The following is a 115,343-nucleotide window of genomic DNA, read 5'->3' as shown; positions in this document are numbered from 1 at the left end:
CCTCCGACGCGGCCGTCTGTTGTCGTCCGCTCGTCGGGGAAGACGTCTACCGCGAAGTCGGGCTGTTGTGGCGCGCCGGGCGCGCCCTGTCGCCGGTCGCGCAAGCCTTCGCCGAAACGTTTCGCGAAACCGTCGCGCTTTCCAATCTTGAAGTGGTTCCGGCCTGATCGCCGTTCGGAAGCGGCCGGGACCGGCCGGGCTACCAGCGAATGCGGATTCGGGTGTTCCCCGGACCGTTGGCCTTAACCATATCGTAGAGCGCGCGCGCATTGTCCGGGTGCAGCCGGACGCAGCCGTGCGAGGCCGGCCGCCCGAGCGATTTCACCGCAGTTGTGCCGTGGATGGCATAGCCGCCATAGAAGAAGATCGAATTCGGCATCGGCGAATTGTGATATTTGCGCGAAAAATAGCGCCGGTACATCCGCGTCGGATGGTAGGTGCCCGTCGGGGTGCGATAGCCTTTGCGGGCCGTCGAAACAGGCCACGTGTACATGTGGTGATTGCCGAGCGAGACGTACATGCGCTGGTCGGACAGGTCGATGGTGGCGGTGACGCTCGCCGCCGAGGCCGGGGTTGCGCCGGCAAACAGGATCAACAGAGCGCACATCGCCGACGTGGCGATGGTCCAGCGCACCAGGGCCGCTCGGTTTTTCATCGAATGGAAGAACGGCACGGACATTTTCTTTCGGGGCGTTCGCGGACGGCGAACCGGCTCCCATTTCGCCCGGACACGCTGCGAATTGCGCCTGCGTTCAGTTTCCGTCATCCCCAAGCCCTCTTTGCCATTTCCTGGCTTTACTGGCGCGAAAGCACCCTGCGAGTATGTCGCATCGCTTGATGCTTTCGCTCTTTTCCCGATCGCGCCGGTCTTCGCGAAAAAGCGGTACCCACCGCTTTGCCCGGCGCTTCATGCCCGCGGGAAATCCTAGCCGAACCACGCGCCTGCTCGGTCATCGCAAGGTCATATCGTGCCTTCACAAAATCGCGAGTCCGGGAAACTGCAGATGCCGGAACGGCGCGGTGTGCCTGGTCGGATTGCGTCACGAAATGCGAATTGTGCAGTCGCTTCCGACAGTGGAAGAATTCAATTGAGATCGACGTGGCGGCCCGCAGGGGTGAGGCTGTTATGAACTTCGAATGGAGCTGCGCCGTTGCCGATTTCTTTGCTCCGGCAGGAGCCGATCGATGCGCGTACCGAGAGTACGGTCGAGATCGGCGACGAACCGGGCCGAAGAAATCGACCGGCCGGAAGGAGTGGATCGATTTGCCCGACTGCTGCGTCGCAAGAGCAGGAAAACCGTCCGGGTTTCCTGCGCTCTCGCTCCTGGCATTCGACCAAATCGCCTCCACCCATGATCTCCGGATTTATGAGTCCTGCCCCTAGAAGATCTCTGAGGAGTGAGCGTGGAGAGCGACGCGATGTGGATCATGTTGGTGGGGCTGGTGGTCTTTCTGGGGGCACATCTGGTTCCGACCGCCCCGCGGCTCCGCGACGCCTTGCTCGGGTGGCTTGGCGACGGCCTCTACCGGATCGTTTTCTCCCTGGTCGCTTTCGTCGGGCTGGTGCTGATCATCTGGGGCTACGGCGAATGGCGCTCGGCCGGACCGGCGATCTTGTATGTCTCGCCGAGCTGGATGCGGCATATCACGATGCTTCTGATGCTGCCGGTGTTCGTGCTCATCGTCGCGGCCTATGCGCCGGGCACCATCCGCCAGCGGCTCAAGCATCCCATGATCCTGGCGGTGAAGATCTGGGCCTTCGCCCATCTCTTGGCGAACGGCGACGTTGCCTCCGTCGTCCTGTTCGTCGCTTTCCTGGCCTGGGCGGTGATCGACCGAATTTCGCTGAAGCGGCGCCAGCCGGCCGGTTGGCCTGGCGGGGCGTCCCGCGCCAGCGTGCGTGCGGACATGGTCGCGATCGTCGTCGGTCTCCTTGTTTATGCCCTCTTTGTCTGGAAGGTGCACGTCTGGCTGATCGGGGTTCCCGTCCTCGCCTGACCCGGCCGTCTTCTCGCGTCGATAGCGCCTTCCGGCTCTTCGGGCTTGCCAAAGAGCTTGGCCCACGGCCCGGAACACGCTACACGGCGCGACCGAGACCCTGGGACGGCCCGGCGGTGCTTTCGATCGCAGGCGGCAAGGAGCGACGATGACGGACATCTTTCAGGAGGTCGAGGAGGACATCCGGCGCGAGCGGTTGAAGTCGCTTTGGGACCGGTTCGGCATCGCCGTCATCCTCATCGCTGTTCTGATCGTCGCGGTCACGGCCGGCTACAAGGGCTACCAGTATTTCAAGGAGCGTTCGGAGCGTGCCGCGGGCGATACGTTCCTGACGGCGCTCGATCAGGCTGCCGACGGCAACAGCGAGCAGGCCGCAGAGGCGCTGACGGCGTTCGCCGCGGATGCGCCCGGCGGCTATCCGGTGCTGGCCCGGTTCCGGGCCGCGAGCGAGCAGGCGCTGGCCGGCAACATGGATGCCTCGATCGGCGGTTTCGACACATTGGCGGCCGACACCAACTTGAGCGCGCGTCAGCGTGACCTGGCGCGGGTGCGGGCGGGCTACGTGCTTTTGAACGGCGGTGAGCGCAGCGAGATCCAAAAGCGGCTGACCCCGGTTGCGTCGGTCGGCGGCCCCTGGCAGGACGCGGCGCGTGAGGTTCTGGGCCTTGCCGCCTATCAGGACGGCGATCTGGCGACGGCCCGGAAATGGTTTTCCGAAATCTCCAACGACGCGGGTGCGACCCAGGATCTGAGAAGCCGGGTTCAGCTCATGTCGGAATTGATCGCTGCGGAAATGAGTCCGCCTGCGGCCTCGGACGACGATACGGGTCCGGAGACCGGCGGCGCGGCTGCATCGGCGACGAAGGTAGGGGAATGAGTGTGCGTGGCGTCACGGTTCTTGGCGTAGTCGGACTGTCGCTGGCGGTCGCCGGCTGCGGGTCGGTCGGCGACAAGTTCGATTCGATCAATCCGTTCCACAAGAAGGACGTGATCCTTCCGGGCGAGCGGGTTGACGTGTTCCCAAACCAGGACAGCCCGGATGAGTCCAACGTGACCTCTGCGGCGATCTCGGTCGGGTCGGCGCATGCCATGAGCGATTGGCCCCAGGCGGGCGGCGATGCCCGCAACGATCCCGGCCACGTGACGTTCGGCGGAAGCGCGGGGCGGGCGTGGAGCGCCAGCCTCAGCGGTTCGGGCGGCGGCATCATGCAGTTCGCCAACGAGTCGCAGCGCATCTCCGCGCGGCCCGTCGTGGGGGGCGGCAACGTTATCGTCTATTCGCCTGACGCCACCGTGACGGCGCTGTCGCTGTCCAGTGGCGGCCGGGCGTGGAGCGCCAATCTTCGGCCGGAGAAGGAGCGCGACGTCGCGACCGGCGGCGGAGCCGCGATCGACAACGGCAAGGTGTTCGTGGCCACGGGCTATGGCACCGTCGCGGCGCTCGATCTCGGATCCGGCCGCGTGTTGTGGAACCAGCCGATCGAGACGCCGGCCCGCGGTATCCCGACGGCGGCCGGCGGCAAGGTGTTTGTCGTCAACCAAGCCAACGAGATCGTCGCGATCGACCAGTCGGACGGCTCGACGCTTTGGACCTATCGCGGCATTCCGGAAAAGGCTGGGCTTCTGACCTCCGCCAACCCCGCTGTCTCCGGCAACACGGTGGTGGTGCCGATGAGTTCCGGGGAGGTGATGGCGCTTTCCATCGACAAGGGCGAGCCGAAGTGGATCGATTCCGTGACCCGCTCCACGCGCACGCTCGCTGTGGCTGGGCTCACCGATGTTTCCGGTAGCCCGGTGATCGACGGCGACGTGGTCTATGCCACCGGAATCGGCGGTCGCACCATCGCGGTCAAGCTTTCCACGGGCGAGCGGATTTGGGAGCAGAATGTCGGAAGCGCATCGACGCCGATCATTTCGGGCAACGGCGTGTTCCTGATCGATCTCGACGGACGTGCGGTGGCTTTGGAGCGCACCAGCGGCAAGATCGCCTGGCGCACCGATCTGCCGAAACCGAAGAGCAAGAAGAAGAGGTTGGCCTGGAACGGGCCGGTTCTGGCCGGCAATGCGCTCTGGGCGCTGGCCAACAGCGGCGAACTCGTCGCGCTCAACCCGACCGACGGTAAGATCCGGTCGAACCTGGATGCGGCAAATCACGGCTATACCTCGCCGATCGTCGCCTCCGGCACCCTTGTGTTCGTGTCCGATGCCGGCCAGATCTCAGCCTTCCGCTGAGGCCCGCGGGGGCCACGACGCGACCCGGATTCCGCGGGTCGCCATCGTCGGGCGGCCGAATGTCGGTAAGTCGACGCTGTTCAACCGGCTGGTTGGCAAGCGGCTCGCGCTCGTCGACGACACGCCCGGCGTAACGCGTGACCGCCGGGAAGGGCAGGCACGGATCGCCGATTTGCGGTTTACCGTGATCGACACCGCTGGCCTGGAGGATGCCGGCCCGTCCAGCCTGGAAGGGCGGATGCGCGAGCAGACAGACGTCGCGATCGGGGCGGCGGACGTGATCCTGTTCGTCGTCGACGCGCGCGCCGGCGTCACACCGGCCGACGAGGCCTATGGCGCGCTTCTGCGCCGCACCGACCATCCGGTGATCGTGCTCGCCAACAAGGCGGAAGGCCGCGCCGGCGATATGGCCGCGATGGAAGCCTATGGTCTCGGGCTCGGCGAGCCGATTGCGTTTTCCGCCGAGCACGGGCAGGGGCTGGATGGGCTTTATGACGCGCTGCAGCCGATCTTCGAGGCGCTGGCCGACGCCGAAGCCGCCGATGCCGGCGAGGACGACATCGAAGCGACCGACGTGGCAGAGCCCGACGATGCGCCGACCGAGGACGAGGCCGGGCCGGGCCGCACCCGTCCGATCCAGGTAGCGATCGTTGGCAGGCCCAACGCCGGCAAGTCGACGCTGATCAACCGGCTTTTGGGCGAGGAGCGGATGCTGACCGGGCCGGAGGCGGGCATAACGCGCGATTCCATTGCCGTCGACTGGGAGTGGCAGGGCCGGGGCTTCCGCCTGGTCGACACCGCCGGCATGCGCAAAAAGGCAAAGGTCCAGGAGAAGCTGGAGCGGCTCTCGGTCGCCGACACCATCCGGGCGCTGCGCTTTGCCGAAGTGGTGGTGATGACCATCGATGCGACCATGCCGTTCGAAAAGCAGGACCTGCACATCATCGATCTGCTGGTGCGCGAGGGCCGTGCGATCGTAATCGCGCTCGACAAGTGGGATCTTGTGCGCAACCGCGACGAAGCCCAGCGCGCCATGCGCGAAATGGCGACACGGCTTTTGCCCCAAGTGCGCGGCATCGCGTTGGTCCCGGTGTCGGGTCTGACGGGGCAGGGGCTCGACCGGCTGATGCAGGCGGTGGTCAAGTCCGTCGAGACGTGGTCGACCCGCGTGTCGACTGGGCAACTCAACCGCTGGCTCCACGACGCCATCACGCGGCATCCGCCGCCAGCGGTCTCCGGGCGACGGATCAAGCTGCGCTATATGACGCAGGCGAAGACGCGTCCGCCGCACTTCATTGCGTTCTGTTCAATGCCGGAAGAGCTGCCAGACGCCTATAAGCGCTTCCTGATCAACGGACTGCGCGAGACGTTCAAGCTCGATGGCGTGCCGATCCGGCTCACGCTCAGGAAGAGCGACAATCCGTACGCGTAGCGCGTCGGAATTTGTCGGCGTTCGATTTTCTGATCGCGACCCGGCCTCTTGCTCCGCTCACTCCCGCGCAAGCGGGGTCCATGGGGCGGGAGCGACAAGACACTGCCGGTGACGTTTTGCGCGGGCGTCATGGCAGGCTGCGCTCCGCGCGCCGCCATCATCACGCCGCTGGCTCCCTATGAATTCCCGCTTGCGCGGGAATGAGCGGAGTGAGCCGGTAGGCGCTACCTTCCAACCTCATATCTCTGAGTGGCTGCGGCAGTTTACGCCAGTCCGGTGGTGCGCTCGCTCGCAAGCACGCCGTCGTCGGCCATGGTCCGGCCGAGATCGACGAGGGTGCCGTTCTCCAGACACGCCGGTGTTAGCAGCGCCAGGATCGCGGGGGCGTGGCGCTTCGCCGGCGCGACGGTCTCTGCGTCTTCGCCGGGATAGGCCTTGGCGCGGAACTGGGTCCGCGTTGGGCCAGGATCGACCAGGTTCGCTCGAACACGGGTGTGGGCGATCTCGTTGGCGTAGGTCTTGATCAGCGCTTCCAACCCCGCCTTGGAGGCGGCAGTGGCGCCCCAAAACGGCTCGCCGGTGTGAGGCTGGGCGGCGGTCAGGAATACGGCACGGCCGGCGTCGGATTGGCGCAGCAGCGGATCGAGGGAGCGGATCAGCCGCCAGTTGGCGGTCAGATTAACCCCGATCACCTCGTCCCAGACCTTCGGCGGAATATGGCCGAGCGGGGAAAGCTGACCGAGCGTTCCGGCGTTGCCGACCAGAATGTCGAGACGGCCCCAGCGCTCGTAGATCGCGGCCCCCAACCGGTCGATCGCGTCGTAGTCGGTGAGGTTTATCGGCACCAGCGTCGAGGCCTCGCCGCCCTTGGCCTGGATCGCGTCGTCGAGCTCTTCCAACGCGCCGACCGTGCGGCCAACGGCGATGACATGGGCGCCGGCCGCACCCAGAGCCTCTGCGACGCCCCAGCCGATGCCGCGCGTGGCTCCGGTGACGACGGCAACTCGGCCTTTGAACGACAGGGCCGTCATACCACCTCGGCCAGCAGCGAAAGTTGCGAATCGGACCCGTTTTCCTGACGGTCGGTCAGCCGGGTCGGGTAGTCGCCGGTAAAGCAGGCGTCGCAGAATTGCGGCCGCTCCATTTCGCGACGGGGTTCACCGGCCGCGCGGTAGAGGCCATCGATCGACAGGAAGGCGAGGCTGTCGACCTTGATGTATTTTGCTAGCTCCTCGACACTCATACGTGCGGCGATGAGCTTGGATTTCTCTGGCGTATCGACGCCGTAGAAGCAGGAATCCGTGGTGGGAGGGCTCGCGATCCGCATGTGGACCTCCGTTGCCCCGGCCTCGCGCACCATTTCCACGATCTTCAGGGAGGTGGTGCCGCGCACGATGGAATCGTCGACCAGCACGATCCGCTTGCCTTCCAGCATGGCGCGATTGGCGTTGTGCTTCAGTTTCACGCCCATGTGCCGGATCGCGTCGGTCGGCTGAATGAACGTCCGACCGACATAGTGGTTGCGGATAATGCCGAGTTCGAAGGGAAGGCCGGCAGCTTCGGCAAAGCCGATCGCCGCAGGCGTCCCGGAATCCGGCACCGGGACCACGATATCCGCATTGGCCGGCGATTCGCGGGAGAGCTCGGCGCCGATGCGCTTGCGCACGTCGTAGACATTTTTGTTGGAGACGATCGAATCCGGGCGCGCGAAGTAGACATATTCGAAGATGCAGAAGCGCGATGGGCTGGTGCCGAACGGGCGCAGCGATTCGATCCCGTCTTCGGTAATGAGCACGACTTCGCCCGGCTCGATGTCGCGAACAAAGCGGGCGCCGATGATGTCCAACGCGCACGTTTCCGAGGTCAGCACATAGGCGCCGTCGAGATCGCCGAGGACGAGCGGGCGGACGCCGAGCGGATCGCGCGCGCCGATCAGCTTCTTCTCGCTCATGCCGACGATGGCGTAGGCGCCTTCAAGCTGGCGGAGCGCGTCGATGAAGCGCTCGACAAGGGCGTTGCGTTCGCTGGTCGCCACCAGGTGCAGAAGCGTCTCGGTGTCGGACGTCGACTGGAAGATCGCTCCGCGTTCGCGAAGGGACCGCGTCAGCGTGCGGGCGTTGGTGATGTTGCCGTTGTGGGCGACGGCGAACCCGCCGCCGGCGAATTCCGCAAACAGCGGCTGCACATTGCGCAGCACCGGCGCGCCGGTGGTGGAGTAGCGGGTGTGGCCGATCGCCCGGTTGCCGTGCAGGCGGCCAATCACCGCCGGCTTGGCGAAATTGTCGCCAACCAGGCCGATATGGCGTTCGTTGAAGAACTGGGCACCATCATAGGAGACGATGCCCGCCGCTTCCTGGCCTCGGTGCTGCAGGGCGTGCAGGCCGAGCGCGGTCAGCGCGGCGGCTTCGGGATGGCCGAAGATGCCGAACACCCCGCACTCGTCGTGGAAATGGTCATCGTCCCCGAAGGCGTGGTGGTCCACACCCGCAGGGCTTGTCGAATCGTAGAGACGGGGCATTGAACCGGTTCGAACCTCGCTAAACCCCAGCTGTTACCTATAAAAGAACGCGAACCGCCGACGTCAATTGGCCGGGGCTCCAGATTCGCTTCCACTCTGGTTTTCGTTGCCGTTTCCGGTCGACTCGATGAGCTGATCCATCTGGCTCCGCTCCTGGTTGCCGTAGTCCGGCGTGGTGCGGGTTGGCGCGGTGGCGTTGTCGTCTTCCGGCGCGCCGCTCTTGCGCGGCTGCACGGCCTCGCGGAACGTGGCTTCCGGATCTTCCGGGAGGGCGGTCAGCAGCCGGTTGCCCAGGTCGGTCAGGGTCGGACGGGACGCCGAGGCGACCACCCAGGTCGGCTGATTGCGTTCCGGAACCAGCCAGTTGAAGAAGATCAGCGCCACCACGATCAGGAGTACGCCGCGGGCGGCGCCGAACAGGAAGCCGAGGAAGCGGTCGACGAAGCCGGCTTTGCTGTCCACCACGAAGTCGGAGATCTTCATCGTGATGAAGCTGACGACGATCAGGGTGATGAAGAAGATCACCGCTGCGGAGACTGCGAGCGCGATCGTCGGCTGAGAAATGTATTTTTCGACCGTCGGCACCAGATCGTCGTGAAACAAGTAGGCCACGACGGCGGCGACCACCCAGGCCGCGATGGACAGAATCTCCCGCACGAAGCCGCGGATCATCGCCAAAAGCGCGGAAATCACCACGATGGCGAGAACGATTCCGTCGAAAGCGGTGAAGGTCATGGCTGAATTACCTCAGGCTCCCGCGCCGCGCGTGCGGCGCCGATCAGGCTCATGGTCATGGCCTCAAGGCCGGGGCGCGTTCGGAGGAGTCGGCGCCGGCCCGAACGCGATCGAGATCCGCACCGTCGAAGGCTTTCTGCAAAAGGTCGTTGAGGCCGCCGATCGCCACTGTCCGCAATCCCTTCGGTGGATCTGCCGCCACCGCTTCGGGAACCACTGCCTGGCCGAACCCGAGCTTCACCGCCTCTTTAAGGCGGCCCGCCGCATGGGCGACCGAACGAACGCGACCGGACAGGCTGACCTCGCCGAAATAGACGCAATCACTGGGCAGAGCAAGCCCGGCGAGTGAGGAGACCAGCGCGGCTGCAACCGCGAGGTCGGCGGCGGGTTCGCCGATCCGGAGCCCGCCGGCGACTGCGAGATAGACATCCGACCCGGCAAGTCGGACGCCGCAGCGCGCTTCCAGGACCGCGATCACCATCGCCAGCCGGTTGGAATCCCAGCCAACCACGGCCCGGCGCGGGGTTCCGAGGCTGGTCGGCGCGACCAGGGCCTGGATCTCCACAAGTAAGGGACGTGTGCCTTCCATGCCGGCGAACACGGCCGCACCGGGACTTGCCGTGTCGCGCTCGCCGAGGAAGAGCTGCGACGGGTTGTCCACCTCGCGCAGGCCCGCGCCGGTCATTTCGAACACGCCGATCTCGTCGGTGGGGCCGAATCGGTTCTTGGTCGCCCGCAAAAGCCGGAAAGCGTGGCTGCCGTCGCCTTCGAAGGTGATCACCGCGTCGACCATGTGCTCCACCACACGCGGACCGGCGAGCGTGCCCTCCTTGGTGACATGGCCGACCAGCACGACGGTCGCGCCGGAGGTCTTGGCGTAGCGGATCAGCGCCTGGGCGCTGGCGCGCACTTGGGAGACCGTGCCGGGCGCCGCCTCGGCGATGGAGGTCCACAGCGTCTGGATGGAATCGATGATGACCAGGGAGGGGCGGGGACCGGCCGACAGGGTCGCCAGAATATCCTCCACGCTGGTTTCGGCGGCAAGGGCGACCGGCGCGGCATTGACGGAGAGGCGTTCGGCACGCAAACGCACTTGGGCGACCGCTTCTTCGCCGGAAATATAGACCACCGGACTGCCATCCGAGGCGACCTGGGCGGCGGCCTGCAACAACAGCGTTGATTTGCCGATGCCCGGATCGCCGCCCACCAGCAGCACCGAGCCCGGCACGAAGCCGCCGCCGGTGACCCGGTCGAGCTCGGCGATGCCGGTTTCCAGGCGCGGAGGTTCGTCATTCGTGCCGGCCAAGCTGTGCAGCGCGACCCGCCGGCCTTTGACGGCGGGTTGCTTGCCGGTGCCGGCCAGAATCGGGTCGGCGCCGACTTCCTCCACGATGGAGTTCCAGGCGCCGCAGGCGTCGCACTTGCCCGCCCAGCGCCCGGTGACGGCACCGCACTCCTGACAGACGAATTTCGGTGCGCGTTTGGCCATCAGGCGAGGTCCAACCCGACATAGCGGCGCGCATAGCGGCGCGACAGATCGGTGAGAAACTCGTAGCCGATGGTGCCGGCGGCGCGGGCAAGATCGTCGACGCCGACATGGGACCCCATCAGCTCGACCCAGGCGCCGCGGTGCATGATTCGCTCCGGCACATCGGTCACGTCGAGAGCGATCAGGTCCATGGACACGCGGCCGACATAGGAAAGCTTGTGTCCCGCAATCCAGCCGAAGGCCCCGGGCTTGCCGTCCCGGCTTCCGGCCGCGCGCAACAGCCCGTCGGCATAGCCGACCGACACGATGGCGACCCGCGACGGACGTCCGACGCTCTCGACCGCGCCATAGCCGACGCTGTCGCCGGCGGGCACGTCCCGAACCTGCAGGACCCGCGCCTCCAAGGTGACGACCGGTGCCATCGGGTTTGCCGTGTCGGTGCGCGCGGCGCCGCCATAAAGCGCGATGCCGGGACGCACGAGATCGAAATGGTAGGCGGGATCGTTCAGAATCCCGGCGGAATTCGCTAGCGAGGCCGGCACCTCCGGAAACAGGTCGCGGGCCTGCTCGAAGCGTTCGAGCTGGCGGGCGTTCAACGGATGATCCGGCGTGTCCGCGCAGGCGAGGTGGCTGAGGATCAGCTTGGGCGCAATGCCTTCGACCATCTCCAGGCCGCTGACGGCTTCCGCCTGCTCATAGGTCAGTCCGAGGCGGTTCATGCCGGTGTCGATGTGCAGGGCGGCCGGCAGCTCGCGATCGAGGGAACGGGCATAGCGGCCCCAGTCCTCGATCTCTTCGGGCGAGCCGAGCACCGGGATCAGCTTGGCCTCGCGCATGTCGGCTTCGGCGCCCCGGAAAAGCCCGTTCAGCACGTAGATGGTGGCGCCGGGAAGCACTTCGCGCAGCCGCATGCCCTCGTCGGGAAGCGCGACGAAAAAGGTGCCGCAGCCCGCCTTCCAGAGCGCGTCGCCCACGCGTTCCAGGCCGATGCCGTAGCCGTCACCCTTGATGGCGGCGGCGCATTGGGCGTGGACCGCGATCTCGTTCAGCTTGCGCCAGTTTGCGGCAAGCGCCGCCAGGTCGATGGTCAGTCGTCCGCCCGCATGCTGCTCGCGAGGGTGGGCGGGGGAAAACGGGCTGCGGAACACGGGTGGCGACGTCCTGTCCTGGATCACGACGATGTCGGGTCTCGATGCCCCGCAATCATCATGGTCGATTCTCATCGTTTGGCGCACGACGCGGTAGGCTTCGGCGCGATGCCGCCACGACGCAAGATCCTGGCCAAGCGAGACCGCACCAACCGATCAGTCGAGCCGCTCGGGCAGATGGTCGTCCGGTGCCAGGCTGGAGAAGCGCGTGACCTCGGCATCGAACTGCAGGTTCACGGTGCCGGTGGGACCATGACGCTGCTTGCCGATTATGACCTCAGCGCGGCCGGACACCTGATCCATCTGCGCCTGCCATTCGAAAAATTCCTCAGTGCCTTCCTTCGGCATGCGGCTCTTCAGATAATACTCCTCGCGGAACACGAACATGACCATGTCCGCGTCCTGCTCGATCGAACCCGATTCGCGCAAGTCTGCAAGCTGCGGCCGCTTGTCGTCGCGGGCTTCGACCTGGCGCGAAAGCTGGGACAGCGCCAGCACCGGCACGTTCAGCTCCTTGGCGAGCGCCTTGAGGCCGGTGGTGATCTCCGTGATCTCCTGGACGCGGCTATCGGAGGAGCGCTTTCCCGAGCCCTGCAGAAGCTGCAGATAGTCGATTACCAGAACGTCGAGCCCCCGCTGGCGCTTTAGGCGGCGGGCGCGGGCGGCGAGCTGACCGATCGTCAGGCCACCGGATTGGTCGATGAAGAGCGGCAGCGTCCGCATTTCCTGCGCCGTCGCGGCCAACCGGGCGAACTGCTCCTCATCGATGTCGCCACGGCGGATCTTGGAGGAGGAGACCCCGGATTGCTCCGCCAGAATACGGGTGGCGAGCTGTTCCGACGACATTTCCAGCGAGAAGAAGCCGACGATCCCGCCGTCGATCGTCTTGGTCGTGCCGTCCGGCTGATCCTCCGCCCGATAGGCCTTGGCGATGTTGAAGGCGATGTTGGTGGCAAGCGACGTCTTACCCATTGCCGGACGGCCGGCGAGGATGACCAAGTCGGATGGCTGTAGCCCGCCCATCTGGCGGTCCATGTCGACGAGCCCGGTGGAAATGCCGGAGAGATGGCCGTCGCGCTCGTAGGCGGCCGCAGCCATGTCGATGGCGAGCGTGAGGGCATCGGAGAAGGAGCCAAAGCCGCCTTCGAAGCGGCCACTCTCGGCAAGCGAGAACAGCCGGCGTTCCACCTCTTCGATCTGGTGGCGGGGCGTCTGGTCGATCGGCGAATCGTAGGCGACGTTCACCATGTCCTCGCCGATCGAGATCAGCGAGCGCCGCAGGGCCAGATCCATCAAGGTCCGGCCGTAGTCCTCGGCGTTGATGATGGTGGTGGCGTCGGCCGCCAGGCGCAGCAGATATTGGGTGATCGGCACCTCGCCGATCTTGGCTTCGGCCGGGAAGAAGGTCTTCACCGTGATCGGGGAGGCGATCTTGCCGGCGCGAATGAGCTGGGCGGACTTCTCGTAGATCGAGCGGTGCTGCTCGATGAAGAAATGGCCGGGCTCCAGAAAGTCCGTGACGCGGTAGAACGTCTCGTTGTTGACGAGGATGGCGCCCAGGAGCTGGCGCTCGATCTCCACGTTGTGCGGCGCCATGCGCGCCGCAGCCGTCTCGTTCGCTAGGGAAAGGGCCGAGGTGGCCATTGCATCGCCTCCGTCCCGTCCGGGGACGCTAGCGCGGGATTCTGGAGGAAAAGGGGACACCGATTTTCCGCCCGAAGCCCGCTCTAAGGTATTGGAATCGATCACGCTTCATGATTTCCGGTCGTTTCAACCCGAAATCATCACGATCCATAAGGCTTAGCGCGGATCGTGTCTGCGCGGGAAGAAGACTCTTCGCCGACTGGACACTCGCCCCCGTAATCCACCAGTTGAGCGATCGATGCCGGCCGCCGGGGTTGACGGCGGCCTTAGAGCCGCTCCCGCGTTTCAGGGAATCGCCGAACGGCTCTATGCACAGTTTCGACATGCTTTCGGGCGGCGAGCCGGATTTCGCGTCGCCTGGATGCGCGTAAGGATCTATTCGCACGCCTCGCTGAGGACGGGCGCCCGGCTATCGAGGGCTTTGAGCTGGCGTTCCGCTTCAAGCATGTAGTCGCGGGTGAGCGGCAGCGCGTGCTGGTTCCGGGTGATCTGGATCTGGAAGTTCATCATGTCCTGATAGCGGAACGCGGTTTCCGACCCCGCCAGATAGAACTCCCACATCCGGCAGAAGCGCTCGTCGTAGAGAGCCTTTGCCTCGTCGCGCCGGGCCAGGAAGCGTTCGCGCCAGGCCTTCAGCGTTTCGGCATAGTGAAGGCGGAGGATCTCGATGTCCGTCGTCTTCAGGCCTGCCCGCTCGATCACCGGGATCACTTCCGACATGGCGGGGATGTAGCCGCCGGGGAAGATGTACTTGTCGATCCAGGAGTTGGTGTCGCCGGGTCCGTCGAAGCGACCGATCGAGTGCAGCAGCATCACGCCGTCGTCGGCCAGAAGCTGCCGGCACTTCTGGAAGAACTCCGGATAGTAGCCGACGCCCACATGCTCGAACATGCCGACCGACACGATCCGGTCGAACGGCCCTTCCAGGGTGCGGTAGTCCTGCAGGAGAAACTTCGCGCGATCCGACAGTCCCTGTTCCGCCGCTCGGGCGTTGGAGCGGGTGTGCTGCTCGGTGGAGAGCGTGACGCCGGTGATCTCGGCGCCAAGGTGGCGGGCGATGTAAAGACCCATGCCGCCCCAGCCGGAACCGATGTCGAGCACCTTCATGCCCGGCTCGATCGCAAGTTTGGCAGCGATGTGGCGCTTCTTGGCGAGCTGGGCTTCCTCCAGATCCGCATCCGGTGTGTCGAAATAGGCACACGAATACTGGGAATCGGAATCGAGGAAGAGCCGGTAAAGCTCGCCGGAAAGGTCGTAGTGATGGGCGACGTTGGAGCGGGCGCGCTTGAGCGTGTTGTTCTGACGCAGGCGCCGCGTGAGAAAGCGGTAGGTATCCTCCGCCTTCATCCACCAGGCCGGCCGGTCAATACCGGCATTGGACAGCACCAGAGCCAGAAAGTCGTAGATCGAACCGGTCTCGACGATCAGCGTGCCGTCCATGAAGCACTCCCCGACCTTCAGGCCGGGGTTGAGAATGCAGGCGCGCTCCGCCTTTGCATTGGTGAAGCGCACCCGTACCGCGTCACCGGTCCCGTCGCCAAAGCGATTCTCGCCGCCAGCGGCGTCGACCACGGTGAGATCGCCCTGGTGGACGATTCGCGTCAAAAATGTGTTGAGCAGCCGATCCATAACGCCTTCTGCCGCCGGCTGAACGAGGAAGCCCGCGACGACTCTCTGTTCCAGACGGCGACAGGTTAAGCAAAGGAACGCTTTTCGCTCAAGCGTCTACGAGTTGATCGTGCAGACTCAGGCGAGCTGCTCGTCGGAGGTGTCGCCCTCGGCGCTCTCCTCGGCCATGGTTTCGCCCTCTTCGTCTTCCTCCTCCTCTTCGAAGGTGAAGAACTCCTCGCGGGCGAGAACGTCTTCGCCGCGGGACTGGCGCTCGGCCTCTTCCTGCGAGCGGGCGACATTCAGCGTGACCGTGACGGCAACTTCCGGATGCAGCCGGATCGACACCGGATGCATGCCCAGCGCCTTGATCGGCTGGTTGAGCTCGACCTGATTGCGGCCGACCGAGAAACCGTTCTCCGCCAGAAGCTCGGAAATGTCGCGCGTGGACACCGAACCGTAGAGCTGGCCGGTTTCGCCGGCCTGGCGGATGGCGACGAAGATTTTGGTGTCGAGGGTCTGGCCGACCTGCTCCGCCTCCTGGCGACGCTCCAGGTTACGAGCCTCGAGCTGAACCCGCTCGCGCTCGAAGCGCTTGCGGTTGTCGGCGTTGGCGCGCAGCGCCTTGCCCTGGGGCAGGAGGAAATTGCGGGCAAAGCCGTCGCGCACGCGCACGGTCTCGCCCATCTGGCCGAGCTTGGGGATACGTTCGAGAAGAATGACGTGCATGGAAGGGATCCTTTCCGTCTGTCCCGCGGAAACGATCGTCACGGCCCCGATGGTGTCGGAGGCGACAACGGACGATCAAAGCGAAAATCCCGGCACGATCGGCCTCGGTCGAAACCGAGAGCCCGAACGCCCGGGAGGCGGTTAGAGACCGGTCGCAGATCGCTCTGGCCGGCCCCAGCGGGCCAGGCGCGGCGGCGGGAAGCGTCGTCACCCGGCGAAGTTATGGACCGTGTGGCCTACTTGATCACGTAGGGCAGCAGGCCAAGGAAGCGCGAACGCTTGATCGCCCGGGCAAGCTCGCGCTGCTTCTTCGCCGAAACGGCGGTGATTCGGGACGGAACAATCTTGCCGCGCTCGGACACGTAGCGCTGCAGGAGCTTGACGTCCTTGTAGTCGATCCGCGGCGCATTGGCGCCGGAGAACGGGCAGGTCTTGCGGCGGCGGAAGAAGGGCCGGCGCGTCGGAAGCTGTGCGATATCGACCATTACTGGGCACCTCCACGACGGTCGTCACGGCGCTCGCCACGATCACCTCGGTCTCCGCGATCGCCCCGATCAGGCCGGTCGCCGCGATCGGGTCGGTCGCCACGACGGCGGTCGTCGCGCTCGCGCTTCTGCTTCATCACGGACGGGCCATCCTCGTGGGCGTCCACCTTGATGGTGAGGTAGCGGATGACGTCCTCGGAGATCCGCATCTGGCGCTCCATCTCGGCGATGGCCGCCGGCGGAGCATCGATGTCCATCAGCGCGTAGTGCGCCTTGCGGTTCTTCTTGATTCGGTAGGAGAGGTTCTTCAAACCCCAGTTCTCGACCCGGCCGACAGATCCGCCAAGGCCTTCCACCACGGCCTTGTACTGATCGATGAGGCCATCGACCTGCTGGCCGGAAATGTCCTGGCGAGCCAGGAACACATGCTCGTATAGCGGCATGAATGCGCCTTTCTCTCATTGAGGGCCACATTCGGCGCAAAGCCTCGTCGAAGCCTTCGGGAAAGGCGTTCGAATATGCTTTCGCGAGCGGAGACACCGGAAATCGGATCCCGACGTCGGGCCCCTGCCGCGTCCGGTAGACCACCGGGCGCAACTCTCCGTTCAGCCTCCAGCCGAATGTGAGTTAGACGGGCTTATCTATCGCTTTCCGCAGAAAATGCAACAGTGGTATACGGTTTTCCGCATCGCTACTTGACAGGGAACGATCCGGTCGTCTTTTTCCGGCCGCACACGCGGAGCTGGGACGCGATCTGGCGTCGAACGTTTGTCCGCGACTTGGGATCTTCCATTTCTGATGACGTTTGCATTCACTTTTCCTGGCCAGGGCAGCCAAGCAGTCGGCATGGGGCGCGATCTTGCCGAGAACTACCCGGCCGCGCGCGCCGTGTTTCAGGAAGTCGACGAAGCCCTGGGCGAAGCCTTGAGCACGTTGATCTGGGAGGGGCCGTCTGAAACGCTGACGCTGACGGCGAACGCCCAGCCGGCGCTGATGGCCGTGAGCCTGGCGGCCATGCGGGCGCTCGAGGCGGAAGGCGTGAGTGTTGCCGCAAACGCGGCGTTCGTCGCCGGTCATTCGCTCGGCGAATATTCCGCGCTTGCCGCCGCCGGCAGCCTGTCGGTCGCCGATGCGGCGCGGCTTCTGCGACGGCGCGGGCAGGCGATGCAGGAAGCCGTGCCGGTGGGCGAGGGCGCCATGGCGGCGCTGCTGGGGCTCGACCGGGATGCGGTCGAAGGTGTCGCCCGTGACGCGGCCGAGGGCGACGTGCTGGCGATTGCCAACGACAATGCGCCGGGACAGGTGGTGGTCTCCGGCCACCGGGCTGCCGTGGAGCGTGCAATCGAGCTTGCCAAGGAGCGCGGGGCCCGCCGGCCGATGCTGCTTCCCGTGTCCGCGCCGTTCCATTGCCCGCTGATGGCCCCGGCTGCGTCGGTCATGGCAGAGGCGCTGGCGGAGGTGACGCTCCAGGCGCCGGCGGTGCCGCTGGTGGCGAACGTACTTGCCGCGCCGATCTCCGATCCGGCCGAGATTCGCAGCCGTCTCGTGGAGCAGGTGACCGGATCGGTGCGTTGGCGGGAATCGGTTGAGTGGCTTTCGGCGAACGGTGTCGATTGCATCGTGGAGATCGGTTCGGGCAAGGTTCTGACCGGCCTCGCCAAGCGGATCGTCAATGGCCTGCAAGGGGTCGCCGTGAACACGCCGCAGGACGTCCAGGCGCTTGCCGAACGTCTCGCGGCCGGCAGCGAAAAAGGCGCGTGAGTTTTATGTTCGACCTTTCCGGCAAGACGGCGCTCGTTACCGGGGCCAGCGGCGGCATCGGCGGTGCAATTGCACGGTCGCTTTATGCGCAGGGCGCGTCGGTGGCGCTTTCCGGGACCCGGCGCGAAGTACTCGAGGCGCTTGCGGCGGAGCTCGGCGAGCGGACCGCGGTCTGCCCCGCCGACCTTTCCAATCGCGAGAGCGTCGATGCGCTGGTGCCTGCGTGCGAAGAAGCGCTCGGCCAGATCGACATCTTGATCAACAATGCCGGCATCACCCGGGACATGTTGGCATTGCGCATGAAGGACGAGGACTGGGATCAGGTTCTCGAAGTGAACCTTTCGGTGGCCTTTCGTCTCGCGCGCGCGTGCCTGCGCACCATGATGCGCAACCGGTCGGGGCGAATCGTCAACATCTCGTCGATCGTCGGCGTCACCGGCAATGCCGGGCAGGCCAACTATGCGGCGGCTAAGGCCGGCATGATCGGGATGACCAAGGCGCTCGCCAAGGAAGTCGCGACCCGCGGGGTCACCATCAACGCGATCGCGCCGGGATTCATTGAAAGCCCGATGACGGATGCGTTGAATGCGGACCAACGTCAGGCCATCTTGCAGGCAGTGCCTGCGGGCGTGCTCGGCACCGGCGCAGATATCGCGGCGGCGGTGGTCTATCTGGCCAGCGACGAGGCGCATTACGTGACGGGTCAGACCCTGCACGTCAACGGCGGCATGGTCATGATCTGAGAATGCGGAAATGGGCTTAAGAGCCCGGAAATCCGGGGGAAGCGCGCGGCGGCGCTTCTGGTCAGGCCCTTGAAAGTGTGTTACCTACCGCCGCGCCCTGGGGACGGGCCGAGACAAGACCGCTCCGAGATGGAAGCGTGATGTCGAGGTCAATTCGGTCCTGGATCTTCCGCTGGGTCTTTCCTAAGAGAAATGACACGGTTTAACGAAGGCCGGGTGCATCCCGGCAGCATAGTTTCGCCAAACACAATCGAGGAACCGAGAATGAGCGACATCGCGGAACGGGTAAAGAAGATCGTCGTGGAGCACCTCGGCGTCGACCCTGAGAAGGTCACCGAGAATGCAAGCTTCATCGACGATCTGGGGGCCGACAGCCTCGACACCGTCGAGCTCGTGATGGCCTTCGAGGAGGAGTTCGCCGTGGAGATCCCGGACGACGCCGCCGAGACCATCCTGACGGTGGGCGACGCCGTTAAGTTCCTCGAGAAGAACACCCAGTAATCTCGGCATCCGCGCGGCCGCAATGATCCCGCATTCTGCGGGATCGGCGGGCTTGGCGCGCGCCACCAAATTGCATTCATTGAGAGGCGGGCTACTACCTAATGAGACGCGTGGTCGTTACGGGGCTGGGGACGGTGAACCCGCTCGGGTGCGGGGTCGAAGCAGCCTGGGCGAACGCGCTGAAGGGCAAGAGCGGCGCATCGCGTGTGGAACACGTCGATGTCTCCGACATCGCCTGCCAGATCGCCTGTCAGATTCCCCGAGGAGATGGATCGGACGGTACCTTCAATCCGGATGACTGGATGGAGGTGAAGGAACGGCGCAAGGTCGACGACTTCATCGTGTATGCGATGGCGGCGGCCGACCAGGCGCTGGCCGATGCCGACTGGAAGCCGACCCAATATGAAGATCAGATCCGCTCCGGCGTGCTGATCGGATCGGGGATCGGCGGCCTGATGGGGATCGAAGAAGGAGCGATGACGCTGCGCGACCGCGGTCCGCGCCGCCTTTCGCCGTTCTTCATTCCCGGACGCCTGATCAACCTTGCGTCCGGGTACGTTTCCATCCGCTACGGCCTCAAAGGCCCGAACCACGCCGTGGTGACGGCGTGTTCGACAGGGGCGCACGCCATCGGCGACGCGGCCCGTCTGATTGCGCTCGACGATGCCGACGTGATGGTGGCGGGCGGATCGGAATCGCCGATCGGCCGCCTCGCGCTCGCCGGCTTTGCAGCCTGCCGGGCGCTGTCCACCCATTTCAACGACGCGCCGGAAAAGGCCTCGCGCCCTTACGATCGCGATCGCGATGGCTTCGTGATGGGCGAGGGCGCCGGTGTTGTGATTCTGGAAGAATACGAACACGCCAAGGCGCGCGGCGCGAAGATCTACGGCGAAGTGATCGGCTACGGCCTGTCGGGCGATGCCCATCACATCACCGCGCCGTCGGAAGACGGCGATGGCGCCTATCGCTGCATGGTCGCCGCGCTGAAGCGGGCCGGTGTGGGGCCGAGCGAGATCGACTATGTCAATGCGCACGGCACCTCCACGCCGCTTGGCGACGAGATCGAGCTTGCTGCCGTCGAACGCTTGATGGGCAATGCTTCCGGGCGGCTCACCATGTCGTCGACCAAGTCGGTGACCGGCCATCTGCTCGGGGCTGCCGGTGCGGTCGAGGCGATTTTCTCGCTGCTCGCCATCCGCGACGGCAAGATTCCGCCGACCATCAATCTCGACAATCCGTCGGTCGATACGCCGATCGATCTCGCGCCGAACGCCGCGCGGGAGCGTGAGGTCAACATCGCCTTGTCGAATTCGTTCGGGTTCGGCGGAACCAACGCGTCGCTGGTGTTCCGTCGCGTGGATGGCTAGACGGTTTCCCGACGGCAAAACGGAAATCGGTTGGCCGTTGGGGACTGCGTCAAAAAATTGACTTGGAGCCGGTCTGCACTTCGAAAAGGCGGATCGACTTCGAAGGCCGGAACCGGGCACGATTCGCCGCGCTTTGGGGCGTTGATTTTTGCGCCAGCCGCGGCTTCATGGTCCGGGGGCTTGCGATCGGGAAACCAGGATGAACAAAGACGTCTCTGATCCCCCGGACCAGCGCAAGCAGCCACGGCCGCGCCCTGTTGCTGCGCGTCCTGCACCGCGCAGCCCGAGGGAGGCTCTGCAACCGGAAATTGCTCCGCCGCCGCCGCCGAAGGCGCGCTCGCGGCAGGCGCGAAACCCGATCGTGATCGTGCTGAACTTCTTCCTGACGCTGGGGCTGGTTGTGGTTCTGGCAGCGGTTGCCGTGGTCTATTGGAGCCGGATGGAGTTCATGGCGCCGGGGCCGTCTACCTCAGACGCCAATATCGTCGTCGCACAAGGCTCGACGGTGGAAAATGTCGCGGCTCAGCTTGAGGATCGCGGCCTGATTTCCAACCGCTGGGTGTTCGTGGGCGCGGCGCAGGTGCTGGACACCTCGACGAAAATCAAAGCGGGCGAGTATCTGATTCCGGCCGGCTCCAGCATGGAGCAGGTCATGGCCCGCCTGGTCGAAGGCCGCTCGATCCAGCATTCCGTGACGGTCCCCGAAGGCCTCACCAGCGCCCAGATCGTCGACCGGCTGAACCAGGATCCGATCCTGATCGGGGACATCGATATCATTCCGGCAGAAGGCAGCCTGCTGCCTGAGACCTACAAATTCACCCGCGGCACCACCCGGATGGAGATGTTGGAACGTATGCAGCGGGCGCACCAGAAGGTTCTGGACGACGCCTGGGAGCATCGCGTCGACGATCTGCCGATCGACAGTAAGGAAGACGTGGTCACGCTCGCCTCCATCGTGGAGAAGGAAACCGGCCGGGCCGACGAGCGCAATCGCGTGGCGGCGGTGTTTCTGAACCGGCTGAGGCGCGACATGAAGCTGCAGTCGGACCCGACGATCCTCTACGGCCTCTATGGCGGCGAGGCGTGGGAAAAGCCGCGCACGATCTACCGCTCAGACCTGCAGCGGCCGAACGCCTACAACACCTACCAGATCGATGGACTGCCGCCGGGGCCGATCGCGAATCCGGGGCGGGCCTCGATCGAGGCGGTGACCAACCCCTCGCGCACCGACGATCTCTACTTCGTTGCCGATGGGTCGGGCGGACACGCTTTCTCTGAGACCTACGCGGAGCATCAGCGCAACGTTCAGAAGTGGCGCGAGATCGAGGCGAACCGCGGCAACGCCGATACCTCGGACGACCAATGAAGCAAGAACCGCCAGGGACCCCCGTCTGAGCCGGTTGCGGCTCGTGACGGACGGGTCCACCGCGGAGAAGGGTGACATGACGCTGTCGTCGATGACAGGCTTCGCCGCCGCGCGCGGCGTAACCAACGGGGTGGCTTGGGCCTGGGAGGCGCGCTCGGTCAACGGTCGCGGTCTCGATGTCCGCGTGCGTTTGCCCCAAGGCTGGGAGCGGCTCGATCCGGCGGTGCGCGAACGGGTCACCAAGCGCTTCAAGCGCGGGTCCGTCTCCATTTCGTTGTCGGTTTCCCAGGCCGAAGGCGCGGCGCGCTACGCGCTGAACGAGCGTCATTTGGAGACGCTTCTGAACCTGATCCGGCCGCTGCAGGCGCGCGGCGACGTGGCCGCACCCACAGCCGACGGCCTGCTCGCGCTCAAGGGCGTGCTAGAGCCGCTGGATACGGCGGACGCCGACGATTCCGCGCTCACCAACGACCTCATTGCCGGCATCGATACCGCCCTCGGTTCGCTTGAAGCGGATCGCCATGCGGAAGGCGCGCGCCTGGGCGACGTCGTGCGGGGCCAGGTGCAGGCGATCGCCGAACTTGCGGCCAGCGCCAGGGAACACCCCTCGCGCAGCGTGGAGGCGATCCGCGACAAGTTGGCCCAGCAAGTGGCCGTCCTGCTTGAGGCCTCGGCGAGCCTGGATCGCGACCGGCTGCATCAGGAAGCGGCCCTCCTGGCGACCCGGGCGGATATCGCCGAGGAGCTCGATCGTCTCGACGGCCATGTAGAAGCGGCCAAAGGATTGCTCGACCGGGGTGGGGCGGTTGGCCGCCGGCTTGATTTTCTCGCCCAGGAATTCCATCGCGAAGCGAACACGCTGACGTCGAAATCGGTCGATCGGGCGGTCACCGCCGTGGGGCTGGAGCTCAAGGTGGTGATCGATCAGCTTCGCGAGCAGGTCCAGAACCTGGAGTAGCCCCTTTGTCGGAACAAAAGGCCGTCCCCCTTCGCCGCGGCGTCATGCTGGTCCTGTCGTCGCCGTCGGGGGCGGGCAAGTCGACGTTGTCGCGGCTGGTGCTGGAAAACGATCGCAACATCGAGTTGTCGATTTCCGCCACCACACGGGCCAAGCGCCCGAGCGAAGTGAACGGTCATCACTACCATTTCGTCGAGCGCGCCCAATTCGAGGCGATGCGCGATCACGGCGACCTTTTGGAATGGGCCGAGGTGCACGGTAACCTCTACGGCACGCCCCGACGTCCGGTGGAGACGGCCTTGCAGGCCGGCGAGGACATCCTGTTCGATATCGATTGGCAGGGCACGCTGCAGCTCTACGAGGCGGCGCGTGCGGACGTGGTGTCGATCTTCATCCTGCCGCCGTCCGGAGCTGAGCTGCGTGCGCGCCTGGAGCGGCGCGCCGAAGACGATGCGGACACCATCGCCAAACGGCTCGCGAACGCCAAAACCGAGCTCGCCCATTGGCATGAGTACGACTACGTGATCGTCAACGACGATCTCGACCGCGCCTATTCGGGTGTGCGCGCGATCCTGAACGCCGAGCGCCTCAAGCGCAGCCGGTTGCCGCAGATCGAAGGCTTTGTGGAAGGTCTGATCCAGGATCTTTGATGTCCTGGGGCGAAGTCGGACGGAAAACCGGTTCTGTCCTACCCGGTCTATTTCGTGTTCGTAGCCGCCGTGACCGCGCGCGCGAGCGCGACAAATCCCTCCACCGAGACGTTCTCCGCCCGCTCGGTCGGCTCCAGGCCGGCTGCCGCAATCAGCGCCGCGGTATCGCCGCCGAGGCTCTTCAGGCTTTGGCGCAGCATCTTGCGGCGCTGCCCGAAGGCGGCCGCCGTCACCCGGCTCAAGGTCTTGCCGTCACAGGCGAGCGGCTCGGCGCGTGGCGTGAGCTGCACCACCGACGACCACACCTTCGGCGGCGGGGTGAAGGCCTTCGGCGTCACGTCGAACAAGATCCGCGCCTCCGCCCGCCAGCCGGTCAGCACGCCGAGCCGGCCGTAGGCCGAGGTGCTAGGGGCGGCGACCAGCCGTTCGGCGACCTCGCGCTGAAACATGAGCGTCAGCGATTGCCACCAGGGTGGCCACGGCTCGCTTTCCAGCCACCCCACCAGCAGCGCAGTGCCGACATTGTAGGGCAGGTTCGCCACCACCACACCGGGACGACCATCCAAATGAGCGGTCATGTCGACGGCGAGCGCATCGCCCTCGATCAGCTCCAAGCGACCCGGATAGGCGGCTGCGACTTCTTCAAGAGCTTCGATGCAGCGCCGGTCGCGTTCGATTGCGACAACCTTGGTGGCGCCTTCCATCAGCAGCGCACGGGTGAGCCCGCCGGGGCCGGGGCCGACCTCGACGACGGTAACATCCGAAAGATCGCCGGCGGAACGTGCGATTCGGCGGGTCAGGTTCAGGTCCAGGAGGAAGTTTTGGCCGAGCGACTTGCGCGCGGAGAGCCCGTGCGCGCGGATGACCTCGCGCAGTGGCGGAAGCGGATCGGTCTCAGTCACGGGCGGACGACAGAGCGGCGGCGGGGGCGGACAGGCGATCGGCCATTGCGATCGCCGCCAGGAAGCTTTCCGGCCGCGCCTTGCCGCTTGCCGCTAAATCGAACGCGGTGCCGTGGTCGGGAGAGGTACGGACGAAGGGCAGCCCGAGAGTGACGTTCACGGTCTCGTCGAATGCGATCGTCTTGACCGGGATAAGCGCCTGGTCGTGATACATGGCAAGCGCGGCGTCGTAGCCGGCGCGGGCGCGCTCGGAAAACAGCGCGTCGGCAGGAAGGGGCCCGCGCGCGTCGACGCCTTTTTCGCGAAGCGCAACGACTGCCGGCGCGACGATGGTCTCGTCCTCGGTGCCGAGCGACCCGCCTTCGCCCGCATGGGGATTGAGGCCGGTAATCGCCAGACGGGGCGTGTCGATGCCAAAACGGGTCGTGAGATCGGCTGCCACGATCTGTCCCGTCGTCACGATCTTTTCCGTGGTCAGGTGCGACGGCACGTCTTTCAGCGGAATATGGACGGTCACCGGAACGGTTCTGAGCGAGGGGCCGGCGAGCATCATGATCGGCGTTGCCGAACCGCCGAACAGGCTATCGGCGAGTTCGCCGAGATATTCCGTGTGGCCGGGATGGGCGAAACCGGCGGCATAAAGCGTCTTTTTGTGGATCGGGCTCGTCACCACTGCCCGGGCCGCGCCGTCGTGCACGGCGCTCACGGCTTCATCGATTGAGGCGATAATGGCGGGCGCGTCTGTGCTGTCCGGGCTGCCCGGCGCGCCTTGAACCGCGTGACCAGTCTCGACCACAGGAAGGGCGGCAGCAAAAACGTCCGGTGCCTCATCGACCCGGCAACTTTCGATTGTCACATCGAGCGCGAGTTGAGCCGCTCGGCGTGCCAGAAAATGCGGATCGCCGACCACGAAGAAGGGCGGCAGGTCGGCCTCGGCGCGCTGCCGCCACGCCTCCAGGATCAGGTCCGGGCCAATCCCGGCCGGCTCGCCGAGGGTGATGGCAAGTGGAGAAAGGTTTGTTCTGGGCGTACGCACAGACATGGCAGGAGCAGGACTCGACGCTAGACCCGTGCCGCTTTCCTCGGAATCGCGGAGCGGATCTAAGTTATTGTTTCGACGCGTTTCTGGAGAGCCAACCGGTTTCCACGTGGCCCGGAAACGCTCGAACGGATCACAGGGGATCAGAGATCCCGAAGCCCTATCGGGTGCGTGGTGACGCGCAAGGACGCGTGCGACTGCGGTGCGCGCCACGCCCCGTAGCGATTGAGCTTCGAGGCCTCTGCGCTCTCGAGCATTTCCCGGTAAGCGAAATCAGCTTGACCTAGCGCCGTTCGATCACCGCGTTCTTGCGCAGATTGCGGAGATATTGGCGGGAGAAAAGCTCGCCTTCCTCGCCGATGATCTCCGACTGAACTTCTTCGATCGCGGCTTCGGTGCTCTTCACCGTCTTCTTGTCGCAGACGGCGAACATGACGAGGCCGCCTTCGCCGCGCACCGGAGGCGTGAGGTGGCCGACGCTGGTCTCCTCGATCTGCGGACGCACCTGGTCCGGCACTTCGTTGGAAAGCCGCCGGCCGACCTGTTTGACCACGACGCCCTGCACCTGCTTGGTCATCGCAAGCCCTTCTTCACACGAGGTGAAGCGGCTTCGAAGCTGGCGGGCGGTCGCCTCGGCAGACGAGACTTCGCCGCGCGAGGCTTTCTCCGGCACCACCACGATCACCCGCTCAAGCAGATATTCCGCAGTGTCCTTGGAGCCGCCGCTGCCTTTTTCGCGGAGCTGGGCGATCAAGTCCTGTTCGGTGATGGTGTTTGAGCTGCGGAAGCGGGCGCCGACCACCTGGCTCCAGGCGATCTGGGCGCGCAGCCGCTCCTTCAGCGTGCTGGGATTGACGCCGTTTTGGCTCAGCGCCTTGGAGAAATTGGCGGGCGACAGCTTCACCCGTTTGGCGATCTCGGCGAAGGCGGAATCGACGCGGGAGTCCGGTACGGTGACGTTGTTGCGCTTGGCTTCCTGCATCTGAAGCGATTCGTCGATCAACTCGTCGATCGCACGCTCGCGAATGTTGCCCTTGCCGCCGGTCAGGCGGATGAGCTTCGCGCGCTGGTCGATCGCATAGTTCGTGATCGGCTGGTCGTTGACGATGACTTCGATCCGAGTCGCGGCCAAGGCGGGCCCTGCGACTGCGAAAAGCAGCCCGACGAGCGCCACCAGCAGCGTCGGAGAAATCCAGAAATCGGCAATCCGTCGTGCCACGCCTATCCTCCAGCTTGGCCCTGGGCGGTCTCGACCCGAAATCGTGAAACGTGACCGGCTTACATTTAGGGGAGTGGCATCCCATCGGACACCCCTCACGTTAACAATAGTCCCTAACAGGCTTGGAAGGGATCTGCGATCAAATTAGAGCACGATGCCGTTGAAGGGCATCGTTCCGACAACTTGAAACGTGATTGCGCTCCGAGCAGTCGCAACGGGTGCGGGCGCAAAAAACCGGTTTCCGCCGCTTATGACGCCAGTTTAGCGGATCGTTTGGCGTCCGCGTAGGGCGAAAGCGTGGCCGAGATGCGTTCACCGCCCGTTTCGCTCGACGATCAGTCGCTCAGCACGTCGTTGGCAAGCCCCGTCGACACTTCGCTGCTGCCCAGCGTCCGCAGGCCAAGGCGGAAGAATACCGTGCGATCCACCGGCTCGACCGGATAGCTGCCGCGATCCTCCGAGAAAGTGACCGACACCGACATGGAATCGTCGTCGTAGCCGATGCCGAAGCCATCACGGACCACGCCGGAATCTTCCAGGTCATACCGAATCCGGCCGAACAAGCGCCAGTTGCGCAAAAGGCGCAGGCTGGCAGCACCCTGGACTTCGCGCCGATCCTCGGTGATGCCGAGGTCGGGCTGCTCGCGCAGGTAGGCAAATACGACCTGAGAAGTGAGCGGACCGGTCACGCCGGTCGCCTGTGCCTCCAAGCGGTTCGCCTGCAGATCCTCGTTGTCGAACCGGCCTTGCGCGCTCAAATTCAGACCCAGATTGGTGTCGAGATAGAGGCTCGCCACATAGTCGGACTCGTTGGTCTCGAGGCCGGAATATTGCGTCGCGTCCAGAATGCCCGGCACGGCATAGGAGTTTTCGCCGGCAAGCTGGAAGGACTGGCCCACCAAACCCGACAGGAAGCCGCCGGCATAAGTCGCGGCGGTGTAACGCAAACCCAGGTTGGCGCGCGTGCCACCTTCCACACGGTCGAAGCCGGAGAATTTGTCGGCCTCGAACAGGGTGGTGTCGTCGAACACGATGCTCTGGGCGTCTTCGTTCGGCAGATCGCCGATGCTCGTCTCGTCCGGGCGCACGACCAGCTGGCCGATCGGTTCGAACATCTGAGTGCCCCAGCTGTGCGCACTCATCCAGGGATAGCGGTAGGTGACACCGGCCGCCGGCATGGCGCGCCCGATCACGCTCTCGTCGGCGAGTGCGGTGACGTTGGGATCGGTCGAATCGAGGAAGAAGAGATCGGCCTGAGCGGACACGAACGGCGTGTAGATCTGACCGAGCGGATCGATGAGCTGACGGCGCCATTCCGCCTTCGCGCTCGAGCGCGTGAAGGTGCCGGCCACGCCGCGGAACCGCGCCTGGCCGCTCGTGGTGAAGATGGCGTCGGTCTCGTCGCGGGTCAGCGACGTGAAGTTCATGTCATAGGAGAGCTGGCCGCCGAAGATCGATTGATCGGCGAGCGCATTATAATCGAGCACCGGGTGCACGATCGGCTGCTTCTCCTGCTGATCCATCCCGGAGGAGGTGAACGGCGATCCCGGCGGGGGCGATGTCACGCCTGCATAGGTATAGTCCTCGCGCAGGATCTGATAGTAGATCGCGCGAATATCGAAGTAGTTCATGTCGCCCTGGCCCGTCAGGTAGAGCTGGGACGTGCTTGTCGACTGCCAAAGCTTGCCGTAGTCGCTCGCGAAGTTGACGTCGCTGAAGTAGACGGCATCCCAGCCCCACTTCCAGCGCGGATTGATGTTGAATTCGCCGTGCGAGAAGATCGCGCCGCGGTTGTCCGTATCGCCGGCCTCGCCCGCGAAGGCGTCGGGGTCGAGCTGGTGAATACCGGCCGCACGGATGTTGTAGCTGCCCGAGGCGAGCTCTTGGCGGAACTCGATGCCGACGAGGGCGCCCTGGCGCGACATCGGCGTCGCCGTGAAGGTGACGTCCCAGTTCTCCGCCGGGGCCCAATAGTAGGGGATCGAAACACCGAATCCGACGTCTTCGGAATAGAGCGCGGAAGGACGCAGGAAGCCGGACCGTCGCTTCACTGTCGGATCCGGGTGGCTGAAATAGGGGAAGTAGGCCACCGGCACGCCCCAGAACTCGAATCGGGGCGAGGTGTAGCTGATGGTCTGTTCCTGCTTGTTGTGGACGATCTTGGCCGCCTTCACCTGCCAGGTCGGCGGGCGATCGGGATGGGCCAGACAGGAATAGCAGGCGGTGTAGACGCCACGTTCCATCGTGGTGACGTCGCCGTCCTTCTCCGCGCGCTCGGCCGCGATGCGCGTCCGGTTGACCGCATCGATGCGCAAGGAATCGATGAAGCCGGCACGGAAGTCGTCGGTCAGCGAAATGGTTTCGGCAACGATGATGTTACCGTCGGGCTCGGTCAGCTTCGCGCCGTTCTCCGCGGTGAAGCGACCGGTGACACGATCGAGGCGCACGGTGTTCGCGAACAGCGTGTAGCCGTCATAATAGATCTCGACATTTCCGACCGCGGAAATGACGTCCTTGTCCTGATCGTAGACGAGTTCATCGGCCTGCAGGACCAGCTGCGCGTCGTCGTTCGGACGGACACCGAACATGTCCTGGTCCGTGACCTGGGCGAACACGCCCGTCGGGGTGGCCAGGACCACCACGCATGCGAGAGCAGGGAGCACATGCGCCACCCGCCGACCGCTACGCGAACGACGCATGGGGCGCCTAGAGCCCAGCTGCAGGATGCAACGGGTGCCCAGCCTCATCCGTCCTCCTGGAATAGCAGGATCGATACGCCTAACAAAATCGCAGCCAAGCCGGGTGCCCACGCCGCTGTGGTCGGCGTGATCACACCAGCACCCCCAAGGTCACTCGTGATCTCAGCGGTAACATAAAGCACGAACCCGGCGATGACGCCACCGGCAATGGCACTCGCGAGCCCGCCAAGCCGGGCCAGACGGAGCGACACCGTCGCGGCGATCAGCACCATGGCGGCCAGAAGCACGGGGCGCGCCAACAGAGTCTGATAGCGAAGCCGATATCGGTAGGCAGGCAATCCCGCGCGCTGGGTCAGCGTGATGACGGAGGGGAGGCGCCAGAACGGTACCGCGTCCGGTTGTGCGACCGTTTCGCGCACTTCGGCCGGCGTCAGAAATGTGGAAACCGCGAATGTGTCGCGCTGCTCTTCGCCGCCATCGGGCCCATAGATTGTGGCATTCGACAATTGCCACTCGCCGTCGTCGAGCTCGGCGTGCCGGGCGTTGATGCGCTGGCGGAACACGTTCTGATCGTCGAACTGGTAGATCGCGACGTCATAGAGCTCGCGGCCGCTGTCGACCACCTGGCGGGCATGGACGATCGATTCGCCCTCAAGGCCGTCCTGTCGAAACCACACATCGCCGGTCGTCTGGATCAAGAGCTTCTGCTCACCATCGAAAAGAGAGGCGCCGAGCCGATTGGCTCGCTCCTTCATCATGGCCGAGACGGGGTTATAGACCGTCGTCGCCATCATGCCGATGACGATCGCCACGACCACCGCCGGCAGCGCGAACTGCCAGACCGAGACGCCGGATGCGCGCACGACCACAAGCTCCAGCCGCCGGCTGAGCCCGATGAACGCCGCGATCGACCCGAACAGGACGGCAAAGGGAAGGAACTCCTCGGTGAGCGACGGCGTGCGGAGGGAGGAAATCAGGAGGGCACGAAGGACGGTTACACTGTCTGAGTCACTTGTGCGGCGCAACAATTCTAGAAAGTCTGCAAGCAGGATAATGGTCGTGCCGAGCAGGAACACGGCCGCGATCCAGCTCACGAATCGCATCGCCAAATAGCGGGGGAGAATGAGGCCGCTCATGACGCAGGCCCTCCGCGCGCGACAAGGGCCTTGCGTCCGCGCGCTTCGGTGGCGCGCTTGATCCAATCGCTGATGGCGGCGGAAACCCGCTCGTGCACGTGGATCGTCCGGTTGGTCAAAATCATCCACAGCGCGATCGCGGCGGAACCGACCGGGATGCCGTACATGGCCAGCGTTGCGATCGGAAAGCGCACCGACAGCGTGGTCGCTGCGAAGCCGAGAAAGCGGACGGCGCCAATCATCACGATTGCGCCCATGACCGAGGCGGTGCGGCCCTGACGCAGGGTCTGGGGATCGCCAACGAACAGGAAGCCGATTAGGACCAGCGTGATTGGATAAAGCGGCTGAGCGAAGCGGTCGTGCAGCTCCACGCGCATCCGGTCGGCATTGTCGGCGGCGTATTTGTCGTCCGGGTCCGGGTTCATCAGCTCGAACACGGTCCGCTCGCTCGGGCGGAACGTGGTGGAGACATTGTTCGGGAGCATGCTGGTGAGATCGAAGGCATACGCATCGAACTGGACGATCGACATGTCGTCGTCCGTGCGGTCGAAGCGCTGCATGGAGCCGTCGCGCATCACCAGGAGTGTGGTGTCGGCAGTTTCAACGATGCGGCCGGTGGCGGCGAGATAGGTCTGGCTCCTGGCCGGATCGCGCTCGTCGGAGAGCACCAACCCCTGAAGCGAGCCATCGCGCAGCCGGTCGCGAATATGCACGGTCAGGCCCGATTCGATCGCCATGAAGCGGCCGGGCTGTAGCACGGTCGCGATCACGTCGGCCCGGACCTGGGTCAACAGAACGCGGACGCTCTTCAGCCCCATCGGCGCGATCCAGGTAGACATGAACAGCATCGCGATCGTCACCAGAATGCCGAGAATAAGGCTCGGCTTCAGAAGCTGCCAGCGCGACACGCCGGCGGAGCTCATCACCACCAGTTCGCTATCGCCGTTCAAGGTGTTGTAGATGCTGACCATCGCCATCACGAGCGCGATCGGCGCGGTGAGCAGCATCAGGAAGGGAATCGCGAGCATGGTCAGCTCGAGGAACAGTCCGATCGTCTGCCCCTTCGACGTGACGACGTCGAGCTGGCGCAGGGCCTGGGTGGTCCAGACAACCGCCGTCAGCACGACCATGACAGCCAGAAAGGCGATCGTGACGCGGCGGAAAATGTAATACTCGATCAGACGCATCAACTTAATGACCGGGGTACTCCAGCGGCTCTTCGATCAGGACCGTCTTGTTAGCGTGCCTTTGTGAGCGACGCACCAGCAGAATTCCGCCATAGCGGCTTGTCGCGTTTAATAGGCCGTGAAAAGACAAGGTTAACGGATTTCGGAAGTGCCATTCGAGGGCACTTGTCGAGGGGTGAGGGACCGTCCATGTTCGCGCCGCCGGGCGGCCAATCCGCCCGTGCCGGTTCTCCGTTGGGGTGGGATATAGGATTCCGCATGCCGGTTTTCCGCCCGTATCCCGTTCTAAATTGTTGGAATCGATCACGGTCCTTTGTTTGGTCCGGTTGGACCGAAACCCGTCGTGATCCTGACTGTCCATCGTGCGAGTAACGAGGTTCGCGCCATTATGACCGCTTCACCCAACATCCGGTTTGTCGAATCCGAGCGCCCGAGCGAGGGTGTCGTTGTCGTCTTCGTCGGCGAAAATGGCGGCCTCGGGGCGCTCGGCCGAGAGATCGACACGGCCGCCGATGGCCTGCTGACCCAGGCAATGAAGCTTGCCGCGTTCAACGGAAAGCGGTTGAAGACGCTGGAGCTGCTGGCACCGGCCGGGCTGCCGTATGATCGCGTCGTGCTCGCGGGCATTGGCGGAGAAAAGCCAAGCGAAGCGGAGTGGACACTGATCGGCGGTGCCATCTACGCCGCCATCGCCGCGCGCAAGACACAGGCCGCCACGGTTCTGGCCGAGCCGGTGGAAGGCGAAACGATCGATACCTCAGATGCGACGCGCCTCGGCCTCGGCATGATGCTCCGAGCCTATGCCTTCAATCGCTATCGCACGAAGAAGAAAGACGAGGACAACGGCGCCTCCGACGAGAGCGTCGATGTCGCCATCGCCGTGGCCGACGCGCAAGCTGCCGGCGCTGCCTGGCCGGCGGCTCAGAGCGTCGGAGAGGGCGTGGTGCTGGCGCGCGACCTCGTCAACGAGCCGGCCAACGTGCTCGGCCCGGTGGAGTTCGCCGAACGGGCCGCGACCCTGTCGGAGCTCGGCGTCGAGGTGGAAGTGCTCGACGAGGCTGAGATGGGCGCGCTCGGTATGCGTGCGCTGCTCGGCGTTGCCCAGGGCTCCGTGCGTCCGCCGCGGTTGGTGGTGATGCGCTGGCAGGGCGGCGGCGAGGAAGAGCCGCTCGCCGTGGTCGGCAAGGGCGTCGTGTTCGACACCGGCGGCATCTCGCTGAAGCCGGCCGCCAACATGGAAGACATGAAGGGCGACATGGGCGGCGCGGCCACCGTGGTCGGCCTCATGCATGCGCTCGCCTCCCGCAAGGCCAAGACCAATGTGGTCGGCGTGATCGGCCTGGTGGAGAACATGCCCGACGGCAACGCCCAGCGCCCGGGCGACATCGTCGCCGCCATGGACGGCCAGACCATCGAGATCATCAACACCGACGCGGAAGGCCGTCTCGTCCTGGCGGATGCGCTGCACTACACCATCGATCGGTTCAAGCCGCGCTTTGTGGTCGATCTGGCGACGCTGACGGGGGCCGTCATCATTGCGCTCGGCCACCACAATGCCGGCCTGTTCACCAACGACGACGGCCTCGCCGGTGAATTCTCCGCCGCCGGGCTTGCCACCGGCGATCAGGTCTGGCGCCTGCCGCTTGGCGCCAGCTACGACAAGCTGATCGACTCAAAGGTTGCCGACATGAAGAACACCGGCGGCCGTGCGGCCGGTTCGATCACGGCCGCCCAGTTCCTGAAGCGCTTCGTCGGCGAAACGCCCTGGGTTCATCTCGATATCGCCGGCACCGGCATGGGCGCACCGGCCAACGAGATCAGCCGCACCTTCGGCTCCGGCTTCGGCGTGCAGCTGATCAACCGGGTGATCGCCGACCACTACGAGGGATAGGACGGGGTGAAATAGGCGCCGATTCTGACCGTTTGCTCCGCTCACTCCCGCGAAAGCGGGAGTTCATAGGACAGAAGAGGCAGGGTCGGACATGGCCGTCCGGCAGGTCGGGCGGCACCAGCGGGCAAAGCGGTATCGTCACGGTGTCGCCGTTCGGAAGAATGCGGCTTATTCCCATGGACTCCCGCTTTCGCGGGAGTGAGCGGAGTGTGGGCTGGCGGGTTCGCCCTTTGCCGTGTCGGAGTCGCGGACAGGAAATCTGGAGGGTGCGCGGCGGTCGATGGCCGAGGTCCTGTTCTACCATCTGGAACGCCAACCGCTCGAGCAGGTGCTTCCCACCTTGCTCGAGCGCTCCCTGTCGCGCGGCTGGCGGGTCGTCGTACAGTCGAGCGATCCGGAGCGACGGGACGCGCTCGACGCGCACCTTTGGATTTATCGCGAAGACTCGTTCCTACCTCACGGCACGACCCGCGACGGCCACGCCGAATTGCAGCCGATCTGGCTTACGACCGAAGACGAAAATCCCAACAAGGCAAATGTCCGCTTTCTGGTGGACGGCGCCACCGTTGCGGACCTGAGCTCCTATGAGCGGGTTGTCTACCTGTTCGACGGTCACGACCAAGGCTCGGTCGAGGCGGCGCGGGCGCGCTGGAAGGAAGCCAGGTCCGGCGGCCACGAGGTCACCTACTGGCGACAGAACCAGAACGGCGCTTGGGAGAAGAAGGCGTAACTCAAGCCGAATTAGAGGATTTCCAGGCCAGTCAGAAATCGGTTGGCCGCCCGCAAATGCGTCAAAGCAAAGGGCTGAAGCCGTCCGGAAATTCCGTGAAAAGCTGAGCAATTCTAGTCGGTTGCGAGGGCTTCTTCATATTCGGCCGAAAGCGCGAGCCAGTTTTCCTCCAGCCGGTCGATCTCGGCCGCGGTCTGCGCGCGGTCTTTGGCAAGAGATGTGCCTTTCGACGGATCCTTGGTGAAGAGGTTCGGGTCGGCGAGGGCTGCGTCCAGAGTTGCGAGTCGGGCCTGGGCGGCCTCGATCGCGCGCTCGGCGGCGCCGATCTTCTTCTTCAGCGGTGCTAGTTCGGCGCGCGCCTGGGCGGCGGCGCGGCGCCGATTCTGGGCCGAACCACGAGCGGCCGTGTCGGAACCCTGGTTCTTGCTGCCGACGTCGCGTCCGAGCACCATGGCGCGATAGTCGTCGAGATCGCCGTCGAACGGGGCAACGGTGCCGTCCGCCACCAGCCACAGCCGGTCGGCGCAGGCTTCCACCAGATAGGGATCGTGCGAGATTAGGATCACGGCACCGGCGTAGTCGTTGATCGCCTCCATCAACGCCTGCCGGCTGTCGATATCGAGATGGTTGGTCGGTTCGTCCAGGATGATGAGGTGCGGCCCCTCAAGCGTGGCCAGCCCGAGCAGCAGGCGCGCGCGCTCGCCACCGGACAGCTCCGCCGCTGGCGTTTCCATCCGAGATCCGGCAAGCCCGAACTGGGCCACCTTGGCGCGGACCTTGGGCTCCGGCGCGTCGGGCATGCGGCGGCGGACATGGGCGACCGGCGTTTCGGAGCCCACGAGTTCGTCGAGCTGGTGCTGGGCGAAATAGGCGACCTTCATCTTGTCGGCCGTGACGATGCGGCCCGACAATGCGTCCAGGCGGCGCGCGATCAGTTTGGCGAAGGTCGACTTGCCGTTGCCGTTGGAGCCCAGAAGAGCGATCCGATCGTCGTCGTCGATACGCAGCGTCAGGTTTCTGAGGATCGGTTTGTCGGGCGTGTAGCCGACGGAGACGTCATCCAGCGTGACGATCGGCGGCGACAGGCGGCCTGGCGGATCTGTCAGGCGGATCGGCAGCACGCTGTCGTCCACGACCGGTGCGATTGCTTCCATCTTTTCCAGCCGCTTCACCCGCGATTGGGCCTGGCGGGCCTTCGACGCCTTGGCGCGAAAGCGGTCCACGAACGCCTGCAGGTGCTTGCGTTCGGCTTCCTGGCGGGCGATCCGGCGTTCCTGCTGCAGAGCCTGTTCGGCCCGCTGGCGCGCGAACGAATCGTAGCCGCCGGAATAGGTGGTGAGTTTGCCCTGGTCGAGATGCAGGATCTGGTCGACCGCGCCGTTGAGGAGATCGCGATCGTGGGAAATCAAAATGACAGTGTGCGGATAGCGCGCGAGATAGGTCTCCAGCCAGAGCGTGCCTTCCAGATCGAGATAGTTGGTCGGCTCGTCGAGGAGCAAAAGGTCCGGCGCGGAAAAGAGCACGCCGGCCAACGCGACGCGCATGCGCCAGCCGCCGGAAAATTCGTGGCAGGGGCGCGCCTGGCTCGCGCTGGGAAAGCCGAGACCGGCGAGAATGGTCGCCGCGCGGGCTTCCGCCGAATGGGCGTCGATGTCGGAAAGCCGGACGTGGATCTCCGCGATCCGGTGCGGGTCGGTTGCCGTTTCGGCCTCCGCCATCAGCCGGGCGCGTTCGGTGTCGGCGGCAAGCACCCATTCGATGAGGCTCGCGTCGCTGGCAGGGGCTTCCTGGGCGACCGCGCCGATCCGCATGGCGTTCGGCAGCCGGATGTCGCCGCTTTCGGGCGAAAGGTCGCCTTGGATCAGCTTGAATAAGGTTGTTTTGCCCGTGCCGTTGCGGCCCACGAAGCCGACCTTGGCGCGCGCGGGAATGGTGGCGCTCGCCCGGTCGAACAGGGTGCGTCCGGCAATTCGGTAGGTGAGGTCGCTGATCGTGAGCATGGGCCGAGGGTTGTGCCGTGAAATCCGGTCCGCAGCAAGCGCTCGATCAGCTCAGTCCCGTTCCCGTTTCGCGCTGGAAATAGATCAGGTCCAGCGACGGCGCTTCGCCGGTCAGGCGCGTCAGAAGCGTATGCACCTGGCCGCGGTGATGGGTCTGGTGGTTGAAGAAATGAGAAAGGGCGGGGCCGAGCGGCTGCGAGATGTGCCGATCGGGCTCCGTCAGCGGGTAATAGTGAAAATGTCCCGCTATGGCGTCGTCGGTCAGGGCATCGGCGAAGGCAACGATCCGCTGATCCTCCTGGCTTCGGGCTGTCTGGAGCGGCGCGAAATCCTCATGCAGGACCTGGTCGAGCGCGGTCGGAAGCGGACCGCTGCCGGAAAAGCGGTTCATCCAGATCTGGTCGGCCACGAGGATGTGATTGAGCGTCCCATGAACCGACTTGAAGAACGCCCCGAGGTCGGCGCGATAGTCGGCGTCAGACAATTCCGCCACGGTTGCGTAAAGACGGGCGTTGCTCCACGCGTTGTAGCTGGCCATCATTTTGAAGTGATCACGCATTTGCGGGCCTCGACGGTTGCGGGACGAGATCTCTTCTAAGTCCCCACCGATATCGGCTCAATGTCCGGTAACGCATGGCTCGCCAGGAAGATATGGCTCGGCCGGGAAGGCGTTCCGATTTGGAGGGAGATATGACGATCCTGCTTTATGACCTTTGCGGCGCGGACGATGTTCGCTTTTCGCCCTATTGCTGGCGTGTGAAGCTGGCGCTAGCCCGTAAGGGGCTGCCCTTCGAGGCCCGGCCGACGCCCTTCACCGAGATCGGTACGATCGCGGGCGGTGGCCACAAGACAGTGCCGGTGATCGAGGATGGCGGGCAGATCGTCCGCGATTCCTTCGAGATCGCGCTTTATCTGGAAGCGGCCTATCCGGACCGGCCGACCCTGTTCGGGGGCGACGGTGGCAAGGGGATGGCCCGGTTCGTGGAGAATTGGGTCAAGACGGAGATCAATCCCGGACTGTTGCGTCTGATCGTGGTCGACGTGCACGAAGCCCTTCTTCCCGTAGATACCGACTATTTCCGCCAAAGCCGCGAAAAGCGCTTCGGCATGCCTTTGGAAGACATCCAGGCCGGCCGGGAAGAACGGCTGAGCGATGTGCGCGCCGCGCTTGAACCCGTCCGTCACACGCTTGCCCAGCAGCCTTATCTCTCCGGGTCCGAGGCGCTGTTTGCCGACTATATCCTGTTCGGTTCGCTGCAATGGGCGCGCGCGACGAGCCCGTTCCAGATCCTGGCCGACGACGACCCGGTGACCGGTTGGTTCGAGCGCTGCCTGGACTTGTTCGACGGCCTCGGGCGCGCGCAACCGGCCAAAGCCGCTTAGCAAAGCGGAAAAGAGCAGACTTTTTGCCGTCTTGCCCGATGTCGCTCTTGCAGGCATTTCGTGGCTAAGTCTATAGCAGCGCCACGCGATCGCAGAGGCTGCGGTCGTTCCATCTTCAATCAACGACAGCGACGATATCCCGGAAGGATCTGACCGCCATGGCGCTCGAACGTACCTTTTCCATGATCAAGCCGGACGCCACCCGGCGCAATATCACCGGCAAGATCATCGACAAGCTGGAAACGGCGGGCCTGCGCGTGGTCGCGCAGAAGCGGATCTTGATGTCGAAGGCGACCGCCGAAGCCTTCTATGCGGTCCACCGCGAACGCCCCTTCTTTCAGGAGCTCACCGAGTTCATGTCCTCCGGCCCGGTCGTCGTCCAGGTGCTCGAGGGCGAGAACGCGATCGCCAAGAACCGGGAAGTGATGGGCGCAACCGATCCAGCGAAGGCCGAGCCGGGCACGATCCGCGCCGACTTCGCGGAATCGATCGGCGAGAACTCCGTCCACGGCTCCGACGCCCTGGAGACCGCCAAGGAAGAGATCGCTTTCTTCTTCTCCGGGTCCGAGATCACCGGCTGAGCCACGTCCGATCCGTCGGGACGCCCGGTGGACGAAAAGTCGGATCGAATGAACGAAGCCCGCCATGGTCACCATGGCGGGCTTTTTCTGTGGGGGAGCGTGGGGCCCCGCATCCCTGCGCGGTTGGCAACACCACGCCCTCGCTCTTGTCCCCCGGCGCTCGGCTATGGGTCCGAAAGCGCCTTCTCCAATGTCTTCAAGCGGGTGATCGGACTGGCCAACCGGTTTCCACTTGGCCTGGAAACCTTGAAAAGAAAAAGAGCCCGGAGGGGATGCCTCCGGGCCCAGTCGTGTCAGGTCAGTCTACGTCGTTTCAGGCGAGCCGGCCGCTGGCGTGGGCGAGCATGGTGTAGAGCTTGCCCGTCTCGGAGGTCAGGTAGGCCCGGCTCGTGGACCCGGACCGGTCGGTCTGAGCCACTTCCGTGATCAACTGCTCGAAGTCGTCCACATAGCGGTCGACGGCCTCGCGGAATTCCCGGTCGCGTTGATATTTGCGCCGGATCTCGTCGAAGGTCTGCTGTCCCTCCATGGTGTAGAGGCGACGGCTGAAGACCTTGCGCTCGCCGCGGTTGTAGCGCTGCCAGGCTTCCCGGTAGCTGTCCTCGTCGATGGCCCGCGACATGTCGTTGGAAAGCACGTCGAGCCGCTCGGAGGCAGGCGTTACCGATTCCGCGGCCGGCTGGCCGCCACGTGGCCCGCGGTCGTCATCCTCGTCCACCGAGGCTCGCCGCAGCAGGTCCGCGACCCAGCCCGTGGCCTGTCCGGTGCCCTCGTCGGGGTCGGGCAGCCGCAAGGTGGGCGCACGCTGGTCGCGACGGTCGCCGCCACCACCGCTCGCCGGTTCGCCCGGCTGCGGAGCGAACTCCGCGCTCGCCGGCTCGGGTTCATCGAACGCCGGCGCCGGGACCGAGCGGGCAGGTGCTCGTTCCATCACCGCGGCGTCCGCGTGCTCCGGCTCGGCCAGGCGAACCGTCTCCACCGGCGCAGGCGCCGAACGGGCCGCCGGACGTGGCTCCCGGCGGGGAGCCGGAGCTGCTGCGGCCTGCGGCTGCTCGGTGTGCACGGAGACGATGTTGGCGAGCTCCTTGAGCGCGTCGATCTGCTCGGCGATGGCCCGGCGCATGGCGGCGGAGTTTTCCATCGCCTCTTCCGGCATCTCCAGCACGCCGCGCTTCAGCTCCGACCGGGTCGCTTCCAGGTCGCGCTTCATCTCTTCAGCGGCGGAGCGCATATCCTCCGTCGCACTGGTGAAGCGGTTCGCCATCTCGCGGAGCGACTGGGTCATCTCCTCAGACAGCGACGACTGGACCTCGCGGATCGCATCGCGAGCCCGGTTGCCCTGATCGCTCGCGGACGAGGCGATCGCGGCGAGCTGCTCGGCGAGCGTATCGGAGGCCTGGGCCACCGTGCGCTCAATGAGCTGCGAGGTCTCCTGAGCACGCGCCTCCGCCGACGAGATCGAGTTCTCCACCCGACCGAGGAAGGCCTTCATGAGGCCGTCCACCGTCTGGGTCTTCTCCGACAGCGCACCCGTGATCTCCTCCATCGTAGCGCGATGGGAGGCGAGGGTGTCTTCCACCGATTGGTGAGCGGTCTCGAAGCGGCGGGTGGCGTCGATCAGCCCGTTGGTGTGGCCATCGACCTGACGATAGAGCGTCTGGAGGTCGTCCATCGCGCCGCTCGTCAGGTTGCGCAGCTCTTCCGTCTGCTTGGCCAGCATCCGGCCCATCTCCGAGCTGGACCGTCCAGCCTGGTCGACGCTTTCCTCGAACTTGCGCATCTGATCGGTAAGCGCAGTCTCGATTTCAGACATCGCACCGCCGATTGCCGAGAGGGTTTCCCTGAGACCGCTGTTGCTGGTCTCCAGGTTCGCCACCATCGCGCCAAGCTCGGCGTTGAGCGTCTGCTTGAGCTGCTCCGACTCGCCGCTGAAGCGGTTGGCCGCCTCGCTAAGTGCCTCATGCAGGCCGCGGCCATCGGAGGAGATGCGCTCGGCGATTTCGGAGAGCGGCGTGACGGCATTGTCGATGCTGTCGCGCACCGCACCCCGCAGCAGGTCTTGGGCGCGATCGCTTTCCGCCTTCAAGGTGGTGGCGATGCCGTCGGTTCCATCCTTGGTGAGCCGATCGATTTCTTCCAGATGGCTCTGCAGGCCGGAGGTGATGCGGGTCTGGCTCTCGTTCAGGCCCTGAACCACGTCGCGGCTACGCTGGATCAGCGTGTCGCTCAGGCGTTCGATGCGACCATCCAGCGCCTGCTCGACGGCGCCGAAGCGCTTGCCGAGAACGGTGTCCATCTCCTGGGTGCGGGCAGTGACGCTCTCCACAAGCGCACCGGCACGGCCTTCCACGACGTCGCGGAAGTCGGCGATCTGCTGCTCGAACCGGTCCTGCATATTCGGCGCGTTGACGTTGAGCACCTCCTCGAACCTGCCCGCCAGATCGGACAGGCCGGACTGGAGCGCGTCGCTCCGGTTGGACAAGAGACCGTCGAGCCGCTCGGCCTGCGCATCGATGTTGGTCTGGAGCCGCTCGCCGCTGCTCGACAGAAGGCTGTCGAGACGTCCGATGGAACCGTCGATGCGATGGTGGAGATCGCCACTTCGGGTCGACAAGGTCTCGTCCAACCGACCGATGCTGTCGATCAGATTGCGCTCCAGACCGTCCTGATGGGCGGTGAGGATCTCGTCGATCCGCGTGGTGCCTTCGCGGGTGGCGACACGGATCTGGTCGCTCCGCTCCGAAAGCAGCGCGGAGATCCGGCTCAGATTGTCGTCGACGGAGCTGCGGATTTCGCTCTGGTGCGAGCCCAGCATGGCGTCGAGGCGACCCATGCCGTCTTCCATCGCCGAGCTGAGCGCACCGTGATGGCCACCCATGATCTCGTCGATGCGACCGGCATTCTGCTCCAGCGAGGCGGAAAGGGTCTCGCTGTGGCTGCCGAGCACGTGGTCGATCCGCCCGATGGTGTCCTCCACGGAGGAGGTCAGGCTGCCCTGATAGGAGCCCAGAAGCTCGTCGAGCCGGCCCGCATTCTCCTGTAGCGACGTCGCGAGCGACGACCCGTGGCTTCCCAGCACGTGATCGAGGCGGCCGATGGTTTCTTCAAGCGAGGAGGTGATGCTGCCCTGATAGGAGCCCAGGATCTCGTCGATGCGACCCGTATTTTCCTGCAACGCGTTCGTGAGCGAAGTGCCGTAGCTCCCGAGCACATGATCGAGACGGGTAATCCCATCCTCGATGGAGGAAGAGAGGGAGCCCTGGTAGGCACCCAACAGCTCGTCGAAGCGGCCGGCATTGGTGCTGAGCGAGGTCGCAAGGGTTTCCCCGTGGCCGGACAGCGTCCGGTCGAGGCGGGTAATCCCGTGCTCAATCGAGGACGAAAGCGAGCCCTGATAATCCCCCAGGATCTCGTCGAACCGGTTGGCGTTGTCGGTGAACGAGGCCGCCAGCGTCTGACCGTGGCTGGACAGCGTGCGGTCGATCCGCAGGATCCCATCCTCGATGGAGTCCGACAGCGAGCCCTGATAAGCGCCCAGGATCTCGTGGAACCGGCCGGCATTGTCGTTGAACGACGCTGCAAGCGTTTCGCCGTGGCCGCCGAGCATGTGATCGAGGCGCCCGATGCTGTCCTCGATGGAGGACGACAGCGTGCCCTGGTGCGACCCGAGCAAGTCGTCGAGGCGCCCGGCGCTCTGCTCGACGGTCTGAGCGAAGCTCTCGTGGTGTCCGCCGAGCAGCTCTTCCAGTCGCTGGGCGTTCTGGTCGACGGTGCTGGAGAAGGCGCCCTGATAGGAGCCGAGCATCTCTCCGAGCTGGGTCATGTTGGTTTCGATCGCAGCCCGGATGTCGCCGCTGCCGGTGCCCAGCACATCCGCGATGTGGCTGATGCTGCGCTCGACATTGACGCGGATCTCCTCGCCCTGGCTACCGATCTGATCGGCGATCGTCCCGGCGGACTGGGTGATGTCCTCCGCGGCCTTGGCGGCGCGCTGGCTGATGGTGCGGGTGATTTCCGCGCCGGCGGTGGCCAGCGTTTCGCCAAGTTCGGTCGTGCGATGGCCGAGCGTGGCCGTTGCGGCTTCGACGACTCCCTCGATGCGCGATTCCAAGGCACCGGTCTGGCTCTCCATCATTTCGGCGAGAGAGGTCGTGTGTTGGCCGAAGGTCTCGGCAAGACCGTTGGTGTGATGGCCGAGAGTGGCGGAGGCGGACTGCACCGCAGCCTCTATCCGCGTCTCCAGCGTGTCGGTCTGGCTGTCCAGGGTGGAGGCGAGCGCATCGGCCTGGCCGCTGAGGGCGCTGGTGATCGCGTGCGCCTGCTCGCCGAGCGTGGTGGAGATCGCCTGGACGGCACCCTCGACCCGCTCCTCGAACGCACCGGTGTGACCCTGCAGGGTCTGGGACAGGGTTTCGGTGGAGTTGGCGAAGGTGTCGGCGATCGCCTGGGAAGACGACGACAGTGTCTCTTCCAGAACACGACCCTGGCCGGTGATGGTCTCTTCGATCCGCCCGGCGGTCTCCGAGATCCGGTCGGCAAGCGCGTAGCCGGAGACGGAGATGCTGTCTTCCAGACGCGAGGCGCTGTGGTCGAGGCGACCGGCGAGCGTCTCGGACTGCTGAGCGAACTCCGAGATCATGGTGCTGGAGGTCTCGTTGAGCGCGGCCACGACCTCGGCGACCTCGCCGGTGAAGCGTCCAGTAACGGTCTCGCTGAAGCTGGAAAGCTGGTTCAGCGCGGTGTCCGTGTGGCTGCTCAACTGCGTGTCGAAGGACGCCGCCGCCGTATCCAGAACCTCCTGCAGCTCGCGGCTGCGCTGTTCGAAGGAGGAGACGATCAACTCCTGGCGACGCGCAAGCGTCTCCTCGGCATTCGCCACCTGGGTCGAGATCTCGCTTTCCAGGGCGGAGGAGCGCTGGGAGAAGATCTCGCCGACGCGGTCCGTGAGGCCGTAGAGCCGGGTCTCCAGCTCGGCCATCCGGCCGTCCACCGTCTCGCCGAGGGCGTCGTTGGCCGTCCCGATCGTGCCCAGCAGGCGCTCGCCGGTCTCGGTGAGGGTGTAGTGCAGATCGTTGACCTTGCCGTCGATGGACGACACCAGACGCGTCGCGGTGTCGGTGAGCGTCGTGTCGATGGTGCGGGCGCGTTCGGCGAAGTTCTCCACCACGCGCTCGGTGACGTTGCCGAGATTGGCCTCCAGACCGGAGAGGCGCTCGTCGAGCTCCACCGTGAAGCGACCGGCTGTGCCGAGAATGGCGGTGTCGATCGCCGACAGACGCTCTTCGATAGTCTGGCTGAGCCGCTCGCCGGCAACCGACACAGTGGTGTCGACGGCGGAAAGCCGGTCGTCGATGGTGCCGGCAAGCTGGCCGCCGATCCCGTCGAGCGAGGCGGTGATGCGCTCCTGCACGGTGTCGAGCGAGAGGATGAGCGCGTCGGAACGCTCGTTCACGCCGGAGGTGACCCGTTCGGCCGCGCCCTCGATCGCTTCGTCGAAGCGGATCAGACGCTCGTCGACCGTGCTGGTCAGGCGGCTGCCGGCTTCCTCGATGGCGCCGGTGACCCGGTCCTCGGTGGTGAACAGCATTTCGTGCAGGCTGTTGAAGCGCTCGTCGAAGCTGCCGCCGATGCGCTCGCCGGCCTGCATCATCGACTGATCGAACGCCTCCATGCGCTCTTCGAACATGCTGGAGAGCGTTCCGTGGGCGCCTTCGATCGCCGTGGTGACACGATGTTCGGCGGTGGTGATCGCCTCGTGCAGGGCGCTGGAGCGCTGGTCGAACGTGGTCTCCAGACGTTCGCTCGACGTGGCGAACAACGTATTGAAGGCGCCGAGGCGCTCGTCGAGCGTGGAGGAGAACTGGGTGGACGCACCGTCGATCGCGCCGGTGATGCGCTCGTGGGCGTCGGAGAAGGTCGCGTTCAGCGTGTCGTAGCGTTCCGCCACGGTCTCCGTCAGGCGGTCGTTGGCAACGGTCACGATTTCGTCCAGCGCCGACAAACGATCCTCGACCGCGGAGCTGAAGCGGATCGAGGCATCGTCGATCGCGCCCGTGACCTGGATGTGGGTGTTCGACAGCGTGGACGTGAGCTCGTCGTAGCGCTCGGCCACGGTCTCCGACAGCCGCTCGTTGGCGTTCGCAATGACGCCGTCGAGGATCGACAGGCGCTCTTCCACGGTCGAGCCGAAGCGCACGGTCGCGTCGTCGATCGCGCCGGTCACCTGTTCCTGGGTGGTGGACAAGGTGCTGGTCAGCGTGTCGTAACGCTGGGCGACCGTCTCGGAAAGCTGCTCGCTGGCGCTCGCGACGACCCCGTCGAGGATGGAAATGCGCTCCTCGACCGTCGACGTCAGGCGGCCGGTGGCGGCGTCGATCGCGCCGGTTACCTGCTCCTGGGTGCTCGCCAGGGTGTCGGTCAGGGTATCGTAGCGCTGAGCCACCGTTTCCGAAAGCTGCTCGCCGGCCGTGGTCACCGCACCGTCGATGTGCGACAGGCGCTCGTCGATCGTGCCGGTGAAGCGGTCGGTGGCGGCGTCCAGATCCGTGGACAAACGCTCGTGGGCGGAGGTGATGGCGGTGTTGAGCGCCTCCGTCCGCGTGGCGATGGCTCGCGACACGGAGTCTCCCGTGGTGGCGAGCGAACGGGTGAGATTGTCCCGAGCGCCGTCAACCTCGCTGCGGAAGTTGGCGACCACCGACTTCAGCGTCTCGGTGAGCTGGGACTGCGATCCGTCGACCTCGGACTTGAGCTGAGACGCGGTGTTGGCGACTTCCTGGCGCTCGTTGGAGAGCTCGTTGATGAGCCCGCGGATGGTCACCTCGTGCTCGCCATAGGAGCGCTCGAGGGAGGAGACCTCCCGCTTGACCAGCACTTCCAGCTCGCTGGCGCGGGCAAGGGCCCGCTCGATGCCGTCGCCCATGGCCGCGACCTCGCGGCGAATGGTCTGGCCGACATTGACCATGCCCTCCGCGGCGTAGGCCTCCGGCTCGGCCAGGCGCAGCGCGATGTCGGTCATGGAGTTTGCGGCAAGGCGGAATTCCTGACCGCGGCGGATCATGTAGCCGAAGGCAAGGAAACCCAGCACCGGCAGCAGGATCAGCGCCAGCGCCGGCAGGAGCTCACCGGAAGCGGACAACTCCTCGAACGTGACGCCGCCGGCCGCGAGATCGGTGAACTGGCCGGCCGTCAGGGCCACTCCGCCGGCAAGCCAGGCGAGGCTCAGGATCCCGGCGCCCCACATCGGCCAGGCGGACGGCCGCTGCGCCGCAGCGAGCGCGCGTCGCGCTTCCAGCCGGTCGTCGTTGGCCGCAGAGCTCGGCTGGGACAGCCCGCGCCGCTGAGGCTTGCGCGGCTGCGGCTCGTCTTCGCCGCCTTCCCAGTCGTTGGCGACCTCGGGCTTTTCGGGCTCGACGGCTGCTTCCGTATCCGTTTCCGGCTCGGTCTGCTTGGACTCGTATTCGTCCATAGCTGCGAGGGCTGCCGCCATCTCAGCCTCAAGCGTGGCTGAAATGTCCGCCTTCTCCGCCTGCGGAGCGTCCTCGTCCGAGGGCTTGCCCAGATCGAGCAGGGCCTCTTCGACGGCGGAGAGGGCCGCCTCGGCGGGATCATTCGCCTTAGAAGTTTGCGTGGCCATGGTGATGCGTTGCCTCGCGTCCGTACGCTATACTTGCCGGGATCGCCCCTCCGCCGACATCGGCCAAGGGGAACGATAGACCTTTACGCGCAAACCCTCTCCCGAAGCCGACCCTCGGTGGTGGCGCCGCCAAACCGCGAAGGTTGGTCGGCTCCAGACCAATTTGCCGCATAAGCGGCGCGGTCCTGCTCCCGGTAGGAGTTTGTTAACGAAATGGTAATCGCATATCCGGCCGATCGGAACAAGGAAACGGCCTGCCCAGACAAGGCTTTATGGTTAACGTTTCTGGGTAATTGGGACGGTTCGGCGACGAGATTGCGGCCAAGTTCGGGCAAACAGTCTGCTCTTCTTGGTGGCTTGACGTGGCGCGGCAACCAGATATGTCGAGCCCAACGAATTCAGAGTGGGTCAAGACTGCGGATCAGATGGCGAAGATCACATACATCACGACGGACGGAGAGCGTTTCGAGGTTACGGCGGAACCGGGCACCTCGGTTATGGAGAACGCCGTCCGCAATATGGTTCCCGGCATCGAGGCCGAATGCGGCGGGGCCTGCGCGTGCGCGACCTGTCACGTCTATGTTGATGAAGCTTGGACCGAAAAGACCGGCGAACCTTCTCCGATGGAGGAGGACATGCTGGACTTCGCCTACGACCTGCGCGCCAACTCCCGGCTGTCCTGCCAGCTCCGCGTGACGGACGAGCTCGACGGCCTCGTGGTCTATATCCCGGAAGAGCAGGCCTGATCCGGCGCCGGCGCGAGAATGGGGGAGGCGGACCGTTAACCAAGGCCCGCGTTTCCGCTCCCCACCCTCATCCGTTTACATGTTGGGATAGTTCGGACCGCCGCCGCCTTCCGGCACCGTCCAGAGGATGTTGCGGTTCGGATCCTTGATGTCGCACGTTTTGCAGTGCACGCAGTTCTGCGCGTTGATCACGAAGCGCGGCGTGCTGTCCTGGTCGACCCATTCGTAAACGCCGGCCGGGCAATAACGCTGGGACGGGCCAGCGTAGACCTGCCACTCCGACGCCTTCTGCAGTCCCATGTCCTTCACCTTGAGGTGGACCGGCTGGTCCTCCTCGTGATTGGTGTTGGACAGGAACACTGACGACAGCCGATCGAAGGACACCACATTGTCCGGCTTCGGATAGGCGATCGGCTTGCATTCGGCGGCCGGCTTGGTCGAGGCGGCGTCGGTCTTGCCGTGGGAGAGGGTACCGAACGGCGAAAAGCCGAACAGCGATTGGCTCCACATGTCGAGCCCGCCGAGCCCAATCCCGATCGACGTACCGAAGCGCGACCACAGCGGCTTGACGTTGCGCACCTTCCATAGATCGCGACCGATTTCGGAGCGCCGCCATGCGGCGTCGAAACCGGGGAACTCATCGTGGGCGCGCCCGGCCGCAACCGCCTCGTGGACATGGTTGGCGGCCAGCATGCCCGACAGGATCGCGTTGTGGGACCCCTTGATCCGCGGCACGTTGACGAAGCCGGCGGAGCAGCCGATCAGCGCGCCGCCGGGGAAAGTGAGCTTCGGCACCGACTGGTAGCCGCCTTCGGTGATGGCGCGGGCACCGTAGGCAAGCCGCTTCCCGCCCTCGAACGTCTCCGCGATCATCGGGTGGGTCTTGAAGCGCTGGAACTCCTCGAACGGCGACAGGTAGGGGTTGGCGTAGTTCAAGTGAACGACGAAGCCGACCGCGACCTGGTTGTCCTCGAAATGGTAGAGGAACGAGCCGCCACCGGTCTTGTTGTCGAGCGGCCAGCCGAACGAGTGCTGGACCAGGCCGGGAACGTGCTTCTCCGGTTTGACCTGCCAGATCTCCTTCAGGCCGAGCCCGAATTTCGGCGGATCGCGGCCCTCGTCGAGCCCAAACTTCTCGATCGCCAGCTTGGCGAGCGAGCCGCGGGCGCCCTCGGCGATCAGCGTGTATTTGCCGCGCAGCTCCATGCCGGGCGTGTAGCTCGCCTTGTGCTCGCCCTCGCGACCGATGCCCATGTCGCCGGTCGCCACGCCGACGACGGCGCCGGCCTCGTCATAGAGGATCTCGGCGGCGGCGAAGCCGGGATAGATCTCGACGCCGAGCCCCTCGGCCTTTTCGGCGAGCCAGCGGCAGACATTGGCGAGCGACACCACGTAGTTGCCGTGGTTCGACATCAACCCGGGCATCAGCGCGTTGGGCAGCCGCACCCCGCCGCTCGGGCCGAGAAAATAGAAGCGGTCGTCGGTGACGGGCGTCTTGATCGGGGTGTCTTCTTCGCGCCATTCCGGCAACAGTCGGTCGAGGCCGATCGGATCGATCACGGCGCCGGAGAGGATATGCGCGCCGACTTCGGAGCCTTTTTCGAGCACGACGACGGAGAGATCGGAGCCGGCTTCTGCGGCAAGCTGCTTCAGACGGATCGCTGCCGACAGGCCTGCGGGGCCTGCGCCCACGATGACCACGTCGTACTCCATGCTCTCCCGCTCGACGGCTGCGTCGTTCTCGCTCATTCTTATCCTCTGTTCGACCGATAGGTTTTCGCATGCGCGAAAAACGGTAACGTATCCATAGCAGTTCCAGAATGCTTGCATCACCCCGTAAGGGCGTGAAAACTAACGGGCACTGACGAAGGATCGGTTTCGGTGGGCTGGCTCCGGTTCAGCCAAGGGCTTTAGTCGGATTGCGTCTTAGCATTTCGAGCCAGCGCGTGCCGAAATCCGACGTGGGCTCGTCTCGATGGGGGAGCGGAAGACGCGCGTGCTGGGCGGGAATGGCGAAGATCGGATGGCCCTTCGGGCCGTCATGTCCTGGTACGAGGCGATTGGCGTAGACGCCGTCGTCCTGCAGGATCCGATCGACCGGTTCGCCGTAGTGGAGCCGCCGATCGCGCCGCCGCGTGCCGCCGAACCGGCGCGCGAGATGCGCCGGCGCGACGCCGTTCCGGCAGCTCCGGCACCGCCGACGACACCCGCCCAAAGCAGCGGCGACGAGGTCATGCACGCTCGCGCGGAAGCGGCCCGCGCGGAGACCCTTGAAGATCTGGCCGGCATTCTCCGGGCGTTCGAAGGCTGCCCGCTAAAGCAGACAGCCCGCCAACTCGTCTTTTCCGACGGCAACCCCGCCGGCCGGCTGATGTTGGTCGGCGAGGCGCCGGGTCGCGAGGAGGACGCGCAAGGCAAGCCGTTCGTCGGCCGCTCCGGCCAGTTGCTCGATCGGATGCTTGCCGCCATCGGGCTCGATCGCTCCACGGCCTATATCGCAAATGTCGTCCCTTGGCGTCCGCCTGGAAACCGCACGCCGAGCCCGACGGAGACGGAAATCTGCAAGCCGTTCATCGCCCGCCAGATCGAGCTCGCCGACCCGGACGTGCTCGTGTTCCTGGGCGGCGCGGCTGCCAAGGCGATCACCGGCACGACGGAGGGCATACTGCGGGCACGCGGCAAATGGTCGAGCTATTTCACCGGCAAGCGCGAGATTCCCTGCATGGCCACGCTGCATCCCGCCTATCTTCTGCGTCAGCCGGCGCAAAAGCGGTTGGCCTGGCGCGATTTCCTGTCGATCCACGAACGGCTGGGCAAGGGCGGGACGGGCGATGGCTAACCGCGCTATATGCCTGTCGTATCTGCGCTATAAACCCACTTTAGAATGTGCTTCGATTGGCTCGATAGCCGCGACTGAGCAGACACGAACAGACTGCGGGATCTTCGGCTCGACAGATGTCCGGAGGCGCGCTTCGTCCGCGATGAATTGACAGACATGCATCCCGGCGCGCGCAAGGACGATGCGCGGCGGCACGATCCAGGAGGACACGATCGACGATGGATATCGATCCGATCTTGCTGTCGCGACTTCAGTTCGCGTTCACGGTCACGTTTCACATCATTTTCCCGTCCTTCACGATCGGCCTTGCCGCCTGGATCGCGACGCTTGAGGGGATATGGTTGTGGTCGAAGAACGAGCGCTATCATCGCCTCGCCCGGTTCTGGACAAAGATCTTCGCGGTCTCTTTCGGCATGGGCGTCGTTTCCGGCGTGGTGATGAGCTACCAGTTCGGCACGAACTGGAGCGAATATTCCCGTGTCGTCGGCAACGTCGTGGCGCCGCTGATCGGCTATGAGGTGCTGACCGCCTTCTTCCTGGAGGCGACCTTCCTCGGCATCATGCTGTTCGGCTGGAACCGGGTGCCGCCGTGGCTGCACTTCACGGCTTCGGTTCTGGTGGCGTTGGGCACCGCCATGTCGGCGTTCTGGATCCTGTCGGCCAACTCCTGGATGCAATATCCGACCGGCCATACGATGGAGAACGGCATCGCGCTGCCGGCGGATTGGCTGGAGATCATTTTCTCTCCGACTTTCCCGACCCGCTTCGCCCACATGCTGTGCGCGGCCTACATCACGACCGCGTTCGTGGTGTTCGCCGTCGGCGCGCGCTACTGGCTGCAGGGTCGCCACATCGACCACGCCGAGACCATGATCAAAATGGCGCTCGGGCTGCTGATCGTGCTCGTCCCGCTGCAGATGGAGTTCGGCGACCAGAGCGGCCTCAAGGTCGCCAAATATCAGCCGACCAAGGTCGCGGCGATGGAGGCGCACTGGGACGGTTCGGAATCGCCGGTGCCGTTCGTCCTGTTTGCCTGGCCGAATCAGGAGACGGAATCGAATGACTTCGCGATCACGATCCCGCACCTGGCGAGCGTGCTGATCACCCGCACCTGGGACGGCTCGTTCCCAGGCCTGAAGGACGTTGCGGCGAACGATCGGCCGCCCGTTGCGCCGGTGTTCTTCTCCTTCCGCATCATGGTCGGGCTTGGGCTGATCATGCTGGCAACCGTCGTCATCGGCGCCGTGTTGTGGTGGCGCAGGCGACTGTTCTCGACCGGGCTCTATCTCAAGACCGTCTCCTATATGTGGCCGATCGGCTTCCTGGCGGTGCTGGCGGGCTGGTACACCACGGAGATCGGGCGCCAGCCCTGGGTGGTGCACGGAATCCTCAGAACGGCCGACGCGCACTCGCCGATTCCCGGCGGCTCGGTGGCGGTCACGCTGGCCATGTTTGTCATCGTCTACGGGATCGTGTTCTCGTTCGGCATCTACTACATCAACCGGCTTTTGAGGCGCGGCCCGGAACCGATGGGCGAGGGCGCCTCCGAGAGCTCGAGCCGCCGGCCCATGTCATATGCGCAAGACGCCGGCCGCGACGCGATCCAGCCAGGAGAGTGAGACGATGGAAAGCTATCTGCCAGTGATCTGGGGTGGCCTGATCGGCACGGCCATCACGCTCTACGTGCTCCTGGACGGGTTCGATCTCGGCATCGGAATCCTGTTCCCGTTCGCCAAGTCGGAGAGCGAGCGCGACCACATGATGAACTCCGTCGCGCCGTTCTGGGATGGCAACGAGACCTGGCTCATCCTGGGCGGTGGCGGGCTCTGGGTGGCGTTCCCGGAGGCCTACGCGGTGATCATGCCGGCGATGTACATCCCCGTGATCTTCATGCTCCTCGGGCTGATCTTCAGAGGCGTGGCCTTCGAGTTTCGCTTCGTCTCCAAACCGCACCACAGATTATGGGACATCGCCTTTGCCGGCGGTTCGCTGGTGGCCGCCTTCTGCCAGGGGTTGGTGCTGGGTGGAGTGATTGGCGGGATCGACGTGGTCGACGGAAAATTCGCCGGTGGGCCGTTCGATTTCCTGTCGCCGTTCGGCATCCTGTGCGGCTTCGGTCTGATCGTCGGCTATGCGCTTCTGGGCTCCACCTGGCTGATGGTGCGCGTCGAAGGCGGCATCGCGGAAAAGGCGCGCAAGTGGGCTTTCCCGGTCCTGGTGGCGCTGCTGGCCTTCATCGTGGCGGTCTCGGTCTGGACCCCGCTGATCCATCCGCACATCGCCGAGCGCTGGTTCTCCGTGCCCAACATCTACGTGTTGTGGATCGTGCCGGTCGTGACCGCGCTGGTGGCGCTCTACGCCATGCGGGCGATCGACGCGGCCAAGGGGCTCGGCGCTTTCGCCGCCTCCGTGGTCCTGTTCCTTCTGTGCTTCCTGGGGCTCGGGATCTCCACCTTCCCCTACATGGTGCCGCCGACGCTGACGGTGTGGGATACGGCGGCGGTTCCGGCGAGCCAACTTTTCACCCTGTTCGGGGCGCTGGTCATGCTGCCGATCATCCTGATGTACACTGCTTTCGTGTACTGGACGTTCCGCGGCAAGTTGGCGCCGGGCGAGGGCTATCACTGACGGATTTCGATCCGGTCGGATCTTCGACGCTGAAATTTTCGGGAGCGCGCGTTGTCATGACGCGCGCTCCTGCGCATTTGTAGGGAGCTGTCATTCTGTCGAGAGCCTCGATGTCTCCGGGGCGCACCCAAACCCGATGAGGACCGATGTCGGTACGCGACTGGATCCGACCAATTCTTCCGAAAAAATGGGCCGACCCGGCGCCAGTCGTCCCCGTGGTGCGGGTCAACGGCGCGATCGGCCTTTCCACGCCGTTGCGCCCTGGCGTGACCATGGGCGGTCTGGCATCCGTGCTGGAGCGGGCCTTTTCGGTCAAGCGGGCGCCGGCGGTGGCTGTGATCGTCAACTCGCCGGGCGGTTCGCCGGTGCAGTCCCATCTGATTTACAAGCGCATCCGGGCGCTGTCGGAAGAGAAGGAAACGCCGGTTCTCGTCTTCGTGGAGGATGTCTGCGCCTCCGGCGGCTACATGATCGCGGTGGCGGGTGACGAGATCTATGTCGACGAAAGTTCCATCGTCGGGTCGATCGGTGTCGTTTCGCAAGGCTTCGGCTTCGTCGGGCTGATGGAGAAGCTCGGCATCGAACGGCGGCTTCACACCTCCGGCGACCGCAAGGCGATCCTGGATCCGTTCCAGCCCGAGCGCCCCGAGGATGTCGCGCATCTGAAGCTCCTGCAGGAGGACATCCACGCGGAGTTCAGGGATATGGTGAAGGCGCGCCGGGGCGACCTTCTGAGCGAGACCGACGATCTGTTCTCCGGCCTGTTCTGGTCGGGCCGGACCGCGGTCGGGCTTGGACTTGCCGACGGGATCGGGGATATCCGCACGATCGTCCGCAAGCGCTTCGGCGAAGAGGTCCGGCTGAAGTTGATGTCCCAGCCGCGTGGCCTGCCGTTCCGCCGCGCGCCGGGGGGCGTTGCGTTGCCGGATGGCGATGGGCTCGCCCGCGGGCTCGTGTCCGCGCTGGAAGAACGTGCCCTCTGGAGCCGCTACGGCCTGTAGCCTGTGTCGCAGGGGCATTCCACTTTTTCGCCCGGCGCTCTAGATTCGGATGTCGGCCCGGGGCCGGTGATGTGTTCGAGGGAGACTGAAGGAATGCCGCAACTCGTGTTCCTGGCGCTTGCTGCCGGTGCGGCCTATGTCGGGTCGAAGTGGGTCAAGCGGGAGATGGCGCGGATCGACAAGCGCATGCGTCCGACGCGCGATGTCGGAGACGAGCGCGGAAAACGGTTGGAACGCGATCCCGCGACTGGCGTCTATCGCCCGGAGAGCGCGGGCCAATAACATCCGTGGTTTGGGCAGGGTCAAGGGCGGCACATGTGTTGCGCCGCCCTTATTCGCGTTCGGCATGAGATCGCCCGGCGACCGGATGAACTACCAGGTCGCGCGGACCGGCGTCCCGCAATCTCGGTAGATGACGGTGCGTCCGTCGGGCAGGACGTCGCGCACCTGATAGCAGCCTTCTGCGCTGACCGTCCGCGGGATCCGGCCGGGGCGGTTGGGACGTCGCGGAGGCGGATAGGCGGCGACCGGTCCGCGATGGAGCTTGCCGTCCTTCAGGTAGCTGTTGGGATCGGCGCATCCGGTGCAGACGATGATGCGGTCGCCGCCACCGCCGCCCGATCCGGCACCGACGCTTTCCGGTCCGCCGCCTCGGCCGTTGCCGTTGGACTGGGCTTGGGCACTGGCGGTACCGATCGCCAGGAAGACGGCCACGGCGCCAAAGGCGACACCGCGTCGAAGGGTTGGGGTCAACATCACTCTGTTCTCCTCTGTTGGACCTCTGGTGAGGCTGGTCGCGACACACCGGCCGACCGGGTCGATGCGATCGAGACGGTCGCGGACGAAACGGCGGTTGCCGATGCGTCCACGGGGAGGAGGCGCTGGGCCCAGATCGCCGCGCGGCGTCCTTTGCCGATGACTCCGATAAACGGCAGAGCAACGACGGCGGTCAGCGATGGATAGGTGGTCATGGCCTCTGCTCCTCGTCATGGCGATGTCTCGATGACCTCAACATCGTTCGCCATCTTGCGCAGAGGAGAGGGCGCACGCCGGCAATCGGTCGGGGTGTGACGTGGACCACGGGAAATCGCGCGGGCGGTGATCGCCGTCACATGCGCTTGACCGCGGGCGAGGCGGCTGGAATACCGGACGCGGCAACGACATTGGCGCGAGAGCCGATGTGCTGCCCCCGTTCGATCACGCGGCCGACCGCCGCGACAGAGAGCTCAGATGACCGCCACCGCCGAAACCGATCCCTTGTCGCCGAAGACCTCGTTCCAGGGGCTGATCCTGACCCTGCAGCGCTTCTGGGCGGCGCAAGGCTGTGTGATCCTCCAGCCGTACGACATGGAAGTCGGTGCGGGAACGTTTCATCCGGCGACCACGCTGCGCGCACTCGGTCCGCGGTCCTGGAAAGCGGCCTACGTACAGCCCTCTCGTCGCCCGACCGATGGGCGCTACGGCGAGAACCCCAACCGCTACCAGCACTACTATCAGTTCCAGGTGATCCTGAAGCCGAGCCCGTCCAACCTGCAGGATCTTTATCTCGGCAGCTTGAAGGCGATCGGGATCGACATGGCGCTCCATGACGTGCGCTTCGTGGAAGACGACTGGGAGAGCCCGACGCTGGGCGCCTGGGGACTTGGGTGGGAGTGCTGGTGCGACGGCATGGAGGTGTCGCAGTTCACCTATTTCCAGCAGGTGGCCGGCTTTGAGTGTGCGCCGGTCGCCGGCGAGCTCACCTACGGGCTGGAGCGGCTCGCCATGTACGTCCAGGGTGTCGACAACTTCAAGGACATCAACTTCAACGGTCTCGAAGGCCCCGAGCGCATGAGCTACGGAGACGTGTTCCTGCAAGCGGAGAAGGAATACTCCCGGCATAATTTCGAGCACGCCGATACGGAGATGCTGCTGCGCCATTTCCGTGATGCCGAGGCGGAATGCCAGGCGTTGGTGGCGGCCGGCTGGACAGGCGAGGGCAACACCCGTCGCCATCTGATGGCGCAGCCCGCCTACGACCAGTGCATCAAGGCGAGCCACATCTTCAATCTTTTGGACGCCCGCGGCGTGATCTCGGTGACGGAGCGCCAGAGTTATATCTTGCGCGTGCGCACCCTGGCCCGGGCGTGCGGCGAGGCCTGGCTTGCGACTGAGGCCGGAGGCGCGGAGCCGGTCGCGGCGTAAGTTTCCCGCTCACTCCGCGTCAGGATTTTGTGACGAGGGGGCGGAGCCCTTCGACCAGCGCGTCGAACACGGCGCGGCATCGCATACTGGTGCGCAGGTCCTCGTGCATCACCACCCAGACGTCGAGATCGACGCGGAAAGCATCCGGCAGGACCGCGACGAGGTTGGGATCGCGCGCGGCGACCGGCCGCTGGCACACGCCGATACCGAAACCGGCACGGATGGCGGCAAGCTGGGCCACGTCGCTATCGGACCTGAACGCGAACACCGAGCGGGAAAGCTGCGGGAACTCCGCCGCGATCCGGCGAATGGCGGGTGTTTCCACGTCGAAACCGATGAGGTCGTACGCCTTCAGATCGGCTAGGCTTTCCGGCATGCCGCGCCTGTCCAGATAGGAGCGGTGGGCATGCAGGCCGAGAGGAATCACGCCCACCCGCCGTGCGATCAACGCCTGTTGTGTCGGGCGAACCATCCGGATCGCGATATCGGCCTCGCGCTGGGCGAGATCGTCGACGTCGTTGGAGAGCGTCATCTCCAGCGCGAGCTCAGGATAGCGGCGGCGCATCTTCGTGAGAATCGCCGCCATATGCTCGATGCCGACGACCTCGCTGGTGCTGATGCGCACGGTGCCCGACACCTCGCCGGGACTCCCGTCGGCGGTCCGCCTCAGCGCTGCGGCGGTCGAGCCGAGCAGATCCACATAGGGTTTCAGCTCAAGAGCCAAGTCCGTGGGGGTGAGACCGCGCTGGGTTCGGATAAACAGGTCCGCACCGATGGCTGCTTCGAGCGCGTCGATATGACGAGCGACGCTCGGCTGGGTGAGCCCAAGCGCGCGGGCGGCGCCGGAGAGCGACCCTTCCTCCAATACCGCGCCAAAAGTGCGGTAGAGATCCCAGTTCGGATCTTTATTCATCTATTTTCGTATATCAATCGAACGAAGTTCGACAATAGCGTTTAGCGGCGTCACGCGCCAGTTTCGCGTCATCGAAAAATGGAGGCTTCGATGGAACGTCGAACGGCATTGGTCTTGGGCGCAAGCGGCGGGGTCGGTGGTGAGGTTGCAGCCCGCCTGGCGCTCGGCGATTGGCGGGTGCGGGCACTGCATCGCGATCCTGACCGAATTCAGCGCAAACTTCCGGTGACTTGGCTCAAAGGCGACGCGATGAACGCGGCGGACGTCGCGGCCGCCGCAGAGGGAGCGGATCTGATCGTCCATGCCGTCAATCCACCCGGCTATCAGAACTGGCATCGCCTCGTATTGCCGATGATCGACAACACGATCGCGGCCGCAAGCGCCGAAGGGGCCCGGATCTTGCTGCCCGGCACGATCTACAACTACGGTCCGGAGGTGTTTCCGGAAATTTCCGAGGACACCCCGCAGGCGCCCCACACCCGCAAGGGCAAGATCCGGGTGGAAATGGAGCGCCGGCTGCAGGTGGTGGCCAAGGCCGGCGGCGCCCGCGTTCTGATCGTGCGCGCCGGCGACTATTTCGGGCCGCGCGCCGGCAACAACTGGTTCGCCCAGGCGTTGGTCAAGCCGGGCAGGCGCCCGCGCACGATCGTCACGCCGGGGGCGCCTGGCGTCGGCCACCAGTGGGCCTATCTGCCCGACGTGGCGGAGACCATGGTGCGGCTCGTCGAGCGTGCCGATCTGGCAGATTTCGCCCGCTTTCATATGGACGGCCAGTGGGATTCGGACGGAACCCGCATGGCCGTGGCGATCCGCAGCGTGCTCGGCGAACCGGAGTTGCCGGTCAAGTCGTTGCCCTGGGCACCGATCAGGCTGGCGGCGCCCTTGGTGCCGCTGTTCCGGGAGTTGGCGGAGGTGCGCCATCTCTGGCAGGCGCCGGTGCGCCTCAGAAACGACCTGCTGCTTGCCACGCTCGGCATGGAACCGCGCACGCCGCTGACCGACGCGGTCCGCGCAACGCTTGCCGGGCTCGGCTGCCTTGGGCAGGGGCCGCAGTCTGCCGGCGCGGCCACCCGCCAGCCGGCGGTCTAGAGCATGTCCAGGCCAAGTGGAAACCGGTTGGCCGTCCGGACATGCGTCAAAACAATGGGTCAGAGCCTGTCAGCGTTTCCGTGAAACGCTGACAGGCTCAAAGATCGACGGCGGGTCAAGAGCCGCGGACGATTTCGACGATCTCCACCCGGCGGTTCTTGGCCCGACCGTCTTCGGTCCGGTTGGTGGCGACCGGCGCCATCATGCCGGCGCCGGCCGCCGTCATCCGGCCGGGGTCGATCCCGTAGCCCGACGAAAGCCGGGCGGCGACGGCTTGGGCGCGCGCCTGGGACAGGCTGAGATTATAGTCCGGCGAGCCCTTGCCGTCGGTGTGGCCGACGATCAGCACCTCCATGTCCGGATGATCGGTGAGGAGGGCGCCGAGCTGGTCGATCTGGGGCTCGGACTCTGGTTTCAAGTCGGCCTTGTCGAAATCGAACTGGATGCCGTAGATCGCGATCTTGCCGTCGCGGGCGATGGCCTTTTCCATCTCGCTCGCCTCGACGAGGGTGATCTTGTCGGTCTCCATCGCCTCACCCTCGACGATGGTCGCCGCGACCTGGGGCTCGCGCTCCAGATTTCCGCCGGTCTCCACCGCGAGCAGGCCGATCGTGTCCTGCTGGCCGCCCTCGGTGCGCTGGGCCAGCAGGTAGATCGAGGAGTTCCAGTTGGTGGTCAGCTTGATTTCGCCACGGCCAGCGTCCCAGATCTCGGCAAGGCTGACGTCGGAACATTCCTTCTCGCGGCAGAAATAGGTGATCTCGAAGCCCTTGTTCTCAAGGGCCTTTTGATAGTTGCGCATGACCTCCAGTGCCGAACGCGCCGGCGGTCCGTCGTAGCGGATACTGGTCACTTTGCCGGCAAGGTCGATCTGCCAGGAGCCGGGATCCTTGACGTTGGCGCGGGTGATCTTTGCCGCTGGAAGGGTGAGTTCGTTGTAGGCGGTCTGCCGGTAGAACGCGATCTCGGAGCCCTCGTAGCGACCGAGGAGCGGGTGGTCCCGTGCGCCTTTGACATCGGCGGCGATTGCGGGAAGTGCGCCTGCCGCCATCAATACGGCGCCTGCGAGAGCTGCTTGAGCCGCCTGGGTGATCGTTGTCGCCATCTGTGTCCTCCAGAGATACTTTTAGGTGCGGCATCTGGTTCGCATTCTAGCAAAAGTTGGTGCGGACGCGCAGGGTTCCCGTCGTTGACCTCTGGCCTCCGACCTCATCTCAGTTTATGTCCGGCCGGACGACCGAGCTGTGCTGTCGGTCACGATTTGTCCCCACCGAGCGCCCCGATCCCATGCCAGAACTTCTGCTTGAGCTCTTTTCTGAGGAAATTCCCGCCCGCATGCAGCGTCGCGCTGCCGACGAGCTGAAGCAGCTCGTCACCAACGGACTGGTTGAGGCGGGCCTGGTCTACGAGGGCGCGATGGCGACGGCGACGCCGCGCCGGCTATGCCTGCACGTCATGGGGGTTCCTGGCCGCTCGCCGGAGCGATCGGAGGAGCGCAAGGGCCCGCGGGTCGGCGCACCGGAAAAGGCGCTGGAAGGGTTCCTGAAGGCGGCCGGGCTCACCTCGATCGATCAGGCGGAGATCGTCAGCGATCCGAAGAAGGGCGACTTCTACCAGGCGAAGATCGTGACGCCAGGGCGCGATGCGGCCACCGTCATTGCCGAGCTGGTGCCGGAGATCGTGCGCCGCTTCCCATGGCCGAAATCCATGCGCTGGGGCGCGGCCTCGGCGGAGTCGGGATCGCTGCGCTGGGTGCGGCCGTTGCACGCGATCGTCTGCACCTTCGGCACGGAGAACGAGGAGCCGGAGGTGATCCGCTTCACCGTCGGCGACATTGAGTCCGGCGACGTCACCTATGGCCACCGCTTCATGGCGCCTGACGCCATCACCGTGCGCCGAATGGACGACTATGTCGCCAAGCTGGAAGCGGCGAAGGTCGTGCTGGATCTCGACCGGCGCAAGCAGATGATCCTGCACGACGCCAAGGATCGCGCGCTCACGCTCAACTGCGAGCTGGTGGAAGATCCGGGGCTTCTGGAAGAGGTGGCGGGGCTGGTGGAATGGCCGGTGGTGCTGATCGGCCGCTTCGAGGAGCGCTTCCTGAAGCTGCCCGACGAGGTGATCCGGCTCACCATCCGCGAGAACCAGAAGTGCTTCGTGCTGCGCGACGGCGCCACCGGACGGCTCGCCGACGCGTTCGTGCTGACGGCCAACATCGAGGCGGCCGACGGCGGCACGGCGATCATCGGCGGCAACGAACGGGTGGTGCGCGCGCGGCTGTCGGACGCGGAGTTCTTCTGGACGACCGATCTGGAGACGCCGCTCGCCGAGCACGCCAAGCGGCTTTCCGCCGTGACCTTCCACGACAAGCTCGGCAGCCAGGCGGAGCGAGTGGAGCGCGTGGCGGCCCTTGCCAAGGCGCTCGCCCCGATCGTCGGCGCCGATCCGGAGCAGGCCGAGCAGGCGGCCCGGCTGGCCAAGGCCGATCTGGTGACCGGCATGGTCGGCGAGTTCCCGGAGCTGCAGGGCTATGTCGGCCGGCGCTACGCGGAGGCTCAGGGCATCGACCCGGCGATCGCGGCGGCGATCGAGGAGCACTACAAGCCGGTGGGCCCGAGCGACGTCGTCCCGACCGCGCCGGTCTCCGTTGCCGTGGCGCTCGCCGACAAGCTGGACCTGCTCGTCTCGTTCTGGGCGATCGACGAGAAGCCGACCGGCTCCAAGGACCCGTTCGCGCTGCGCCGCGCTGCGCTGGGCGTGATCCGGATCATTCTGGAGAACGGGCTGAGGCCCCGTCAAGCTTTGCTGGTAAATCGGCACATGCTGCGTGTGCGACTGGAGATTAAGAGGCAAGAAGCCATATCTCTAGGCTCTGCATTTTACGAACTGTACTCCGCGGGTTTTTTAGGTGAGCGTGAAATAAAATCTATCATTCACGAAAATGTTCCCGAAATGGATGCTTTATTCATTTGGGAGGCAGAGATTAGGTCTGTTGATTTGCTTTCTTTTTTTGTGGAGAGGTTGAAGAACCAATTGGGTGATCAGGGTGCTCGGCATGACTTGGTGGATGCCGTTCTGGCTTCGGAACAAGGCGTTGACGACCTTCTCTTGATCACCCGCCGCATCGAGGCGCTGTCGGCGTTCCTCGCCACCGAGGACGGGCAGAACCTGCTGGCCGGCTACAAGCGCGCCGCCAACATCCTGCGGGCGGAGGAGAAGAAGGATGGCCGCGCATTTGCCGGCGAGCCCGATCCCGCGCTCTACCAGGAGGCGGAGGAGCGCACGCTGGCAGAGGCGATCGCGGTTGCCCGCGACAAGGCTGCCGAAGCGATCGCGGCGGAGGACTTCGCCGGTGCGATGGAGGCGGTCGCCGCGCTGCGGGCGCCGGTCGACGCCTTCTTCGACAAGATCCTGGTCAATGCCGACGATCCCGCCGTGCGGGAAAACCGGCTGAAGCTCCTGAGCGCCATCCCGGCCGCGACGGCTGCGGTGGCCGACTTCTCCAAGATCGGCGGGTAGGGCGTCCACCGTCCGCCGGAATCTAGGACGAAACGGGTCGGAGCCGATGGCTGAATAGGGCTGGCGGAATAAGAGCTTAGCAGAGATTTCCTGAGTTTGCTGCAGTGCGGGAGTGGCAATTTGCGTCGCAAAAAGGATATGTTGGCGCAAACAGACCACAACAGCAAAAAGGATTTCCCGCATGACCCTGCTGACGACAGCCGAAGAAATCTCGGATATCGCCTTTGGCTTCATGGGCTCCAAGGCGCTGTTCGCAGCCCTGCATTTCGGCGTCTTCACGCATCTTGCGAATGGACCGATGACGGCGGAGGAGCTGGGTGCGGCGTCCGGCCTGCCGACCGAACGTGCCCGCACGCTTCTGACCGCACTTGCCTCGCTGACCCTGGTGTCGGTCGAAGAGGGACGTTTTGCGAACTCTCCGGCGGCGGACGCCTTTCTCGTGAAGGGCGCCAAGTACGATTTCGGCGACTATCTTCGCCTTCAGGTCGACCGGCAGATGTACCGTCTGCTCGACCAGATCGAGCCGGCGCTTGCCAACAAGCTGCCGGAGGAGGCGACCGGCAGCTATGCCGACTGGTTCTCCGACCCGGAAGAGGCGCGGCTTTATTCCGAAAGCCAGCACGCCGGCTCGCTCGGCCCGGCACGCGGTCTCGCCAAGGCGGTCGATCTGTCCGACGCCAAGACCTTCCTCGATGTCGGCGGCGGCACCGGCGCCTACGCGATCACGATGTGCAAGGCGCACCCGGAGCTGAAAGCCACCGTGGTGGACTTCCCGAACGTCGCCGCGCTCGGGCGGAAATATGTCCAGGAGGCGGGCCTCTCCGAGCGCATCACCTTCGTGGACGGCAATGCGCTGGAGACCGAATGGCCGAAGGATCAGGACGCGGTCCTGATGTCCTATCTGTTCTCCGGTGTGCCGGGCGAGACGCATGACGGGTTGATCAAGCGCGCCTACGACACGCTGACGGAAGACGGCCACTACATGGTCCACGATTTCATCGTGAACGCAGATCGCACGGGGCCGAAGCTCGCCGCACTCTGGCAGCTCCAGCATACGGCCTTCACGCCGACGGCGCGCAGCCTGGACGACGTCACGCTTGCAGCCAGCCTCAAGAAGGCGGGCTTCAAGGACGTCGAGGTCCGCTCGATGATCCCGGGCCTGACCATGCTGGCGACCGGCCGCAAGCCGGGCTGAGGCGGATCTGGCTTAGAGAATGGGGATCGGAGGGGTTGCATGCCTCTCCGACCCGCCTTTCAGACCTGTCCCGAGATTGGTGTGCCGACGGTCGTCGGAGCCATGCTGCACGGACTTTCCGGAGGCCTCCCACCAGCGCGCGACCGTCCGCGAAAAATTCCGAAACCGGTTCCCACTTTTCCTGGGATTTACTTTACCCAATCCGCTTCATCAGCATGGCGAAACGGGTCAGGCCTTCCGGCCAGGGGCCGTGGCCGCTCTCGTCGTTGAGGTGCCCGGCGTCGCCCGCGTCGATCAGCAGCGAGCCCCAGCTCGCGGCGAAATCCTCCACGCGTTCGTAGTCGCACCAGACGTCGGTGCGGCTTGCCACAACCATCGACGGAAACGGCAGCGGATTGCGGGGAAGGGGTGCGAAACCGGCTACCTCCGCCGGCATGTTCTCAGTGCGCTCCACGTCAGGCACGGCCACCAGGAACGCACCGGCCACGCCGGGAAGCCCGGTCTCTTTCGTGGCATGGACGGCAACCGCTGTGCCGAGCGAATGGGCGACGAGCACCACCGGCCGACGGGCGGCCGCGACGGCATCCACCAGCTTCTTGGTCCACTCGGCGCGATCGGGCGCATGCGGATCGGCCGGGTCGACCCGCCTGGCGGTTTCCAGCCGGTCGTTCCAGCGGGCGTACCAGTGCTGGGGCGTCCCGCCGGTCAGGCCCGGCAGAATGAGGATATCGACTTCGGATGTCTTCATGCCGCTCCGGTATCCTCGCCGAACACCCGCGCGAAGATCGTGTCCACGTGGGCGAGGTGGTGGTCGAGATCGAACAGGCTGTCGATGGTCTCCGGCGAAAGCGCCTTGGTGACGTCCGCGTCGGCCTTGAGCAGGGCCTTGAAGTCGCCGCCCTGCTGCCAGACCGGCATCGCATTGCGCTGGACCATGCGGTAGGCCTCCTCGCGCGAGACGCCAGCCTGGGTGAGCGCCAACAGCACGCGCTGGGAATGCACCAGTCCGCCGAGCCGGTCGAGATTGGCCTGCATCCGCTCCGGATAGATCAGGAGCTTGTCCATCATGCCGGTGAGCCGTGCCAGCGCGAAGTCCAGCGTCACGGTGGCGTCCGGGCCGATCATCCGCTCCACGGAGGAGTGGGAAATGTCGCGCTCGTGCCAAAGCGCCACATTTTCCAGCGCGGGAAGGGCGTAGGCGCGCACCATGCGGGCAAGTCCGGTGAGGTTTTCCGAAAGCACAGGGTTGCGCTTGTGGGGCATCGCCGATGAGCCCTTCTGGCCCTCGGAGAAGAACTCTTCCGCTTCCAGCACCTCAGTGCGTTGCAGGTGACGCACCTCGGTCGCCAACCGCTCCACCGACGAGGCGATCACCGCGAGCGTGGAGAAATAGGCCGCGTGGCGGTCGCGCGGGATCACCTGGGTCGACACCGGCTCCACCTTGAGGCCGAGCTTTTCGGCGACATGCGCCTCCACCTTCGGGCTCACATTCGCGAAGGTGCCGACCGCGCCGGAAATCGCGCAGGTCGCGACCTCCTCACGCGCGGCAACGAGGCGCGTACGGTTGCGGGCGAACTCGGCATAGGCTTGCGCGAGTTTCAGGCCGAAGGTGGTCGGCTCTGCGTGAATGCCGTGGCTGCGCCCGATGGTCGGCGTGTATTTGTGTTCCATCGCCCGGCGCTTGAGTGCGGCGAGCAGGGCGTCCAGATCTTCCAGCAGAAGGTCGGCAGCGCGCACGAGCTGCACGTTCAGGCAGGTGTCGAGCACGTCCGACGAGGTCATGCCCTGGTGTACGAACCGCGCCTCGGGGCCGACGATTTCCGACAGATGCGTCAGGAAGGCGATGACGTCGTGCTTCACCTCCCGCTCGATCTCGTCGATGCGGTCGACGTCGAAGTCGACGTTGCCGGCCCGCTCCCAGACCGCGTCGACGGCCTCCTGCGGGATCACGCCCTCCGCCGCCAGGGCTTCGGCGGCATGGGCCTCGATCTCGAACCAGATCCGGAATTTCGTTTCCGGCGACCAGATCGCGGCCATGGCGGGGCGGGTATAGCGGGGGATCATCGGACGTGCACTGCTCCAAAATCGAGGATGGCCGGCCATAGCAAAGCCCGGCCCGATCGACAATCGCCAAGCCCATTTATGCCGCCGTCTTGCTGCACGGGGTCCGTGGCTTGCGGCTGGGCCTCAAACTATCTCACTATGCCTTTGAGACCGGAGGAAACGTCTCAAGAAGCGAACGGAGAGCGCGGATGAAAGAACGGGCCGACGTCGTCGTGCTCGGCGCGGGTATCGTCGGGGTCGCAACTGCGATCCATCTCCAGATGCGCGGGCGAACCGTCGTCTTGGTGGATTGTCGCGACCCGGGCGAGGCGACCTCCTACGGCAATGCCGGCGTGATCGAGCGCGAGGGACTTGTCCCCGTCACGGTCCCGCGCTCACTTACCAAGCTGGTTCCATTCGCGCTCAACCGCAAGATCGCCGCGCACTACCGGCTCGTCGACCTGCCGCGCTTCGCGCCCTGGATCAACGCGCTTAGCCGCAACTCCAGTCCCGAGGCGGTCGACCGTTACGCTGCCGCCTCGAACGCGCTCAGCCGCGAATCCGCGCGCGAGCATCATCGCCTTGCCGGCCCGGCGGGAATCGAGACGCTGTTTCGCAAGACCGGCTGGCTGCGCTTCTATCGCACGGCGGAGAGCTTCGCCGTCGCGCAGGCAAGCCAGCTTGCGCAGGCAAAGCGGTTCGGCCTGCCGTTCGACATTCTCACCGCAGACGAGGCTTGCGAGCTGGAGCCACATTTGACGCCGGAGTTCCACCGCGCGGTGCTCTGGCCGGAAACCGAAAGCGTGGCGAGCCCGAGCGTTGTGACCAAGGCCTATGCGGAACGGTTCGTCGCCGATGGCGGCGCCATCGAAAAAACGCGGGCGCGCGCGATCAAACCGCTGCAGTCGGGCTTCGAGGTGGAGACGGAGGGGGGAACCTTGCACGCCGGCCAGGTCGTGGTCGCGCTCGGACCCTGGTCGATGGACCTGCTGCGCCCGCTCGGCTACCGCTTTCCGTTGGCGCCGAAGCGCGGCTATCATCGCCACTACCGCCCGCGGGGCAACGCCAGTCTGGGCCGGCCGGTGGTCGACATGGACAATGGCTTCGTCATCACCCCGATGCTGGACGGCATCCGCTTGACCACCGGCATCGAGTTTGCCGATCGCGACGCGCCGCCGAGCCCGGTTCAGCTCAATCGGGCGGAGCCGATCGCGCGGAAATTGTTTCCCCTCGGCGAACCGGTGGAGGCGGAGCCCTGGATGGGATCGCGGCCCTGCTTTCCCGATTCGTTGCCCGCGATCGGCCAGGCGCCCAATCACCGTGGGCTCTGGTTCAATTTCGGCCACGGCCATCTCGGTTTCACGCAGGGGCCGGTGTGCGGTCGGCTTATGGCCGAACTGATGACATGGACGCGGCCGGTGGTCGATCCGACACCCTATTCGCCGGAGCGGTTCTGAAGAGGGGCCGGGTTACGTTTCGCGGATCGGCAGCGCCGGGGTGTCTTTCACCGTGGCGATCACGATGCGCGACTGGACGTCGGAGACCAGGTCGTTGTTGAGCAGCTTCAGGCGCAGGAAGTCGTCATAGTCCTTGATGTCGTCGGCGACGATCTTGAGCAGATAGTCGACAGCACCGGTGATGCGCTCGCAGATCACCACCTCCGGCCAGCGATTCACCATGCGGTCGAACTCCTCCATGTTCTCCCGACTTGGAATCGACAATTTCACGAACGAATAGGACACGAACGACAGTCCAACCGCCTCGCGGTCGACGAGGGCGGTCACCTGGCGGACCACGCCGGTATCCTTGAGCTTCTTGATGCGCCGCCAGCAGGGCGTCTGGCTCATGCCGGCCTGGCGCGCGATCTCCGCGATCGACAGGGATGCGTCGCGCTGAAGAATCCGCAGCACGCGGATGTCACCGGGGTCGAGGTGAATTTTTCCGGTTTGGCTCGACAAAAGGGATCGCTCTTTCGGTTCTTGGGCACCAGACCGAGAGATTAGCATAGATCTTCCCGGTATCGCGAATAACCTTATTCCAATTGAGAATTGGCGCCGCGGCAACGTGAGGGGGAAACGTTTTCGCCGCTGGTGCGTTGCGCAATTGACGGCGCCCCTGTGCGTTTCACCAGCCGGGCCCCGTCCAAGCGCATCATTCGGTATCTGGGAGGCGATATGACTGCGCACCCGACGACGGTGACCTTGAGCGACAAGTACGAGTTGGACCGGGGTACCGTCTACATGACGGGGATCCAGGCGCTGCTGCGCATCGGTCTCGACCAGATCCGTGCTGACCGGGCGCGTGGTCACAAGACCGGGGGCTTTTATTCCGGCTATCGTGGCTCGCCGCTCGGCGGGCTCGATAAGGAACTTGGGCGCGCCCACAAGCTGCTCGACGCCCACGATATCGTGTTCCAGCCCGGCGTGAACGAAGAGCTCGGCGCGACGGCGGTGTGGGGGACCCAGAAGGTTGGCCTGCATGGCCAGGGCTCCACCCATGAGGGTGTGTTCGGCATTTGGTACGGCAAGGCGCCGGGCGTCGACCGGGCGAGCGACGCGCTCAAGCAGGCGAATGCGTCCGGCACGGCGCCGTTGGGCGGCTGTCTGGCCCTTTGCGGTGACGACCATCTGGCCAAGTCGTCGATCCTGCCGGCCCAGAGCGAGTACACGCTTCTCAATTTCGAAATGCCGATCCTGAACCCGTCCGACCTGCAGGACGTGTTGGACTATGGGCTCTACGGCCTCGCCATGTCCCGGTTTTCCGGGCTGTGGACGGGCATTCTCTGTCTAGCCGATACGATGGATTCCTCCGGGCTGGTATCCGTCGATCCGGAGCGGCTGGCGATCGTCACGCCGCAAGAACACGACCCCCGTGCGGAAGCCGATGTCAATCGCGTGCTGCTCCTGAAAAATCGCCTGGAAACCGAGCGAGTCCTGCGCGAGCACAAGATCCCCGCCGCCCAGGCCTTTGTGCGGGCGAACGGGCTCGACCGGGTCGCGTTCGGCTCCCATCGCCCGCGCTACGGCATCGTGACCACAGGCAAGGCCTACCGCGATCTGCGCCAGGCGCTTGAGCTTCTCGGCATTGATGAGGAGAAGGCGCGCGGCATTGGGCTTGCCGTCTTCAAGGTGGCCATGCCCTGGCCGTTGGAACCGTCGCGGTTCTCCGCCTTCGCGCGCGGCCTCGACCGGCTGATGGTCGTCGAGCACAAGCGGGCGTTCATGGAACCGCAGATCAAGGATCTGCTTTATGGCTGGCCTCAGGACCAGCGTCCGCGGATCTGGGGCAAGAAGACCCCGGACGGAGCGCCGTTCCTCTCCGATCTCTTGGAGCTCCAGGTGCAGGAGCTGATCGAGGCGGTGCTCGCCTTCGTTCCCGAAGTGCAGGAAGACGGCTCCATGCGCGCCGTGGCCGAGCGTTTGGTGATGCAGGCGGCCTGGGCCGGCGGGCACTCCGAAAAGGCGCAGCGCACGGCCTATTTCTGCTCCGGCTGCCCGCATTCGTCGTCCACCGTCGTGCCGGAAGGCGCCCGCGCCCAGCCGGGCATCGGCTGTCATGCGATGACGGAGATCAACGGGCGCACCTCGGACGGCCAGATCGCCATGGGCGGCGAGGGCGTGCTGTGGGTCGGACAGGCGCCGTTCTCCAACGACAAGCACATGTTCGTGAATCTCGGCGACGGCACTTATTTCCACTCCGGAATCCTGGCGATCCGCCAGGCCGTCGCCGCGAATGCGCCGATTACCTATAAGATCCTGTTCAACGACGCGGTCGCGATGACCGGCGGGCAACCCTTCGACGGGCCGCTGTCGGTACCGCAGATTTCCCGCCAGCTCGCCGCCGAGGGCGTGGAAAAGATCGTGGTCCTGTCGGAGCGGCCTCATCTTTACGAAGGTCGCACCGACCTTGCGCCCGGCACGCCGGTTCACGACCGAGGCGAGATTATGCGGGTTCAGGAAGAGCTCGCCGACTATCCGGGCGTTTCGGCCATCATCTTCGACCAGACCTGCGCGGCGGAAAAGCGCCGGCGGCGCAAGAAGGGCGATTACGAAGATCCCGACAAGCGGCTCTTCATCAATTCGCGCGTGTGCGAAGGCTGCGGCGACTGTTCCGTGCAGTCGAACTGCATCGCGGTGGAGCCGCTTGAGACCGAATTCGGCCAGAAACGGCGGATCAACCAGTCGAGCTGCAACAAGGACTATTCCTGCGTGAAAGGTTTCTGCCCGTCCTTCGTGTGGGTGGAAGGCGCCGATCTGGTCACGGCGGAAGATGCGCACATCGACGTGGAGGCGATGGCGGCGAAGCTCAACACGCCGCGGCCCGATCATCCGAGCGCCACCAGCAATCTCGTGATCGCAGGCATTGGCGGCATGGGGGTGACCACGGTCGGTGCCGTGCTGGCGATGGCCGGTCACATCGACGGGCTCAACGTCTCCACCCTCGACATGACCGGGCTTGCCCAGAAGAACGGGCCGGTGACCTCTCATGTGCGGTTTGCGCCCAAAGGCCGCGACATCGAAGGACCGCGTGTGCCGGCGGCAAGCCTGGACGTGCTTCTGGCGACCGACATGCTGGTGGCCTGCTCCGCCGACGTACTCGGGCTGACGGAGCGGGCGCGCACGACCAGCGTTGCCAACACGCGCGTTGCGCCCACGGCCGAATTCGTCATGAAGCAGACGCTTTCCTACCAGGAGGCGCGGTTGAAGGCGACGCTGGAGGAGGGAAGCCAGTCGCTGCTGGCCATCGATGCCGCCGACCTCGCCGAACGGCTTTTGGGCGACGCGCTCTACACCAACATGATCCTGGCGGGGGCGGCCTGGCAGAAGGGCGAGATCCCGCTGTCGTTCGAGGCGATCGAGACGGCGATCCGGCTCAACGGCGCGGCGGTGGAGAAGAACCTGAAGGCCTTCACCGTCGGCCGGATTGCGGCCGCCGATTACGCCGCCCTCGCCGAGGCGCTTCCCCAGGAAGAGCATCCGGAGGAGGAGACGTTGGAGCAACGGATCGCGCTCCTGTCGGACGAGCTGGTTCGCTACCAGGGTCGGGGCTACGCCAAGCGCTTCCGCGATCTGGTCGCCCGCGTCGAAGCCGCCGATCGCAAGGCCGGCGCCGGCACCATGCGGCTCACACGCACCGTGGCGGAAAATCTCTACAAGGTGATGGCCTATAAGGACGAATACGAAGTAGCCCGGCTCTATGCCGATCCGGCTTTCTCCGAGCGTCTGAAATCGACCTTCAAGGACCCGAAGCGGCTATCCGTGATGATGGCGCCGCCGGTGATCTCCAAGACCGATCCGGCGACCGGAAGGCCGCAGAAACGCGCCTTCGGACCGTGGATCTTCAAGGCCTTCCGCGTCCTTGCCGCGATGAAGCGGCTGCGCGGGACGCCGCTCGACCCGTTCGGCCACTCGCAGGAGCGGCGCGCGGAGCGGGCATTGGTCCGGAGCTATCGCCGCGACGTGGAAACGATCCTCGAAAAGATCGGCGGCGCCAACTACGGACTCCTGGTCGAGATCGCCCGGGTGCCCGATCAGATCCGCGGCTATGGCCCGGTGAAAGAGGCCAATCGGGAGGCCGCAGAAAAGAAGCGGACGGCGCTGTTCGCGCAGCTCGAGGCAAAGGACGACGGCACGCCGCGGGGCGGCGAGGCGCACAGAGAGGTCGTCTTGGAGGCTGCGGAGTAGGGCCTCCCTTGCGGCTGTATTAGCCGAACCGGGTGCTCCACGCGGGAAGTCTGTCGCCATCGGCGGCCGTCGCAGCATAGACGCCCCGGGCAATCGCGCGGGTGAGCGTCGCGGCGGCGGCGGCCCCGATCTCGATCGGCTCGAACATGGGATCGGCGAGCGGGCGCGCGCCGGTCGACAGCGCAAACACGGTGTCGCCGTCATAAGGTGTATGGGCTGGCCAGAGCGCACGGGCAAAGCCGTCATGGGCGGCGATGGCGAGCCGCTTCGCCTGGGCCTTGGTAAGGGCGGCATCGGTGGCGACCAGCGCGATGGTGGTGTTGGCGCCGGGCGTTTCTCCGCCGAGCTTGGTGATGAGCCGGGAGGCGTCCTTGGGAAGCGGATGCGCCAGGCCGAGCCCGCCGAACTCGCCATCCTGCTCGAACGCGGCCGCCCAGAAATGGGGTCCGCCGGCCATGACTGCGGTTCCGACCGCATTGACGCCGACGATCGCCGCCACCGTATGACCGGATTTCAGGACCGTGGACGCCGAACCTAGCCCGCCCTTCAGATCCGCCGTCGTACATCCCACACCGAGTCCGACCGAGCCGATCCGGGTATCATCGGACCTTGCCGCGCGCACGGCGTCTGCGCCAAGGGTGCGATAAGGCGGCGTCTCGCCCCACGCCTTGTCGCCGCCGTTGGCGAGATCGAACACGATCGCTGTGGGGGCGAGCGGAACCCGGAACCCGCCGACCTCGATCCCGCGTCCCATGTCCGCCAGCGCGGAAAGGGCCCCATCGGCCGACGCCAGCCCGAATGCCGAGCCGCCGGACAGCAGAATGGCGTCCACCGCGGGCACCATCTGCTCCGGGGCCAGAAGGTCCGTTTCCCGTGTGCCGGGGGCGCCGCCCGTGACCGCGACCGACGCCACGGCCGGTTCCGCCGGCACGATAGCCGTCACCCCGCTCTTAAGACGGTCGTCCGAGGCATGGCCGACGGACAGGCCGGCAACATCGAGCAGATGGTTCAGGGCACCAGGTCGCATGATGGGGTCTCGCATGTCACAAAAAAAAGCGCCCGCCGACGGAAAGTCGACGGGCGCCGGTTTCAGAGCAATCAATCCGATGAAGAGGAAGGTCGGCACGAACGGCTAGTGGGTACCGCCCTCCGTTTCAGATGCTATTGCTGATCGCCTGAAGTCGCCTCCTCGCTCGCCGGCTCGTTCGCCGTCACGGCCACCGACAGGACAGAGGGCAGCGTTTGCGGCGACATCATCACGGTGCCCACCACCTGGGGAACCGGCACCGGGTTTGCCGGCTTAGCCGCGATTTCGAGCGACTGCGGATCGTTCAGGAAGGTCGACACGGCGTCGGTCACCTGCTTCTGGAACGACGCGTTGTCGAGCATGGCAAGCAGGCCGTTCACCTGGCCGACCATCTCGTCGACCAGCTCGGAGCGGGACTGGTCTTGCTCCTTGGCGGTGTAGTCGAGCGCCTTGCTGGTGATCGAGGCATCGTCGAAGCGCACGCTGATGACGCCGATGCTCGCATCCTGAAGCGCCTGCATGAGCTGGTTCAGGTCGGAATTGTTGGCCTGGAGCTTGGCCAGCACCGCCGGTGTGAACCCCATGAACTGGCCGGTAACGGTGAGCGAGCCCATGTCCTTCGCGTCGATCTTGAAGGTGTCGAGCGTCAAGGTGCCATCGTCGGAGTTCCAGTCGCCGGAGCCGTCGAGATCGAGGACGATCTCGTCGTAGCCGAGCTCCGAAAGCCGCTGCTTCGTGTCGGGATCGTCGATGGCGTCCGCCTTGATGACCAGATCGTCGACCGCCAGCACGCCGCCGCGCGGCTTGCCGTCGATCCGCTTGGTCACCTCCAGCATCACCTTGGAGATCGGCAGGCCGGAGCCGTTTTCGTCGGTGAAGACGAGGCCCTCGAACTCCGCCTTGTCGTAGTCGGCGACTTCCGCGACCTGGCTTGCCGCGTCATCCCCGCCGAATTCCGTCGGAATGGTCGGATTGGTGATCGTGCCGGTGGCGAAGGTGAGTTCGGCCTGGCTCTCTTCTTCGGTCAGCTTGAAGCTGTCGAGATTGATCGCATCGGCGGTGAGGACGTCGTCGGCGCCCAGGGCCCCGTTGACCAGCTCGGCCGTGCCGATGGTCACCGTCCCTTTGCCCTCGTCGTTCTCGAAGGCGACCTTGAGGTCGGTGAACGTGACGTCCTTGCCCGCCGACGACGAGCCGCCGTAGCTCACCGACGTTCCGTCGCTGCCTTCGAGCGCCTTCAGAAAGGCGTCGGCAACGGGGTTGTTGGTGGGCTCAAACGCGTAGGACGGCTGCGCGAACGCGACCGTGGAGAGCAAGGCTGCGCCGGCTGTAACCCGCAATGCAACGTTCATGTCGGTGATCCCTGCGACAGTGAAGTGAGCGACGTCCCGAGCCGTCGGATTTGACGCCTCTTTTCCGGCGCCAATGTGGTCGAGGACAGGGGGAAGGGCAACCCATTGTGCAGCCCATGTCAGTGATCCGCATCACGGACTTGACGTCCCGTCGCAGACATGGACACCGTCCGGCGCCCCGATCTGACGGGGGCGCACAGGCGACGGGGAATTCCATGACCGACCGATCCTCACTGGCGATCATTCTGGCGGCGGGAGAGGGCACGCGGATGCGCTCGCGCACGCCGAAGGTGCTGCACCAGATCGCCGATCGGCCGATGATCGGACATGTTCTGGACACCTGCAAGCGGGCGGACGTCGGCGAGCGCGCGGTGGTGGTCGGCCATGGCGCCGAACGGGTGCGGTCCGCGATCGCCGATTTCGATCCGCAAACCGAGATTTACGAGCAAACGGAACGGCTTGGCACTGCCCATGCCGTTCTCGCCGCTGCCCCGGTGATCAGCGAGGATCTGCACGACATCGTGATCCTCTACGGCGACGTGCCGCTGGTTCGTGCGGAGACGATCTCCCGCCTGCGCGCCGGGCTTTCCGCCGGAGCCGATATCGTCGTGCTCGGATTTCATGCGTCCGATCCCACCGGCTACGGCCGGCTGCTTCTGGAGGGCGACCGGCTGGTCGCGATTCGCGAGGAACGCGATGCCACCGACGAGGAGCGCGCGATCTCGCTGTGCAACTCCGGCATGCTGGCCGTGCGCGGGGCGCATCTGATGGCGCTCCTGAGCGCGATCGGAAACGACAACGCCAAGGGCGAATATTATTTGACCGACGCGATCGAGATCGCCAATGCGCGCGGCCTGACCGTCGCCGTCGAGATCACCGGCGAGGACGAGCTTCTCGGCGTCAACGACCGCGCCCAGCTCGCGGCCGCCGAAGCGGCCTTCCAGCGCCGCATGCGCGCGCGCACGCTGGCGTCGGGCGTGACCTTGCAGGCGCCGGAGACCGTGACGTTTTCCGCCGATACCGAGATCGGAGCCGACAGCATGGTCGAGCCGAACGTCGTGTTCGGGCCCGGCGTCACCCTCGGCGAAGGGGTGCGCGTGCGGGCGTTCAGCCACCTTGAAGGTGTGCGGATCGAACCGGACGTGACGGTGGGGCCCTACGCCCGTATCAGGCCGGGCACGACGATCGCCTCGGGCGCCCGCATCGGCAATTTCGTGGAAGTGAAGAACGCCGATCTCGGGCCCGGCGCCAAGGTCAACCACCTGACCTACATCGGCGATGCCTCGATCGGGGCCGGCTCCAACATCGGCGCTGGCACGATCACCTGCAACTATGACGGCCGCAACAAATACCGCACCATCATCGGCGAGGGCAGCTTCATCGGCTCCAATTCGTCCCTGGTGGCGCCGGTGACGATCGGCGATCAGGCCTATGTCGGAACCGGCAGTGTGATCACCGAAGACGTGCCCTCAGGCGCGCTTGCGATCGCCCGCGGTCGTCAGGTCAACAAGCCGGACCGCTCGCCGGCAAGGGCGGCGAACAAGCCCAAGGCAGGTTGAGCCGACCTCCCGGCTTGTTGCCTGTGGCGGCACCCGTTTCTGCACCGCGATACACTTCGCAATCGGGTTTGATTTCAAAGCCCCGACGCCGACTCGATAAAAGCGGTCGACGTCTGATCATCTCACCGCGACCGAACAGGGGACCGAACCATGTGTGGCATCGTAGGCGTACTGGGACGAGAACCGGCGGCGCCGCTGCTGCTCGACGCTTTGAAGCGGCTCGAATATCGCGGCTACGATTCGGCCGGAATTGCCACCCTGGACACCGCGGGCCACCTGGATCGCCGGCGTGCGGCCGGTAAACTGCGCAATTTGGAGGCGGTTTTACACACCGATCCGCTCGCCGGGACGAGCGGCATCGGCCATACCCGTTGGGCCACCCATGGCGCGCCGACGGAAGCCAACGCCCATCCGCACTTCGCCGGGCGGGTGGCCGTGGTTCACAACGGCATCATCGAGAACTATCGCGCGTTGCGCGACGGGCTCGCCAAGAAGGGCGTGCGTCCCGACAGCGAGACCGACACCGAGCTCGTCGCCCTTCTGGTGAACGCTGCGCTCGAAGAAGGCCAGTCGGCGGAAGATGCCATCGCCTCGACCCTGGCGCAGCTCAAAGGCGCCTATGCGCTGGCCATCCTGATCGACGGCGAAGCCGATTTGATGGGGGCCGCCAGGGTTGGCAGCCCGCTGGCGATAGGGATTGGCGCGGACGGCACCTATGTCGGTTCCGACGCGATCGCGCTGGCGCCGTTCGCCGATCATCTGATCTATCTTGAAGAGGGCGACTGGGCGCTTCTCACCCGCAAAAAGGTGCGGATCTTCGACGAGACGGGAGCCGAAGTGGAACGGCCCGTCGTGCCGACGCCCGCCAGCATCTCGCTCGCCGAAAAGGGTAACTTCCGCCATTTCATGGCGAAGGAGATCCACGAGCAGCCGGCGGTCCTGGGCCACACCTTCGGCCATTTCCTCGATCTTGCCGACGAACAGGTGCGCTTTTCCGAAGTTGACCGGATCGATTTCGCCAAGGCTTCGCGTCTCTCCATGTCGGCATGCGGGACCGCCTTCTATGCCGGGCTGGTGGGTCGCTACTGGTTCGAGCGGTTGGCGCGCCTACCGGTCGATATCGATGTCGCCTCGGAGTTTCGCTACCGCGAGACCCCGGTGTCGCCGTCCGATGCGGCGATGTTCATCTCCCAGTCCGGTGAGACCGCCGATACGCTTGCTTCGCTGCGCTACTGCAAGAACGCGGGGCAGACGATCGCCTCGGTCGTGAACGTGGCGACCTCCACGATCGCGCGGGAATCCGACTGTGTGCTGCCGACACTCGCCGGCCCGGAGATCGGTGTGGCTTCCACCAAGGCGTTCACCTGCCAACTCGCCGTGCTGGCGGCGATCGCGGTACATGCGGCTGCCGCGCGCGGGCACCTGACGCGCGACGAGGTGCGTGCCCATGTGCATGCGCTTGCCGAAACCCCGGGCTATGTCGCAGATGCGCTGCGGCTGGAGCCGGGGATTGAGGGAATCGCTCGCGATCTGGCCCATGCCCGCCATGCGCTCTATCTCGGGCGCGGCACGAACTATCCGCTGGCGCTGGAAGGTGCGCTGAAGCTGAAGGAAATCTCCTATATCCACGCCGAGGGCTATGCGGCCGGCGAGCTGAAGCATGGCCCGATCGCGCTCATCGACGAGGAAATGCCGGTGATCGTGGTCGCCCCCTATGACGGGGTGTTCGAAAAGACAGCCTCGAACATCCAGGAAGTGGCGGCGCGCGGCGGGCGCATCATCCTGGTGACCGACGAGCGAGGCGCGGAAGAAGCAGGCGGCGATGCCGCGGAAACCATCGTGATGCCGACGGTGCCGGAGCTGGTCGCTCCAATCGTCTACGCCATCCCGATGCAGCTCCTGGCCTATCACACGGCGGTCTTCAACGGCACCGACGTGGATCAGCCGCGCAATCTCGCGAAATCCGTGACGGTCGAATAGAGTCTCAGGCCGAACCAGGGAGTTGGTTGCCACTTCGCCTGGAGGCGCATGAGCGCACCGGGTGCGACACCGCATCCAGCCCCTCGACGCGCGCTTAAAATCCTGCTGGTCTTTGTCTTGCTTCTCCTATTTTTAGGGGGGAGAGCATCGCGTTCGTGGCGCATCGGACGAGTCGGCCGCAGAAGGCCGCACGGCGGACGCCACGGGCATCGGGAGACGTGGCTATCCATGCAGAATGATCCGCGGGGGCCGGGCCGGGAGCCCAACCCGAAGCACGTGAGTCCGATCTGGGCCCGTTTGCGGAACTATTTCCTCACCGGTGTCGTCTTCGCCGCTCCGCTGACGATCACCGTCGTGCTCACCTGGTCGTTCGTCAAATGGGTCGACGCCTGGGTGAAGCCCTTCATCCCCGCGCGCTACAATCCGGACACCTATCTGGATTTCCCGCTGCCCGGCATTGGGCTGATCGTCGCCCTTGTCGGGCTGACGCTTCTGGGCTTCCTGACGGCGAACATCTTCGGGCGGACGGTGTTGTCGTTCGGCGAGCAGATGCTCGACCGGATGCCGCTAGTTCGCAATCTTTACAAGGCGTTGAAGCAGATTTTTGAGACCGCGCTTTCAGAGCGAGGTCGCTCTTTCCAGCAGGCCGGATTGATCGAGTATCCCCGCCGCGGCATCTGGTCGATCGTCTTCATCGCCACCGATGCGCGCGGCGAGGTGGCCCATCGCCTGGCCGCGGACGCGGGCGTCCCGTCGGAGGATTTCATTTCCGTGTTCCTGCCGACGACGCCGAACCCGACCTCCGGCTTCCTGCTGTATCTGCCGCGCTCCGACGTCGTGCTGCTCGATATGAGCGTGGAGGATGCCGCCAAGCTGGTGATCTCCGCGGGGCTGATCACGCCCGACTACGTCCATCTTGATCCCGAAGGTGTACCAACGCCCTTGCCGGTCGCGTCCGACCTGGCGGGCGATACGCCGCCGGACCCGGATACGGATCAGCCGGCCCGCAACAGTCGCACCGCTTCGTCGCGCTCGAACAGATAGAGCAGGAGCCGAAGCGCGGGGCCGCGCGGTCCGACGAGGTCCGGATCCTGCTCGATGATCAGTCGGGCATCGTCGTGGGCGGCGGCGATCAGTTCGCCTTGGGCCTCCGGGACCGCGACGCGGAAGCCGGGCAGTCCGCTCTGGCGGGTGCCCAAGAGCTCTCCTTCGCCGCGCAAGCGCAGATCCTCCTCGGCGATCACGAAGCCGTCCTCCGTGTCGCGCATGACGGAGAGCCGGCCCTTGGCGGTTTCGCCGAGCGGGTCTTTGTAGAGAAGCAGGCAGACCGACCGCTTTGACCCACGCCCAACGCGGCCGCGGAGCTGGTGAAGCTGGGCAAGCCCGAAGCGTTCGGCGTGTTCGATCACCATGATGGTGGCGTCCGGCACGTCGACGCCGACTTCGACCACCGTGGTCGCCACCAGCACCTTAAGGTCGCCGTCCTTGAACCGGGCCATGACGTCGTCTCGCTCGGCCGGCTTGGTCTTGCCATGCACAAGGCCCACCTGGGGGCCGAGGCGGGCAGTGAGGTGCGCGTGCCGATCGGTCACCGCGGTCAGTTCGATCGTGTCGGACTCCTCCACCAGCGGGCAGATCCAATAGGCCTTTTCGCCCCTGGCGAGGGCGGCGGCGAGCCGGTCCACGACCGCCTCCATGCGTGTCATGGGCACGGTCCGCGTTTCCACCGGACTGCGGCCGGGCGGCTTTTCCGTCAGCCGCGAAACGTCCATGTCGCCGAAGGTGGTTAGCACCAGCGTGCGCGGGATCGGCGTCGCGGTCATCACCAGGACGTCGCTGCCGGGGCCTTTCTCCGACAGCGCCAGGCGCTGGTGCACGCCGAACCGGTGCTGCTCGTCCACGATGACGAGGCCGAGATCGTGGAAGGCGACGTCCTCCTGGAACATCGCATGGGTTCCGATCACCACATTGACGGTGCCCTCGGCGAGGCCGCGCCGGGTTTCGGAGCGCTCGGAGGCGGGCTGACCGCCGATCAGGAGCCGACAGGAGATCCCGAAGCGGGCGAACATCGGTGCGATCGCCTCGAAATGCTGGCGGGCAAGCAGGGACGTCGGCGCCATCAAGGCCGCCTGGGCGCCGCTCGCAACCACCATGGCAATCGAAACCAGGGCCACCGCAGTCTTGCCCGAGCCGACATCGCCTTGCAGCAGCCGCAACATGCGGTGGGGGGCGGCAAGATCGGCGGCGATTTCCGCCAGCGCTCCCTCTTGCGCACCCGTTAACGCAAAGGGAAGTGCGTTGCGCACTGCGTCAACGCGCTCCGGATCCCAACTTCTCGCCACGCCGGATTGTTTTCGAATGCGCAGCCGGATCAAGGACAAGGCGAGCTGGCCGGACAAAAGCTCGTCGTAAGCAAGCCGAAGCCGGGCCGGCGCATCGGGCGAGAGATCGGCCGGATCTTCGGGATGGTGAAGCTGCACCAGCGCGTCGCGAAAGCTCGGGAAGCCGTTTTTCGCGAGCCAGGCCTGGTCCTGCCATTCCGGCAGATCGGGAACGCTGTCGAGGGCCGACGCGATGGTCTTGGCCAGCATGCGGCCGGTCAGCCCTTCGGTGAGCGGATAGACCGGCTCGATCGTCGGCAGGCGGTCTTCTTCGTCGGGTGCGACGACATGGTCCGGGTGTACGATCTGGGGCCGGCCACCGTACCATTCCAGCTTTCCGGACACGATCCGGGTCTCGCCTTCCGGCAGCAGGCGCCTGAGATAGTCGGGTTGGCCGCGGAAGAAGACCAGGGCGAGTTCTCCGGTCTCGTCATGGGCGAACACGCGGTAGGGCGCGCCGCGCCGTTTCGGGGCTTCGTGACGGGCGATCCGGACCGTGAGGGTTGCGATCGCGCCGTGGGGCGCGAGTGCGATCTCCGGCCGAGCACGTCGGTCGACGAGGTCGAAGGGCAGATGGAACAGGAGATCGACCACGCGCGGATCCTCCTGACCGCGCGCGAGCAGGCGGGCATAAAGGCGCACGGTTTTCGGGCCGACACCGCCCAGATCGGTCAGGGCGCGAAAAAAGGGATTGAGTTCGGCAGGTCGCATCGGGCATTCACGGGCTTCGCGCGGGCTTCTATCGCAATGCGACATCTCGCATCCTGACGCGCAAGTACCACGTATGCGCCAGAAAAACAGCGCGGCACCCAGCCCGGTCGCGCACCGGCGGCATTCGACGCAAGAGGTCAGCGCCATGAACATCGTCATCAGTCGATCCGAGGCCGCGTCGCGGTCGACGGCCGGTTTCCGTTCGAGGAGCCGGACATGAGCGGCACGACGCGTTCTTCCGCCGGGCTCGACGTGCGCCGTCGCCGGCTTCTATTTCACGCCTGGCATCGCGGCACCCGCGAGCTGGACCTTCTGCTCGGCCGCTTCGCCGATGCCGCCATCGCCGATCTGACGGACGATGAGCTGGAGGCCTTCGAAGCCTTGCTGCACGTTCCCGATCCGGAACTCTATGGCTGGATTGCCGGCCGCACGCCGGTTCCGGACAATTGGGACGGTATGCTCCTCCGCCGTATCATCTCCTTTCATCAGCCGTCTTGACCACGTTCACATCGCCCGCCATGCCGATTTCGCCCGCCAAATCTCCCATCGTCCGTCCCGATTCCGACGGGACAGTCACGGTCGCCAATGTTCCGGATGGGCTGGAGGGGCTTGTCCTCGGCGACATTGCCCGCCAGGGCGAGAAGGGGCGGCCGACGGTCTTGTTCGTGGCGCGCGACGGCCAGCGTTTGCAGGCGGTGCAGGATTCGCTCGCCTTCTTCGCGCCCGAGGTGACCACGCTGGAGTTTCCGGCCTGGGACTGCATGCCCTATGACCGGGTGTCGCCGAACCCGGCGGTGCAAGCCCGCCGAATGGCCGCGCTTGCGCGCCTGGCATCGTCGCGCGCAGACGATCGTCCGGCGGTGGTGCTGACGACGGCGAACGCGGTCGTTCAACGACTGCCGGCGCGCGACTGGATCGAAAGCGATGTCTGGTCGGCGGCGGCCGGCAATCAGATCGAGATGGAAAGCGTCGTGCGCTGGCTCGACGCCAACGGTTTTCTGCGCACGCCGACGGTGCGCGAACCGGGCGAATATGCGGTGCGCGGAGGCATTGTCGATCTGTTCGTGCCGGGCAGCCAGGCGCCGGTGCGGCTCGATTTCTTCGGCGACACGCTGGAATCGATCCGGCCGTTCGACCCGGAAACCCAGCGCACGACAAGCCAGATGAAGCGGCTCGACCTGGTGCCCATGAGCGAGGTGGTGCTGGGGCCGGACGTGGTGACCCGTTTTCGCACCAAATATCGCGAGCAGTTCGGCGCGCCGCCGCGCGACGATCTGCTCTATCAATCGGTGAGCGAGGGACGCCGTCATCCCGGCATCGAGCACTGGTTGCCGCTGTTCCACGACAGCCTCGATACGCTGTTCGACTATGTCGAGGGCGCAGCGACGGTGTTTGACCATCTGGCGGACGAGGCGATCGCGAACCGTCAAAGCGAAATCGCGGACCACTACGAGGCCCGTCGCGAGGGCATCGGCGCGGGGCAGGGCGGTGTGCCCTACAATCCTGTGGAGCCGGCGGGCCTTTATCTGGAAGAAGGCGAGCTGAAGGGCCGTGCCGTCGCGAACGGACAGGTTCGGCTGACGCCGTTCTCGGTGATGCAAACCGCCGAGACCGGGCTGGTGGTGGATGCGGAAGGCCGGGTCGGCCGCACCTTCGCCGCCGAGCGCGCGGCCGACGACGTCAACGTCTTCGACGCGCTGGTGACGCATGTCGCAAGCCTGCGCACGGCGAAGAAGCGCGTTGTGATCGCAGCCTGGAGCCTCGGTTCGCGCGACCGGCTGCAGCAGGTGCTCGCCGACCACGAACTCGGCAAGATGACATCGGTCGCGACCTGGCCGGAGGCGCTGGCGCTGCCGGCCGACACCGTTGCGCTCGCCGCGCTCGGGATCGAGACCGGGTTCGAGACGGCGAACTTCGCCGTCATCGCCGAACAAGACGTGCTGGGCGATCGGCTGATCCGCGGCAAGCGGCGCAAGCGCTCCAACGCCGACGTCTTGACGGAGGCGGCGAGCCTTGCGGAAGGCGATCTGGTCGTTCACGCCGATCACGGCATCGGCCGCTTTATCGGCCTGAAAACCATCGAAGCCGCCGGCGCGCCGCACGACTGTCTCGAGCTTGCCTATCACGGTGGCGACAAGCTGTTCCTGCCGGTGGAGAATATCGAGCTTCTGTCGCGCTACGGGTCCGACGAAGCCGAAGCCCAACTCGACCGTCTCGGCGGCGGGGCCTGGCAAGCGCGCAAGGCGCGCATGAAGCAGCGCATCCGCGAGATGGCGGATCAGTTGATCAAGATCGCGGCCTCGCGCGCCATGCGCAACGCCCCGACGATCGAGTTGCCTTCCGGCGTCTACGACGAGTTCGCCGCCCGCTTCCCGTATGAAGAGACCGACGATCAGCTCGGCGCGATCGACGCGGTGTTTGAGGATTTGGCCGCCGGCAAGCCGATGGACCGGCTGGTTTGCGGCGACGTTGGCTTCGGCAAGACCGAGGTGGCGCTTCGGGCCGCGTTCGTTACCGCCATGAGCGGGCGTCAGGTCGCCGTCGTGGTGCCGACCACGCTGCTTGCCCGCCAGCACTACAAGACCTTTGTCGAGCGCTTCCAAGGGCTGCCGATCCAGATCGCCCAAGCCTCCCGGCTCGTCTCCACCAAGGAGATGAACCAGGTGAAGGCCGGCCTTACCGATGGCTCGATCGATATCGTGGTGGGGACCCATGCGCTTCTCGGCAAGGGCATCAAGTTCCGGGATCTCGGCCTGTTGATCGTCGACGAGGAGCAGCACTTCGGCGTGAAGCACAAGGAACGGCTGAAGGAGCTCAAGGCCGAGGTCCATGTGCTGACGCTTTCGGCCACGCCGATCCCCCGCACGCTGCAACTGGCGTTGACGGGGGTACGCGAACTCTCGCTGATCGCGACGCCGCCGGTGGACCGCCTGGCTGTGCGCACCTTCGTGTCGCCGTTCGATCCGCTGGTGGTGCGCGAAACGCTTCTGCGCGAGCGCTATCGCGGCGGTCAGTCCTTCTATGTCTGCCCGCGCGTTTCCGATCTCGCCGAGCGTAAGGCCTTCCTTGATGAGACGGTGCCGGAGGTGAAGGTTGCGGTCGCCCACGGTCAAATGCCGGCGAGCGAGCTGGAAGACGTCATGACGGCCTTCTACGAGGGCAAGTACGACGTCCTGCTTTCCACCACGATCGTGGAGTCCGGCCTCGACATTCCGACGGCCAACACGCTGATCGTGCACCGGGCGGACATGTTCGGCCTGGCCCAACTCTATCAGATCCGGGGGCGGGTGGGCCGCTCCAAGCAGCGGGCCTATGCGCTCTTTACGGTGCCGGCGGACAAGACGTTGACGCCGGCTGCCGAACGCCGCCTCAAGGTGCTGCAATCGCTAGATACGTTGGGCGCGGGCTTCCAGCTCGCCAGCCACGATCTCGATATCCGCGGCGCGGGCAACCTGCTTGGTGAGGAGCAGTCCGGCCACATCAAGGAGGTTGGTTACGAACTCTACCAGCAGATGCTTGAGGAGGCTGTCGCCAGTCTGAAGAGCGGCGAGGAGGAGACGGACGATCGCGAATGGTCGCCGCAGATCGCCATCGGCACCCCGGTGATGATCCCGGAAAGCTACGTCCCGGACCTGTCGCTCAGGCTGAATCTCTATCGTCGGCTGGCGGACCTCACCGAGGCCGACGAGATCGACGCGTTCGCCGCCGAGCTTGTCGATCGGTTCGGTCCGATCACCGACGAGGTCGAGGCGTTGTTGAAGATCGTCTACATCAAAGGCCTGTGCCGGAAAGCGAATGTGGAGAAGGTCGACGCCGGTCCGAAGGGGCTGGTGATCGGGCTCCGCGACAACGAGTTCCCGAACCCGGAAGGGCTGGTGTCCTACATCTCCCAGCAGGGGACGCTCGCAAAGATGCGTCCGGATCACCGCCTGGTGCTCTCGCGCGACTGGCCGAGCGCGGACGATCGGCTGAAGGGAACGGCGACGGTTCTCTCCAAGCTCGCCAAGATTGCGGAGAACGGTCGCAAGCAAGCGGCGTGAGCGTCGAGCGATGCGGCGCGATCGAACGCGGGGCGAACGTTGCAAAAAATTCCATAGACTTGAGGGGCGGGGACGGGCAGGTGTTTCCGGTGAAGGAATGAGGCCCGCCCCAATGGATCGGTTTCGTCGTCATCGAACCGCGTGGATCGTGGTCGCCGTCGCGCTCTTTGTTGCCGGCTGCGGCCGGCCGGAAGGGGTGCTGGTCCCGTTCCAGGACCCCGTGACCGGAACCGATGTCGTCGACATGGTGGTCGCCACCACGCGGGTTCCCGACGAAGAGGATCCGGGCTTCCTCTATTCCGGCGAGCGCGGCGAGATGTCGTTTGCCGAAATTTCCGTTTCCATTCCGCCCGACAGTGCCCGCAAGACCGGCGAGATCCAGTGGCCGAGCAAGATGCCGCCGGATCCCACGCGCGATTTCGTGACGCTCAAGGCCGACCGGATCGATGAGGCTCAGGCGTTCGGCCGGGTCAACGCCATGGCGCGCAAGGTGCCGTCGCGCCACGTACTGGTGTTTATCCACGGCTACAACAACCGCTTCGAAAGCGCGGTCTACCGGCTCGCCCAGATCGTGCACGACTCCCGCGCGCCGGTGGTGCCGGTGCTGTTCACCTGGCCATCGCGCGGAACGCTGTTCGCCTATACCTACGACCGGGAAAGCGCGAACTACTCCCGCGACGCGCTGGAAAAGCTGTTGAGCCGGCTGGCCAAGGACGGCTCTGTCGACAGCATCAGCATTCTCAGCCATTCGATGGGAAACTGGGTGACGCTGGAAGCGCTGCGCCAGATGGCGATCCGCAACGGCCACATCGCGACTAAGATCCACGACGTCATTCTCGCCGCGCCCGACGTGGACGTCGACGTGTTCCGCACCCAGGTGGCTGCCTTCGGCGAGCCGCGCCCGAATTTTACGATGTTCGTCTCGCGCCGCGACAAGGCGCTGGCGGCGTCGCGCCGGGTGTGGGGCGGCAAACCGCGGATTGGCGCGATCGATCCGACCGAAGAGCCCTACCAGGAAGAGCTGCGGGAGGTGGGGTTCGCCGTCGTCGATCTGACGGACGAGAAGTCCTCCGACGCGCTGGGCCACAACACCTTTGCTGCCAGTCCCGACGCGGTCCGCCTGATCGGCATGCAGCTTGCGACCGGACAGGATCTCAACACGTTCGATGTCGGTCTGGGCGAGCGGGTTGGCGAGCTCGCGACCGCGACGGGGGCGAATATCGGTGCGGCCGCCGGGCTGATCGTGACGGCACCGATCGCGATCGTCGATCCGCAGACCCGCGACACCTACGACGACCGGCTGGAAGGCCTCGGAAATTCCGTCCGCGACACGCTGGAAAGCGCCGCGGAGTTGCCGTCGAGCGTCGTCGACGATCAGGGCCGGCCTGTGGCGGATCAGCACCCCGTCGATGCGTTGAGCGATTAGGGCGAACGGCGAAGCGGGACCCGGTTCGCCGTCTGGAAACGCGCCGAGACAATGAGCTGGAGCCGTCCGGTTCTTTCCGGAAAAGTGGGACGGCTCCGATATCTCGCGGTTTCGGAGCGGCTCAGGCCGTGCCCGGACCCTCCGGTCCACCTTCGGCCGGAGGACGGACGCCGGCCTGGCGCTCCTGGTAGGACTGACGGATCGCATCCGCGATCACGGAAGCGTCCTGGGCGCCCAGCACCGCATAGCGATTGTCGACAATGAAACAGGGCACGCCGGTGACGCCGATCTTCTGAGCCATGGCGATTTCCTCTTCGACCGCCTCGCGATCGGCATCGCTTTGAAGCAACGCTTCCGTCACGGCGGGATCCAGCCCGGCCTCGCGCGCGGCGGTGACGAGGGTCGCGTGCGAGGTGAGATCGCCGCCCTCCAGGAAATAGAGCGAGAACAGCCGTTCGACGAGGGCTTCCTGGACACCTTCCACGGCGGCCCAGCGCAAGAGACGGTGCGCATCGATGGTGTTCGGAGAGCGGGCAATTTTCTCGAAGGCGAAGGGGATGCCTTCTTCGCGCCCGGTCTCCCGAATCCGGTCATAAATCTCTTCGGCTTCTTCCGGACCGCCGAACTTTTCTTCAAGATAGGTTTCGCGGTCCTTGCCCTCGGGCGGGAGTGTCGGGTCGAGCTGGAACGGTCGCCAATGGACTTTGACGTCGATGTCCGGGAGCTCGGCAATCGCCCGTTCCAGACGTCGTTTGCCGATGAAGCACCACGGGCACATCACGTCGGACACGACGTCGACGGAGATCGGCTCGATCGCTTGGGTATCCACCATGGGAGGGCCTTTCGCCGGAGAGAGGGATCGAAGGGAAATGGTGGCTATGGCCGATTTCTCAATCCGCAGTCTCCAAAGCGGGCTCTCGGCGGTGCTTACTCGACCCACCACGTGTCCGGCTCGGCGCCGGTCAGGCTCGGTGTTTCTGGATGCTGGATACGGTCCCAACGCGCGATCCACTGGTTCGGCGAATGGTAAAGCGGCAGCACGTAAAAGCCCGACAGCAGCACCCGGTCGAGCGCGCGAACCGCATCGACGAAGTCCTCTCGCTCATGAGCCTCCAGCATGGCGTCGATCATGGCGTCGATCGCCGGATCGCTGGCGCCGGTATAGTTGAACGAGCCTTCTGCGTTCGCCGACGCCGAGCTCCATCGGTAGAGCTGTTCGTTGCCGGGCGAGAGCGATGCCGTCCAGGCGACGCGGATCACGTCGAAGTCGAAGGTTTGCAGACGCGCCTGATACTGGGCGCTGTCGACGGTGCGCACGTCGACGGTGATCCCGATCGGCTTCACCAGCCGTTCGAAGGCGAGCGCCAGACGCTCGTCTTCCCGGGTGGCGACGAGGATCTCGAACGAGAACGGCTCGCCTGTCTTCGCGTTCACGAGCTTGCCGCCCTGGATCTCGTAGCCGGCTTCCTTGAACAGGGCGAGCGCCTTGCGCATGTTGGCGCGGTCACGGCCGGTCCCGTCGCTCTCCGGCGGATGCCAGGTGCCTTCCAGGATGTCGGGCCGGACAGCGTCCGGGAACGACGCCAGGAGTTCGCGTTCGTGGGCACTCGCCGAACGTCCTGTGGACGCGAGCTCGGAATTCTGGAAGTAGCTCTCGGTGCGATCGAACAGGCCGTAGAGCAGGTTTGAGTTGATCCACGGAAAATCGAACAGGTAGCCAAGCGCCTCGCGCACCCGGGGATCGGCGAATTTCGGCCGCCTTGTGTTGAAGGCGAAGGCCGACATGCCGCGCGGCGTTTCGGTCTTGATCTCTTCCTTGACGACATCGCCCGCGGCAACGGCCGGAAACTCGTAGCCGATCGCCCAGCGGGTCGGATCGGTTTCCAGGCTGAGATCAGTCAGCCCCTTCTTGAAGGCCTCGAACTGGCTCGACTGATCGCGGAAATAGTCGAACCGGATCTCGTCGACATTGAAGCGCCCCTTGTTGATCGGCAGGTCGTTGCCCCAGTAGTCGGGATCGCGTTTCAGAACGAAGCGTTTGCCGGGATCGACGGTGTCGACCACGTAGGGGCCGCTTCCCACCGGCGGAGACAAGGTGGTGCGGTCGAACGTCTCCGGATCGATTGCGTGCTCCGGCAGCACCGGCATCAGGCCGAGGATCAACGGCAATTCGCGGTCGGATGTCTCGTCGAGGACGAATTTCACGCCGTTGTCGCCGACCCGTTCCACCCGGTCGACCTTCTTGTAGTAGGTGCGATGATTGGGACGGCCCTTGTCGCGCAGAAGCTCGAAGGTGAAGATCACATCGTCGACGGTAACCGGCTCGCCGTCGGAGAAATGCGCTTCGGGGTTCATGTAGAAGGTGATGGAGCTACGGTCCTCCGGCATCTCGACCGCTTCCGCCAACAGGCCATAGAGGCTGAATGGTTCGTCGCGATTGCGTTCAAGCAGGCTCTCGTAGACGTTGTTGCCGTAGAAGGGATCGCGCAGTCCGACGGCGATCTCGCCCTTCACGATGAACGGGTTCATACTGTCGAACGACCCGAGTACGCCGTAGGTGACGGTTCCGCCCTTGGGTGCATCCGGATTGGCGTAGGGCAGATGATCGAAGCCTTCCGGCAGCGCCGGCGCGCCGTGCATGGCAATGCCATGGGTGGGCTCGGCCCGGACGTCGCGCACACCGAAGACGAGGGCGGCGAGGATGAAGGCGATCGCGAACCGGATCAGCACGCGCCCGCCCTGGTGGGGCAACTCTCGGTCAGCCATGGCCTACTTTAATGTCTCGAATCATCGACAAATATGTCGTGTCACGATGGGGCACGGTAGAAGTAGGATGAGGATGCTCGCAAGCGCGCGGCGTCGAAACACCCGTGGCATCGTGACAGATTGGCCACGTCGGGCGAAGATTGTCACGTAATTGCCGCAGTTTGACTTCAGCGAGCCCTTGGCGCGCGACCGACGGAACGCTAAAACCGCCGCGAGATCCAAGGGCCTGTATGGCCATGACCGAGCACGCCCGGGGGCGCGGGCTCGCTTAAACCCGGATGGAGTTTCAATGTCTGAGCGCAATTCCTTCATGAAGACTGCGGCGCGGACCCTGTCGATGCTTGTGGTCGGGGGAATCGCTGCGGCTGCCGCCGTTTCGCCAGCGGCCGCGCAGCAGAACGCCTCCGAGAATCCCTGGGTCAAGGTTTGTAACACCGACCCGAACTCGAAGAAGCAGGTTTGCCTGATCACGCAAGAGCTGCGCACGGACAAGGGGCAGTTCCTGGCCTCCGTCGCGGTGCGCGAGATCGCTGGCGAGGAGCGCAAGGTGCTCCTGTCCGCCGTTCCAGTCGGTATGTTGATCCAGCCGGGCCTCAGGGTCCAGATCGACGGCGGCAAGCAGCAGCAGGCGCGCTATTCGATCTGCTTCCCGAACGCCTGCTATGCCGAGCTGGTCATCGATTCCGCCTTCGTCAATCAGATGAAGGCTGGCGGGAACCTGAAGCTCACGACGCTGAATCAGCAGGGCAAGCCGGTCGATTTCGACGTGACGCTGTCCGGCTTCACCGCCACCTATGACGGCGAAGCGCTGGATCCCCAGGCGCTGCGTCAGCAGCAGCAGGAGCTGCAGGACGAGCTGAACCGCAAGGCCCAGGCCGCCCGTCAGCGTCTGATCGACGAGCAGCGCAAGGCGAGCGACGCCGCGGAAGGAAACTGATCCGGCCGAGCCATCGTGTCGGACACGAAAAAGGGGGCCGCAAGGCCCCCTTATCTCTTTCGGTATCGAGAATTTAGCGCGTTTCCGGCCGACGCGGACTTTGGCCCGTCGTCAGCGAATATCGCTCTGATCCCTCAGATCAGCCTTTGGCGATCCTAAGCTCCGCGATCTTGTCTTTCTCCGTGGCGAAGCCGGCCTTGCCCGCATAGCCGCCGACGATCGCCTGGCGCTCGGCCTCCGTCATGACGTCGTCGATGCGGTCAAAGCCGGCAGGTGCGCGCCTTTCCGCCTCGTCGATCACCCGCTCCGGTCCGCCTTTGCGGTTGAGGCGGACGACTTCGGCCGTCTTCGGCAACCGATCCTTCTCGTAGACATAGAGGGCGTGGCAGGGGTGTTCGGCGGTTGCCAGCGCGTCGGCTAGCGCGCGGGCGTCGAGGATCGCCTGGGACGCGCCGTTGGAGCCGACCGGATACATCGGATGGGCGGCATCGCCGAGCAGCGTTACCCGGCCGAACGACCACTGCGGCAGCGGATCGCGATCGGCCATGGGATACTCGAAGATCTGTTTGGTGGCCTCCACCAGGCCAACATGATCGAAACCGGGAATGGTGAAGCGCTTGGCGTAGGGGATCACCAGGGCGCGCTGGGCCGGACGCGACCAGCTTTCCTTCGGCGGCGGCGACTTGGCGCCATCCGCCATCTTGATGTTGACCACCCAATTCATGAGCTGGCGACCGCTTTCCGGATGGGCGATCGGATAGAGCACGAATTTCGCGCCCATGCCGCCGCCGATCGCCATCGTGCGTCCGTCGCCCCACGGCTTCCATTCAGCCGCCCCCCGCCACATCAAGACGCCGGTCCAGTTCGGCGGGCCTTCATTCGGATAGAACGCCTTGCGGCCGACGGAATGGATGCCGTCGGCGCAGACCAGCACGTCGCCCGTGACGGTTTTGCCCGTTCCGCCGGTGATCGCATCGGTGAAGTGAGCGGTCACACCGCCCTCCGATTGTATGAAGCCGGCAAGCTGTAGACCGGTCTTCACGATCTCCGGTCCCGCGCGCTCGATCAGCGCGTCGTAAATGACCTTCTGCAAACGGCCGCGGTGGATGGAAAACTGAGGCACGGGATGGCCGGCATCAATGCCGCGCGGCTCGCGCCAGACCTCTTGGCCGTAGCGGTTGTAGTAGAACAGCTCCCGCGTGCGCACGCCGACGCGGTCGAGGGCGGGCAGCAACCCGATCTCGGCGAGCTCGCCGATGGCATGGGGGAGGGTGTTGATCCCGACACCAACCTCCCGAACCTCCGACGATTGTTCGTAGACTTCGACCGGAATGCCCCGACGGTGCAGCATCAAAGCCGCGGTCAATCCGCCGATTCCGGCGCCGACGATGATGACTTTCATAACCGATCCTCCTTGAGCGGCCTGTCGAAGGTGTGGACCTTCGCCTGCTTGTGGCCACTCGGATTCCCTTGCACGGCGGCGGTCCGGACAGCCAGGACCACGGCCGCGACGGAGAGAACGCCTCTATTCTGCGTCTGGCGGCGGCAGGAAGTCGACCTCGTGCTTGGCGGAGACCGCGACCACCTCGGCCGGATCGGCATTCGGCCCCAGATTGTGGAGCGCCCAGAACAGATCGTACAGCCGGGCGGACGGCGACACCCAGAACACGCACTTGAAGTCGGTGTCGGTCTTGTTGAACAGGCCGTGGGGGATGCCGCGCGGCAGCCGCAACGTATCGCCGGGCTCGGCGACGCCGTCCGTGCCGTCCAGCACGAAGTCCATCCGTCCGGAGAGCATGTAGATGAACTCGTCCTGGGTCGGATGGATATGGGGCGGCACGAATGTGCCGGGCGGAAACGTTGCGTGCCAGGAGAAGGAGCTGTCGCACAGAGTCTTGGGCACGTAGATCTGGCCGAGGATGTTCCAGCTAATGCTATCGATGCCTTCACCGGCCTTGGTGACGCCCGACGTCAGGACACTCATTGCCAACCTCTTGTAAGATTAGGGCGCAAAACAAGGAAATTGGAGCCTCCGCCGGCTAAGGCACCGGCGGAGGACGTGATCGGACCTACATCCGGCACTTGTCGACATAATTGTCGACGTAGTCGTCAAACACCTTCTTCACGATCTCGGTCTGGTATTTGCCGTCATCCCGCTTGGCGGCCTTGACCAGATAGAAGTCCTGAACGGGGAAGTGGTTCTTGCCGATCTTGAAGTCGCCGCGCAGCGACTGGAAATCGGCTTTCTCGAGTGCGGCCATCATGCCCTCCTTGTCGGAGAGATCGCCGTCCACGGCCTTGACCGCCGCATCGATCATCTGGGCGGCGTCATAGGCCTGCATGGCGTAGGTGCCCGGCACGCTGCCGTATTTCTCCTCATATTCCGCGACGAATTTCTTGGACTGGGGCAGGTCCATGTCCGGGGCCCAGTTGGCGCCGCCAAAGAAGCCGATTGCGGCATCCTGCTGGGCGGGCAGGGTGGTCTCGTCGACGGTGAAGGTGGAAAGGAACGGAATGGTATCAAGACCGGCCTGGCGATACTGCTTGACCAGGTTCACGCCCATGCCGCCCGGCATGAAAGTGAAGACCGCATCCGGCTGTGCGGCCGCGATCTTGGCCAGTTCGGCGGAGAAATCGAGCTGGCCGAGCGGGGTGTAGACCTCGTCGACCACCTCGCCCTTGTAGGAATGCTTGAAGCCGGCCAACGAGTCTTTCCCGGCCTGATAGTTCGGGGCCATCAGGAAGACCTTCTCAAACCCCTCATCCTGGGCGTATTTGCCCATCACTTCGTGCATCTGGTCGTTCTGGTAGGAGGAGACGAACAGATATTCGTTACAGGCCGGGCCGGCGAACACGGAGGTTCCGGCATTGGGGCTGATCAGGAAGGTCTCTGCATCCGTGATCGGCTTGGCGATCGCCATCAGGATGTTGGAAAAGATCGGTCCGACGACAAAATCGGCGCCGTCGCGCTCCACCAGTTCCTTGGCCTTGTTGACCGCCACGTCGGGCTTCAGCTCGTCGTCGATGATGAGCACCTCGGTATCGAGCCCGCCGAGCTTGCCATCCATATCGTCGACGGCAAGCATGAAGCCGTTACGGGCCTGTTCGCCGATGACCGCTGCGGGGCCACTTAGGGTCAGCATCATGCCCACGGTGAGCTGATCGTCGGATTGAGCGAAAGCCGTCGACGACAAGGCTGCCGCCGTTGCCAGGCCAAGCGCGGCCGTGCGGATCGAAGTCATGCCTCTAGGTCCTCCAAGCGGGTCGCGAGCCGATTGGCTCAATCGCGGCCGCAGGGCCCGCACCCGACGGCCGCCGTTGCGGCGCGAGGACATACCCGTCCGCTCGGCCGGGGACGCGTAATCCGGCCTCCGGCGGGCATATCCCTTGCGGCAGTCGTCCCGCTTTCGGGTCGGGGCGAAGGCCGGCTGTTCCGTGTCGGGCGTTCTCGCTGAAGATCAGGAGATCGACCGAATGCTCTGGTTTTCGGCGCTTTTTTGGGATCGACGATCCCGCGCTCTGTGGATCCGACCGTCCGTGTCAGCTGACAAGCGCGGTCGGCTCGTGACGCTCTTCAAAGGCCAAGCACGGGGATGCTGACACCTCCGAGCCGCGTCGAAATTACTTTATGCCTAAAACATCTCGGCGGACAACCGTCTCTGATGAAACAGTTAACACGGCGCGGATTTGGGCAATCGGAGTGCCTGCCGCCCACACTCCCAAAATGGGGAGGCCGGCGGTCGCGCTTCAATCGTCGTTGGAGGCGTTCAGATCTTCAGGAGAAAGGCCGGGGTCGGGGACAAGCGGTTCGCCGCGGATGCAAACCCCTGGTCCGTTCGGTTCGTCAGGTCCGAGGAAGACGATACCCGAGGCCTCAAACACGCGTCGGGCGGCCGCGGCCATTTTCGGGTCGCTCTCGCTACCGTTCTCCAGCCGGGAGATGTCGGTCGGGGCGAGTCCGGCTCGCATCGCGAGCTCTTCCGCACTCCAGCCGAGTGCGGCGCGGGCCATTCGAAACTGAACGGATTGCATACTCCCATCCTCGGTTTTAGCCGTCGGATAGGGATCTTCGCTGGCCCCGGCGGATATGTCCATGCGGGGGACGCGAAGCGATTGAAGCGCCGGGCGAAGCAGGAGATTCGCTTTCGTCCGGCGCGGCAGAGACAAACGAGGAGTCGCGGCGGAACGTCGACAAGGTCCGTCGCGTGTCGCTTGTTATTTGGGAATCGGCCCGAGGTTGATCAGCTGAACCCGGCGATTGACCTCGCTATAGGGCTGCTGCGGGTCGCGCAGATCCTCTTCGCCCAGACCCACCGGCGACAGCATCTGAGCCGGAACGTAGAAGGTCGTGGCGAGCGCCTCGGCAACGGCGTTGGCGCGGCGCTGGCTGAGCTCGAGATTATACTCGCGCTTGCCCTTCGCGTCGGTGTGGCCGATCACCAGAAAGCGGTTGCCGTAGAGATAGGGCGTGTGAAGCGCGTCCGCGATCAGGCCTAGGGTCTCGTAGGATTCCGGACGGATGCGCGCGGAATCGAAGTCGAAGGTGATCTCGACGATGAACTGGCGGAGCTTGGCAAGCTGTGCCTCGGCCGGCAGGTCGGTGGTGGAGTTGTCACCGGGGTGCAGGCGGATGTTGTCGAGTGCCTGCTGGCGCAACTCGTCCGCGGTGATCTGAACCCGCGCCGACTCGACGCTCTGCAAATTGTTGATGATCTCGTTGCGGCTGAGTGCGTTCTGGGCCGTGGCCGGCGCGGCCACAAGCATCAGCGCCGCCGCGGCGAGGAGAATCTTGGTCTTCATGGAAGCTGCTCGCTCGTTGGAATGTCGGGGGCGCGCTCAGCGGTAGCCGGCGTCGGTGATGGCCTGGTTGCAGCGCTTGCCGACCGAGGGCTGGGCCTTCAGCAGGCACTTCAGGATCGAACCCTTCTGGACGAAGCCGACGCTGCCGCCCTGCGTCAGGCTGCAGAGCTGCTGGGCGTCCCGGTTGCAGACCTGGGTCACCGCTTCCTGGGCGGCGTGGCGCTTCTGCAGGAGATCATAGACCCGAACATAGTCGACCTTGCACTGGGCCGAGATCTTCGAGGCGTTTTCCTGCAGGCACTTCTGGATGCCGAAATTTCCGATGTTGGCGTTCTTGCAGTAGGTCTGAATGTCCTTGCCGCAGCTCTGCGCCAAAATGCGAATTGCCTCGGCGTAGCCCACGGTCTGGGCGCTGGCTTGGGGCGCGGTGCCCGCAAGCGCCAGAAGCGCGGCAAATGCCGCAGCAATCAGTTTCAGGCGATGCATGAAGTCCTCCCAGTTCACGGAGATGAAATGGCGAACGGGTGGGATGGCCCCGATACCCGCCCCTGTTTCGCCACAAAGCAGACTTGCTGAGCCGGTTCAAGCGAAACCGGCTCAAGCTCTTGCGCCTTCGCTCCGAAACGGTCGGAATTTCCAGTTTTTTCCAAATATTTGAGTCTTTCCTAACCTGAGCGAGACGGTTTTCGCGCCGCAACATTCCCGGTTGATTCGGAACAAACGAAACCTGAGACGGGGCATCGGCCTGCCGAATGCTGGGTTCCATTGCCGCAGAGGACGACGGGGGCGAGGAGGACTGGAGACGGGGTGCCGGATACGTCGTGCACCGTCGAATTTTTCTGCTTTCAAAAGGCGTTCTGTCACGCAAGTGTCGTGCGCGCGTCGCTCTGACGGCTTCGACGCACCCGTTCTCTCGGACGACACGTCGACGCTCTACGCGGACTTCAAAGCCCGTTCTCTCGGGACGGCGGCCGATGCTGGTTGCCACCCATGGCCTTTCGGGCTGGAACCGGATATGCCGAGCAGGACCGATCGCACCCGTTTCGACTGGGAAAGGGAGGACACCTATGCCCGCGCCGCTACTGGCTTTTCTCGTTGTGCCGCTGCTCGTTATCGCCGGGGCGGCGAACTCGGCAAGCGTGTCGGACACATCCGCCACGATCTCCATCACCGTTCCGGGTGCCGACGACGTCTCGCGGGAAAAGGTGAGCTATGACTGCGGCAAGCAGACCGTCGCGGTGGAATATGTCAATGCCGGCAACGTCTCGCTGGCCCTCCTCACTATCGGCGACGAGTTCGTGGTGGCGTCCAACGTCATTTCCGCCTCGGGTGCGCGCTACACCGGCGGGCGTTACGAGTGGTGGAGCAAGGGCTCCAAGGACGCCACGCTGACCGATCTCATGACGGACGACCAGACGCCGGTGGTCTGCACGGCCGCCTTCTGAGCCAGGGCGGCAACGCGGAGGGTGTCAGGCCCGCGCATCCGCGTAGGCGGAAATCAGGTCTCCGAAGCTCTCCATGGGCGGGAATTGCTCGAAGCTGAACCGGGCAGGGGTGGTCACCCAGGCGAGCTTTTCGCTGGTGCAGGTCTCCACGAAGGGGGCAATCCATTCCGTGTCATCGAACATAGTCGCGCGAAGGTTGATGAATTCGTCGAGCCCGTCGGGGAGCGTGTAGAGCCAGCTCAGGCAGTGGCCGCAATGATGGTGCCGGTGGACGCCGTGCTGCCCGCCGATGACGGTTTCGCCCTGGAGCAGCTCGAACGCGCTGCGCGCAAACAGCGCGCTCAGCGAAAAAGCGCTGGCCGTCATCCGCTGGCAGCCGGTGCAGTGGCAGGCCATGGTGATGATTTCCGGTCCCGTGGTTCGAAACCGCACGGCACCGCAGCGGCATCCCCCGTCCCGAACGGGTTCGTTCGACATAGCCTGCTCCTTTGCGGCAAAGTCGACAGAGACGGGACAGGTGGTAGCGCAATTCGCCGTCTTTGAGGAGCAGCCGGACCATGAAAAAGGACCTGATCGTCAACGTGGCGCTGCCCTACGCCACCTATCTCCTGCTGCACCACGTTCTTCATCAGTCGACGGTCACGTCGCTCGCCGTCGGCGCGGTGTTTCCCATCATCTCCATTATCGTGACGTCGCTGGTGGAACGCCGCGTGCAGGCGATCGGCATCGTGGTGCTCACCGCGACGCTCGCCTCCATCGCCGGGTCGGTCTTTCTCGACAGCCCGACGCTGCTGTTGGCGAAAGGCTCGCTGATCACCGGCGTCATCGGCCTGGTCTTCGCCGGCTCGCTGCTGGCCCCGCGTCCACTGGTCTTCTACATCGTCACCGGCGAGACGCCGGAGATTCACGAAGAGGCGGATGCGCTCTGGAAAAGCGTGCCGCGCTATCGCCGGATCATGCGCACGATCACGATCGCCTGGGCGGTTGCGTTGCTGCTGGAAGCAAGCCTCCGGCTGATCTTGATTCCCTTGTTGCCGATCGAAGTGTTCCTGCCGATCAGCGAGACCATGTGGGTGGTGTTCTTTATTCCTATGATCGCGTGGAGCCGCTGGTACGGAAAACGGGAGGTCGAGAAACTCCAAGCCGGTGGCGCGGCGGCATAACCAGGAAGTCTCCGAGGCAGTCCGCGCATTTCAATAGGCATCAAGCTGGCGGATTCGGTATCTTCTGCCTGCCGATCCGGGTTGCCGGAGATGGGTGCGGAGGCGTCGGATGTCGTGGGATTGGTTCAAGCGCAACTGGATGTCGACGGGCTTCGTCGCGGGCCTGTTTCTTCTCGCTGTGACACCGTTGTTTGCGGCCGACGTCGGCCGGCCGTTCCTGCTCGTGTTCCTGCAGCTTCCGATTTACATGCTGCACCAGCTCGAAGAGCATGCCGGTGATCGGTTCCGCCGATATCTGAACGAGACTATGGCCGGCGGACGGGAGGCGCTGACGACGCCGGCGGTCGTTCTGATCAATGTCGGCGGCGTCTGGGGCGTCGATCTGGCGGCAATCTATCTGGCGCGCTTCGCCGCGCTCGGGTTCGGCCTGATTGCCGTTTATCTGACTTTGGTGAACGCCATCGTTCATATCGTCAGCGCGCTGGGCCAGCGGCGCTATAATCCCGGGCTTGCGACGGCCATCGTCCTGTTTCTGCCGGTCGGGATCGCCGCGCTCGTTTCCGTGTCCGGCCAGACCGGCGTCACGGCGACGCAACATGGTATCGGGCTCGGAATTGCGATTCTGATCCATGTCGCGATCGCCGTGCACGTAAAGCGCCGGGCCGCGCAACTCGCCACAGCTTAAAAACCGCCTCCGGGTCGCCCTATTGCGGATGGTCGCGCCGATAGAGCTCCCATTCGTCGATTCGTTCGCCGCTCGGCAGGACGCAGTCGTTGGATTGGCCGGCCGCCGTCGTGACCGGGACAAGCTCGCCGCCTTGTTCCGTGCAATAGACCGATGCCGGGTTGGCGAGGCCCGCCTTGGGCGTTGCGGGTGCCTCGCTCGTTGGGCTGCAGGCGACCGGAAGCGGGGCGGCAAGAGCAATCAGCAGCAATTTCCAACGCATTGTCGTCCTCCGGATGTTCCGTCACATCGCCGTGCACGGTAGCGGCTGACGCGCGAACCACCAGCCTCGATTTCAACGTAGCAGGAAGAAGGCGGTGAGGATCAGCCCGAGCCCCGCCACGACCACGCGCAGCAGCGTATCGGGAACCCGGCGCACGATGTGGCCGCCGAGATAGCCTCCGGTCAGCCCACCCGCCAGCACCAGCGGAGCGGCAACCCAGTCGACGTAGCCGGACATGGATAACGGGATCACGGCGATCGAATTGATGCAGAAGGCGAACAGGTTCTTCTTGGCGTTGGCGCGGTGCAAATCGCCGCCGAAGGTCGCCGTCAGAACCGCAAGCAGCATGAATCCCATGCCGGCGCCGAAATAACCGCCGTAGAACCCGACCGCGAGCGTCAGGCCGGCCGCAACGCCGGTGCGGGCGTTGTCCGGCAAGAGCTGCGTCATGACGGCGGCGAGCCGGCGCCCGAGCAGGATGGCGGATACCGCGATCAGGAGCAGGATCGGCACGACGGCCAGGAAGGCTTTTTGCGATCCGCTGATCAGAATCAGGGCACCCGTAAGCGCACCGATCAGCGCGGGAAACAACGTGAGTGCCAGCACCCGCCGATCGGCAAACAGCTCGCGGCGATAGTGCCAGGCCGGCGGCAGCGTGGCCGGCCAAAGCGCGACGGTTCCGGTCGCGTTCGCCGCCAGCGGAGAAAGCCCCGACGCCAACAGCAGCGGAAACACGAACAGCTTGGCGCCACCAGCGGCGGCGTTGACGATGCCGCCCGCCACGCCGGTCGCGAAGAAGAGAAGGATTTCGTGCAGCATCTCCAGCCCGTGAGGCTTTGCCCGTTCCCGATGGGATGCCAGGAGTATCGGGGCGCAACGCCGCTGTCGAGTTGGCGGGCCCGCAGAGAGCTGCGGCCAAAGCCGTCAGGGCCGGCCGACCATCTCTGACCATCGGGCGCGCAGGGCAGGCAGGTCGGGAGCCCCCTCGAACAGGAGGGTGCCGTCGTCGGGCAGGGACACCCAGGGCTGCCGGCTGGCGGTGAAAACGTGGCCGGCCGGCATGAGCCAGGACCGATCGTCGAGCGTGCCCGGTTTCACCACGATGGCGGCGCCGCCTTGGACCTGATGGGTCAACCGGTCGCCGCAACTCGGACAAAAGACGGCATCAAGGGTCCGGCCCGAGCCGCCCAGATGGGAGTAGGTGGTCGAGGGGCCTTCCAGGGTGATCCCCTCGGCTGGCACATGGAGCGAGGCCCCGAACGCGCTGCCGGACTGCTTTTGGCAGGTGGTGCAATGGCAAAGATAGAAGGTCAGCGGCGCAGCCGTGATCCGGTAGCGCAGGCTGCCGCATTCGCACCCGCCTTCGATCGGCAGTTCGGGCAGCTCGACACGAGAAACCGCATTCGTCGTCGCCATGATCTGCCTTTGTTCCTGTTGGTTCGCGCTCGTTCGCAGCCGTCCGACAGCCTGGTGCGGTGCGGGTATTCATCACAAGAATGCTAATCGCGACAACGGTTTTCGCAAATCATGTGGTTCTGAGGGGCGGGGTCCGGACGTACCTTTTGGGGAAGCCAGAGAGCGGACCGAACGTCCGCCGCGCAGGCGATGAGGAAACGACGTGCCTACGGACCCTGAACTACGCATTGATGCCGATTTCCATCTTCCGCAGGCGGAGATGGATGCGTTGCTATCATATCTCGACGACTATTGGCGCCTCCAGCTCGTTGATCGCGAGCTGTCGTCGGCGCCGTTCCGGTTGAGTTCCTATCCGCCGAATTCGCCGCTGACCCGGAATCCGGCCTACGAAGGTGTCGGCGTATCGGAGGCGCTCGATCGGTTCGGAACGACGGTTGCGGTCGCGTCCATGCTGCATGGCGGTGTCGCACTCCACAATCCGGACATGCGTGCCGTCCTGCTGAGTGCGGTCAACGACTATGTCGCGAAGGTCTGGCTCGATACGGAGCCGCGCCTGCGCGGGTCTATCTACGTCTCCGGCGAGGATCCCGCCGCGTCGGTGGCGGAGATCGAGCGCCTTGCCGGCGACAGGCGCTTTGTCCAGGTGCTGATGCTCGCCATGCAGCCGGTCCACCATGGCAACCGCTTCTATTGGCCGATCTACGAGGCGTGCGAACGCCACGGACTGGCGCTCGCCATCCATGCCGGCGGGCTCTACCGGCTGCCGCCCAACGTCTCCGGCTGGCCGTCCTATCAGTTCGAAGACTACGTCATGCAGTCGATGGTCTTCGAAAACATCCTGACCGGCTTGATCGGGGAGGGGGTATTCCACCAATTTCCGGATCTGAAAGTGGTGTTCCTGGAAAGCGGATTCGCCTGGCTGCCCACGACGTTATGGCGCAACGACAAGACTTGGCGCGGCGTGCGCCAGGAAGTGCCGTGGCTCGATCGCAAGCCGTCCGAGATCATGGCGGGCCGGGTGTTTCTGGCCCTTCAGCCGGTCGATCCGGACCCGGAGGCGCTGGCCCAGACGCTGAAGCACATCGGCGGTACCGAGATGCTGCTTTATTCCACCGACTTCCCGCATCGGCAATTCTCCGGCCCCGACCCGCTTCCGAGCGGGCTGCCGGAGGAGTCCCGTCCCGGGATCCTGGCGGGCAATGCGCTCAAGGCCTATCCGCGTCTGCGTGCCGATCCGGCGCTCAGGCGGGCGGTGGAAAGCCTGGAGGAGGCGAAATGAACCAACCCCTGCGTGAAACGGACACCGCAGCGCGGCTATCCATCGTCGACTGCGACATCCATCCGGTCCAGAAATCGCAGAAAGCGCTCTATCCTTATCTGGAAGCGCGCTGGATCGATCATATCGAGACCTTCGGCCCTCACATTCGCCAAGCGCTTGTGGGGCAGCTCTCCTATCCGCGCATGAGCGCGAACGGGATGCGCGTCGATGCCAAACCCGACGACGGGCCACCCGGCTCCGACCTTCAGATGCTGCGCGATCAGCATCTGGACCCGCTCGGGATCGAAATCGGCAATCTGATTTCGCTCGGACGTGGCGGCATGGAGGAGCGCAATCCGGATCTATCGGCCGCCATGGCGCGGGCGGTGAACGATTGGCAACTCGCCGAATGGGTGGAGCCGGAGCCACGGCTGCGCGCCGGAGTGGTGGTGCCGCAGGACAATCCGGAGGCCGCCGTAGCCGAAATCGAGCGCCGCGCCAGCGATACGCGCTTCGTTCAGGTGATCATGTCGACCCGGCCGAACGAGACGCTGGGCGCGCGCAAATATTGGCCGATCTATGCTGCGGCCGCGGAAGCCGGGCTTCCGCTCTGCCTGCACCCGGCGGGCTACTCGTCCGGCAAGCCTTCCACCGGGACCGGATGGCCGAGCTTCTATTTTCAGGAGCACTACACGTTCGTTCCCGGCGCCCAGGCGCTCGTCTCCAGCCTGGTGATCGAGGGCGTGTTGGAGGCTTTCCCAAAGCTCAAGATCGCCATCATCGAAGGCGGCTTTTCGTGGGCACCGGCGCTGGGCTGGCGCATGGACCGGCATTTCGAGACCTTCCATCGCGAAGTTCCGCACCTCAAGCGCAAGCCGTCGGAGTACATGAAGGACCATTTCTGGTGGGCGACGCAGCCGATGGAGGAGCCGGCAACGGCCCAGCACATCGTCGATGTCATCGACTGGATCGGGTGGGACCGGCTTCTCTATTCGTCCGACTATCCGCACTGGGATTATGACGATCCCTACCGGATCTTCCGTTTTCCAATCGACGAGGGTGACCGCCGCAAGGTTCTCGGCGACAACGCCCGCACGCTCTACGGTTACGCATGACCCGATATGTCGTTGCAGAAGCCGACGCCTTCCTGGAAGGAGAAATCCGCCGGGTGGAGGTCGCCGGCCGGGAAATCTGTCTTGTGCGCGCAGGCGATGAGTTCTTCGCGCTGATGGATCGCTGTCCGCATGGCGGTGCCCGCCTGTCCGGAGGGCGCCTCGGTGGAGCCGTGGAAAGCGACGGGCCGGGCCACTACCGGCTCTGTCGTCGCGGAGAGATGCTGAAGTGCCCTTGGCACGGCTGGGAGTATGACGTGCGGACCGGACAGTCCTGGAGCGATCCCGCCTCCACGCGCACCCGTGCCTACGCCACTCGGGCTGTTGCCGGCGGCGAGCTGGTCAAAGGGCCTTATGTCGCCGACACCGTCCCAATCGAGGTCGAGGGGCGCTATGTCGTGGTGGAGCTGCCGGATTCGTCGCGACGTCGGGCGGCGGCTCCAGGATCGGAAAGCAGGAAAACCTCAGAAGCGAGGTGAAACGGTCGCCGCGATTGCTGAACGAGGAAACCAGCGTCGATCTTTCGTCCTTCGCGAACTTCTGTTGTCAGACCGTACCAGTTGGCGTTGAATACCCGTCCTAAAGAGTCGCTTTGATAGATTAGACAAAAATAATAAGCGGCTGCCGAGCGATGGGACGAAGCGATGCCAACTGGCGACGTGTCGGTTTTGCCGTTTCAGGTGGCGCAATACAGGTTTGCGCTGCCCATCGATCAGGTTCGCCGGGTCGATGCGATAGTCGAACCGGCACCATTGCCTGGCGCGCCGGATCCCGTCATCGGCCTGGTATCGGTTCATGGCGACGCGGTCCCATTGGTTGATCTTCGGCAGCGGTTGAGAGCGCCCGAGCAAGGGCTGCGCCGGAGCGATCATATGATTCTGACCCACGACGGCGAGCGCGAGATTGCGCTGCGCGTCGACACGGTCGAACCGGTTGTCGTCATTGCCGCCGACGCCATCAGCCCGCCGACGGCTGCTTCCACGGAGCTTCCGCATATCCAAGGGGTGGGCACGACCACCGGCGGTCTCCTGCTGATCTACGATCTGGCGCAGTGCCTCGCTCCGGAAGAGCGTGACATGCTTGCCGACGCTCTCGCTGCGAGGGATCATGATCCGTCAGCGGGCTGACCTTGCCGATTTCGAGGTCGTTGTCCGGGATCGCCTCGGTCTCGATCCGGCCCGCGCGGGTCACGCTCGTCTCGTCCGCGCCCTCGGCGCCGCAACACTTGCCGCCGAGACGGAATCGCCGTCGGCGCTGTTACAGGCGCTTCGGGAGCAGCCGATTTGGAGCGCCCCCTGGCAGGCGGCCATTTCGCACCTGACGATCCGGGAGACGTCTTTTTTCCGTCAGTGCGATTGGATCTACGCGATCCGCGACGAGATCCTGGCCCCGTTGATCGAGCGTCGGCGGTCCGCCGGCCATCGCTTTGTTCAGGTGCTGAGCGTCGGGACCGCGTCTGGCGAGGAAGCCCATACCCTGGCCATGCTGCTCCACATGTTGACGGTCGGCAGCCGGGAGCGCTGGCGGCTGCAAGTGGTGGGCACCGACCTGTCGCAGGAGGCGTTGGATCGTGCCCGTCTCGGGCGCTACCGCCCTCGGGCCATCCGGGAAGTCCCGTCGCATCTCCGTCTGCGATACTTCACTGAGGCGGAGGGCGAGGACGTCCAGGTGGTGCCCGTTATCCAGAATCTTACGCGCTTCGGGACGCTCAATCTCGCAGATTGGAAAGAGGCGGATGTTCCGATCCACGAGCGAGGCTACGATCTGATCCTGTGTCGCAATGTCTTGATGTATCTGACCGAGCCGGCCCGGAACCAGGCTCTGAAGAAACTTGCGGATCTGCTTGCACCCAATGGCTGGATGATGCTGTCGCCCGCGGAATCGAACGTCGATATTTCGCAGAAATTGAAGCGGGTAAGTCTCGGGCCGCTTCTCGCCTTCTGCCGCGCCGACGCCATGCCCAGTACGTCGCCTGAGCGCTCGCCAGAGGCTCCCGCTCCAGCAATCCGTGCGCAGCGGGGGACGATCTCAGATCGCGCTCCGGGTTCGGTCATCCAGCGGCCGCCGGAGCCGGAGACAGTCCCGTCGCGACAACCGACGCAGGAACAGGCCGACGCGGGACCCGAGCAGGTTTCCAGCGGATCGCTCGACACCTCCTTCCTTCTCGATGCGGCGACCAATGCGGAAGCGGTGGACGCCACTGCGAAAGCCGTCTCGCTGCTTCGTCGAGTGCTCTATCTTGAGCCCGAAAATGCCGAAGCGCATTTCCGCTTGGGCGGATTGTTGCGGCGGACCGGACGGGCGGAGCAAGGTCGCCGGCACGACCGTACCGCGCTTGCCTGCCTTAGCGAGCGATCGGACGAGGAGTTTCTGAGACCGGGCCACGAGATCCGGATTAGACAAGTCAAAAAAGCGCTGGCCAAGCGACTGGGACAGGGAATTGCCGATGGGTGAAGCCGACGATCCGACAGAAGCCGCCGACTTCGATTGGGCTGCGGCGCGGGCGCGGATCGAAAGGCTCGGGGAGCCGCGCCAGCAGGACGACGCCGAGGTCCTGCGCCGGCGCGCCAAGCGCCTTGCTGACGCGCGGCCGCGTTCGGACATCGAAGGGCCGTCGCTTGAGGTCCTTCGGTTCGAGCGATGCGACGTCCGATACGCGCTGCCGTCGCTGCAATGCGCGGAAACGGTGCGGACCGAGGGGGCTCTGCAGGTGTTGCCTTCGGTGCCACCGTTCGTGCTCGCGGTGATGCTGAATCGGGGAAAGGTGACGCCGATCCTCGAGACGAAATGGTTTCTGGACGGGGAGGGGGATGCAACGATGCCTGCGTTCGCAGTCGTCGCCAATATCGATCGCGCGGTCTTCGCGCTTGCCGCTGACGCGGTGCTGGGAGTGGAGCGGATTCGGCGACCGGCCGAGCCAACGGCATCCTCCGTGTTCGGCGCGCATTTCGTGACCGGGATGACCGACGATCTCGCCACCGTGCTGGATCTGGTCGGGCTTGCAGGAGACGCCCGCTTCCGGATTGATCAACAAGCCGAAATGCGAACGACCCACACGGAGGCCGGCGCATGAGGCGCTTCCGGAAGATGACGCTTCTGATGTCGGGCGCCTTCGTCGTCGCCTTGACGCCGGCGGTCATCGTTGGCGTGGGATCCAGCACGTCGATGCGGACGCTGCTTCTGGACGAGACGCTTGCCGGTTATCGCTCCGATGCGGTGCAGCTCGCCGGTCGATACGACGATTTCGTCGGCGAATATGTCCACATGCTAACCACCTCAGCGCGCCAGCTTGCATATGTCGACCTTGCCGATCGCGATGCCCTGCAGGCCTTTTTGGAGCGCCAGGCGGGCGCGTATCCGGCGTTGAACAACGGCGTGTTAATGACGTTGCCGAACGGGCAGGCGATCGCATCTTCGACCCAAAGTCCGGGTGCCGAACTGCCGAATTTCGGGGATCGCGCCTGGTTTCAAGACGCGCTCGCCGAACGCAAGCCGATCGTGGACAGGGACATCATCGTGTCCCGGCTGAACGATCGTCTGGTGCTTGCGATTGCCGCCCCGGTCTTCTCTCCGATTGGAGACCTGAAAGGGGTGGTGTCGGCAGGCTTGAAACTCGATGCGCTCGCCGGTCTCGCCGAGAAGGTGAGTTTGGATGGCGGTGGTCTGGTTGATGCCGCCACCGGTGATGGGGTTGCGCTGGTGAGCGCAGACCGAGAGTTGGTGCGCTCGCGCTACAGCTATGCCCCGAGCGAGATTTGGCGGGACATGAGTGAAAGCCCGACCGGCGTAATCCCGAGCTATGAAAGCATTGAGGGTGAAAACCGGCTTGCCGGTTTCGCAACGGTACCCAGCACCGGCTGGAAGGTCTGGGTGAGCCGTTCGCACGACGCACTGGACGATTTGATTGAGCAACCCTACGCATTCGCCGCCCTCTGGGGGGCTCTGGGCGTTCTCGGTGGACTGGCGCTGGCCTATTTCGCCTCCGTCAAGCTGACCCGGCCGATTACGCATCTGCGCGACGTGGCGCTGGCTGTCTCCAACGGTGAGCTGGAGCGAAAAGCGACGCCGGGCGGCGCGCGGGAGATCGCCGAGCTCGCCGAAGCCGTCAACACCATGTCGGACAGCCTGAGCAAGCGCATCGCGGCGGAAACGGCGCAACGACAAAGCCTTTCGGAAACGGTTGCCGAGTTCGGCCAGCTCGCACGGCGCGTTGCCAGCGGCGACCTGACCGTGCGGGTCAACAAAGCCGGTATCGAAGAGCTCGACCTGCTTGGCAACGCCCTCAACGATATGACGGCGGCTCTGGAGCGCATGGTCGGCGAAATCGCCGAAGCGGCGGCCGGTCTTTATTCCGCTTCGGCCGAAATTCTCGCGGCGACCACGCAACAGGTTTCGGCGACCGCGGAGGAGGCATCTGCGGTGCGCGAGACCGTGACCACGGTATCGGAAGTGAAACAGACCGGTACGCTTGCCATGGAGAAGGCGAGGGCCGTTGCGGACGCCGCGAAACGGGCGGCGGACGTCGCCCGGGACGGGCGCGAGGCCGTCGATACGACGATTGCCGGAACCTACGAGGCCAAGGCGCGGATGGAGACGTTGTCGCAGAAGATCCTGGTCTTCATCGAACAGGCCGAAGCGATCGCGGAGATCAACGCCTCGGTGAATGAACTTGCCGAACAATCCAACCTGCTTGCCGTCAACGCCAGCATCGAAGCCGCACGCGCCGGAGAGGCGGGCGTTGGGTTCGCGGTCGTCGCCAACGAAATCAAAGCGCTGGCCGATCAGTCCAAGGCGGCCACCCGGCAAGTGCGCGGTATCCTGATGGAGATTCAGCGGGCATCCCAAAGTGCGATGCTGGCGGCCGAGCAAGGGGTTCGTGCAGCCGACGAAGGGGTCGAGATCGCCAACAAATCCGGCACCGCGATTTCTCAGCTTGCCGCAAGCGTTAATGAAGCGGCCCAATCGGGGCAGCAGATTTTGGCAACCAGCCAAGAGCAACTGGCCGGCATGGACCAGATTGCAGAGGCGATGCAGAATATCGAAGAGTCGTCCAATCAGACCGTGGCCGGCACTCGCCAAGTGGAGCGTGCGGCAACGGATCTGAACGATCTCTCCAACCGCCTCAACGATCTCGTGTCTTTTGCCAAGGGCGGACGCGAAAACTGAGCCGATGGACGAACGCAAGCGACGCCTTCGAGAGCGATTGCTGGTCACTTTCAAGGACGAGGCGGCTGATCATCTTCAGACGCTGCGAACCCTGTTGGAAACCGGGAGCGGCGAGCAGGGCTGGCTCGAACGGAGCTTTCGGACCGTCCACACGCTGAAAGGCGCCGCGCGCTCGGTGGGGCTCGACGAGATCGAAACGACCTGTAGCCAACTCGAAAATCGCCTCAGTCAAGCGCGGGCCGCCGGCCAGAGCGCCACGCCCGACCTGGAGGCGCAGGTTCGAACGACGATTACCCAGATCGAACGGCAGTTGGCGCGTTTGGCCGAACCGGAAGCCTCACACCCCGACGTGCCGCATGCGCAGCCGGCGGCGCGACCGCCGCGGGTAGCGCCGGAGGAGACACGCCCACCAGAGCGATTTCAGGAAGAGGGCGAAAGCGGATCTGCGGGTAAATCGGAGCGCTCCGGCGGCACAGGCGAACCGATGACAGCCGTTCGGCAAGACGCCTCGCATGCGGCCGGCGCGCCGCTCGTTCGAGTGCCGGCCGACGACTTGGACAAGCTGCTTGCCGCCACCGAGGAATTGCTGCCGCTCACGGCCGAGATGCCCCGCTTTGCGGCCGAGCTGCAAGAACGCCGGGGCGAGATCACCCGCATCCGCCGAACGATCCGGCAATGGGACGATGGAGGGGGCACATCCGTCAAATCGGATCTGGAGACGCGTCTGCGCGAGATCGAGCGCGTGGTCTCCGAGCTTTCGCGCAGTATCCTGTCCCAATCGCGGACGCTGACCCAGACCTACAACACGATCGTGGCCCAGGGCCGGCAGATCCGGCTGGTCCCGGTCTGGACAGTGTTCGGAGGACTTGCGGGAACGGCGGAAGATCTCGCGGCGACGCAGTCGAAGGAGATTGCGGTCACCACGAAAGGCTTCGACATCGCCGTCGACCGCCGGATTCTCGAAGCGCTCAAGGATCCGCTGCTGCATGCCATCGGCAATGCGATCGATCACGGCATCGAGACGCCGCAAGAGCGGCGATCCCTGGGCAAACCGGTGCCGGCATCGGTGTCGCTGTCGGTGCGATCTCTGGACGATGGTCGGGTGGAGTTCTGTCTTCGCGACGATGGTCGCGGCTTCGATCTTGAGAAACTGAAGCAAGCGGCAATCCGACTGCGGATCGCGGATCCTTCCACGATCAATGGGCTCGCGGAGAGCGAGCAAGTCGAGTTGGCCTTTCGATCCGGGCTTTCGACCAGCGCGATGGTGACCCAGGTATCCGGACACGGGCTCGGCCTGGCGATTCTACGCGACCGGGTGGAGGATTTGAAAGGCACCGTACAGGTGCACTCGGTGACCGGCGGCGGCGTGACGCTCACGCTCGCCGTACCGGCGTCGATCGCGGTGTTCCGGGTGTTTCAGGTGCGCGTCGGGGCGCGAACGTTCGCAATTCCGGTTGAGAGCGTGGTCGGAGCGGCCCGAGTGTCGGCCGACGCCGTAGTCGAGACCGCATCCGGTCCAAGTGCGTCGTTGCACGGCGAAGCCGTTCAGCTCCTCGATCTCGCCAGCCTTTTGGGCGTCGAGAAACCGGCCGATGAAGAGGAGCGGGCACACCGGCAAGTGGTGGTGGTGAGCGTGCTTGACCGGCGGCTGGGTCTGTTCGTTGACGATATCGAGGGGGAAGTGGAGGTGCTGTTCAAGCCGTTCCAGCCGCCGCTCGTCCGCGTGCGCCATGTCAGCGGGATCGGCGTATCCGGGACCGGGGTCATGCTCCCGATCCTGCGTATTTCGGACGTGGTGCGCGGTTGGTCGACCGGTGCGCTTCGGCCTGGGCCGGCCGGCAAGCAGGAGCGCAGACAACAGGTCGCGCTCGTGGTGGACGATTCCATGACCACACGGGTCATGGAACAGCATCTTCTGGAGGCTGCGGGCTATGCGGTCATCCTGGCGGAAGACGGGGTCGAGGCGCTTGAAGCTCTTCGCTCGCGTACGATCGACTTCGTGGTCTCCGATATCGACATGCCGCGAATGGACGGGTTTGAGCTCACACGTAAGATCCGCGAGGACGAGCGGTTGGCGGATCTGCCCGTCGTTCTGTTGACGGCACTCGAAAACCGTCAGGACAAGCTGAAGGGCATGGAGGCGGGCGCGAACTCCTACATGACCAAATCGGATTTCGATCAGACCCGGCTACTCGATATCCTTGCCCGCCTGCTGTGAGAAAGCTGCGATCTGAGCGTTCGACATTCGCTCGCGCCTGCGCTTGATCCCGCCTTAGCAGCGAAAATGGCACTCTACTATAGCGTTCAATTCTTTATTCGTACACAATCTATAACTTCAGATCGAGAATCTTGATTGATTCCGGTCGAGCCAGCTCAATTTTCACGAGCTGAAATCAAGTTCTCCACATAGTAGGATTTGAACAAAAGCCGATTGGCACCATCATAAGTTTTATAAATTAGAAAAATCTTATATTATAAGCTAAGAAATTAGTATTCATAACTTTTATAATCTGCCATTTAGGATGCGTGTTTGGCTATAATGTGGCGTCTGACCTAAAATAATTGGTCAAATTCACCAAAAAGCTATTGGTTTCCAGAAAAAAATTTGACTGTCGCCTTTGCGTCTTAATTGACACATGCCTCGTAAAAAATAGGGGGGTTTCCGTCTCGGTTTTATTGCGCCGTTGCGTTTGGTGTCAGTTGCACCGTCATACTCCTGTCAACTTTCGCAAAAAGTGCCGCATGTGGGCTGAAACGGACAGGCTGACCCTGGCTCCGCGTCCATGAGACGCCGCCAAAGGGTGAGTGGATCGATTTGGGGGCAATATGAAATTGAGCGGATTCGTTGCGTCGGCCGAGCGCCGCGGACTGTGCCTGTCAGGTTGCGTCAGCCTCAAGGGTCCGGCCGGCTTCGGGGCCGAGGGGCGGGGCTCACGGGCGATGCAGCGGCGGATGGTCGGCTTGCGCTTGGCGCTGTTGTCCGGTGTGGCGCTTCCGGCCCTCTTTTTCGCGGGGCTTCCCGTATCCGCCCAGAGCTGCAGCACTTCTCTCAACGCGTCTGAAACGATTGGATCGGGGCAAAGCTGCGATTACAGGCCGAATTCGTTGACAGTCGGGGACTTCGGAACCGGCGATCTCACGATCGAGGACGGGGGCACGGCTATTGTCGGCTCATCGAACTCCGGGGCGGGCACTTTTCTTGGCGTGGGTTCGAACACGGCCAGCGGCACCATTACGGTCACCGGCGAAAACTCCAAGCTGACAAGCTACAACGCATTGTTTGTTGGCCAGGATGGAACCGGCACGCTTAACGTCCTGGACAAGGCAGCCGTCCAGACCGGACAGACCCGGATTGGCGCCAACGCCGGTGCGAGCGGCCAAGCGACTGTGAATGGCGGTGGATCGCAGTGGACCAACAACAATCAGCTCTATGTCGGATATGACGGCGCCGGCGAGCTGACCGTTTCCAACGGCGGCAAGGTCAGCAGCTACGGCGGCTATCTCGGCTATCACTCGAAAGACGCGCATGGTAGCGCGACGATTACCGGCGGAAACTCGACCTGGGATGCCGGCAGCTCCTATTTTTATGTTGGAAACCTCGGAACCGGCTCGCTGGCGATCGAAGAGGGCGGCAAGCTTACCAACGGCAATGACGGGTTCGTCGGCAACAATCCGAACAACACCAATGTCAGCCTCGTCAGTATCTCGGGAACCGGGTCGAGCTGGGAGAGCGGGGGAACCCTTTATATCGGGGCCGGAGGCAGAGGGTCACTTTCGGTCACAGGCGAAGGGCAGGTTTCAGCCGACTCCATCACGCTCGGCCAGGGCAGTGGCGGTGTTGGCCGAGTGATCCTTTCAGGGGCCGGCTCCAAGTTGAGCTCCGCAAACAACATTCTCGTTGGTGATTATGGTCTCGGTTCGCTGACTGTCAGCACCGGGAGCGAGGTCAGCGTGAACAGTGGTACCGGCACGATCACGCTCGGCAACCAGGGCAACGGAGACGGCATCCTCAATATCGGTGCGGAGGCCGACAAAGACGCGGCTGCGCTTGGAACGCTGTCCGCCTCGGTCGTGAAGTTCGGGGCTGGAACAGGAACGCTCGTCTTCAACCACACTCAGACCGGTTCGGGCTACTCCTTCACGCCGATGATCAGCGGCGGAGCGAGTTCAAAAAGCGCGGAGATCGTACAAGCCGGCGGCCATACGATCCTTTCCGGCGACGTATCCGGATATGGTGGCAAGACGACGGTCTCGGGTGGCACACTGACGCTGCCGGGCAGCATTGGCGGCGGCGATATCACCATCGAAACCGATGGAACCTTCGTTTTCGATCAGGCGACCAATCTTGGTTTTGCGAACGTTATTTCCGGTGCCGGCGCATTGGTGAAGACCGGTGCCGGAACGACCGGGCTCAATGGGGACACATCGGGCTTCACCGGATCAGCGACAGTGTCGCAAGGTATCCTGACCGCCACGAAAGCCTTCAACGCCAGCAGCTACGACATCGCGTCGGGGGCCGTTCTCATTCTCGATCAGTCGACGGATCAGACCTACGCTCCGACGATCACCGGCGCCGGCAAGCTCATGAAAGTGGGTGCCGGCACGGTCACTCTAAACGGTGACGGCTCCGCCTTTACCGGCGAGACGGCCATCGACATTGGTCCTCTGAAGATCACCGGCAAGCATTCCGGAAGCACGGTCTATGTCGCCTACGCCAACGGCAACACAGCGAGCCTGATCGTCGAGGGACGTGATGCCGTTCTGAAGAACACAGGCGGAACTTTCCGCATCGGTGTGTTCGGCGACGGCGAAGCTACGATCAGCGGCGGCGCGCGCCTCGAGACCGCTGGCTTTACGATCTCGCGGACGGCGCAGGAATCCGGCGACTACGGCAGCGGCAAGATGACCGTGACCGGAAAGGATACGGTCTGGACGTCGTCCGCTGGCGGTCAGATCGGCTTTGACGAGGATTCGCTAGGCGAACTCATCATTTCCGATGGCGCCCAGGCGACGATCTCCAACACCGGCATCTATGTCGGCGGCCAGGGCTCCGTTCGGGTCACAGACGCGGGGACGAGCCTGACGACGACCAATCCAGTCGATCCTGAGGTTGGCGCTTGGTTCGACGTTTCCGGCGGCGGCACGGCGAGCATCGAGGCCGGTGCCAGCCTGTTGACCGACGGAATTTACGTATCGTCCGCCGGCACCGACCTTTCCACGATGACGATCACGGGACCCGACACAGAGGTTTCGGCGATCGTTCGCGTCTATGTTGGCGGCCAGAGCGGTAATCCCGGCAGTGGCAATGGCGCGCTGACGGTCTCCGATGGGGCGGCGGTCACAACGGCAACCGGCGGCGTCGGCATGGACCCGGGCTCCACAGGGACGATGGTGCTGACGGGGGGCAACTCGAGCTTTTCCGCCGAGGCAAACCCGGACGTCAACGCGCTCGGCAATTTCTACGTTTCCTATGGTGGCACCGGTACGCTCACCCTGTCTAACGGGGCGGCGCTTTCTGCGGACAACGAGGTCCGCATTGCGAGGGTGGCAAGCGGCGCTGGTACGCTCAACATCGGTGCGGCGGCAGGCGATCCGGCGATGGCGGCACCCGCCAGCCTCACCGCCAAAGCGATCGCGTTCGGCGATGGGACAGGAAAGCTCGTCCTCAACCACACCGGAACTTTCGGCCTGACGCCTGACATCACCGGAAACGGCTCCATCGACCAGTACGCCGGAACGACCGTCCTCTCCGGTGATGGTTCGGGCTTTACCGGTGCCACTACGGTTGACGGCGGGGATCTGCGGATCACGAACGCGTTCGGCAGCAGTTCCGGCTATATCGGCGACGTGTCGGGTAGCAACGGCACCGTTACGGTGGCCGGAGCCGACGCATCCTGGACCAACACCGGCGCTCTCTACGTCGGCAACGACGGTGTGGGCAATTTCAGCCTCCAAAATGGCGGGTCGGTTTCCAACGGCGTCGGCGTACTCGGCTACTGGCTCGGTTCGACGGGCAGGGCGAGCGTGCGCGGCTCGGGCGGGTCGGGCACCGCCTCAAGTTGGACGAACAATGGCGACTTCTATGTCGGTTCGTCGGGCCAGGGCTTTCTCAAGATTATGAACGGTGGCCAGGTCTCCGTTACCGGAGGCTCCAGCGGCTACATCGGTTACACGCAACAAGGCACCGGCGAGGTGACCGTGACCGGTGCGGGCTCGGCGCTGATCGTAAGCGACGCCCTTCGGATCGGCGAGACGGGCGTCGGTACGCTGACGATCGCGGACGGCGGTCGCGTCGTGAACACGTCCGCCTACATCGGCTTCACCAATGGTCCGGCAACCGACGGCACGGTCACGGTCACGGGGGACGGATCGACTTGGGAGAACAAAAAAAATCTCTATGTCGGTCTCGGCGACACCGGGAAGCTGACTGTCGCCGACGGCGGCGTCGTTTCCGCCAATTCCGGCACCGGAATTGTGAGCCTCGGCTACTATAGCACCGGTGACGGCAAGGTGAATATCGGCGCGGTTTCGGGGGATCCGGCGGTCGCGCCGGGAACCATCGATGCGGCGGAAATCCGCTTCGATGCCGGCGCCGGGACGCTTGTGTTCAACCACACCGGGACGGACTATCAATTCGCGCCGAACATCACCGGTGGTTCGGGCCTTTCCGCTACCATCGAGCACCTTGCCGGGACGACGCTTCTTTCCGGAAACGGCTCGAGCTTTGCCGGCGAGACCAAGGTCTCAGGCGGCACGCTTCTGGTGACCGGCTCGTTGGGTGACGAGACGTCCACGGTGACGGTGTCGTCGGGCGGGACGCTTGGCGGCTCCGGCACGGTCGGCGGGGCGGTGACGGTCGATGGAACACTGTCGGCAGGCACCAGCCCGGGTATGCTGACCATCGGCGGCGATCTGACGATGCAAACCGGATCGACCAGCGCGTTCGAGCTGTCGTCGCCCGGCATCGTCGGCGGGTCGAACAACGATCTCGTTTCCGTCGGCGGCAACCTGACCTTGGCAGGGACGCTGCAGGCGAGCGTTGCGTCGGCCGGCTACTACCGGCTGTTCGACTATGGCGGCTCCTTGTCCGGCGCGTTCGGCTCGACCAATGTGACGGGTCTGCCCGGTGCATCGGTCGACGTCCAGACGGCGATCGACGGACAGGTGAACCTCGCTGCCCTGGGGCCGGGCCAGACGATGCAGTTCTGGGACGGGGTCGACGCAACCGGCGACGGTACGGTCGAGGGTGGCTCCGGAACCTGGAGCGCGAGCAACACCAACTGGACCGGTGCGCCCGGCCAGGCGGAGATCAACGGGGCCTGGGCATCCTCGGTCGGCGTGTTCATGGGCTCGGCCGGTACGGTCGCCGTATCCGACACCCAGGCCTTCGATACCCTCCAGTTCAAGACCGACGGCTATCTTCTGACCGGCGGATCCCTGGCCTTTGCACCTGCGACCGGCTCGGCCTCGACGATCAATATCGACGGGGGTGTGACCACGACGGTGGCTTCCACGCTGACCGACGGCTCCGCAACCCGGCTGGTGAAGCAGGGGGGCGGCACGCTGATCCTGTCGGGCGCCAGCACCTACACCGGCGGAACCGAGATTGCGGCCGGAACGCTTCAGGTGGGCAACGATGCAGCATTGGGTGAGTCCTCGGGCGGCCTGACGCTCGCCGGCGGCGTGTTTGCCACCACCGGATCGTTCACCTCCGCGCGCGCCGTCGACCTTGCCGCCTCCGGCACAATCGTCCCGGCTTCCGGGACGACGCTGGAGCTGGCGGGTGTGGTCTCGGGTTCCAGCCCGCTGATCAAGCAGGGCGAAGGAACGTTGGTCTTGTCCGGGGCCAACAGCTACAGCGGCGGAACGCAGATCGATGCGGGCACGCTGCAGGTCGCCTCTGACTCCAATTTGGGTGACGCGTCGGGTGATCTGACGGTCGCAGGCGGTACACTGCAAACGACGGGATCGTTCACGTCGGCTCGTTCGGTCACGCTTGCGCCGACGAGCACGCTGACTCAGGCTTCCGGCACGACGCTGGAGCTCACAGGTGTGGTGTCTGGAGCCGGGGCGTTGCGGAAAGACGGGGAGGGGACGCTCACCCTTTCCGGCACTAATACCTATACCGGCCCGACCCAGGTGGCGGCGGGGCGTCTCGTCGGCAACACAGCGTCCATCATGGGCGGCGTCGAAAACGCCGCGACGGTGGAATTCGCTCAAGGCGTGGACGGCACTTTTGCCGGCGATATCGGCGGGCTCAACGGCACCGATGGCGCCATGGTCAAGTCCGGTGTGGGCACGCTGACCCTCGCCGGCACCAGCACGCTCGACTGGTCGGTCCTGGGCGGAAGCCTCGTCTCCACCACAGATCTGTTCCTGGGCAACGTGATGGTCGGTTCCGGCACCTCGCTGGTCTTCGACCAGAACTTCGACGGTGACTATGCCGGCGCTGTGACCGGTTCCGGTGACGTGCTCTATACGGGCGGCGGCGAGGTGACGCTGACGGGAGACAACTCCGGCTACACCGGCGAGACCACCGTGGAGAACTTCACGCTGACCTTGTCCGGCACGCTGGGCGGAACCCTGCTTCTGGGCAATGGCGGCTCGCTTGCCGGCAACGGCACCGTCGGTTCCACCATCGTCAGGTCCGGCGGCATGATCACGCCGGGCAACTCCATCGGCTCGATCACTGTCGCAGGCGATCTGCTCTTCGAGGCTGGTTCGACTTACCAGGTGGAGACCGAGCCGGGTGGCACCGACGCCGATCTGGTACACGCGACCGGCACGATCACCATCGAAGGCGGTCAGGTGGCGCATATCGGCTTCGACGGCAACTATGCGGGCGCGGCGAGCTACACAATCCTCTCCGCGGACGGCGGCATCACCGGCACCTTCGCCGATGTCTCGTCGACCCTGGCCTTCCTTGATCCGAGCCTCGACTATGCGTCGAACGCGGTCTACCTCACGCTTGTGCGCAACGACGTGGACTTCACCGCGGTGGCCGAGACGCCGAACCAGACGGCAACCGCGGCGGCGGTCGATGGGCTGGGCACGGCCAACGACATTTATCGGTCGGTGGTGACGCTCGATGCGGCCGGGGCGCGCCAAGCCTACGACGCGCTTTCAGGTGAGATCCATGCGAGCCTGAAAACCGGCTTGGTGGAAGATTCCCGCATCGTCCGCGAAGCCGCCTTGTCGCGGGTACAGGCGGCTTTCTCCACGCTGGGCGGCGAAGGTAGCACGGCGATCGCCTATGGCGGCAACGGTGCGATTGCCGAACCTGCGCCGGTCGACCAGTCGTTTGCGGCCTGGGGACAAGTATTCGGGTCTTGGGGCTCAAGCGATGGCAACGGCAATGCGGCCAAGCTGGATCGTGATACGGCAGGCTTCCTGGTGGGTGGCGACGCTGCGGTCGGCGGCTTTGGGCGGGTCGGCTTCCTGACCGGCTACCAGTCCTCGACCTACCAGGCCGATGCTCGCGCCTCGAAGGCGGATGCCACGAGCTACCATCTCGGCCTTTATGGCGGGACGGACCTCTACGGCCTCAATCTCCGAGGCGGCGCCTCCTATACTTGGTCCGATATCGACACCGCGCGGACGGCCGCCTTCCCGGGCTTCTCGCAATATCTGACCGGCTCGACCAATGCGGGTACGAGCCAAGTGTTTGGCGAAGCGGGCTATGAGGTTGGCACCGGATGGGCGGCGTTCGAGCCGTTTGCGGGCCTCGCCTATGTCAGCGTGTCGACCGACGCCTATGCGGAGAGCGGAGGATCGGCCGCTCTCTCGGTTCAGAGCGACACCACCGAGGTGACCTATTCCACTGTGGGTGTCCGTGCCTCGGCGACGATCCCGATGTCGCTCGCTTCCGCCCAGGCGAAGGTCACCGGCCTCCTCGGGTGGCGTCACGCCTTCGGCTCGTTGGATCCGACGGCAACCAACGCCTTCGCCGGCGGCTCCGCCTTTACCGTGGAGGGGGTCCCGATTGCGGAGGATGTGGCCGTGGTTGGCGCCGGGCTTGAGTTCGATCTTGGCGCAGTGCCAATGCGGGGGATCTCGGGCGCTACGCTCGGCGTCTTCTATGACGGGCAATTCGGCTCGGATCTCGTCGACAACGCCGCCACCGGCCGTCTGACCATCGAGTTCTAGAGCGTGTCATTTTGTGACGGAAGCGTATCCTGCGTTTTGGAAGTAGTTGGCGCATTCGTCGGATGGGATGGTCTGGACGAGATGCCCGACGTGACGCCATGTG

Annotated in this window: 90 protein-coding genes (1 of these 90 running past the window's edge); 47 read left to right on the top strand and 43 right to left on the bottom strand. The window is 64.8% G+C overall.

Going from position 1 to position 115,343, the window contains the following annotated elements:
* A protein-coding gene (locus HNS03_RS08000) for a LysR family transcriptional regulator (RefSeq protein ID WP_367194344.1) crosses the window boundary here: on the top strand, positions 1 to 167 show its 3' portion. 727 nt of this gene lie to the left of the window's left edge; only the last 167 of its 894 coding nucleotides appear in the window; its start codon lies beyond the left edge, outside the window; the stop codon is at positions 165 to 167.
* A gap of 32 nt (positions 168 to 199) precedes the next feature.
* Here HNS03_RS08000 and HNS03_RS07995 read toward each other — a convergent pair whose 3' ends face one another.
* A complete protein-coding gene (locus HNS03_RS07995; protein ID WP_367194343.1) occupies positions 200 to 673 on the bottom strand; it encodes a L,D-transpeptidase in 474 nt (157 codons plus the stop codon).
* Between the two features lie 725 nt (positions 674 to 1,398).
* Here HNS03_RS07995 and HNS03_RS07990 point away from each other — a divergent pair.
* From HNS03_RS07990 to der, 4 genes are all read left to right on the top strand, one after another.
* On the top strand, positions 1,399 to 1,998 hold the full coding sequence (locus tag HNS03_RS07990) for an NnrU family protein (RefSeq protein WP_367194341.1): 600 nt from the start codon (positions 1,399 to 1,401) through the stop codon (positions 1,996 to 1,998).
* A 148-nt stretch (positions 1,999 to 2,146) separates the two neighbouring features.
* A complete protein-coding gene (locus HNS03_RS07985; protein WP_367194340.1) occupies positions 2,147 to 2,875 on the top strand; it encodes a tetratricopeptide repeat protein in 729 nt (242 codons plus the stop codon).
* Positions 2,872 to 4,230, top strand: a complete 1,359-nt coding sequence (locus tag HNS03_RS07980) for a PQQ-binding-like beta-propeller repeat protein (RefSeq protein WP_367194339.1) — start codon at positions 2,872 to 2,874, stop codon at positions 4,228 to 4,230. Before HNS03_RS07985 ends, HNS03_RS07980 begins: the two co-directional genes overlap by 4 nt.
* Complete coding sequence (gene der / locus HNS03_RS07975; protein WP_367194337.1) at positions 4,202 to 5,662, top strand: ribosome biogenesis GTPase Der; 1,461 nt, start codon at positions 4,202 to 4,204, stop codon at positions 5,660 to 5,662. The genes HNS03_RS07980 and der overlap by 29 nt, the downstream gene beginning before the upstream one ends.
* Positions 5,663 to 5,925: 263 nt before the next feature.
* Here the strand turns inward: der and HNS03_RS07970 are convergent, their stop codons facing one another.
* The 10 genes from HNS03_RS07970 to rpsF form a co-directional block, all read right to left on the bottom strand.
* Positions 5,926 to 6,693: an SDR family NAD(P)-dependent oxidoreductase gene (locus HNS03_RS07970; protein WP_367194336.1), complete on the bottom strand. Its 768-nt coding sequence runs from the start codon at positions 6,691 to 6,693 to the stop codon at positions 5,926 to 5,928.
* Positions 6,690 to 8,180 carry an amidophosphoribosyltransferase gene (gene purF, locus HNS03_RS07965; protein WP_367194334.1) on the bottom strand — a complete coding sequence of 497 codons (1,491 nt, stop codon included), beginning with the start codon at positions 8,178 to 8,180 and terminating at the stop codon, positions 6,690 to 6,692. Before purF ends, HNS03_RS07970 begins: the two co-directional genes overlap by 4 nt.
* Before the next feature lie 63 nt (positions 8,181 to 8,243).
* The gene (locus HNS03_RS07960) at positions 8,244 to 8,915 is read right to left on the bottom strand and encodes a CvpA family protein (protein ID WP_367194332.1); all 672 of its coding nucleotides are present in this window, start codon (positions 8,913 to 8,915) and stop codon (positions 8,244 to 8,246) included.
* 55 nt (positions 8,916 to 8,970) lie between these two features.
* Complete coding sequence (radA, locus tag HNS03_RS07955) at positions 8,971 to 10,404, bottom strand: DNA repair protein RadA (protein ID WP_367194330.1); 1,434 nt, start codon at positions 10,402 to 10,404, stop codon at positions 8,971 to 8,973.
* Positions 10,404 to 11,627: an alanine racemase gene (gene alr / locus HNS03_RS07950; protein WP_367194328.1), complete on the bottom strand. Its 1,224-nt coding sequence runs from the start codon at positions 11,625 to 11,627 to the stop codon at positions 10,404 to 10,406. The genes radA and alr overlap by 1 nt, the downstream gene beginning before the upstream one ends.
* A gap of 81 nt (positions 11,628 to 11,708) precedes the next feature.
* Complete coding sequence (locus tag HNS03_RS07945; protein WP_367194327.1) at positions 11,709 to 13,196, bottom strand: replicative DNA helicase; 1,488 nt, start codon at positions 13,194 to 13,196, stop codon at positions 11,709 to 11,711.
* A 375-nt stretch (positions 13,197 to 13,571) separates the two neighbouring features.
* Positions 13,572 to 14,825, bottom strand: a complete 1,254-nt coding sequence (locus tag HNS03_RS07940) for a class I SAM-dependent methyltransferase (protein WP_367194325.1) — start codon at positions 14,823 to 14,825, stop codon at positions 13,572 to 13,574.
* Between the two features lie 117 nt (positions 14,826 to 14,942).
* Complete coding sequence (rplI, locus tag HNS03_RS07935) at positions 14,943 to 15,533, bottom strand: 50S ribosomal protein L9 (RefSeq protein WP_367194324.1); 591 nt, start codon at positions 15,531 to 15,533, stop codon at positions 14,943 to 14,945.
* A gap of 236 nt (positions 15,534 to 15,769) precedes the next feature.
* Positions 15,770 to 16,018: a 30S ribosomal protein S18 gene (gene rpsR, locus HNS03_RS07930; RefSeq protein ID WP_367194322.1), complete on the bottom strand. Its 249-nt coding sequence runs from the start codon at positions 16,016 to 16,018 to the stop codon at positions 15,770 to 15,772.
* Entirely contained in the window at positions 16,018 to 16,461 is a 444-nt protein-coding gene (rpsF, locus tag HNS03_RS07925; protein WP_367194320.1) for a 30S ribosomal protein S6, read from the bottom strand. Before rpsF ends, rpsR begins: the two co-directional genes overlap by 1 nt.
* Positions 16,462 to 16,816: 355 nt before the next feature.
* Here rpsF and fabD point away from each other — a divergent pair, with 355 nt between their 5' ends.
* The 7 genes from fabD (at position 16,817) to gmk (ending at position 23,364) form a co-directional block, all read left to right on the top strand.
* Complete coding sequence (fabD, locus tag HNS03_RS07920) at positions 16,817 to 17,779, top strand: ACP S-malonyltransferase (protein ID WP_367194318.1); 963 nt, start codon at positions 16,817 to 16,819, stop codon at positions 17,777 to 17,779.
* Between the two features lie 5 nt (positions 17,780 to 17,784).
* Positions 17,785 to 18,522, top strand: coding sequence for a 3-oxoacyl-[acyl-carrier-protein] reductase (gene fabG / locus HNS03_RS07915; protein ID WP_367194486.1), 738 nt, complete (start codon positions 17,785 to 17,787; stop codon positions 18,520 to 18,522).
* A gap of 264 nt (positions 18,523 to 18,786) precedes the next feature.
* Positions 18,787 to 19,023 (top strand): acyl carrier protein, encoded by a 237-nt coding sequence (locus tag HNS03_RS07910; protein ID WP_367194317.1) that lies wholly within the window; start codon positions 18,787 to 18,789, stop codon positions 19,021 to 19,023.
* A 101-nt stretch (positions 19,024 to 19,124) separates the two neighbouring features.
* Positions 19,125 to 20,390, top strand: coding sequence for a beta-ketoacyl-ACP synthase II (gene fabF, locus HNS03_RS07905; RefSeq protein WP_367194316.1), 1,266 nt, complete (start codon positions 19,125 to 19,127; stop codon positions 20,388 to 20,390).
* Between the two features lie 361 nt (positions 20,391 to 20,751).
* On the top strand, positions 20,752 to 21,756 hold the full coding sequence (gene mltG / locus HNS03_RS07900) for an endolytic transglycosylase MltG (protein ID WP_367194314.1): 1,005 nt from the start codon (positions 20,752 to 20,754) through the stop codon (positions 21,754 to 21,756).
* A gap of 76 nt (positions 21,757 to 21,832) precedes the next feature.
* Positions 21,833 to 22,714 (top strand): YicC/YloC family endoribonuclease, encoded by an 882-nt coding sequence (locus HNS03_RS07895; RefSeq protein WP_367194313.1) that lies wholly within the window; start codon positions 21,833 to 21,835, stop codon positions 22,712 to 22,714.
* A gap of 44 nt (positions 22,715 to 22,758) precedes the next feature.
* Complete coding sequence (gene gmk / locus HNS03_RS07890) at positions 22,759 to 23,364, top strand: guanylate kinase (RefSeq protein WP_367194484.1); 606 nt, start codon at positions 22,759 to 22,761, stop codon at positions 23,362 to 23,364.
* 47 nt (positions 23,365 to 23,411) lie between these two features.
* On the opposite strand, the gene rsmA is transcribed toward gmk, so the two are convergent.
* From rsmA to lptF, 6 genes are all read right to left on the bottom strand, one after another.
* Entirely contained in the window at positions 23,412 to 24,266 is an 855-nt protein-coding gene (rsmA, locus tag HNS03_RS07885) for a 16S rRNA (adenine(1518)-N(6)/adenine(1519)-N(6))-dimethyltransferase RsmA (protein WP_367194311.1), read from the bottom strand.
* A complete protein-coding gene (pdxA, locus tag HNS03_RS07880) occupies positions 24,259 to 25,308 on the bottom strand; it encodes a 4-hydroxythreonine-4-phosphate dehydrogenase PdxA (protein WP_367194309.1) in 1,050 nt (349 codons plus the stop codon). Before pdxA ends, rsmA begins: the two co-directional genes overlap by 8 nt.
* Before the next feature lie 280 nt (positions 25,309 to 25,588).
* Positions 25,589 to 26,524, bottom strand: coding sequence for a SurA N-terminal domain-containing protein (locus tag HNS03_RS07875; RefSeq protein ID WP_367194308.1), 936 nt, complete (start codon positions 26,522 to 26,524; stop codon positions 25,589 to 25,591).
* Between the two features lie 335 nt (positions 26,525 to 26,859).
* A complete protein-coding gene (locus tag HNS03_RS07870) occupies positions 26,860 to 29,187 on the bottom strand; it encodes an LPS-assembly protein LptD (RefSeq protein ID WP_367194307.1) in 2,328 nt (775 codons plus the stop codon).
* A gap of 80 nt (positions 29,188 to 29,267) precedes the next feature.
* Entirely contained in the window at positions 29,268 to 30,359 is a 1,092-nt protein-coding gene (gene lptG / locus HNS03_RS07865; RefSeq protein ID WP_367194305.1) for an LPS export ABC transporter permease LptG, read from the bottom strand.
* Entirely contained in the window at positions 30,356 to 31,546 is a 1,191-nt protein-coding gene (gene lptF / locus HNS03_RS07860; RefSeq protein ID WP_367194304.1) for an LPS export ABC transporter permease LptF, read from the bottom strand. Before lptF ends, lptG begins: the two co-directional genes overlap by 4 nt.
* Before the next feature lie 388 nt (positions 31,547 to 31,934).
* Between lptF and HNS03_RS07855 the strand changes: the two genes are divergently transcribed.
* The gene (locus HNS03_RS07855) at positions 31,935 to 33,437 is read left to right on the top strand and encodes a leucyl aminopeptidase (RefSeq protein ID WP_367194303.1); all 1,503 of its coding nucleotides are present in this window, start codon (positions 31,935 to 31,937) and stop codon (positions 33,435 to 33,437) included.
* Between the two features lie 280 nt (positions 33,438 to 33,717).
* On the top strand, positions 33,718 to 34,167 hold the full coding sequence (locus HNS03_RS07850) for a DNA polymerase III subunit chi (RefSeq protein WP_367194302.1): 450 nt from the start codon (positions 33,718 to 33,720) through the stop codon (positions 34,165 to 34,167).
* A 113-nt stretch (positions 34,168 to 34,280) separates the two neighbouring features.
* On the opposite strand, the gene HNS03_RS07845 is transcribed toward HNS03_RS07850, so the two are convergent.
* Positions 34,281 to 36,167 carry an ABC-F family ATP-binding cassette domain-containing protein gene (locus HNS03_RS07845; RefSeq protein ID WP_367194300.1) on the bottom strand — a complete coding sequence of 629 codons (1,887 nt, stop codon included), beginning with the start codon at positions 36,165 to 36,167 and terminating at the stop codon, positions 34,281 to 34,283.
* A 46-nt stretch (positions 36,168 to 36,213) separates the two neighbouring features.
* Positions 36,214 to 36,726 carry a DinB family protein gene (locus HNS03_RS07840; RefSeq protein ID WP_367194298.1) on the bottom strand — a complete coding sequence of 171 codons (513 nt, stop codon included), beginning with the start codon at positions 36,724 to 36,726 and terminating at the stop codon, positions 36,214 to 36,216.
* Between the two features lie 131 nt (positions 36,727 to 36,857).
* On the opposite strand from HNS03_RS07840, the gene HNS03_RS07835 reads away from it, so the two are divergent.
* Both HNS03_RS07835 and ndk read left to right on the top strand, forming a co-directional pair.
* Positions 36,858 to 37,550, top strand: a complete 693-nt coding sequence (locus HNS03_RS07835) for a glutathione S-transferase family protein (RefSeq protein ID WP_367194296.1) — start codon at positions 36,858 to 36,860, stop codon at positions 37,548 to 37,550.
* A gap of 158 nt (positions 37,551 to 37,708) precedes the next feature.
* Positions 37,709 to 38,131 carry a nucleoside-diphosphate kinase gene (gene ndk, locus HNS03_RS07830; RefSeq protein WP_367194295.1) on the top strand — a complete coding sequence of 141 codons (423 nt, stop codon included), beginning with the start codon at positions 37,709 to 37,711 and terminating at the stop codon, positions 38,129 to 38,131.
* A gap of 313 nt (positions 38,132 to 38,444) precedes the next feature.
* Here ndk and HNS03_RS07825 read toward each other — a convergent pair whose 3' ends face one another.
* Positions 38,445 to 45,767, bottom strand: a complete 7,323-nt coding sequence (locus tag HNS03_RS07825) for a hypothetical protein (RefSeq protein WP_367194294.1) — start codon at positions 45,765 to 45,767, stop codon at positions 38,445 to 38,447.
* A gap of 425 nt (positions 45,768 to 46,192) precedes the next feature.
* Between HNS03_RS07825 and HNS03_RS07820 the strand changes: the two genes are divergently transcribed.
* The gene (locus HNS03_RS07820; RefSeq protein WP_367194292.1) at positions 46,193 to 46,513 is read left to right on the top strand and encodes a 2Fe-2S iron-sulfur cluster-binding protein; all 321 of its coding nucleotides are present in this window, start codon (positions 46,193 to 46,195) and stop codon (positions 46,511 to 46,513) included.
* A 75-nt stretch (positions 46,514 to 46,588) separates the two neighbouring features.
* Here HNS03_RS07820 and HNS03_RS07815 read toward each other — a convergent pair whose 3' ends face one another.
* A complete protein-coding gene (locus tag HNS03_RS07815; RefSeq protein ID WP_367194290.1) occupies positions 46,589 to 48,262 on the bottom strand; it encodes a 4Fe-4S dicluster domain-containing protein in 1,674 nt (557 codons plus the stop codon).
* A 274-nt stretch (positions 48,263 to 48,536) separates the two neighbouring features.
* Between HNS03_RS07815 and HNS03_RS07810 the strand changes: the two genes are divergently transcribed.
* The 5 genes from HNS03_RS07810 (at position 48,537) to HNS03_RS07790 (ending at position 53,263) form a co-directional block, all read left to right on the top strand.
* On the top strand, positions 48,537 to 49,352 hold the full coding sequence (locus HNS03_RS07810) for a uracil-DNA glycosylase family protein (RefSeq protein ID WP_367194288.1): 816 nt from the start codon (positions 48,537 to 48,539) through the stop codon (positions 49,350 to 49,352).
* A gap of 218 nt (positions 49,353 to 49,570) precedes the next feature.
* Positions 49,571 to 50,971, top strand: a complete 1,401-nt coding sequence (locus tag HNS03_RS07805; RefSeq protein ID WP_367194286.1) for a cytochrome ubiquinol oxidase subunit I — start codon at positions 49,571 to 49,573, stop codon at positions 50,969 to 50,971.
* Positions 50,972 to 50,975: 4 nt separating this feature from the next.
* Positions 50,976 to 51,980, top strand: a complete 1,005-nt coding sequence (gene cydB / locus HNS03_RS07800; protein ID WP_367194284.1) for a cytochrome d ubiquinol oxidase subunit II — start codon at positions 50,976 to 50,978, stop codon at positions 51,978 to 51,980.
* Positions 51,981 to 52,126: 146 nt separating this feature from the next.
* On the top strand, positions 52,127 to 52,981 hold the full coding sequence (locus HNS03_RS07795) for a S49 family peptidase (protein ID WP_367194282.1): 855 nt from the start codon (positions 52,127 to 52,129) through the stop codon (positions 52,979 to 52,981).
* A gap of 93 nt (positions 52,982 to 53,074) precedes the next feature.
* Positions 53,075 to 53,263, top strand: a complete 189-nt coding sequence (locus HNS03_RS07790; RefSeq protein WP_367194280.1) for a hypothetical protein — start codon at positions 53,075 to 53,077, stop codon at positions 53,261 to 53,263.
* 90 nt (positions 53,264 to 53,353) lie between these two features.
* Here HNS03_RS07790 and HNS03_RS07785 read toward each other — a convergent pair whose 3' ends face one another.
* Both HNS03_RS07785 and HNS03_RS07780 read right to left on the bottom strand, forming a co-directional pair.
* Positions 53,354 to 53,737, bottom strand: coding sequence for a hypothetical protein (locus HNS03_RS07785; protein ID WP_367194279.1), 384 nt, complete (start codon positions 53,735 to 53,737; stop codon positions 53,354 to 53,356).
* On the bottom strand, positions 53,737 to 53,952 hold the full coding sequence (locus tag HNS03_RS07780; RefSeq protein WP_367194277.1) for a hypothetical protein: 216 nt from the start codon (positions 53,950 to 53,952) through the stop codon (positions 53,737 to 53,739). The genes HNS03_RS07785 and HNS03_RS07780 overlap by 1 nt, the downstream gene beginning before the upstream one ends.
* Before the next feature lie 286 nt (positions 53,953 to 54,238).
* On the opposite strand from HNS03_RS07780, the gene HNS03_RS07775 reads away from it, so the two are divergent.
* Positions 54,239 to 55,165 carry a glycine--tRNA ligase subunit alpha gene (locus tag HNS03_RS07775; protein WP_367194482.1) on the top strand — a complete coding sequence of 309 codons (927 nt, stop codon included), beginning with the start codon at positions 54,239 to 54,241 and terminating at the stop codon, positions 55,163 to 55,165.
* 19 nt (positions 55,166 to 55,184) lie between these two features.
* Here the strand turns inward: HNS03_RS07775 and HNS03_RS07770 are convergent, their stop codons facing one another.
* Positions 55,185 to 56,078, bottom strand: coding sequence for a LysR family transcriptional regulator (locus HNS03_RS07770; protein WP_367194275.1), 894 nt, complete (start codon positions 56,076 to 56,078; stop codon positions 55,185 to 55,187).
* 90 nt (positions 56,079 to 56,168) lie between these two features.
* Here HNS03_RS07770 and HNS03_RS07765 point away from each other — a divergent pair, with 90 nt between their 5' ends.
* Complete coding sequence (locus HNS03_RS07765; RefSeq protein ID WP_367194273.1) at positions 56,169 to 57,167, top strand: NAD-dependent epimerase/dehydratase family protein; 999 nt, start codon at positions 56,169 to 56,171, stop codon at positions 57,165 to 57,167.
* A 115-nt stretch (positions 57,168 to 57,282) separates the two neighbouring features.
* Here the strand turns inward: HNS03_RS07765 and HNS03_RS07760 are convergent, their stop codons facing one another.
* The gene (locus HNS03_RS07760) at positions 57,283 to 58,272 is read right to left on the bottom strand and encodes a DUF4892 domain-containing protein (protein WP_367194272.1); all 990 of its coding nucleotides are present in this window, start codon (positions 58,270 to 58,272) and stop codon (positions 57,283 to 57,285) included.
* 182 nt (positions 58,273 to 58,454) lie between these two features.
* Between HNS03_RS07760 and glyS the strand changes: the two genes are divergently transcribed.
* Both glyS and HNS03_RS07750 read left to right on the top strand, forming a co-directional pair.
* Positions 58,455 to 60,686 (top strand): glycine--tRNA ligase subunit beta, encoded by a 2,232-nt coding sequence (gene glyS / locus HNS03_RS07755; protein ID WP_367194270.1) that lies wholly within the window; start codon positions 58,455 to 58,457, stop codon positions 60,684 to 60,686.
* A gap of 181 nt (positions 60,687 to 60,867) precedes the next feature.
* A complete protein-coding gene (locus HNS03_RS07750) occupies positions 60,868 to 61,881 on the top strand; it encodes a methyltransferase (RefSeq protein ID WP_367194268.1) in 1,014 nt (337 codons plus the stop codon).
* 193 nt (positions 61,882 to 62,074) lie between these two features.
* On the opposite strand, the gene HNS03_RS07745 is transcribed toward HNS03_RS07750, so the two are convergent.
* Positions 62,075 to 62,629, bottom strand: a complete 555-nt coding sequence (locus tag HNS03_RS07745; RefSeq protein WP_367194266.1) for an RBBP9/YdeN family alpha/beta hydrolase — start codon at positions 62,627 to 62,629, stop codon at positions 62,075 to 62,077.
* Positions 62,626 to 63,945 carry an adenylosuccinate lyase gene (purB, locus tag HNS03_RS07740; protein WP_367194264.1) on the bottom strand — a complete coding sequence of 440 codons (1,320 nt, stop codon included), beginning with the start codon at positions 63,943 to 63,945 and terminating at the stop codon, positions 62,626 to 62,628. Before purB ends, HNS03_RS07745 begins: the two co-directional genes overlap by 4 nt.
* A 188-nt stretch (positions 63,946 to 64,133) precedes the next feature.
* Between purB and HNS03_RS07735 the strand changes: the two genes are divergently transcribed.
* A complete protein-coding gene (locus tag HNS03_RS07735; RefSeq protein WP_367194263.1) occupies positions 64,134 to 65,381 on the top strand; it encodes an NAD(P)/FAD-dependent oxidoreductase in 1,248 nt (415 codons plus the stop codon).
* Positions 65,382 to 65,393: 12 nt separating this feature from the next.
* On the opposite strand, the gene HNS03_RS07730 is transcribed toward HNS03_RS07735, so the two are convergent.
* Positions 65,394 to 65,882 carry an Lrp/AsnC family transcriptional regulator gene (locus tag HNS03_RS07730; protein WP_367194262.1) on the bottom strand — a complete coding sequence of 163 codons (489 nt, stop codon included), beginning with the start codon at positions 65,880 to 65,882 and terminating at the stop codon, positions 65,394 to 65,396.
* A 216-nt stretch (positions 65,883 to 66,098) separates the two neighbouring features.
* Here HNS03_RS07730 and HNS03_RS07725 point away from each other — a divergent pair, with 216 nt between their 5' ends.
* Positions 66,099 to 69,608: an indolepyruvate ferredoxin oxidoreductase family protein gene (locus HNS03_RS07725; RefSeq protein WP_367194260.1), complete on the top strand. Its 3,510-nt coding sequence runs from the start codon at positions 66,099 to 66,101 to the stop codon at positions 69,606 to 69,608.
* A gap of 19 nt (positions 69,609 to 69,627) precedes the next feature.
* Here the strand turns inward: HNS03_RS07725 and HNS03_RS07720 are convergent, their stop codons facing one another.
* Positions 69,628 to 70,635, bottom strand: a complete 1,008-nt coding sequence (locus HNS03_RS07720; protein WP_367194258.1) for a P1 family peptidase — start codon at positions 70,633 to 70,635, stop codon at positions 69,628 to 69,630.
* A 134-nt stretch (positions 70,636 to 70,769) separates the two neighbouring features.
* Positions 70,770 to 71,987, bottom strand: a complete 1,218-nt coding sequence (locus HNS03_RS07715) for a hypothetical protein (protein WP_367194256.1) — start codon at positions 71,985 to 71,987, stop codon at positions 70,770 to 70,772.
* A gap of 215 nt (positions 71,988 to 72,202) precedes the next feature.
* On the opposite strand from HNS03_RS07715, the gene glmU reads away from it, so the two are divergent.
* The 3 genes from glmU (at position 72,203) to HNS03_RS07700 (ending at position 76,570) form a co-directional block, all read left to right on the top strand.
* On the top strand, positions 72,203 to 73,546 hold the full coding sequence (gene glmU, locus HNS03_RS07710) for a bifunctional UDP-N-acetylglucosamine diphosphorylase/glucosamine-1-phosphate N-acetyltransferase GlmU (protein ID WP_367194254.1): 1,344 nt from the start codon (positions 72,203 to 72,205) through the stop codon (positions 73,544 to 73,546).
* 150 nt (positions 73,547 to 73,696) lie between these two features.
* A complete protein-coding gene (glmS, locus tag HNS03_RS07705) occupies positions 73,697 to 75,526 on the top strand; it encodes a glutamine--fructose-6-phosphate transaminase (isomerizing) (protein WP_367194252.1) in 1,830 nt (609 codons plus the stop codon).
* Positions 75,527 to 75,754: 228 nt separating this feature from the next.
* Positions 75,755 to 76,570 carry a DUF502 domain-containing protein gene (locus HNS03_RS07700; protein WP_367194250.1) on the top strand — a complete coding sequence of 272 codons (816 nt, stop codon included), beginning with the start codon at positions 75,755 to 75,757 and terminating at the stop codon, positions 76,568 to 76,570.
* On the opposite strand, the gene recG is transcribed toward HNS03_RS07700, so the two are convergent.
* Positions 76,522 to 78,618, bottom strand: a complete 2,097-nt coding sequence (recG, locus tag HNS03_RS07695; RefSeq protein WP_367194248.1) for an ATP-dependent DNA helicase RecG — start codon at positions 78,616 to 78,618, stop codon at positions 76,522 to 76,524. The genes HNS03_RS07700 and recG overlap by 49 nt on opposite strands.
* A gap of 216 nt (positions 78,619 to 78,834) precedes the next feature.
* On the opposite strand from recG, the gene HNS03_RS07690 reads away from it, so the two are divergent.
* The 3 genes from HNS03_RS07690 (at position 78,835) to HNS03_RS07680 (ending at position 84,084) form a co-directional block, all read left to right on the top strand.
* On the top strand, positions 78,835 to 79,116 hold the full coding sequence (locus tag HNS03_RS07690) for a succinate dehydrogenase assembly factor 2 (protein ID WP_367194246.1): 282 nt from the start codon (positions 78,835 to 78,837) through the stop codon (positions 79,114 to 79,116).
* 20 nt (positions 79,117 to 79,136) lie between these two features.
* Positions 79,137 to 82,658 carry a transcription-repair coupling factor gene (mfd, locus tag HNS03_RS07685; RefSeq protein ID WP_367194481.1) on the top strand — a complete coding sequence of 1,174 codons (3,522 nt, stop codon included), beginning with the start codon at positions 79,137 to 79,139 and terminating at the stop codon, positions 82,656 to 82,658.
* A gap of 112 nt (positions 82,659 to 82,770) precedes the next feature.
* Positions 82,771 to 84,084: an alpha/beta hydrolase gene (locus tag HNS03_RS07680; protein WP_367194244.1), complete on the top strand. Its 1,314-nt coding sequence runs from the start codon at positions 82,771 to 82,773 to the stop codon at positions 84,082 to 84,084.
* 121 nt (positions 84,085 to 84,205) lie between these two features.
* On the opposite strand, the gene HNS03_RS07675 is transcribed toward HNS03_RS07680, so the two are convergent.
* Together HNS03_RS07675 and HNS03_RS07670 are read right to left on the bottom strand one after the other, a co-directional pair.
* On the bottom strand, positions 84,206 to 84,916 hold the full coding sequence (locus HNS03_RS07675) for a DsbA family oxidoreductase (RefSeq protein ID WP_367194242.1): 711 nt from the start codon (positions 84,914 to 84,916) through the stop codon (positions 84,206 to 84,208).
* Positions 84,917 to 85,011: 95 nt separating this feature from the next.
* On the bottom strand, positions 85,012 to 86,850 hold the full coding sequence (locus HNS03_RS07670; RefSeq protein ID WP_367194241.1) for an extracellular solute-binding protein: 1,839 nt from the start codon (positions 86,848 to 86,850) through the stop codon (positions 85,012 to 85,014).
* A gap of 289 nt (positions 86,851 to 87,139) precedes the next feature.
* On the opposite strand from HNS03_RS07670, the gene HNS03_RS07665 reads away from it, so the two are divergent.
* Positions 87,140 to 87,787, top strand: coding sequence for an invasion associated locus B family protein (locus HNS03_RS07665; RefSeq protein ID WP_367194239.1), 648 nt, complete (start codon positions 87,140 to 87,142; stop codon positions 87,785 to 87,787).
* A gap of 139 nt (positions 87,788 to 87,926) precedes the next feature.
* On the opposite strand, the gene HNS03_RS07660 is transcribed toward HNS03_RS07665, so the two are convergent.
* From HNS03_RS07660 to HNS03_RS07635, 6 genes are all read right to left on the bottom strand, one after another.
* Positions 87,927 to 89,189 (bottom strand): flavin-dependent oxidoreductase, encoded by a 1,263-nt coding sequence (locus tag HNS03_RS07660; RefSeq protein ID WP_367194238.1) that lies wholly within the window; start codon positions 89,187 to 89,189, stop codon positions 87,927 to 87,929.
* A 123-nt stretch (positions 89,190 to 89,312) separates the two neighbouring features.
* Positions 89,313 to 89,771, bottom strand: coding sequence for a cupin domain-containing protein (locus tag HNS03_RS07655; RefSeq protein ID WP_367194236.1), 459 nt, complete (start codon positions 89,769 to 89,771; stop codon positions 89,313 to 89,315).
* Between the two features lie 85 nt (positions 89,772 to 89,856).
* A complete protein-coding gene (locus HNS03_RS07650) occupies positions 89,857 to 91,029 on the bottom strand; it encodes an ABC transporter substrate-binding protein (RefSeq protein ID WP_367194234.1) in 1,173 nt (390 codons plus the stop codon).
* Positions 91,030 to 91,534: 505 nt separating this feature from the next.
* Positions 91,535 to 91,819, bottom strand: coding sequence for a helix-turn-helix transcriptional regulator (locus tag HNS03_RS07645; RefSeq protein ID WP_367194233.1), 285 nt, complete (start codon positions 91,817 to 91,819; stop codon positions 91,535 to 91,537).
* A gap of 183 nt (positions 91,820 to 92,002) precedes the next feature.
* Positions 92,003 to 92,587, bottom strand: coding sequence for an OmpA family protein (locus HNS03_RS07640; RefSeq protein ID WP_367194231.1), 585 nt, complete (start codon positions 92,585 to 92,587; stop codon positions 92,003 to 92,005).
* A gap of 36 nt (positions 92,588 to 92,623) precedes the next feature.
* On the bottom strand, positions 92,624 to 93,073 hold the full coding sequence (locus HNS03_RS07635; protein WP_367194230.1) for a hypothetical protein: 450 nt from the start codon (positions 93,071 to 93,073) through the stop codon (positions 92,624 to 92,626).
* A gap of 581 nt (positions 93,074 to 93,654) precedes the next feature.
* Here HNS03_RS07635 and HNS03_RS07630 point away from each other — a divergent pair.
* The gene (locus HNS03_RS07630) at positions 93,655 to 94,032 is read left to right on the top strand and encodes an MliC family protein (RefSeq protein ID WP_367194228.1); all 378 of its coding nucleotides are present in this window, start codon (positions 93,655 to 93,657) and stop codon (positions 94,030 to 94,032) included.
* A 24-nt stretch (positions 94,033 to 94,056) separates the two neighbouring features.
* Here HNS03_RS07630 and HNS03_RS07625 read toward each other — a convergent pair whose 3' ends face one another.
* Positions 94,057 to 94,509: a GFA family protein gene (locus HNS03_RS07625; RefSeq protein ID WP_367194226.1), complete on the bottom strand. Its 453-nt coding sequence runs from the start codon at positions 94,507 to 94,509 to the stop codon at positions 94,057 to 94,059.
* Positions 94,510 to 94,589: 80 nt separating this feature from the next.
* Between HNS03_RS07625 and HNS03_RS07620 the strand changes: the two genes are divergently transcribed.
* Together HNS03_RS07620 and HNS03_RS07615 are read left to right on the top strand one after the other, a co-directional pair.
* Positions 94,590 to 95,195 (top strand): VC0807 family protein, encoded by a 606-nt coding sequence (locus HNS03_RS07620; RefSeq protein ID WP_367194224.1) that lies wholly within the window; start codon positions 94,590 to 94,592, stop codon positions 95,193 to 95,195.
* A gap of 109 nt (positions 95,196 to 95,304) precedes the next feature.
* Entirely contained in the window at positions 95,305 to 95,880 is a 576-nt protein-coding gene (locus HNS03_RS07615; RefSeq protein WP_367194223.1) for an HXXEE domain-containing protein, read from the top strand.
* 19 nt (positions 95,881 to 95,899) lie between these two features.
* Here HNS03_RS07615 and HNS03_RS07610 read toward each other — a convergent pair whose 3' ends face one another.
* The 3 genes from HNS03_RS07610 to HNS03_RS07600 all read right to left on the bottom strand — a co-directional run bounded on the left by HNS03_RS07610 (position 95,900) and on the right by HNS03_RS07600 (position 97,558).
* Complete coding sequence (locus HNS03_RS07610; protein ID WP_367194222.1) at positions 95,900 to 96,142, bottom strand: DUF333 domain-containing protein; 243 nt, start codon at positions 96,140 to 96,142, stop codon at positions 95,900 to 95,902.
* A gap of 72 nt (positions 96,143 to 96,214) precedes the next feature.
* Entirely contained in the window at positions 96,215 to 96,961 is a 747-nt protein-coding gene (locus tag HNS03_RS07605; RefSeq protein WP_367194220.1) for a sulfite exporter TauE/SafE family protein, read from the bottom strand.
* 105 nt (positions 96,962 to 97,066) lie between these two features.
* A complete protein-coding gene (locus HNS03_RS07600; protein WP_367194218.1) occupies positions 97,067 to 97,558 on the bottom strand; it encodes a GFA family protein in 492 nt (163 codons plus the stop codon).
* A gap of 202 nt (positions 97,559 to 97,760) precedes the next feature.
* Between HNS03_RS07600 and HNS03_RS07595 the strand changes: the two genes are divergently transcribed.
* The 9 genes from HNS03_RS07595 to HNS03_RS07555 all read left to right on the top strand — a co-directional run bounded on the left by HNS03_RS07595 (position 97,761) and on the right by HNS03_RS07555 (position 115,240).
* Positions 97,761 to 98,837, top strand: a complete 1,077-nt coding sequence (locus HNS03_RS07595; protein WP_367194216.1) for an amidohydrolase family protein — start codon at positions 97,761 to 97,763, stop codon at positions 98,835 to 98,837.
* Positions 98,834 to 99,931, top strand: a complete 1,098-nt coding sequence (locus HNS03_RS07590) for an amidohydrolase family protein (protein WP_367194214.1) — start codon at positions 98,834 to 98,836, stop codon at positions 99,929 to 99,931. The genes HNS03_RS07595 and HNS03_RS07590 overlap by 4 nt, the downstream gene beginning before the upstream one ends.
* Positions 99,928 to 100,407 carry a Rieske (2Fe-2S) protein gene (locus tag HNS03_RS07585; protein ID WP_367194213.1) on the top strand — a complete coding sequence of 160 codons (480 nt, stop codon included), beginning with the start codon at positions 99,928 to 99,930 and terminating at the stop codon, positions 100,405 to 100,407. Before HNS03_RS07590 ends, HNS03_RS07585 begins: the two co-directional genes overlap by 4 nt.
* A 165-nt stretch (positions 100,408 to 100,572) precedes the next feature.
* On the top strand, positions 100,573 to 101,055 hold the full coding sequence (locus tag HNS03_RS07580; protein WP_367194212.1) for a chemotaxis protein CheW: 483 nt from the start codon (positions 100,573 to 100,575) through the stop codon (positions 101,053 to 101,055).
* A complete protein-coding gene (locus tag HNS03_RS07575; RefSeq protein WP_367194210.1) occupies positions 101,036 to 102,382 on the top strand; it encodes a CheR family methyltransferase in 1,347 nt (448 codons plus the stop codon). The genes HNS03_RS07580 and HNS03_RS07575 overlap by 20 nt, the downstream gene beginning before the upstream one ends.
* A complete protein-coding gene (locus HNS03_RS07570; protein ID WP_367194209.1) occupies positions 102,375 to 103,001 on the top strand; it encodes a chemotaxis protein CheW in 627 nt (208 codons plus the stop codon). The genes HNS03_RS07575 and HNS03_RS07570 overlap by 8 nt, the downstream gene beginning before the upstream one ends.
* The gene (locus tag HNS03_RS07565) at positions 102,998 to 105,094 is read left to right on the top strand and encodes a methyl-accepting chemotaxis protein (RefSeq protein WP_367194207.1); all 2,097 of its coding nucleotides are present in this window, start codon (positions 102,998 to 103,000) and stop codon (positions 105,092 to 105,094) included. The genes HNS03_RS07570 and HNS03_RS07565 overlap by 4 nt, the downstream gene beginning before the upstream one ends.
* Before the next feature lie 4 nt (positions 105,095 to 105,098).
* Positions 105,099 to 107,312: a response regulator gene (locus HNS03_RS07560; RefSeq protein ID WP_367194206.1), complete on the top strand. Its 2,214-nt coding sequence runs from the start codon at positions 105,099 to 105,101 to the stop codon at positions 107,310 to 107,312.
* Positions 107,313 to 108,199: 887 nt separating this feature from the next.
* Positions 108,200 to 115,240 (top strand): autotransporter domain-containing protein, encoded by a 7,041-nt coding sequence (locus HNS03_RS07555; RefSeq protein ID WP_367194204.1) that lies wholly within the window; start codon positions 108,200 to 108,202, stop codon positions 115,238 to 115,240.
* The last annotated feature ends 103 nt before the right edge of the window (positions 115,241 to 115,343 follow it).

Origin of the sequence: Amorphus sp. 3PC139-8 (assembly GCF_040750475.1) — a bacterium.
Classification (GTDB): Bacteria; Pseudomonadota; Alphaproteobacteria; order Rhizobiales; family Amorphaceae; genus Amorphus.
This window is presented reverse-complemented; position numbering and strand designations above follow the sequence as displayed.

Bases quoted from the DNA above. Each gene is read 5' to 3' on its own strand.
- HNS03_RS07985 (WP_367194340.1), top strand. From the start codon at position 2,147: ATGACGGACATCTTTCAGGAGGTCGAGGAGGACATCCGGCGCGAGCGG.
- HNS03_RS07980 (WP_367194339.1), top strand. From the start codon at position 2,872: ATGAGTGTGCGTGGCGTCACGGTTCTTGGCGTAGTCGGACTGTCGCTG.
- der (WP_367194337.1), top strand. From the start codon at position 4,202: ATGCCGGCCAGATCTCAGCCTTCCGCTGAGGCCCGCGGGGGCCACGAC.
- HNS03_RS07970 (WP_367194336.1), bottom strand. From the start codon at position 6,693: ATGACGGCCCTGTCGTTCAAAGGCCGAGTTGCCGTCGTCACCGGAGCC.
- purF (WP_367194334.1), bottom strand. From the start codon at position 8,180: ATGCCCCGTCTCTACGATTCGACAAGCCCTGCGGGTGTGGACCACCAC.
- HNS03_RS07960 (WP_367194332.1), bottom strand. From the start codon at position 8,915: ATGACCTTCACCGCTTTCGACGGAATCGTTCTCGCCATCGTGGTGATT.
- radA (WP_367194330.1), bottom strand. From the start codon at position 10,404: ATGGCCAAACGCGCACCGAAATTCGTCTGTCAGGAGTGCGGTGCCGTC.
- alr (WP_367194328.1), bottom strand. From the start codon at position 11,627: ATGAGAATCGACCATGATGATTGCGGGGCATCGAGACCCGACATCGTC.
- HNS03_RS07945 (WP_367194327.1), bottom strand. From the start codon at position 13,196: ATGGCCACCTCGGCCCTTTCCCTAGCGAACGAGACGGCTGCGGCGCGC.
- HNS03_RS07940 (WP_367194325.1), bottom strand. From the start codon at position 14,825: ATGGATCGGCTGCTCAACACATTTTTGACGCGAATCGTCCACCAGGGC.
- rplI (WP_367194324.1), bottom strand. From the start codon at position 15,533: ATGCACGTCATTCTTCTCGAACGTATCCCCAAGCTCGGCCAGATGGGC.
- rpsR (WP_367194322.1), bottom strand. From the start codon at position 16,018: ATGGTCGATATCGCACAGCTTCCGACGCGCCGGCCCTTCTTCCGCCGC.
- rpsF (WP_367194320.1), bottom strand. From the start codon at position 16,461: ATGCCGCTATACGAGCATGTGTTCCTGGCTCGCCAGGACATTTCCGGC.
- fabD (WP_367194318.1), top strand. From the start codon at position 16,817: ATGACGTTTGCATTCACTTTTCCTGGCCAGGGCAGCCAAGCAGTCGGC.
- fabG (WP_367194486.1), top strand. From the start codon at position 17,785: ATGTTCGACCTTTCCGGCAAGACGGCGCTCGTTACCGGGGCCAGCGGC.
- HNS03_RS07910 (WP_367194317.1), top strand. From the start codon at position 18,787: ATGAGCGACATCGCGGAACGGGTAAAGAAGATCGTCGTGGAGCACCTC.
- fabF (WP_367194316.1), top strand. From the start codon at position 19,125: ATGAGACGCGTGGTCGTTACGGGGCTGGGGACGGTGAACCCGCTCGGG.
- HNS03_RS07895 (WP_367194313.1), top strand. From the start codon at position 21,833: ATGACGCTGTCGTCGATGACAGGCTTCGCCGCCGCGCGCGGCGTAACC.
- gmk (WP_367194484.1), top strand. From the start codon at position 22,759: ATGCTGGTCCTGTCGTCGCCGTCGGGGGCGGGCAAGTCGACGTTGTCG.
- pdxA (WP_367194309.1), bottom strand. From the start codon at position 25,308: ATGTCTGTGCGTACGCCCAGAACAAACCTTTCTCCACTTGCCATCACC.
- lptG (WP_367194305.1), bottom strand. From the start codon at position 30,359: ATGAGCGGCCTCATTCTCCCCCGCTATTTGGCGATGCGATTCGTGAGC.
- lptF (WP_367194304.1), bottom strand. From the start codon at position 31,546: ATGCGTCTGATCGAGTATTACATTTTCCGCCGCGTCACGATCGCCTTT.
- HNS03_RS07855 (WP_367194303.1), top strand. From the start codon at position 31,935: ATGACCGCTTCACCCAACATCCGGTTTGTCGAATCCGAGCGCCCGAGC.
- HNS03_RS07850 (WP_367194302.1), top strand. From the start codon at position 33,718: ATGGCCGAGGTCCTGTTCTACCATCTGGAACGCCAACCGCTCGAGCAG.
- HNS03_RS07845 (WP_367194300.1), bottom strand. From the start codon at position 36,167: ATGCTCACGATCAGCGACCTCACCTACCGAATTGCCGGACGCACCCTG.
- HNS03_RS07840 (WP_367194298.1), bottom strand. From the start codon at position 36,726: ATGCGTGATCACTTCAAAATGATGGCCAGCTACAACGCGTGGAGCAAC.
- HNS03_RS07835 (WP_367194296.1), top strand. From the start codon at position 36,858: ATGACGATCCTGCTTTATGACCTTTGCGGCGCGGACGATGTTCGCTTT.
- ndk (WP_367194295.1), top strand. From the start codon at position 37,709: ATGGCGCTCGAACGTACCTTTTCCATGATCAAGCCGGACGCCACCCGG.
- HNS03_RS07825 (WP_367194294.1), bottom strand. From the start codon at position 45,767: ATGGCCACGCAAACTTCTAAGGCGAATGATCCCGCCGAGGCGGCCCTC.
- HNS03_RS07820 (WP_367194292.1), top strand. From the start codon at position 46,193: ATGGCGAAGATCACATACATCACGACGGACGGAGAGCGTTTCGAGGTT.
- HNS03_RS07815 (WP_367194290.1), bottom strand. From the start codon at position 48,262: ATGAGCGAGAACGACGCAGCCGTCGAGCGGGAGAGCATGGAGTACGAC.
- HNS03_RS07810 (WP_367194288.1), top strand. From the start codon at position 48,537: ATGGCCCTTCGGGCCGTCATGTCCTGGTACGAGGCGATTGGCGTAGAC.
- HNS03_RS07805 (WP_367194286.1), top strand. From the start codon at position 49,571: ATGGATATCGATCCGATCTTGCTGTCGCGACTTCAGTTCGCGTTCACG.
- cydB (WP_367194284.1), top strand. From the start codon at position 50,976: ATGGAAAGCTATCTGCCAGTGATCTGGGGTGGCCTGATCGGCACGGCC.
- HNS03_RS07795 (WP_367194282.1), top strand. From the start codon at position 52,127: ATGTCGGTACGCGACTGGATCCGACCAATTCTTCCGAAAAAATGGGCC.
- HNS03_RS07790 (WP_367194280.1), top strand. From the start codon at position 53,075: ATGCCGCAACTCGTGTTCCTGGCGCTTGCTGCCGGTGCGGCCTATGTC.
- HNS03_RS07785 (WP_367194279.1), bottom strand. From the start codon at position 53,737: ATGTTGACCCCAACCCTTCGACGCGGTGTCGCCTTTGGCGCCGTGGCC.
- HNS03_RS07780 (WP_367194277.1), bottom strand. From the start codon at position 53,952: ATGACCACCTATCCATCGCTGACCGCCGTCGTTGCTCTGCCGTTTATC.
- HNS03_RS07770 (WP_367194275.1), bottom strand. From the start codon at position 56,078: ATGAATAAAGATCCGAACTGGGATCTCTACCGCACTTTTGGCGCGGTA.
- HNS03_RS07765 (WP_367194273.1), top strand. From the start codon at position 56,169: ATGGAACGTCGAACGGCATTGGTCTTGGGCGCAAGCGGCGGGGTCGGT.
- HNS03_RS07760 (WP_367194272.1), bottom strand. From the start codon at position 58,272: ATGGCGACAACGATCACCCAGGCGGCTCAAGCAGCTCTCGCAGGCGCC.
- glyS (WP_367194270.1), top strand. From the start codon at position 58,455: ATGCCAGAACTTCTGCTTGAGCTCTTTTCTGAGGAAATTCCCGCCCGC.
- HNS03_RS07750 (WP_367194268.1), top strand. From the start codon at position 60,868: ATGACCCTGCTGACGACAGCCGAAGAAATCTCGGATATCGCCTTTGGC.
- HNS03_RS07745 (WP_367194266.1), bottom strand. From the start codon at position 62,629: ATGAAGACATCCGAAGTCGATATCCTCATTCTGCCGGGCCTGACCGGC.
- purB (WP_367194264.1), bottom strand. From the start codon at position 63,945: ATGATCCCCCGCTATACCCGCCCCGCCATGGCCGCGATCTGGTCGCCG.
- HNS03_RS07735 (WP_367194263.1), top strand. From the start codon at position 64,134: ATGAAAGAACGGGCCGACGTCGTCGTGCTCGGCGCGGGTATCGTCGGG.
- HNS03_RS07725 (WP_367194260.1), top strand. From the start codon at position 66,099: ATGACTGCGCACCCGACGACGGTGACCTTGAGCGACAAGTACGAGTTG.
- HNS03_RS07720 (WP_367194258.1), bottom strand. From the start codon at position 70,635: ATGCGACCTGGTGCCCTGAACCATCTGCTCGATGTTGCCGGCCTGTCC.
- HNS03_RS07715 (WP_367194256.1), bottom strand. From the start codon at position 71,987: ATGAACGTTGCATTGCGGGTTACAGCCGGCGCAGCCTTGCTCTCCACG.
- glmU (WP_367194254.1), top strand. From the start codon at position 72,203: ATGACCGACCGATCCTCACTGGCGATCATTCTGGCGGCGGGAGAGGGC.
- glmS (WP_367194252.1), top strand. From the start codon at position 73,697: ATGTGTGGCATCGTAGGCGTACTGGGACGAGAACCGGCGGCGCCGCTG.
- HNS03_RS07700 (WP_367194250.1), top strand. From the start codon at position 75,755: ATGCAGAATGATCCGCGGGGGCCGGGCCGGGAGCCCAACCCGAAGCAC.
- recG (WP_367194248.1), bottom strand. From the start codon at position 78,618: ATGCGACCTGCCGAACTCAATCCCTTTTTTCGCGCCCTGACCGATCTG.
- HNS03_RS07690 (WP_367194246.1), top strand. From the start codon at position 78,835: ATGAGCGGCACGACGCGTTCTTCCGCCGGGCTCGACGTGCGCCGTCGC.
- mfd (WP_367194481.1), top strand. From the start codon at position 79,137: ATGCCGATTTCGCCCGCCAAATCTCCCATCGTCCGTCCCGATTCCGAC.
- HNS03_RS07680 (WP_367194244.1), top strand. From the start codon at position 82,771: ATGGATCGGTTTCGTCGTCATCGAACCGCGTGGATCGTGGTCGCCGTC.
- HNS03_RS07675 (WP_367194242.1), bottom strand. From the start codon at position 84,916: ATGGTGGATACCCAAGCGATCGAGCCGATCTCCGTCGACGTCGTGTCC.
- HNS03_RS07670 (WP_367194241.1), bottom strand. From the start codon at position 86,850: ATGGCTGACCGAGAGTTGCCCCACCAGGGCGGGCGCGTGCTGATCCGG.
- HNS03_RS07665 (WP_367194239.1), top strand. From the start codon at position 87,140: ATGTCTGAGCGCAATTCCTTCATGAAGACTGCGGCGCGGACCCTGTCG.
- HNS03_RS07660 (WP_367194238.1), bottom strand. From the start codon at position 89,189: ATGAAAGTCATCATCGTCGGCGCCGGAATCGGCGGATTGACCGCGGCT.
- HNS03_RS07655 (WP_367194236.1), bottom strand. From the start codon at position 89,771: ATGAGTGTCCTGACGTCGGGCGTCACCAAGGCCGGTGAAGGCATCGAT.
- HNS03_RS07650 (WP_367194234.1), bottom strand. From the start codon at position 91,029: ATGACTTCGATCCGCACGGCCGCGCTTGGCCTGGCAACGGCGGCAGCC.
- HNS03_RS07645 (WP_367194233.1), bottom strand. From the start codon at position 91,819: ATGCAATCCGTTCAGTTTCGAATGGCCCGCGCCGCACTCGGCTGGAGT.
- HNS03_RS07640 (WP_367194231.1), bottom strand. From the start codon at position 92,587: ATGAAGACCAAGATTCTCCTCGCCGCGGCGGCGCTGATGCTTGTGGCC.
- HNS03_RS07635 (WP_367194230.1), bottom strand. From the start codon at position 93,073: ATGCATCGCCTGAAACTGATTGCTGCGGCATTTGCCGCGCTTCTGGCG.
- HNS03_RS07630 (WP_367194228.1), top strand. From the start codon at position 93,655: ATGCCCGCGCCGCTACTGGCTTTTCTCGTTGTGCCGCTGCTCGTTATC.
- HNS03_RS07625 (WP_367194226.1), bottom strand. From the start codon at position 94,509: ATGTCGAACGAACCCGTTCGGGACGGGGGATGCCGCTGCGGTGCCGTG.
- HNS03_RS07620 (WP_367194224.1), top strand. From the start codon at position 94,590: ATGAAAAAGGACCTGATCGTCAACGTGGCGCTGCCCTACGCCACCTAT.
- HNS03_RS07615 (WP_367194223.1), top strand. From the start codon at position 95,305: ATGTCGTGGGATTGGTTCAAGCGCAACTGGATGTCGACGGGCTTCGTC.
- HNS03_RS07610 (WP_367194222.1), bottom strand. From the start codon at position 96,142: ATGCGTTGGAAATTGCTGCTGATTGCTCTTGCCGCCCCGCTTCCGGTC.
- HNS03_RS07605 (WP_367194220.1), bottom strand. From the start codon at position 96,961: ATGCTGCACGAAATCCTTCTCTTCTTCGCGACCGGCGTGGCGGGCGGC.
- HNS03_RS07600 (WP_367194218.1), bottom strand. From the start codon at position 97,558: ATGGCGACGACGAATGCGGTTTCTCGTGTCGAGCTGCCCGAACTGCCG.
- HNS03_RS07590 (WP_367194214.1), top strand. From the start codon at position 98,834: ATGAACCAACCCCTGCGTGAAACGGACACCGCAGCGCGGCTATCCATC.
- HNS03_RS07585 (WP_367194213.1), top strand. From the start codon at position 99,928: ATGACCCGATATGTCGTTGCAGAAGCCGACGCCTTCCTGGAAGGAGAA.
- HNS03_RS07580 (WP_367194212.1), top strand. From the start codon at position 100,573: ATGCCAACTGGCGACGTGTCGGTTTTGCCGTTTCAGGTGGCGCAATAC.
- HNS03_RS07575 (WP_367194210.1), top strand. From the start codon at position 101,036: ATGATCCGTCAGCGGGCTGACCTTGCCGATTTCGAGGTCGTTGTCCGG.
- HNS03_RS07570 (WP_367194209.1), top strand. From the start codon at position 102,375: ATGGGTGAAGCCGACGATCCGACAGAAGCCGCCGACTTCGATTGGGCT.
- HNS03_RS07565 (WP_367194207.1), top strand. From the start codon at position 102,998: ATGAGGCGCTTCCGGAAGATGACGCTTCTGATGTCGGGCGCCTTCGTC.
- HNS03_RS07560 (WP_367194206.1), top strand. From the start codon at position 105,099: ATGGACGAACGCAAGCGACGCCTTCGAGAGCGATTGCTGGTCACTTTC.